Genomic DNA, 115,343 nt, shown 5'->3' on the forward strand with positions numbered 1-115,343 from the left:
ATCTGTACTTAAATATTTTTTATTACTATCGCACAACAAGGTTACGACCACAGAATCTTGACCTAGCTGTTCATGGAGTTTTATCGCACCTATCACATTGGCACCAGCAGAAATCCCAACCGCTAAACCTAACTGCGTCGAAAGTTTTTGTGCCATAATAATGGCATCCCCATCATTTGCCTGAATCACCTCATCCAATTCTTTTAATTTTACCAAATCAGGAATGAATTCATCTGAAATCCCCTGAATTCGGTGAGAACCAACCTTATAACCAGTCGTCAAAGTTGGACTTTCAGCAGGTTCTAATGGATGAAGCTTGATGCTTGGATTCATAGACTTCAGAAAAGCTCCAGTTCCCATTATGGTACCACCTGTTCCAACACCAGCAACAAATGCATCAGGAACTAATCCAATACTCTCTAGTTGATGCCAAATTTCGGGTCCAGTAGTTTTTTCATGTGCCATGGCATTCCAAGTATTTTCAAACTGGCGTGGCAAAAAGTAGGTATCAGAATTAGCACGCATCTCTTCTGTCAACTTAATACTTCCCAAAAATCCACCCTCCTCCTTACTTATCAGCAGAATGTCTGCACCAAGTGACTTGATAATATCAATTCTTTCTTTACTCAACCAGTTGGGCATCACAATAGTCACAGGATGTCCAAGCGCTTTACCGATGGCAGAAAATGCTATCCCAGTATTGCCACTTGTCGCCTCAATGATGGTATCTGTTGGACGAATCAAATTTTGAAGGTAGGCCTGTTGCAAAATAAACAAAGCCATACGGTCTTTAATACTTCCTGTCAGATTATAGTGCTCACATTTTACAAAAACTCTCCCCTCCTTTCCTTTGTACAAATACTTGAGCTCAAGCATAGGCGTGTTTCCCACCAATTGCCATAAACTCTTAAATTTAGTTTGCACACGATCGTTTGTTTCAACAGAATAGTTCATGATAGTCTTTATCTAATTATTTGTAAATTCTCTGACAAATGTCCTAGATTTTCAAATTTCATCATATACCTACGATAATTTTCCATAAAATATTCGGTTATTTACACAATTACTGAATATTTTTCAGAATTAGATTTGAGTTATGAGCTTAGGCAATTGGTAACAGGCATTTTAAATCCAATTTTGCTCACATACAAAAAAGCATATTTCTCTAATTCCGAAATCAGAAATCCCATATCCACAATTGATTAAAATCCTTCATAAAGTCCAAATAGCAATAACATGAACTCCTTAGACCAGACCGACATAGAGATATTGAAACTGCTTCAAGAGAATGCAGAGTTATCCATCAAAGAAATAGCCAATAAGACCTTCAAATCGAACGCCTCTGTTCACGAGAGGATTCGAAGACTTAAGGAAAATGGCTATATCAAAAAAACCGTAGCCATATTAGATAGACGACTGGTAAACTGTAATTTGATAGCCTTTTGTCATGTCCTATTAAATAATCATGCTTCAAAAACCTTAGATTCTTTTGAAAAAGAAGTGATTAAGTTTCCAGAAGTAATGGAGTGTTATCAGATGACGGGGACTTTCGATTTTATCTTAAGAGTAGTTACGCCAGATATCGACGCATATCACGATTTTTACAGAAACAAACTCGCTAACCTAGCAGATATTGCAACAGTTCAAACTTTCTTCGTTCTTTCTGAAGCAAAAAGTGAAACTGCTTACCCACTTTAGCGAATCCATTTGAATTTAGTGAAAGAATTGGATGGGGTGCATTTATTTAAAGGTCGAACATTTAAAATATCAGCTTGCTGATTCCGTTATACTAACCTCAGCAAGGTGCACCTTTATTACTTATAATATAAATTGTGGGGAATCAATCAAGCACAAATAACCAACACTAAATTTCTCATATACAGCACACTACATTTTACTAAAATTTCATTTAACCTTCTTCCTATTATGAAAATCTATTTTATTCTTGCGCTAATTTTCTTGACTAATCATTGCAAAGACACAACATCTTCCAGCACCACATTAAGCAATAACCCTAGGAATACAGTCAATCCACAGAAGTTGATTAATGCCACTGGGAACACCCTTGCCACTAGGTTCAATCCACCTTTGGGATATAAAAGAAGAAAACTACCTCCTGCCTCCTTCGGCTATTTTTTACGAAATCTTCCCTTAAAACCCATAGGTTCAAAAGTGATGTATTATAATGGTTCCTTTAAAAAAGCGAACGTTTATGAAGCTGTAGTTGACATGGAAATATCAAATGAGAATTTACAGCAATGCGCCGATGCTGTCATGCGTTTGAGGGGAGAATATTTGTACGCCAAAAAAGCTTACCATGAAATTTCCTTCAGACTAACAAATGGCTTCAGGATGGATTACTCAGAATGGATAAAAGGCAACAGACTTGCTGTGGAGGGCAATCACACGTATTGGCGAATGAAATCATCTCCTTCCAACACTTATCAAGATTTTCGTAGATACATGGAGGTTGTTTTTGCCTATGCTAGTACGATATCCTTATCTCAATCTCTCAAATCTAAGAATTTAGGAGAGCTTCAGATTGGTGATGTTTTTATTCAAGCAGGTTCGCCAGGACATGCAGTCACCGTTGTGGATGTTGCAGAAAACGATAAAGGGAAAAAAATGTTTCTGCTCGCACAGAGCTATATGCCAGCTCAAGAAACACAAATATTACGAAACTTTAATGACAAGAACATTAGCCCTTGGTACTCAGGCGATATAGCTGACAAGCTATTCACTCCTGAGTGGACTTTTATGTCTTCTCATTTAAAAGCATGGTAAAATCACCGATATTTCCAGAAATTCAAACTTTCTTCACAAATACCTCTCATAGGCAAAGCAAATTCATTTGTCTGGTGGCAAAATAATTCATCGCTTTCCGTGTAATAGATCGAACAGCTTTTCAAGTGATAATCGTATAAAATCATAAATCAGACAACGCCTTTTTAGCTATATTTATAAGGAGTTGACAATTTTTTAAGTTATTGAGAAAAACACTCCATGTTATAAATCAAAGATCACAAAAACGTTTTTATTCACCTTATAAATTCCTAGCATTATGTCTGATGACCAAGAAATTACACCAGAGAATTCAGTTATTAAATATGGACACTTTTCTGTGATCGAAGAAGAGTTAGACTTTCCTTTCGATGATTTAGAATCAAGATTTGACAAGGTAACTAGCTGGCTCCAACAAATATGTGATGAAGGTGGTCCAGCACATTCAATCAAAGAATATAGAATCGGTTTAATCTATTCAGAATTTGAATATACACTTTCATTTCATGGCGTTAACGCATACCAACAAGATCGCCATACAGAACTAATTAAAATAGAATTTCAACCCACTGAACTATTTTTTACCCTTCCAAATGACTATTTTGAAGGCCTTACATACGACGCAATTAAGGAAAAAATCATGGAAGAGTTAAGCAAATTTGTAAAGAGTGATGCTTTCAAAAAATCTTTTATCTCACAAGCCCAAAGTGTAATTTTTCAACCCACTGGAGATGTGCTTTGGCCAGAGGAGTAGTATGTAATAATTGGGAGAATTGAATTGGGTATTGTAATTGTTTAATTTTTTAACATTTGTAAAACTGTGTAAAATTTAAGTAATAAAAAAAGCTTAAACACAGGTCAAAAAGTGTTCCAAAACAACGAAAAATAAAAATGTTAGTAAAATTAAAAAAGTGCCTTGGTTGCAAGTAGAGGGGCTTTTTGAGGTATTTCAGAGGATTGCGGAAAATCTGATATAAAACAAAAAAGCGAGCTAAGTAGCTCGCTTGCAAGTCCTTAATTCTGTAGGTTGTGGTCTCGTAGGGATTAAGACCTTGCTGATTATCAATGGCTTACAAGTCAAAACTTGCAACTGTTAGTAAAAATGTTAGTAAATGGGGCAAAAAAAACCTAAGCCACACTTGCCAACACGCCTTGTCTTCTACTAACATACTTAAAATTTCCGCTTTGCGTCAATTGGGATTCAGCTTTATAGGCTCTTATTTTCCAATTTTGAGCTTCTAATGTTGCTTCTTCAACTAATCTTTTCCAAAATCCAACTGGTTCAGCCTTTACAGGTTCGATATCCAAGAAGTAGTTTAATGGTACTTCCAACACCTCACAAATTTGCTCCAAAGTCCTTACCTTAATAGTATCATTATCCTCCATACTTTTAAATCCATCCAGCGACATTCCAATATGCTCGCAGAGCTTACCTTTTGTCATTCCCTTGTCTTTTAGGGCTTTTTTAAGTTTTTCCGAAAAATTTTTCATAATGTTTTCGTTTTTTATGCCTAAATGTTTTGAAGTTTCGTTATTTATACCGATTTTTGTTGAACAAATACCGAACAAATAACGAACATTAAGCGAATATATGATGAACTTCGTTTATTTTTCAGCATTTTGATAAAAAAATTTAAAACTATGGAAGGTTCTTTAGACAAAATTCTAACTGCATACAGAAAAAAAGCTAGAAAAGACAAAGCTCCGTTTAAACAAAAAATGGGTATTTTTTTCGGTTATGGAATCAGAGCAGTTGACCATAGATTAGAAGGTAGAACTCCTTTAAGTGAAGATGAAGAGATATACCTTTTAAAAGAGCTTAAATTATTATAGACCCTTTAAACTATGACAACTTTACACCCTTATACCCTAAGTCGAATAGAAACTGTATGCTCAATTTCAATCGTATTATTTTCCATCGGATTATTTGAATCTGAAGTTTTAATGCCATTTAATGAAGAGCTTACACACATTCTGAAATAAGATTCTACGCACTTTTTAAATTGTTCAAAATCTATCGGGTTTGTATTTGAAAAAGGGTTGCTTATTTGCAGAGGAGCTGATTGGTACGAAAAATCAAGAGAGCAAGTTTGCATGATATCGCAATAGTATTCTAAATATCTCCCATTGAGTATCAACGAGAAGAAAGTTCTTGAAAACACGTGTTCATTATCACAACTAAGTTTTGGTGATTTTTGAACGCATTTGTAGAAAGTAATTGTTGCGCTTTGAGTCATTCTGATTTATAGCTTTTGAGTTTTCTAAGAGAACTATTTTGTCATTATTACTAAGATACGCATTTTATTTGATTGGATTAATAGTTCATTACGTTCATTTAACCCTCTATTACACCATGAATATTCCAGAGTTCGTCCGTTCTTTGTCGAGTGACCCACTTATTCAGTTTTTCTTTGCCATGTGTTTGGGAGGTTTGTTTATGGCCTTCTTTGGTGAGCTTCTCTGCAACTCGAAGTTTTTCAGAGATTTATTGATTGGAAAGGACAACGATAATGCCTAACGATTTTCATATATACGCAGGATTTGTGATAGGTGCTTTGCTAGTGGCATGGTACTATCGAAACAACAAAAGACCTCCGACCAGTTGCCTATGAAACGTCCGAATATCCTTTCAAAAGTCTATGACGTGATGGATGATTCTCAGCAGGAAACCTTTCGGCAAAAGCTGAAGGAAATCGGCTTGAATTCTAGGGTTTTCCATGAGAATTACAAGCTTGACACCTGCAAAATCAATGTCATGGATTGTTACGATTTGATGGTGCTGATACTCGCACCCGACCGACAATTTGAGCATCCCTATTATGTGCTTGACTCGATTTTGAATCCTAGGAAAAAGCCTAAAAAAGTAGCCTCAACAGTGACACCTGAGCCACGAAAAAACGTAGCTAAACAAGTTGATTTAGAGGATATTATTGAGGAGAGAAAGGAGGAGTTGAAAGAGGTGGATTTGTCGAGCAAAATCCTGAGAATTGTATTTTCTGGTTACTCCTTACAACAATTGAAATTAACTGACGGCTCGCTCGTGAAAGTTGATCCACGATACGAGTACCATTATAAAAAAGATATTGTGGGCTATCGAATGGTAGCACCGACAATGAAGTAAGTTTAGAGAGAGCATCATAAACACCCGATTCGCTTGGGTTGGGTGTTTATTTCAACAATGTTGGCTTTATCAAGAAATTACCCTTGGTAAGTGGGTTCGATTCCCAGTGTTGAGCTAGGCCTATGCCTTTTGTAAGTAACGTTTCACCTTTAAATTTTCCGTTTATGGATTCATCCTAGACAATCACGTATATAGCGACTCGTTAATTCTGCCTGCGTAGCTAACAGGGGGATTTATACACTTTTTTTCCAAACATAATTTTGTGTTAGGGTGGGTAAATATTGCCTGTACTTTAGCAGTTTTTTTTCAGAGTCGCGCTCTGTTATTCCATAGTTATTCAATCTGTTATTCTGACAGTTATTGTTAATCATAGTAGCATAACATTTTAGTTAGAATAACTCTTAACGTGTTTTTTTTAGATTTTTATTACTGTTCCCTAACAGAATAACAGATAGGACGCCCCTGCCTGAATGGGAATTCTTTGCTCAAAACTAAACTCACAAAACAATGACAAATTTTCAGATTTCTAAAGACCAATTCGCTAGCATCGCACCACGCAAACTTTATGGCAACAAACAAGACTCAAGTTTCTATTGGGTAATTCAGTTAGACCCCACTCAGAATAAGGCACAGGAAATCGTAGGATACTCCATGCTGAATAATGACCGTGAGAACGACGATAAAGTCTATGTACTCTGCCAAAAGCTTACCATGCTATTTACCAAGGGATACGTATTTAGATGCCTTAGAATTGATTTCTACAGCCTTTTAAACCCTGATACTACTCCATTCCTTACAATTTCACCTCAAGGTTTCAACGGAGCTGAGAAGGTCATAAAACACCCCATTATTAATTCAGTCCTCAATAAGCTATTTGACACACACTTTAGATGCGTTGAAGCAAAGCAAATACCTAATTTTATAGCTGTCCTCTACAACCAGTTCCCTGAAAAACAATCCAAAGGCAAAAAGTACAAAGACGAAATCGCAAATACCAAACTACCTCGCAACTACAATTTCTTTAGAGACTATCAACACCTTTGCGAATATATGTTGACCCTGACTAAGTCTAATACAGTCTCTCAGGAACGAATTGACGGCTATTTTAGAGATTGTGTAAAAGTCAGATTTCCAAACTATGATGGAACAAATTTTAATAATCAAATAGCATCTGTCCCACAACAAGCCACCACACCAACCCACGAAGAAATTCGACAAGAACAACAAAAGAGAATTGAGAAACAGCAAAGAACCAGAGAGGAAATGGAGGCTCGAAAACGCCAAATCTATGGTATCAAGTAGCTAAATGAAGGAATTGAGCGTCTGCCAATTTCGGACGCTCATAATTTGATAGCAAACCAAAAGACCAGGAATTTAGATATCCTCTCGAGAGGTAAAAATTGATAGCAAAACATTCAACTAAAAGAAACCTTCGGCTGAAGCTCTTTAAAATTTTGATAGCAATTATGTACACTGACCAAACACTTTTGACTTTTGGGAAATACAAATTCACTCAATTGTGTAGAGTACCACCAGAGTATCTATTGAGAATACATCAAGCTAAGAGCTATTTTAATGCTGAACTCAAAGAGTACATTATCAATAATCTCGAAAGGATAATTCAGCGACGGGACGGCATCATACCAACACCAATAGTATATTTCCCATGCAAAAAGGTTATCTATATTTCGAAAAAAGAAGCTAATAAGTTCCTTGAGTCAATTAAATATTTGGAACAAAATCACAAAAAGCCTGTACGAGCTTACGAGTGTGACAAGTGTGGATATTGGCATATTACTTCACGAGAAACTTTTGATAGCAAAATGAAAGCCCATGAATTTAGATATCCTCTCGAGAAATTAAAAATTGATAGCAAAAATTAAAGCACTGTTGTGTCGACGCAAACAGATCCGTTAAATCTTCACTAAAAATTGATAGCAAACTATGGAATGTAATATATGCAAAAAGGAATATGCATCCCTTTCAAAAGTACCCCTTGGTAAATTGTGTAATGTATGGGCTTGTGATGAGTGTTTGAGAATAATAGAGAAATTGAAAAAGCAATCAACAATGGAAAAGGTAGAGTTTAGAGTATTGCGCTTCGAAGATAGTAGAAGCTCACAAAGTGAATTAGAAATCGGTGGTGTCTACACTGGAGAGATTGACAAGAACAGAGTCTACTTCACAGACCAAGCAGGTGATAATTGGACTTTTTATTTGAACGACACTTGCGAACTTGTATGAAAAAATCAACTGCTCGCAACGAAGCTTTTAACATAGAGTTTTTTGCAGAATCTGTCTCCAATATCATTACTGCGCTTATTGTTTTACTCTTTTTAGCACTTACCAAATGAAACAATTTACAACAATGACGCTCCGAGCTTTGGACAGCGAGGAGAACGAAGACCTAGTTCGAATAATGAACAACGTCATGGACAAAGAAGGTCTCAAAACGGGTCAATCTGTTATAGAATTCATTATCCGTGACTACATCCGTAAAAAGAATGAGCTATACAATGTCAGGGAGGATTTTACCAAGTATAGACAAAATGCTGAAAAGGAGATTAAAACTCTCACAGAGGATAATAAAGGCATGAAGGACACAATGAAGCTTTTCAATGAGTTTTCGAAAATGGTAAAGAAGTATGATAAATAACATAGAACTCAACATTGACCTGTATGAATACCAAGTAATCAGAATAGTTTGCTACAGGCAATACCAACTAATTTCAGCACATTTTAGAGTTCAAAAGTCTGCAAGTATTGACCCATCTTTAATCGTGGCAACACTGTACAGCACTATGTTTTCTGTAAGTCCTGAACTCATCAAGTTGAAAAAGAATGGCTACAAGAAAATAAAGCTCCACTACTACGAGGCACAAGCACTATTCAATATTTTGGGTTTGGAAGGAAGCAACGCCTCACAGCATATCAGGGACAAACTCGACCATTTTATCACCAACTGGAAGCCGACGTATAGAAAGAACTGTCAAGAATGGTACAAAGACTCAGGCTTAGAACAGGCATGGGGAAAATACGAAGATGTTAGTGAGGAAATGGCTGAAGCTATTGAAGGATTTTATAATAAGAATTATTTGAATATTGGGTGAGTTGAATTGGCATAAATGATGGCAATTTTGTTAGTTTTGTGAAAATAAAACTACATAATGAAAAAAACTGCACTACTTCTATTATCTGTCATTGCAATGACATCTTGCACCCGAACTGTAAACCTAACTGACAAAAACGGTGGCGTAAACAAAATCCAAGAAGGGAATATTTCTAATCTCAAAAGAGAGGACATCAAAGTACTTGCAAACGTTGAAGGCTCGAAAACATGGGTTAAAATGGGTCCATTGTTTTTCCTCTTTGGCTCAAAAGGAGGAAATGAATCTGCCAGACGTGAAAAGGTTTATTTGAAGGTCTGTAAGGAGAATAAAATTGACGGGCTACTTCAACCTAAGTTTGAAACAAAGTCTTATACTATACCATTGATTGTTTTCAATTATGTGAAGTATAAGACTTATGTTACAGGGAAGGGGTATGTTATAAAAGCTGATTAAACGGAAAAGCCTTGAGAATTCTCAAGGCTTTTCCGTTTAAAGTATTAATAGCCATTTTAATCAATTTCAATATTATTAAAATATTCTCTAAAATGAACCATTAGCAATTCAATAAATCTCCCTAAAATATATCCTTTAACTCTATTTTCAGGTTCTTCATTTTTTGACCACCAATTTATAACAAAAACTAATGAATTTTCTTTTTCTACAGGTTTCATCATTGCTTTTTCACTCCATTGTTCGGGAGAATGTGAGAACAAATATTCATCTTTTTTATTTTTCTTAATTTCCCAAGTCTCAATTTCCCCATTTGTGATTTGTTTTATGATTCCTCGTAATAGTGCAGGTGGATTATCACAGTTTACTTTTATTTGCATAGTTATCTAGTGTGTTATAGAGTTATGGGAAAGTTTACACTTCTATAAAACTGACCTTTAATTATTGTTTAACGGCGCTTTCTATAATGGTTTCCTGTACTTGGATTCTTATACTTTCCTCCCTTATGAGAACTTCCCCTACCATTTTTATAGTGTCCTCTCTGAGCAGGTACTTCAACTCCAGTTATTGCAGTTATTACGAATGCAAATAGCAGTCCAATTAATAATGATTTTCTTAACATGATTTTTTCTTTTTGAGGTGATTAAATACGATTTACAAGTCTAATTGAATTCTAAAAATAGTGATAAACTACTCAAAATAGAGAAATTTAACAATGTCGAATTCGTTATAAAAAGATGAGTGTATATTAATATACACTCATCTTTTTAATAATCTTTCAAGCATCATGCAAAAAATATCTACATTTTGTTTAATTTGTAGTGTTGGATTTTTACCAGTATCCTTTACAATTTCCACATAATCAGAGTAGAAAGCAAAATTGGCAATCCTTTCAATTCGAATATTGGAATTCTTTTCGATTCCTTGAAATATTATCCTTTTATTAGTCAGATATAGTGTACCTATATCAATTTTTCTAATGTTACTTATTTTATGACTATTTGATGTTGAACCTTCTGGATTTAGATAGAAATCTTTTATAAGATTATAGCTAGTTGAATGACCTGTATGACTTTTAGTGTATCTACTTCCTCTAAATTCAAACCAATTGACATTTGGAATTTTCAAGTACAAGACTTCTGATTTTTGGATTGTAATATCGGATTCTATAACAGGAAGATCTAGATTTTCAATAGCCCAATAACGCTTTAGTTTTTTTAGCTTCTCTTGGATTTGACCATCAAGTTCAATACTTATATTTAGACTTTCAGATATAGCATTTAACTCCTTTTCCTCAGCTGGAGAAAGTCGTTTATTATTTATAATTTTTGATACAAAGTTTTGAACGTATAAACTCCTTGTCTCATATGAAATTTTATAAGCCAGTTCTTTTGGGAGTCGCAAAGTATTTTCTAATTCTTCTAAAAATTCTATTTCAATTTTTGTTAGTCTGCCATCTGACACTGCTTCTTGTAAAGATTGCTTGTAGACTATTTCTCCTATTTTTATGTGTAGATTTTCAATCGTTTTATCATCTAAACCAAGAATTTTTTTTAAATGACTAAGTTCTTGTAGTTCAGTATCAGTCAAGACCTTGTCGACAAGGCAATAGTTAAGATAAACAGCATAAAACTCTTCTAAATTCAACCTGAATTCGTTCAACATACTGAGTTTATACCTATTTTCAATTCCATCAATATCAGTCTGGGAGATACATAAAATAGGCTTAGTAGCTAATAGATTATTAAGTTCTATCACTGAATTCTCTTCAGGGAGTTGATTGAAAAGTCTTTGGAAAAAACTTTGATTATTTAATGGTCTTAGAGTATATAATTTATCATTCATAGCTTATTCGTATTTGCGATATTCCTCATAAACAGGTTCATTCCAATTTTTCACTCCTCCATGATGAGAACAAGCTCCTCTTCCTGTGGCATTGGATGAAGTACCATCCCAACATCTAGTAATGTAATAAGAAACTCTTTTTTTAGGAGGGTTGATTTTATTATAAAGTTTGTTGGCTTTAGAGTCTCCTGATTTAACTAATGGGGCTAAGTCTTCAACTGCTTCTTGAATTCTACCAGTTTTAACGTAACAAATTGCTAGATTATATATGAGTTTAGGGTTTTCAGGATCTGAATCCAGCAAACTATTTAGGTTTAAAATTGCTGTTTGGAATTTGCCTACTCTTACCAAATCATAAGTTTTCAAATAAATGATATCTTTTTTTAATGTATTAATCTGCTCGCTATCGCTTGCAGAACTAGCAAATTTCATTACTTTTTCCAATTGTTGATCTGCTTTTTCAAGATTATTTTTCTCAACAAATCGATTACTCAGGTTGATAAAATAAAATAAACTATCCTTCCTCTGTTGTTCTTTCCTAAATAAAATAGCCTGTTTCTTAACTGCTATGTCATTAGCAAGTTTCTCTTCGTATTCTAATTTTTTATCTAAGTTTGCATAATGTCTTGAGAGAGGAAGTGAACTAACAAATAAAACGATAGACAATATACTCTTAATTTTGGTTGTTAATCTGAATCTAAGTACTTTTTCAAGAAAATCATGCCCAGATGGTATCAGAACAACTCCTATGAAAGCAAATATAAAAGACAATAAGGGATGATATATATATATCATTGATCCAATAAAAAATATAACCCCTAAAGTCCAGTAGATTATATTATTAAATATATTTTTCTTAGAGCGCTTGTAATTACTCCCCTTAAAGTAGTCAGGTAACACTTTCGACTTTTCTGGAATTATGTTTGGTAAGTATCTCATTTCTAATATCATTTATTAACTGTAATTCATGGTTCTCTTTGTAGTCTTCTTTTTTAGTATATTATATTAGCAAACTCAAGAAATGAATTCAGGGAGTTTGGTACTCCCTTTATCAAGTATTACAAGCGGACAGTATTAGTTACATTTAAAGAAGCCTAATCATCAAGGACATTTACTTAAAAAAGCGTATAAGTTAATACGAAACAAAAGTTGACCCAACTAGTGTAGAAGGAATATGATTCATAAGTAAGTTGACTTTACGATAAACTGAGTTTATTCTCCTAAAATTGGTCGAGATTTCATACTGAACTACCTGAATCATCAATTAAATCTTCGGTTGTCTAAGTGTTGCAATGTTTTTCCTTCAGTTTATTGAATATATTTTGAAACTCACTGAAACTTGGTGAATTGTCTGCGCTCTCACTTTCACGAGTTTTTTTGAACAGTTGTTTGGCATGTACTGTCTTTTTGTATTTAGTTCTCATAATTTTTTGCAGTTGAGAGCTCCCATTCTTCCCATCAAATTTATCTTGAACACTTTCTACCTTGATTAATTCCGTACAATTTTTAATTCCTTCAACATCTGAAATAATCCAATTTTCAAACATTATGTCAGGCGGGCATACGTAAATTGTCTCATCAATGTACTGCGGACTAAAGTTGGGGTCAGCCAGAAGTAATTTACTTATTGCGGCCTTCATTTTTTTTGAAAAATTTGGAGCTTTTTCCCTTCTTTTTTCTAAATCAGGGATTAATATTATTGCTCTAACATCTGTTTTAAGGAGTAATATTAGAGTTGGTAATACACCTTTCGCATACCCTTCAATAGAAAATGTTGTCCCATTTCCAGGTCCATTTCGAATTTCAGGACAACACTGGTATAACATATTAAACTTAGCTCTAATTGAACCTTCTTCAGTAGGTCCATCAACGATTAATGCGATATGTTTTAGACTCATAGTTAAAATTTTGGAATACCACCTAAGTTACCAGCGTTATAATGATAGCCACAACCAAATCCTGAAGCAGAAATTACTTTTTTAATTTCGTTGATATTGTCGAGTCGTTTACAGGTTGTAAAACTACCGTCTAACTCACAAATAATAAGTTCTTCAGGTTCAACCAAATTTAAGATTGTTTCTGAATGACTTGTTAAGATACAGACTCCTGTATCATAGGTGTCCCTAAGGTATCCAATTAAAAGCTTATTTGCGTATGGATGAAGATAATTCTCAGGCTCTTCAATTATTGTTGTTCGTTCTTTCTGTCTTACAATACCGACCAAAAGTGCTAAAAGTTTTATCGTACCATCTGAAAGGCTATTTGAATTGAAGCCATGTCCACGTTTATCAAATAGTGAGAAATAACGTTTTAAGCTGACCTCAGAAATCTCAGGCCTAATTTCATTGAAATTAGGTAGCAGTTGTTCCAATATGGAATTTATTTCTCCTAAATCATTACTCTTTTTAGTCAACAAGTGTAAAGTGTTTGCTAAATATTTCCCATTCCCCAACATTTCCTTAGGCTCTGTAATATCACAGGCTTGTCTTGCAATATGGGGATCTATATTAAGAGACTTGATTTTGTAAAATTCACCAGTTATTACATGACAAGCGAAAAACAATTTTGACATTAACAATAAAAAACTCTCACTTTCGTCTTCATCCGTTTCTATTTTAAAAGACTTTTCATCTTTTTTGACAATTTTCATATCACCAATCAGCACTTTATCATGAATGTTCACTTGAATTTCATTCGCTTTTTGATTAATGGTCAATATTTTCCTAAAAGTTCCTTTTGCTGTTTTTCGTTTGATTTCTAAGAATTCTTCAGAAATGTAGAGCTCTTCTGATAAACATAGTTGTATACCGTATTTATAACTTAAATCATAAACCTCTTCTCGTAATTTTCCAAAGGTCTTTCCACTTGCAGAGACAGAAATTCTCTTGTTTTCACTTACACAATCAACTAAATTAAATGTTGATTTAACTCCTCCAAACTGAGTGAAAGCTTCTTTTAGAGAATTATTAGCTAAAGAAGATAGAATTGTTAGAGCTTGACAGATATTAGTTTTACCAACTCCATTGGGGCCGACAATAACGTTAATCCCCTTTTGGAAATTAATCTCAAAATTCTTCAACGATTTGAAGCCATCAACTTTTAAATTTTCAATCATAAATGTTGTCGTATTTAAATATCTATTTTTTTGCCTTCAGAAATTACCACCTTCTAGTTATATAATTAGAATTATTTCTATAGCTCAGGAACCATTGTCCCAATATAATCAAAGTTTAGAAGTACAGTCCAACCAAAAAATAAGAAAAGAAGATTTATTTCAAATATTTTAGATTTATTAACCAAAATCAATATACGTGCTATACCATCTGTATATATACAGGCAAAACCCCAACAAAAATGCAAAACACATTCCCATTAGGGTTCATCCAAATCATTTCAATCAAACCTACTTTTTCCGAACTGCACCTATCACGGTTACAATCCCCAATATAAAAACCAATCCAAACAAAATCAGATTAGTCACCTTTTGTTTGGCGGTGGTTTGCTCTAAAAGAGTGAGTCTTTGTTGAACTTCTGCGTCGGTAGCATCGGAGTTGCTACCAAATATTGAACCGAGTAATGATGTAATTGCTTGCATTTGCTATCAAATTTTTAAGGTGTTTTCCCTGAGCATGATGTGATCACGCAACAGTGCTTTGTTTTTTGCTATCATTTTTGCCGAATTTCACCAGGCTTTTCAGCTCGAGCTTTGAAATTTTGCTATCAAAAGTTTTAGAAAGGTGAATGTCACAACAAACGCTAGAATGCCCAATAAGATTTTGGTTGCTTCGTCTGAGTCCTTTTGTGTTGTTGTAATAGGCTTTTCGTCAAGGGTTGAGGATGATGATACAACCAAATTTGTAGGCTCATTTAGACTATTATTGATGGTAAATGGTTGTGCCTTGGTTAGATATGTACTCCCCAAAACTTTAGCAAAATCTTCTGCCGCTTTTTGTTCCCCTTTTTCATTGAGATGTAGTCTATCTTCTAACCTTAGGGAATTGTCGTACAGATAAATATCGGGGCCTATTGAGATATTTGTACCTTCTACCACTGCTTTAATTGTGCCATCAATGATACCAAGGTGTTCTTGATAGTCTGTGACCGATGGAGCAAGGACAAAATGAAGGTTTGGAAGATTTGATTCACTTCGAGCCGTTTCGATGATGGTTTTGTATTCATCGGCAATAACATTGGGGTCATTGGTAACAAATTTATCGTTGTCTCCATGAATGCTCAAAATCCCACGAATTCCCGTCCTTGGTACAAGGAATTTTAGAGTATTGAGGAGTTTGATAATCGGCATTCGTTTGGATGAATTGACAAATGAATGCTCAAAGCTCTCAAATCTGGCTGATTTTGCCCATTGCTCCAAGGTCGAACCTCCAAAACCTGCATTGTAAAATGCCACTGGACAATCATTCTGAGCTACCAACAAATCCCCTAATCTTCCCCATATCCCACGGTTAATGGCAAAGTTGATATGGTCTTCGACTGAGGTGTAATCAGTGGCGGTACTTGCCGAAAACTCCGTCATCGAGATAAAGCCTGTTTTCTGATAAAGTGTAGTGTCGGTAATATCTTCAAAACGTGAAGCAGGAATGATAACCCTTTCATCTTTACAGAACTTTGTACCTAAGCCCTCCGTGAAACTGTGTCCCTTTATGCCAAAAATGTCACCAATGGCAACAATTACACTCAAGGATTCCGAATCATTCGACACAGACAAAGTGTAGTAACCTTTGGTCAAAGTGAAAGGAATAGAAAAATTGGCATTTTCTACCGTTGTGGTCAATGTTTTTGAGATGCCTCCCTTGAGTGGAATAGCCGAAAGGGTAACTTGTTTGTTACCCTTCTCAATCAATCCTTCTACCAAAATGGTAGCTTTATCTTGTACATTCCTCTGGAATGGTTGTTTATTAACAGGTGAGATTAGTTTCATTATTTTTTAATTAGCCATTTGATGAATCTATACATCAGGTAAAGGAAAACTACATTTTCAAGCAATATCAAGGCTGGTGAGGCATATACAAAAAAGCCCTGATACATGGAGTCAACAGGTGTAGCATCTTCTGAAACGGTTATTGGTTCTTTTGCTGAATCTTCCTGATTCAACTTTTCTCGTCTTACGACTTCACTACGTCTTACGGTGTACATTTTGCTATCAATTTTTTAGGTTTAGAGCTGATATCTTTTTTCCTGGTCTTTGATATTGCTATCAAAATTTTGAGCGCCTGTTATCTGCAGATGAAAAGCTGCCTTTTTTTGCTATCAAAAGCTTATTCCCCAACTTACAGACCTATTCCCCAAGTAGAAAAGAGCCATGCCCAAAACAGGTGCTTTTACTTTCTGCCAGACAACTTGAAGCTTCTTTCTTCTAATGACTTTGTTGTCAATTTCGGCAACTCTGATAAAATCCTTGGTATTCTGGTCACTGAGTTCAAATGCCTTTTGGCTTGCCTCTATGCCTTTTTGATAGTTGATGTGGTTTAACAGTAGCTCATTGTATCGAACCAAAAGCGAATCATACTTCATTCTATCAGATACGATATTTCGTAGTTGGATGGCTGTGATTTGATAGAGTTTACCTGTTGATTGGTTGGAGCTGTCCGTAGTGCTTTTCGAAAAGCTTCTCCACGGTAGAATCAGGCATAGAAACAATGATAACCTTAATATCTTTTTCATCTTTTAGGTGCTTTTCCTGCGTTTTTTCGGTGTTAGAAAGTCCATTTTTAAAAGCCTCATTAGCTATTTTTTGCATGGTGGTACGTTCAATTTCTCTTTCCTGAATTCTCTTATTGATATCTATCTTTTGTCCTTCCAGCTTTTCCGTGGAGCGACTGCCAATAATCAAATAGAGCGTAGAACAAACAAGCAAAATAGCTATCCCCTGCAAAAGCCTCAGCTTCCACAGGGGTAGTTTGATGGGGATGTGTAGGTTATTGAGCATCCATCAAGTTGACTGGAACAATATTATTCTTTTCAAAAATAATGTTGTCTAGTTCGCTTTCATTTAACTCGATAGTTGTAAAACTCATTGAACCTCTAAAAGAGAATCTTGAAAATATTGTATTTACTATCTCTTTGTTTTCTTTCAATCGCTCGAAAGAGCTAATAAGTGGGATTATATCAACAGGGATATAAATACTTTCATCTATAAAGACCCTCTCAGTCCACTCTTTTGGTTGTGTCTGTGTTGCTTCAAGAAGCTCACGAAAAACAACTTTATATTGACAAATACTAGCCAATATCTTTTGTTTTTCGTTTGGAATTGGATTTAGGAAATCCACCTCTGTAATTCCACCAATTTTTTCGATGATGAAGAAATTGGGTTTAGGATTTAATTGACTTTCGCAATAGATGGGTATTGCAATTATACCCGCCGTTAGTTTCTCCATAGTTTTTATAAGTTAATTTTTCCAAATTCTTTCCAAACGCCTGGGCTTCCGTCACTGATACATACCCACCCTAGCCAGCCATCGGCAGTTGGATTTAGATTGTATATTTTCTCGCCTTTTTTCCAAGTACCAGTAGGAGGTGCTGACGTTTTGTGAAGTATGGCAGGTTCATTGAGTAAAACCCAACCACCTGCAAGATCCTGACGTACGAAAACTGCTGTTTGGTTTGCACGAAATAGCACGCTTGTACGACCATTGGGAAGTATTATATTTCCTCCTGTTGCAAATTCTACAAATCCATTTGGTGTACCATTTTCAAATATTCGAAGTTTAAGGAACTGTCCGACTCCAAGTGCCGACGAAATTGATGTAATAGGAGAAGAAGAGCTATTTAATAGAATATCTTGTCTATTATAAGTACTTAAATTACCTGCACTATTCATTTGAATAGTTGTACCAGAGTAATTTAAAGGATCTCCTGAGGGTGAAAAAAGATTAGTTACAGAAAAACCAAAGTTTGTTGAAGCTCCCTTGGTTACATTTTCACAAGTCCCAATTACGATACCCCCATCTGAAGCAATGAATGAGGCTGGTCCCGCTTTTAGTAAACAACCATCTCCTGTGTTAAGCCCAGCCGTAAAACTTGAATTCGCACCGTTTGCAAAAGTTGGATTTTTTAGGTTGATACAACTCGCATCACCTGCTTCTATACTCACACTTACATTTTCAAAATAGCAACCAAACAAGTTGACTCCTCTAACTGAATAGGTGTAAATACCCTTGTGTGAATTTTGGATAGTACAATTCACAAAATTTAGGCAATACACATTATCGTCGGTGGCAATATTCTTTCGAATCTCAACGTTGGTTTGTCCTTGTTGAAATGGCATAAAACTAGTTTGACCATCGAAGCTACAGGTCGTAAAGGTCATTTGACCTGCTTGACCAAGAATATATAAACTACGACTTGTAGTTGAATTAACTTTGTATCCATTGCAATTCGTAAGATTAACAAATTGGTTTGCTAAGTCTCCTAACTGTCCGTTTATGTTTACATCTATCGCCTCAATGTGCCATTGATTACCTACAAAATTTTCAACAGTGATATTGGTAAAATTAGAGTACCAAACACCGCCAGTATAAGCTGGAATATTTTGAGCAACCCCCTTGAGATACATTCCATGTGTGGCACTTCCATTTTTCCCAACCAGACGAAAATCCGAAAAGTTGACCTGTTGAAGAGGTGCAACCGCTATACGAAAAAAACCTGTTTCTGTACTTGTTTGAGCAAAAAGTCTACTCTTATCCATCCCTTCACCTTTGATATTAGCCGTTTTAAGGTTTTGGTACCTCAGTCCATAATCTCCAGCAGGGATGTACATGGTGTATCCCATTATTGCACAAAATTCATTACACTTATTAAATGCCTCTGTGTTATCTGTGCCGATTCCTGTATTTTTATCGTAGTCGGCAATAGCTCCAAACTTTCTTACATCAACCTTCTCCTCAAATCTTCTTTTTAATCGTCCACCCCAAACAGTCACAAATGTTGTGATACCATCATGTAGACTTTCATGGTCGTTTTCGTCATAATAAAGACGTCCTGTTTTGCCCTCATCCGTAATAAAAAATTCTTTTTGAATTTTTACGATGCTTTCAGGTAAATATATTACCTCATTGACTGAAACTAAACTTCTCTTAGATGATTTAAGAATCATTTCAGTAGCCTTCTGACTACTTGGGTCTAGTAAGATACTCTTACCCTCAATATAGGTTAGTAGTTTTCCGTTAAATGCTGTCATACAAGTATTTTTGACTAAAGTCTGTGATTAGTTCCGTTGTTGACACACTAAATCCAACACTTCTAATCATCCCTTTTTCTGGCTGTACTGGGGTGATTTCTCCGTTTAGTGTGGCAAAGTACATTTTATTAGCAGTCAAGCCAGTAAATCCGCTTATCTTCCCTGCCAAGGCTACACGAATCAAATTGCCTGAAACGGCACTTGTTTTGGCAATTCCAATAGCTAGGTTGTACATATCTTCATCGGTAGGGTCAAATAGGTAAACAGTTCCGTTTTGAATCGCTACCACTTTGCCAAATCCAATGTTTTCCCCTGCCATCAAAGCGATTTCTGTCAGGTTTTCAAGCTCTGAAATCTTAGCTTGCAGGGATGAATCATTTGATGAGGTTGGAACGTACAAAATAGATGCCTGTGCGGGTGCTGTATTCGTGTCCGTGCTTTCAACCTTTTCATCTAACCGCTCAAAGACCTTTTTAAATGCTAGTGCTATAGCTGTCAAAATCAGTAGCACCATTAGTAAAACATAAATCATCTTCTTTCTCATGATAAAAAATAGCCTTGCCCAATCTTTGGACAAGGCTTCTTGATAGGTTTAGAATTGGTTATTTGTAGACTTCTTTAGCGGCTTCTCGCAAGGCTTTTCTCCATGTGGGTATCTCTTTCCCTGCTTTGCCAGCATCGTAGATTTTCTTTACTGCCACTTTATTGACCTTTTTGACCTTCTCCTGAGCCTTTAACTGGCTTGGAGTATAGTTGGGCTTAGTTTTCTTTTTTTCGGGCTTAAATTCGATAATTTTGCCCTTTGGTTTAGCCTTTGGCTTTTCTTGTTTTGCCATAGATTAAATAGGTTTAGATTTTTTGATGATACGATAAACTAAATAAAGAGCGCAAAGCCCTAAGAATCCTAATACATAAACCATTGGATTATCCTTCGTCTGGCTTGCTACTGTTTGTCCTGTAAGCTTTCGGTAAAGTAGCTTCCCTTTTGTTAAAACGGCTTGCCAGTACTCACCACGTACATTCATCCAACTGATATACCCACCTTCGTAAAGCTCCCTTGGACGACTCAAAAGACCTAGATAGTCATATTTGATACCTTCTTGATGGGTTTTATTAAACCAGTCTGGAGTAATAAAATTCGAGACTTCAAAGCCATCAATCAAATATCCTTTCCCATCGGTCGCGTCTGCTACTTCTTCGACAAATAATGGATCATCTTCATTCTCTTTGTATCCTGTGGTCTTTCTGAACTTTTTCAAAAAAGGATTATGAACGATTTCCATAATCTCATGACTCAGCACATAGGATGTTCGACTTGAGTATTTGACTAATCCATACGGTATGCCATCATCACCTACAGCGTGATAGCCTCCCAAGGTGGGTTCATCAATTTCGTACTGGATAGTAACTGGATAATAACCAAGGCTTTTTGCGGTCTTTACGTCTTGGAAAACCACCGCTTGAGATTCTACAGCCCACACTGGCGCAAAATGTAGGGAGAGTTGCTTGTTGATAGCATTTACCATCTTTTCAAGCCCATCTCCCTGAATCTCTTTTACATTGGATATTACGGCAATCTTAATCATCTTTCTTTCTGAATGCGTAAATCAAACCGCCAATCAATGCCACCGCTCCGATTACTATAACTATTACTACGTTTTGCCCTGTTCGCTCTAATTGCTTCTGTTGAACACTTGGGTCTGGTTGAGTGTTATTCGTTCCTGTGTCGATGGCATTTGGAAAGACGGAGGTAAACAAAAGTCCTACACCTGCCAAAATACCGCCCCAATTGGTGTTGGTATTCTTACTAGCTACCACATTCCCTTGATTGTCTTTTACTTCGAGGGTTGTGCCTGTAGCGGTCACGGGTGAGGCTGTTTTTCCTGTAAAGATATTCTTGATTCCTGTCCAGATGGACGAAATAGCTTGTCCTGCCTTGGTCTTCTGGTTTTGAACGGTCGTAGTCTGGCTTTCAGACGATGTATTCAAGCCTTGTGAGGTATCTACTTTCTTTTTCATGCTTCCTCCTTTCTACCTCTAAGAAAAGCCCAAACTGCGACACCAACACCAACAACCAAAAGAGCAAGCCCAATGATTAGACCTGTTTTACTAGATTGACCTGAGCCATTTGAATCACTTGAACCTCCTGTTCCTGAACCACCGACACCTTTTTGGTTATTGGGTGCTTCAGGGTTTTCTGAGTTGGCTTGATTTTTCTGTTTTTCAAGGTCTGCATTCGTCAAGGCAAGTTCCTTATATTCATTTTCTCCCAACACCTCTGAAGCTTTTACCCAATAGAGCGCATTTTTCAAAAATGAGTCTTTGTTCACATAAGGGTTGTAAACATAAAGAGAGCCTTCAACTTGGTGGAATACTACGCCTGAAACAATCTCTGTTCGCCCTGTGTACGTCCCAACATAACTGAATTTTCTTGCCCACATCTTCATAATTTTCTGTTCGGGTGTGTTAAGAGCATCGCCCACATAAGCATGAAGTTTTACATCAGGGTCAGGAATACAGTTTTCCGAATTAAGAATCCAAATAGGTTCGTCTTTTGCCATAAAGTCATACTTTTGACCTGTTGGCAATTTGGCTGCATAAGCGTAGATATTTTCCTTGTTGGTGAGCAATAATTCGCCAATCGTAAGTTTAGCCATTATTCATATTTGTTTAATTTTCGCAACTCCTTTTCTTTTCTCAGTTGGATAAAGTTGAGTGTCGTACCACTTATGTAGAAAAGCACAATTGACAATCCAACCAGAAAAGAACCTATGCGAACAAGTGTGAGATACATAGTTTTATTTTGGGTAATAACGTTTACAAATCTTCTGAATCATTATTCTCAAATCATCGGGTGAAACACTCTCAGGGTCATGGTGTGGCAAGTCCATGCCTGCCTTGGTAAGTGCTACATAACATAAATCAGCGCAATAGAAACCATCATTAGACAAACCCATTGGATATAGCATACTTCCAAGTACCCCTGCCCAGTTATACGGTTTTCCGTATTTACGTGCTACGTATTTTCGTGCCTCTGTTTCATAGAACCACGGAATTTCGTAGTACTCCCAAAAATCGTGGTTACGGTTTTTATCCTCTTCGTAAATCCCTACGCCTCTATACATATCGGATGAAGCAACTTTTCCATCTGAAAAAATCAACTCACAGTGGATGATTTCTGACCTTAGAAATACCTTCATTACCTTGTCGGTAATTTCGTTGTCGTGGCGATAATCTTTGAATGCAATCAAAAACATACTATCCTAACATTTCTTCTTGGTGAGCTTCTGGCTTTGGTTTAGCTGAAGCGTCCAAGGCTTGAACTCCAATGTAACCTTCTAAAAGTTTTGAGGTCATCTCAACCTTTTCTGCCATTTCTGGCATAAATACTTTTACGAGCTGAAGCACTAAAACGCCTAAACCTGCCACAGTAGTTTTAGGGTTTTGTAAGGCTACTTGAAAGAACTTCTGGAGTCCATTTTTGTCGGCAACCTGTTGGGGATTCTGATTTTGTTGGGCTTGCTTTTCCATCAACATTTTTAACTGCAGAATCTCCTGTCTCAATTCTTCTTTATCGTTCATCGGTTTAGTCGTCTGATGGTTCTTCATTGAGGTGTTCTCCTTCCTTGATTTTTTGGTGCTTGAGCTTTTCATTTTTTATCTTCCAGTAAACATATACCGCTGAAAGTAGGAAAAAGCCTCCTTGGGCTAAGTCTGAGAAATCGTGCATAATAAAACCCAAAAATGGGATTTCAAGTAGCATATCTGAGTCGGTGTATAAAATTGTCCTAGCTAAATTCATGTCGTACTCCTCGAATGGAATGTTTGATAAAATCCTTAATCCATTCTTTGAATGATTCCCATGAATCGGGCTTGTACATGAAATAGCCTGTTAATGCAAAGAATGAGATTCCTAATACCCACAAAAGAAGCTTGCCAGTTTGGGAACTAAGCGACCCTTTCTTTTCCAAATTGTTTATGTCGTAGCCGACTGGACAAGCCTTCTGTAGGAATATTTTTACTTCTGCCACCGTGACCACTGAATCTTTGTTGTAGTCGAGCGGATTGGCACTGTATGCAGACGAACCTGCACGGTATAGAACCGTTGTATCTGATTTACCGAAAGCAGAAGGAAAATGAACCAAGAAATACAACTGATAAGCGTCCTTTGGTACTCCTCTGCTTTTGATAGCTTGTTGTAAATAGGCTTTGACATACGGCAACTGTTGCACATGATTCATCTTTGCCAGTGCCGCCGTTGTCGTGCCGATGGATCGTGCGATTGCCTCTAGGAACTGAATCAAACCCGTTGCGGTACTGCTTGGGTTCTTTGCTTGTGGATTCAGTCTTGATTCAGCCCACATTACTATCATGAGCCAGTCTGGATTGGCTATTCCCAAGTCATCACATATCGCTCTGATTGTGTTTTCAAATGCAGTGCGTAGTGATGAAGGGATTTTCTCAATATAGACTAGGCTCATAGAATATAGGTATTTTACTAGCGTATTTACGGTCTTTTTTGTGCAATTTGATTGCCTTGGTAACTGCTTGCTTAAAAAAGCATTTGACATCAATGACCTCTAATTTACCATCGTGGTCACCATAAACAGTATCGAGTACTTTGTTGCCACGATACGCTTTTTCGTGTTCCAAGGCTATGACATAACCATCACTTTTGCCCAAACAAACAGGACTGAAAACAGCTAAATACACATCATAGGCACAATTCATTTTCCCCACGTAGGGTTTGAGATAAGGTAATACCAAGTGTTCTAATTGCCACTCTCCATATTTGCCTTCTACCTGTTCCAATGTGTAACCTAATCTTGCAAGTGTCGATGGTAAGCACTGAATGAGTCCGAAGGCATTGCTACTTTTATTCGTTGCTTGCGAATCGAACCTAGATTCTACCCAAATCACTAGCATAAGCCATTCAGGTTTGATTTGTAGTTTGGCTGACACCTCTCGAACTTTCGAGATAAACCCAAAGGGATTTCTAAAAGTCAGCCATTCGAAAGGTAGTATTTCCATATTAAATCCAACGGGAAATAAGTCTTGCAAACACAATCAACAAAATCCCTGAACCTAGTGCCGTAGCACCTAATTTCAAGGTGCTAGCTGTGTCAAATTGTACGTTGATGTTTGCGCCTACAGTACCTAGATTCCCTAAAATTCCAGATTGGTTATTCATAGTTTAATAATTGAGTTTTAAGGTAATCATACGATTCTCCATGCGTTGCTGTTGGTCTCCACTCCATGAGAAAAGAATCTTTTTCCAACTGGTGACACGTGTCCATAAGGTAGCCGAATCCTTTTTGCCATATTTGGCATTATAGGTTTGCACCATATAGTGAAATTGGTCATTGGTCAATGACAGCGCCTTGGTGTAAGAATCTCTCAAGTCATCAGAATTGCCAAACCAACTATCAAAATAGGCGTGGAATTCTTCCACTAATGGGTTTGGATTCCAACCTTTGGGAATGCCACTGCCTGAGTCTGGCAAGGGTAATTCAAGAAAGGTTTCTTCTTTGGGTTTGGTTAGCCTCTGATAGCCCAAATAGGCAATAAAGGCAAACAATACGTACCAAAAGAACCTTGATGCAGTAAGGAATTTAATTCCAGTACCGATGCCATCTATGGCTGATTTTAAAGCTCCTTTCACTAATTACCTCCCCTTTTAAAGATTCCACTCAATAGTTTAACGGTTACAAAGCCGACTAATGCAGTAATTGCTCCCTTGATAATAAGCTCCTTTACTGACCATCCTTCACCCGTTGATACACTGGATACTTCTACTTTTTTGGTTTCTCCTGTTGAAGTAGTTTTCTGTACAGATTTCTTGACTACCTGTACCGTCGGACTTGGTTTAACCAAAGAACAATACTGAGCCGATACATAACCAACACCACCTAACGCTAAATTAAACTTCAAAAAGCCGTTTGTTACCTTTCCATCACTTTGACCAATCAAGTCACCTTTATTCACTTGGTTTTTAACTGTTGAGGTCAAACTCGCACCGTTTCGGATTCGTACTGAATCACCTGTACAGTAGTAGTTTTTAGTGCCAGAAACGACTGTTGGTGTCGAGATGGTTGAAATATCTGATAACGGAACAATGACATTTGCACGGTATTTAAGCATATAAAGAATGGGCTTGTACAACTGTACCAATGCCAATTTTGAATCTTCAAATACATCTTGAATAATACCTAGTTGCAGTCCATTATTCATTTTGCTGACTACATTACCAAAGTCAATTTTCGTTGGAGAATCTTCATCCCAATCAGCACCATCATACAATTTTACGTATCCGTAATTGGGTGATGCCGTCTTGACGGACATTCCTATACGCACACTCTTTACATCAATTGCCATACTGATTTTGTGTAAATAGAAGGACTCTATCTTTTACAGAGTCCTTCCAAGGTTTGATTAATCTTCGTCTTCGTCGTTTGACTTCAAGGCTTTATAGCCAAGGTATCCTAAAAGAACAGCACCCGCAAAAATCAACCAGTTGAGTGGCTTTTTGTAGAATGGGGTTGCAGGGTCTGAGCCAGTTTCTGAACCGCCTTTAGGACTCGAACCATTAAAGAGTTCTTTCAAAGTATCCTCTGTGGTTTTCTCGGTTACTGGGGTTGAAGAGATATTACCTTTACCATCGGCGTAGATACCGATTTCTTTGCCTCCTTCGGTAGTGTAAGCCTTACCAACTGCAGCAACTTGGTTGAGTGCATATACTTTGATTTGGTTGATGAAATCTTTGATTGCTGAATCATTCAACCAACCAGAGCTTGCAATCATCTCCTGTGTCAAAGGTGCCCATATGTTGTTTGAGCTATGCTTTGCGAATGCTACTTTAGTACCATTGAAATCGACTAAAGCGTAAGTCCAAATTGAGCTGTCACCGAAATCAATTGCAAATAGTACTTCGCCTTGCTTCACTGAACCTGAAGCGTGAATGTTAATTAATGAAGCTGTTGCCATTATAGGTTTAGAATTAAATTGTTGAAATTGAATTTTTAGAGTGCAGGAACTGCGATGTTGTTGTTTTCTAAAATGTTAGCCAGTCTTTTAGCATAGGCAATCACTTTAATCAAATTGGGATCCTGCAATTGAGCTTGTGGCTCGATATAACCCGTAGCATCAAACTCGGTCGAGTTGAATTGAGTGTATTCCATTGCGGTTGCGTTGGCTTTTAACCCTACGGCGATTAACTCGGAGTCACTGGCTAATTTGCTTAAGTCACCAGAGGTAAAGCCATTGAGATAAGTAACCTTACCGACAATAGTGGAGTGAGTAAAATACTCTCTGCCTACGGGTACAAGTTTGTTGGCTAGGTTACTGGCAAACAATAGGGCTACATACAAGCCATTCTTTCGAACAATTTTGATAGTACGAGCCACCCCATCATTGTAGTTGACACTAGCAACAGTGTCTTGATTTTGATACTGTTTTGCGAAAACCATTATCTTAATCGTTAATAGGTGAATAATTGGGCAATTAAGCGTAAACCACTTCGATTTCGACTTCAATAGACGAAAGCAATTTCAAATACATTGCCTTGTCTGGAGTCATCGTTTGATTCACTGGATAGATGAAAGAGCCTCCTTTTTCGTGTACGGCTTCAATTTCCACACGTTGAGCCTTTTTGAAGCGGTCAACAGTTTCAATAATGAGTGGTTGTTCAACTTGCTTGAGTTGGTTGAAATTGGATTTGACACTGATTCGAACACCGTGAATCATTGGAGGATAGGCTAAATCATAATCCAAGGTGTGTTGGATAGATTCTCCTAACTTGGTGGCGGTAACTTCAGAATCACCTTCTACGGCTTTAAAGGCTCCATCGGTAAGTACCTTACCAACCAAAAGGTTTTTCGACGCTAAACCACCAATGAGGCAAACATTACAGTCTCCCTCAGAGTTTTTTAACTTGTACTTTAAAGATTTGTTGGTGTCTGAAGCACTTTCCCCAGTTGGAGATAGGTTTACATTTTCCATAAAAATAGGTTTAAAATTGACTTGTTTTTTCAAATGAACAGGACAAAGATACGGTGGTAAAAAGGCCTTTAGGTTGAAACCCCGCTTTGGTGGTGCTAAGTCTGGTTTAAAACAACAGAAATCTCGTACATATCTATCATTTTAATTAATAGTGAAATAGTTGTTAATTTGTATTGCTCAGCATTTTTACTGAAAATTGAATTACTTAACCTTTAACTATACAATGAAGAAACTTTACCAAATTCTACAAAATAGAGAGTATTTGTTTATTTCAGTTTTGAGTATACTTCCTCTTTTAGCAAAAAGTAGAATAATTGAGCTATTTGAAAAAACAGAGGAATTCAAGAATTACATATCACAATACCCATCAACATCCTTGTCGCTTGATATTGTAACAGCTTTAGTATACTTATTGATGATTTTTCAGCTTCTTTACAGATGGAAAAACAAGGTCATTGTAGACAATATCAGAGTTTTGTTGCTTATTGTCTTGTGTTTTTGGTACGCTGTTGCAAGGTTTTCGCTCGAATGGAAGTTTAGCCCTACCTATAACTTTCAGAGTCTTTATTACACAGACCTTCTAATAGTAATTACTTATTTCAATTGTATCCTTCTTACTAGGAACTATTTTGATGCCTATATACTACTGAAGTTTAAGCCTTTATTAGCTAGAGCTAAAAATCAAGAAGGCTTTATTCTTGAAAGTAATGGTGACCAAGATTTACTTGGACGAAAGAGCTATGCAAAGAACATATCAAAGACTATTTTAAAAAGTAGAATAGATAAACAAGAATCTTGTGCGATTGGAATAACAAGTTCATGGGGTTCAGGAAAAAGCTTTTTTCTTGATGAAATTAAAAAGAATCTAAAAAATAATGATTGCATCATTATTGATTTTAATCCATGGAAAAATCATAATAGTAAAAATTTAATCAATAACTTTTTCGATACGTTTAATAATGCTCTATCTGAATACAATCCAAAGCTATCTAGTCAGATAAGACAGTATGCAAATCAACTTGCAGAGGCAGAGGATAATACCTATACAAAAGCCCTAGATTTCCTTTTCCAACTGGTGTACGGTAAAAAATCAGTAGATGAACTTTATGATACTATTAACTCGACGATTAATAAAATTGACAAAAAAATCATTGTATTTATTGATGACTTAGATAGACTGGACGGAAATGAGATACTTGAAATTTTTAAATTGGTTCGTACCTCTTCAAACTTTGAGAATACTGTATTTGTGGTGGCTTTTGATAAGGAGTATATCTTGAGCGTACTGAGTTCTCAATACACTGATTTCAGAGCGAACTTTCTAGAGAAAATTTTTATTGCTGAATTTTGTTTACCAGATTTTGAAAGTGAAATTATCTATGAAGAACTCGAAGGAAGGTTATTAGATGCACTAGATGAAAGATATCATAATTTGGTGAAAGAATACTTTACCTATCAAGAGGACTATGTAAATAATATTTTAAAGAAATGTATTATTTCAATTAGAGATGTTGTTCGTTTTCCGAACGTATTTAAAGTAAATTTTAACCATATAGCAAATCAAGTATCGTTTTATGATATTCTTAATTTAGAACTAATCAGATATAAATATCCGTCGATTCACAATTTTATAAGAAAAAATATAAAAAATATTCAAGATAGCGATAAGTTCTATTTTTTTAAGATAGATCATGTAAGTACTAAGCGACTATGGGATCAGGACGATAACCTCAAAAAATTAGATATTAATCTTATATTTGCTTTATTTGATAATCCCATTAATAGAGATTCCGTTCACACACCTTTTGCGAACAAATCAAAAGATTTATCACTTAATGAGAACTCTTCTTTAGGAATTCGTTCTTACAGTAATTATCAAACATACTTTACCTTAAGACTAATCGAAAAAGCGATTGATGAAGTCGAATTTCAAGCTATAAAATTAGCTAAAACTGAACATTTTTTGGATAAAATAGAAAGTTGGAGTCAAATGAGTGAAATAACTCTTGAAAGTCTTGTAACTAAGTTGTATTCTGTGTCGAAATTTAGTTCACAACTTGAATACAAAAACATTTTGCGAGGGCTCTATTTTTTGGTAGAAAAATTTTACACAAATAATTACTCTTCACCTGACACAAGTAATTTCTTCAACTTTCAAAAATATTTTCTGGATTATACCAATTCCATTTTTTTGATATAGTTGATGTCAAAGAAATTTTTATTCCTCAAATTAAATACTCGCCAGTTGTCACATTGGATATTTTAAGTTTTATGTTCGAGAGAGAAATATTCATCAACAACCCTGATATTCTGACGTTATTAGAGGATATATTTATTTTATCCTTAAAAGATGCTCTTGAAATAACTGTAAATTCAGGGCGTGTGGAACAAGTACTTTTAAATAAAGTATTGGGAATAGCGAATGAAAATTCAATACCTAAAAAGCACTCAAAGGGATTGGTACGTAAAATTATTGATGAAATTTATCTTTTCATAATTCAGAAAAATAAGCAGTTTCTAACCATTATTCTTAGTTATGCAGATGATTTCAAAAATCCAACTCTCAATTTGGAAGTTATATATTCTTTAATTTTTAGAGAAGAAAAAGTTAAATCCTTTTTTTACAGTTTTGAACCGCCCCTTGGAGAGGAACTTTTCAAACTGTATGAGATTATTACTGTTGATGCTGAAAATCAAGAACAATTCCAATTTAGTGGGGCAGCTATAAAATCACTTATAAGTATCTATCAAGAGGACAATGAGTACCAAGTCATTCAAAATTCATAAGTTTACCTTAAAAACATCCTTATATATGTAATCAATCGCAGGATAAGGAAGCTTTCTACGAAGTGTAGGATTCATCGGGTCAAAGCCTAACTTTTTTAAGTTTTCACAATGAGCTTCAACCCTCAAACATGAGATTAGGTAGGGAACATCTGCACGGATGTTCTTCTCAGAGCCAGTAGTAATGTTCAAACTCTTACAGATATCTGTGAGTGTTGAGGGTTGAAAACTAATCATAGTGGTTAAGTACTCGTTTTATGATTTTAGAATAGGCGTAAATCCAATATCAAGTTTGGAAACTTCGTCTCTGGTTAAGCCTCCATTTCCGTATCGGGCTTCATTGAGCTTGAGACCCCGACGGTTACAATAGTGCTGCATAGTAGATAGCTCTGTGTTGTGGACAGGTGCTTCAAGGGGATAGGGGTTTCTAAACATACTTGGGTTGATTAGATGTGAACGAGAGTCCTTTCTTTCTGCCAATTGGCAAACTATATACCCTAAAGAAAGGACTACAAAAAGAATGAGCAATAGGTTTAGCATGGTGTTTTCAATTTATGATTTCGTGTTTTCGTCTCCAAAGCCGTTTGCAGGTGGGGACTTGTTGGGTAGAATCTTTTTAGTTTTCATCGTAATTCCTTGCTAATTCAAGGATGGCGTGTTTTGAATCAATATCAAGCTCATCGTATATACTTTTGTCCTTTTGGATGATACTGGCAAGTCTGAAAACATCCATGTTTTCAAATTCCTCAAAGGGCTTATCAAAGTTTTCTTCAACGACCAAATCCAGAATACCTTCGTCAATTCCTACTTGAGATAAGAAAACATCCCGTTTCTCACATGATTTCATGATTACGAATCCAATAGTTGTGTTTTGGGATTCCTGATTGATGTTTTCATGGCTTGGTGCAATCTGTTGGATGTTTTCAATAATGTTTTCGTTCACGTTTTCGTGCTTGTTTTCATTACGTTTTCGTTTCAAATGACCAAAAATCGCTGAAAACGTAAGGACGGTTATTCCCACAATGGCAAAAACAATCAGGATTATTTTGGAGATAAAGCCGTAGTTCCAGCCTTCATCTTCGTCTTGAAGTGCACTCATATAGGTGTTATTTAGGATTGAACTCTAATTTCTGTTTGGCAAATGGAAAATACTCTTTCCCATTGAGCCATTCTACCATGTTTTCATTGCGAATACCGACCCGATATTCCTCTTTGTCAAAATAGCGTGTAGTCCATTTTTGGTTTTCTGGTCGCTTCGTGTTTTCTTTCGCAATATCAAACAACAAATAGCCAATTTCTTTGCGTGGTTGTACCTTATTTGGAAGATCGTTGAAATCATCACTGGTCTCTTTGAGAACCAACATATTCATCATCTTGAGCAAATCGGGTGAAACCTCTGTACCTCCAAAATAGTGAAACTGTAGTAGCAACTCCAGACCGTTATTTTTAGGTGTTTTCAGAAGCTGTTTTTGTGCCTTGGTCATTGCACCAGAGCCAAAGAAACTCCCTGCATCATCGTAAATCACTACCGCATTTTTGACATAATTGGAACAGAAGTAAGAAAACTTGTCATAGTCATCACTTTGGATTTTTACGACTGCATCTTTGGGTAAAGTTTTCTGCAAATCTTCCATTTGAATCACCTTGTTGATGTCACTGTACGAACTATTATTGGAGTGGTCGTAAACGATAATCCGTTTGGGATTTTTACGATATGCACCGACTCGAAAGTCTAATGATAATTCTAGGGCTTCATGGGTTTTACCTGTGTTTCTAGTACCAAAGAAGCCCCAAACATTTCCCTTCTGATTCATCTAGGTGATTTTTTCTTTAATTTTACGAAATACCTTTACGGTGAAATTGGATAAAGCCTCTGGATGGTGAGCGATAAGGCTTGAACTCATCATAATGACCAAATCTCTAATCATGGAAGATTTTGAAGGCAATCGGTATTTTCCTTCACGAGCTTTCTTTTTGAGGTCTTCCAAAATGACTGTTTTCACAAACTTTCGAATCACATCAGTATCCTCCAGTCCTTCATCGGCTAAGATGTTTTTCTTTTGCTCGACTCTTTTCTGTGCTGACTTTACCTCATCGCTCATTTGAATCTTTCCTGATTCAAAATCTTCAACAAGCTTTTCATCTCCACTTTCGGTCGCCATCTCTGCCACGACATTTCGTAGTACACCCGTACCCGTTTTTACGTAGCTGAAGATTAACTCTGTTTCAAGTTCAGCGTTGCCCTCCAAAATAGAGTTTTCAATCACTGGCACGTATTGAGGTGTAAGAATCTGTGTGGGTGGCTTAAAAGGGTTCTCAAAAATACCCTCTGACACAGAAGGTGCAGGAGGTTCTGCTACTCTTTCAGGGGTAGAATTCAGTGAGGTGAGAATACTATTTCCCGTTCTTAATCCCTCATTTATTTTTCTTAATTCGTCTGCAAAACTCATAGCTACGATTTTACGTGGTTGATTCCTTTCTTACCTAAATAGGTGGTTACCTTAGATAATCCAAGGTTAACGAAAAATGAAAACACCTGCTTTTTCTTGTGTGAAATCAATGTTTTCATTTGACCAATCAGTGTTTTCCTACCTTCCCACTCAATGATAAACTTTTCAAAAACTGGACGCAAAGCAGGTTCAAAATCAATCATTCCGTTTTCACGAAAACATCCTGTTCGGCTTAGGTAGCCTCCAATCAAGTCTAGTTTGATTTCATTGTTGAAAACAGCGTTTTCATAGGCTTTTCGCTTCGCCATAAGTGCCAAGGCATCGTCTGAAAACACTTGAAATTCTTCGTAGGTCATTGCCCCATGACTATGATAACTTACAATGTTTTCATTATCATCTAGGGTCACTGTTGCCAGTATTTGCTTCATAGTTTTCAAAGGCTTCGATGTAGTAATTTTTCAATTTCTCGGTGCTAACTGTTTTCACGGAATACTTTTTCATGAAATCATGGGCTTTGTTGACCATATTATCCAAACCTGCCTGATTAGCTAGTTTAAATCGTGTGATTTCAGCTAAGACAGTATCCAAGTCCTCTGTTTTCAATCGAGCGTTTTCAGACTTCAAAGCTCTGTTTTCATCCCATATTTTTATGAAAACAGGATTGTTTTCAATGTTTTCATGGATGTTTTCAACGTTTTCACGATTAATGAAAACATTGATATCGTTCTGAAGCCTTTTGTTTTCATTCTGTAGATTGATGAAAACAGGTTTTTTTTCAATGTTTTCAGGGGTGTTTTCAACGTTTTCACGATTTATGAAAACATTGATTTCGTCCTGAAGCTTTTTGTTTTCATTCTGTAGCTTTATGAAAACAGGGTTGTTTTCAATGTTTTCAGAGATGAAATCAACGTTTTCACGATTCATGAAAACATTGATTTCATCCTGAAGCCTTTTGTTTTCATTAACCAATTGGATGTTTTCATCCTGGAGTGATTTCAATTGACCATCCAAAAGTTCCTGAAGCTGTGCCATTGCTTGCGCCTCTCTCTCAGGAGTGAGCAAACGTTCGTCGTTTTCATCTAATCCATAAGTCAAACCATTGAAAACGTGCTTTGAAAGTGCCATTTTGGCGATGTTTTCAACGTTTTCATACTCAGGGTTGTCATTTAGCAATGTTTTCACATCCATGATTTCACCATCGTTCAGCTTTAGAACAATCATGTTTTCATTGACCTTAATCACTTTGTTTTCATAACGGTCTTCTATGATTTCATTGACGAAATCACTCACGTTGCCAGATGTTTTCAGCCATTCGGATACCTCTGGACGCACACGGCAACCAACTTGAACAGTGCGAGAACTATTTACTTTGTTTTCATTCATACTCCAAATCTTTGTTTTCATGATGAAATTAGCACCTTATGAAAACATAAATCCAAGGCATGAAAACATACAGCCTAAAATATCCTCATTTATCCTGTTTTCATCCTTTTTCTCCTTAATCAAAAATGATAACTTTGTGAACTGTCAAACTTTAACATACAAATTATATGAGTGCTTCTACAATCGTCAATTCCTCTATTATTGCCCAACTAATGGGATGGTCTAAAAATTATGCACAGAAGAAAATATGTGCTGTCAAAAAAGCGAAGGGATTTGCTTACGTTACAATGGCTGACTGTATGGAAGTCTGGAACGTGTCGAATACTTCTTGTTAAACTTACTCTCTCTAAACCCTCACAATTCTAATATTTATGAAAAAATTACTATTCATATTACTATTAATTTCATTTAGTAGTAAATCACAATACAATAATCTTTTCATTGAAAGTAGAAATATATACTTTGAGAAAATTTATAAATTAGACTCAGTATCACAGGAAAATATTAAATCTAACCTAATCTCAGCCATTCCAAAAATTAAGGACATAACAAACATTCAAGAACACTCTACCTTTATTACCGCTAAACTCAATAGAACACACATAGATTATAAAAAATACGGAGGGAAGTTTTTTTCCACTGCAGCTTTTTTAAACCATCCTTTTTTCTGTGATATTCTGGTTGAATGGAAAGATGGAAGATATAGGGTTACAGCGACGAATATGTTTTTTAATGAAGATGGCTTAGGAAAAATGAATACTTCTGATTTGCTATTGTCAGAAAATGGAGAGGAAATAAATAAAAAAAAACTTGCTATTGAGGCAGGAAAATACATCGAAAACTATCTGTCAGACTTATTTAAAATAAAAGTTTCGGGAAAGGGTTGGTAGTACATTAATATTATAGCTTTCATTTATAAAACCTAAATAATCATTTCAATGAGTGAGACTTTTCTTATTTTGAGTCCTAAGAATGACCAAGCGATTCATGATAATGTGTTTGTTAAAATTAGCAATCATGAAGATGTTAATTTTAATAACTTCAATGTGCAAATGGCTAACAGTTTTAGCCATCTTATTCACGCCTATCGAGAGAATTTAACTGATTTAGTAGTAGAAAGAGGTATATCAAATTTAATAAATCAAGAAACCTTAGATGAAGCTCTTGTTCCGATAAATGCACCTCAAAATCAAATCTTGAACTTTTTTAAAAAATATCTTAATAGGCTTGGAATTGATAGGGAATTGATAATTATAGACCCTTATTTTTTGTCGCCTCGTAGAGGAAATAATAACCATGAGCGTGAATACACACAGCTTTTCAAGGAACTCTTGGTAGATTATATACAAAATATCAGTAAGATTATAATTATTACAACATCCATTCAACGACACATTGATGAAAACTTACTACATTCTATTACTAGCTCCTTAAACGAACTAAACAACAATCTGGAAATAATACATAGAACTTCAGATAATTTTCATGATAGATTTTGGATTTCAAATAACAGAGGAAGTGGAATAGTAACAGGTACATCTTTAAACGGATTTGGAAATAAGTATTCATTAATTGATAGATTAAATGTAACTGATGTTAGAGAAATTATATCCTTTTTGAATAATGAACAACTTATATAATTATTAAATATTAAACAGGAATGGAAGTCTGTTTATCATTCCTGTCTAGTATTAATCCTACTTCAAAAACTGCTTCTTAATAGTTGAATCCTTCACTCTGGCATACCTTGATAGCTGTCTGCTATCTTTCCAGCCTACCATTGCTTGAATCGTACTTTCTGGTATATCAAGCTCATTGATACTATGGTCAACAAAACTCTTACGGGAGGTATGAAAGGTTAGATACTTATTTATCTTTGCCTTTTTGGCGATTTCCTTAATGTATTTATTAAGTTTAGTATTTGACAGCTTTGGGAGTAGGTAAATATCTGAGCCGTAACGTTTGAATATACTCATGGCTTTTTCATTTAGAGGCACTCGCTGTCTAGTATCCGTTTTGTCCCTTCCTAACTTTATCCAGACGGTTTCATCCGAGTCAATGACGATATCATCTTCTGTGAGCGTATTGTAGTCAATAAAGCTCAATGACGTTTCGGCACAAAAACGATAAATATCAAAGGTCTTTCTATGCTTATCAGACAAATCCAAGGCATCTACTTTGTCCATCTCTTCCTGTGTGAGTGATACAGGATCCTTTTCTTTTGCTTTCTCAACCTTATAGCTTTCAATTTTTCGGTCTTGAGTGTATCCTTTAGATACGGCATACTTTACAATCCCTTTAATAAGGAACAAATACTTTTCGATGGTGCTTTCTTGATACTTCGAAATTTTGAGGTAGAATTTAAAGTCCTCCATGAAAACATGGTCTATTTCATCAATAGCTATTTGCTCCAGTTGCTTTTGTACCAGATAGATTCGAATGGTCTGAAATTTGGACTCTCGACTTACTACAGATTGTTTCTTGAGCTTTTCGGCTTTGACCAACAAATACTGGTCTTTGATAAACTCTTTGAATACATCAATGAAGGATGGTACTCGTTTCCCTTTTCGTACTAATCCGTTGGCGACTCTGTGCCTTTCTAAGATTTCGACTGGTCGGATTGGTTCATTGGGTTTTTCAAAACCGATTTGATTGAAGATTTGGGAAAAACGTAGTTCATGGTTGTCCATGAGCTTTTGATTTTTGGCAGCCTCTTTGCCTTGAAAACACTGTTCTTTGGGATTCCATTGTTTGCGGTTTAATTTGATTTTAGTAGAAATTGGAACGGACTTTTCACCATCAACTCGAATTTCGCAATAGATAGTACCAAGGTCTTTGGTTTTACCTTCACGAAACCAATAATAGAAGGACATCATGTTGATAGGGGTGTAACTAACATTTCTAGGTGGTGTTGCAGATTTTTTGACATTTGTAAAAACTATTATATGTGAAGAAATTATAAAAGTTTGATACAAACCAAAAAGTATTCTAAAGCCACGAAAAATAAAAGTGTTAGTAAAATTGTTAGTAAAATTAAAAAAGTGCCTTGGTTGCAAGTAGAGTGGCTTTTTGAGGTATTTCAGAGGATTGCGGAAAATCTGATATAAAACAAAAAAGCGAGCTAAGTAGCTCGCTTGCAATGCCTTAAAAATCTGGGTTGTGGTCTCGTAGGGATTCGAACCCCAAACCTTCTCATCCGTAGTGAGATGCTCTATCCAGTTGAGCTACGAAACCGTTGTATTTGTTACAGTGTCTCTGTGTTTCTGTGATGCAAAATTAGACGATTGTTTTTAAAATCACAAACATTTCAGGAAAAAAAATCTAAAATTTTGCACAAAAACATCATTTTTTCGGCTAATATAGGCTTTTTAGCTTCGTAACATATACAGTAATTATTTATTTTTCAGGAGCTTAATTGAACTGTAAAGATTCACTTACGATTGCAAAAAAAACACAAAAAAAGTTGTTCTTTAAGGGGAAATAAAATCGAATTTTAGTAAAATTCGATTTTATTTCCGTCAAATTCTCTGTCATAACTGGTAAATTTTATCTACAACTCTTTTGTTCTCTTGATTCCAACTACTTCTTTCGCTTTTTAATCAATTTTCGAATCAAAATCACTACATTTCCAAATCTCCCATCTTTAAAATCTGAGTTGTCAGAATCATTTTGTAATTTTGCACTTTGTTAAGATAATAGAGGCAAAAAATGCCCATTCTTTTGACTTTTAACTCATTTTATAATTCTCATATACTAAGGAATGCTTACCGTATCGAATGTATCACTCCGTTTTGGCAAACGGGTACTTTTTGAAGATGTTAATATTAAATTCACTGAAGGCAACTGTTATGGCTTAATTGGAGCCAACGGTGCTGGTAAGTCAACTTTCTTGAAAATTCTCTCTGGTGAATTAGACTCACAAACAGGGTCTGTTTCCATGAATCCAGGAGAGCGTATGTCCATTTTGAAGCAAAATCACTTCGAATATGAAGAGGTAACTGCGCTTCAAACAGTGATGATGGGAAACAAACGCCTATATGATATCATGCTTGAGAAAGATGCAATCTATCTAAAGGAAGATTTCACTGAAGAGGATGGTAATCGTGCGGCTGACTTGGAAGCAGAGTTTGCTGAGATGAATGGCTGGGAAGCTGAATCTGACGCAGGAATGTTGCTAGGAGGATTGGGTATTAAGGAAGATTTACACTACGTTTTGTTGAAAGACTTGAGTGGTTCGGATAAGGTAAAGGTACTTTTGGCTCAGGCACTTTTTGGTGCGCCAGACATCCTTTTGCTTGATGAACCTACCAACAACTTGGATATTGAATCAATCATGTGGTTGGAAAACTTCTTGCAAAACTTTAAAAATACCGTAATCGTAGTATCTCACGACCGTCACTTCTTGGACAATGTGTGTACTCATATTGCTGACCTTGACTACGGAAAGATTCAACTGTACGGTGGTACTTATACTTTCTGGTACGAATCTTCGCAATTGGCTGCTCGTCAACGTGCTGACCAAAGTAAGAAAAATGATGAAAAACGTAAAGAATTAGAAGAGTTTATTCGTCGTTTCTCTGCCAACGTGGCTAAGTCTAAGCAGGCGACTGCTCGTCAAAAAATGTTGGATAAATTGAAAGTTGATGACATAAAACCGTCATCTCGTCGTTATCCATTTATCAACTTCAAACCAGAGCGTGAAGCAGGAGACCAATTATTGACTGTAGAAAATCTTTCGGCGAAGTCTGAAGACGGAACATATTTGTTCAAAGATCTTTCTTTCACGTTAAATAAAGGTGATAAAATGTCGCTGCTTTCTCGTGATTCATTGGCAATTACAGCACTTTTGGATATTCTCACCGGCGAACGTCAGGCAGATGGTGGTGAGTTTAAATGGGGTGTAACTACCACTCAGGCCTATTTACCAAACGATAATGCTAAATACTTTGCAGATGCAAGTTTAAATTTGGTTGACTGGTTAAGACAGTATTCAACAGAAAAAGACGAAAGCTTCATCCGTGGTTTCTTGGGTCGTATGTTGTTTTCTGGCGATGAGGCTTTGAAAAAATGTACAGTATTATCAGGAGGTGAGAAACAGCGTTGTATGTTTAGTCGCATGATGTTATCGGAAGCCAACGTTCTATTGTTTGATGAGCCAACCAACCACCTTGACCTAGAATCAATTACTGCGTTAAACAATGGATTAGTTGATTTTACAGGAACCATGCTGTTTACTTGTCATGACCACCAATTAACTCAAACGGTAGCTACTCGTATGTTAGAAATTGGTCCAAAAGGATTCTTGGATAAGTTGATGACTTTTGACGATTATATCGCTGACGAGAAAGTTAAAGCTCAAAAAGAAACTATTTATTAATATCCCTCGACACGCCTGCAAAAGCAGGCGTGTTTTCTTTAATACATCATTCACAAAAATCCCTGCTCTCATGAAAAATCTACTTATTTGCTTTGCAGTGCTAACGACACTGTTTTCGTCTTGTAAAAGTAATGACAACCCAACTCCAACTAAGACTAAAACAGAATACATTTCTGCCAAAACTTGGATTATCGACAATCTTACAGTAAACGGTATCATTATGTTGTACCAAAAAGGTAATACACAAAACTTGTATGATTTGTCGAAAGTAACATTCAACCTAAATAGCAACGGTACAGTAACAGGTACGGACAATAATGGAACTGCAATAACAGGCGGAACGTGGGCATTTAATTCAGACCAAAGTAAAGTCGTGTTGACGAACGTAACCATTCAAGGTGGACTTGCTCTTTCAGGTGAATTTACGTTAATACAATTGAATGATACAAACTTCGACATTCAAGGAAATGTTTCATATATGGGACAAACTGGTAATGCGGTTGTTAAAATGATTGCTAAATAACAAATTTTACTTCCTTGAAGATTAGTGACTTATGATTTATTTGAAAAAAAATCGTAAAAAATACTTGTTTGATTTGGGATTTTAAAAACATTCTTCTAATTTTGCAGTCCCGAAACACAGCAACGCTGTCAACTCGGAAACGGTTTCGTAGCTCAACTGGATAGAGCATCTCACTACGGATGAGAAGGTTTGGGGTTCGAATCCCTACGAGACCACCAAAAGCGAGTCGTTTGACTCGCTTTTTTTGTTTTTAGCTTCTTTTGTCGAACATACTATCCTTAGCCATTTTTTTCGAAAATTTTAATCTAAATGATTATTTAGGGTATTTCATCGCGTAATGTATAACCGCATATAGATTAATTATTCTCGTATTCTGCTTATTTTTATATTGAGAGCTAATTGCAGTTACTGATATCTTATTTCATCTCGATAATCCCTTTCAATCACAGTTTCCACCCTTTTCCTCTTAAATGCTTTTTACAATCTTTACAAAATTCCTTTTCTTCATTCGTAGGATTTTTGCCTTCTGCATCTCTCATAAAACAATATTTTTGTTTGCAATGGGGCAATCCTTGTGTATGCCCAAGCTCGTGAATGGCAACCTTAAATAGTTGTTCTTGCCTTGCGTTTTTCTCTAATCGAAAAGTTGAGGCGACACAGGCTTTTCCTGGACAATATCCAAGTCCCAAGACTCCAAAATCCTTGTTTGTGCCTTTTGTGGCGCTAATATCCTTACTTGTCAGGCCAATAAAAACAACATCACGAGCTTTGGATTGATTGAGAAATACTAAAATTGAGTCAGCTCTGTAGCGATTTCTCGACTTGTAGAATGTATGCTTGGGAAGGTCTATTTTAGGGCGAACAACTACATTTGGGTAAAAAACTTTTACCTTTTTCTCAACATACTGAATATCCTCTTGGGGAATATCCATAAAAGGCTGAATAGCAATGGTGATAGCAGCTTCAGTTTTGTGGTCTTTTTGAATACAATAAATAAGACCACTGGCACATACGGTCAACAGAAACGCTATTTTAAGGTTTTTCGGAACAGAAGCTTTGAGATAACTCGCTAAGACTCTAATTTATTAAATATACCTCTTACTTATTAATATTTTGGGTATAGTCTCAACCCTTGCAATTGATACATTGATTGCTTCAACCGCAAGAGTTACTTTTTCAGTGCTATCTATTATAGTCAAAGACACAACTCTAAACTCATCAGCGCTCCTTACCTCACAAACAAATATCTCATAAAATCCACATCAATATATCCCTCCTCCTGATGAAGATTATAGTTATAGATGCCTATCCTGTCGCCACGATAACTTCCCCATGTCATTTGACTTTGCCCTCCGAATGAAATATAGTCTTTCCCGTTCAAACTGTACTCATACTGATTAATTCCTTCATAGTTCCATGTTGATTTTAGCCAAATGACTTTGTGAGAAATTTTCGGTCCAACGGTCTCTATATTTTTATAAGTAAATACTAAACTTCTAGTGTCACCTAATTGCTTTATTCCGATATTAGCGATTGAAGTTGTTGAAAAATGTGTTAATCCTGCTTGTTGCCCATTTTTCATATGAGAGATATCGAGCTTGACCACCACCTCACATTTTTGGGTTCTCAAACTGCGTTGGGTAATGGTATTGCCTGCTCTCATTAAAATATCTGTGGTATCTTTAGGATTAATTGGTTGAAAAGCATGGAGACGTAAATACCCTTTTCTTTCTTTCAATGACCATTTGGATGCTCTTGGCTGATAGTTCCATTCCCAATCAGGAGACAAAGTAGTTCCAGAAAAAGAGTCATAGATTTGGTTGGCTAATTTGTGCTCTTTCCGAATAATTGGTTTTGGTGCTGACCACAGCATTGTCCCAATCGTGTCATTGCCAACTTTCCCCATTATTGGCCAGCCATCAATCCATGTAATAGGCAATAAACTTGCAGCTCTTCCCTCCCAATCGCCTGTACCATGGTGTGTAAAAAACCACCATAGTCCATTTTTCAATTGAATCAAACCTCCCTGATTGGGTTCTTTGTCAAGTTTTTTGTTTACATGGTTGAGTTGCTTTATTTGCCAAGGTCCTGAAAGACTTTTGGCTCGCTCCATCATTATCACGCGTCCTTCCTTGTTTACCTCACTAAAATAATGATAATACATTCCATTAATTTTATAGAGCTTATTGGCCTCACTTCCTTGCGATTGATGTATAATTTTATCTGATTCCATGATTAAGCTTTTCCCATCAGGCGTCATCTTAAACAAATGGATATTATATTTTTTATGATTGATTTTGTCCTCCTCAAAATTTGTGGCGATAAAATACAATTGTCCATCATCGTCCAAAAAAGTACAACAATCATCCCAACCCTGAACCTTCCATACTTGATGCAATGGCTCCCAAGGACCTGCAGGATTTTTGGCCGAACTCATAAAGAATCCATCTTCAGGTGTTCCAAAATAGACCCAATATTTCCCCTTGTAGTATCGAATCGAACCTGCCCAAACTCCTTTGCCATAACTATTCATTTTATTCCAATTCAATTCTTGATTGATTCTGGTAAGATCATTCACTACATGACTGATTACTTCCCAGTTTACTAAATCTTTGGAATGCAAAACTGCCATTCCGGGCGAAACTTGTAAGGTAGAAGATATGGCATAAAAGTCGTCTCCTACACGAATAGCATCTAAATCACTAAAATCAGACGGTAATACAGGATTGTGAAAAGTGCCATTTCCTTGATCGCCCCATTTGGCACTAAATTGTGCAAACAGTGGTGTATTGAAAGAAAACAAAAAGAAGCTAATTATAAAAACAATAGATTTTTGCATTGATTCAAGAATTTGGTAATTTATCCTTTAACAAAAATGTGTTAACACACATGAAAGGTTAAAATGATAATTATTACTCAATTCTTCTGAAAGATATGTGCTAAGGTAGAATTTCGTGTGGTGAAATGTGAATGTATTTTTTTAATATCAACACTTTACATTCACAATTCACCACTTACAATTCAATATTAATTCCTAAGTCGTGCACTTTACTTAAACTTACTAGCATCTAAATTGAAAAATCTCACGGCATTATTAAAGAAAATATCACGCTTTTGGTCTTCCGACAAATAGTTGGCACTTTCAATTACTTGAATAGATGTTTCCAACAATTTTGGCCAAATCATAAGGTCTGTTCCGTACAAAATTCTTTTCCCAAAACCCGCTTGTACCAGTCTTTTCAGATAAGCATGGATTTCTTCTAATGGATAACTCCAAATAAAGCCTGCCAAATCGACATATACGTAGGCATTTGCACCCATTAAAGCAATCATTTCGTCGGCCATTGGATAGCCTGCGTGCATTACCCAAATTTTTAATTTTGGATGTTTAGCCAACATATCTTCCAGCAAAAATGGACGACCCAAAGATGCTCGGTATTTCGGATTACTGATATTGATATTGCCGTTGCCGCCCGTACCCATGTGAATACCCACAGGCACGCCCAAGCGCTCAGCAACTGCAAAATATTCGTCTAAACTTACATCACTTGGCGACATACCTTGATATTGTGGAGCCACTTCTCCCATCACTTTATAAAATCCTGCCGTTAGCGAGTCTTCAAAAGCTTTGACGGTCATGTCTTTATTACTACTTATTCCCAATGATGGAATGATACGATTGGGTGCGGCTTTATGCCAATTATGGATCACCCCCGCATCGCCACTCACAATCATGGTCACATTGAGTCGCTCGGCAGTGGCCAATAAAGTTTCCTGCATTTCCTTATCTGTTTTAGCAGCTTTTAAAGGATCTGGACAATCCAAATTAAAAATAGAGGGATTCTCTCCATGATTGTGAGGATCTGCACCAGGCATATTTTTCAAAAACCATGGACAAAGGTCTGCGGTATTGGGACTAGCCTTGAACGCATGTACATGTACGTCGATGATTGGATAGTGTTTTTTGGGAGCCTGAGCGTACAAATGGATTTGGGATGCTAAAACAAACAACACGAATAGCACCTTGGAAATAAGGTAAATATTTTTCATAATGGATAGTAAAATAGTTGAGTAATATATTTCTAATGTCACAAGTTGAGACATTAGACGAATTTATAATATTTTACTTTTATTATGGCAATATTTCCCTGAAAATTACAATAATATTATTCGCTTGAATATTCTTGATTGTACGAACGAGCTTTCAAAAACCGCGAAAAGTCAATTAGCCAATATCCAAATCATCATTCTACACATTGAATGCTTACCTTTGTATACAACATTAAACTAGATCAAGATGATTTCTGATAATTTACTCAAGCAAATTGCCTTTATTAAGGAAATAGATAAGGTTAAGTATATCCAAAGAAAGACAAAGCTTTTTAATAGCGATAGAAACGAAAACGATGCCGAACATAGCTGGCACTTAGCTATAATGGCGGTAGTACTAGCTGAACATTCTAATGAGAATATTGATGTTTTGAAAGTCGTAAAAATGCTTTTGATTCATGATATTGTGGAAATTGACGCTGGCGATACTTTTATTTACGATACGCAAAAAAATCATACCAATACCGATGAGGAAAGGCTGGCTGCAAATCGAATTTTTGGTTTGCTACCGAAAGCACAAGCTGAAGAATTAATTGAGATTTGGGAAGAGTTTGAAGCTGGCGAAACCAAAGAAGCTAAGTTTGCTAAAAGTATGGACAGATTGGAACCGTTATTGCAAAATACCTCTAATAATGGTGGTACTTGGGCAGAGTTTGGGGTAGATTACGACAAAGTGTACAACAAGAAAAAGGTTATTAAAGACGGTTCAGAAGTCATTTGGAATTATGCAGAAAACCTGATTAATGAAAGTGTTGAAAAGGGTATTCTCAAAAAAATATAGATAGCTATTGGGTTGGGCATTCGGTCATTGGGTTATTATTTTTCATAAGCTCAATGACCGAATGTCAAAATCAATAATTTGATTTTACAAACTATGAAGAAATCAGCGGCGACGAGATTAATGATTTTAGAAAAAGCATTTGAATTAATTTATGCAAAAGGTTATCAAACCACCAGCATCGACGATATCATTGCTACCACCAAAGTGACCAAAGGCGCTTTTTATTACCACTTCAAAACCAAAGATGAAATGGGACTTGCTATTATTAATGAACTGGTGAAGCCCCAGTTGACAAGCGGCTTTATGTTAGCTTTTGAGCAAACCGAAGACCCACTCGAAGCGATATATAATTTGATACACCATCTACTTTTAGAAAACGATTTTTTAAAGGTAGAATACGGTTGTCCAGCCGCAAACTTGACCCAAGAAATGACACCATGGCACGTTGATTTTAGTGGAGCGTTACAAGAAATTACGCAACTGTGGAATGTACAAATGGTCGCAGCCATAGAAAAAGGAAAGTTAAATGGCGTAATCAGACAAGAAATAGTTGCATCAAGTGTTACTTTTTTTGTGATGTCAGGGTATTGGGGCATCCGAAATTTCGGTAAATTAGAAAATAGCAAATCTATTTATCTCCCTTATTTAAAGGAACTTAAGAGATACCTCAACGCGCTCCGATAATTTTTTATTCAAAAACATACTAATTAGTATGTTTTTTGAATACCTTTGTTACATCAAACAAATCAAGCGATGTATCAAATTCTTATTTCCTATCACAACCTCATGCGGTGGTTCGTCTTGGCGAGCCTAATTCTAGCTATATATCGGGCATATCGGGGGTATGTCACGAAAGCGATTTTCTCAAAAATGGATAATACCATACGGCATTGGACTGCGACTATTGCCCATATTCAATTGATGATTGGTATGACACTCTATTTCCATAGTCCAATAGTGAAGTATTTCATGCAACATTTCAAGGAAGCCTTTTCTCGACTCGAAATGACTTTCTTTAGCCTTATTCACAGCACTTTGATGCTCGTGGCGATAGTCCTTATCACAATTGGCTCTGCCAAATCAAAGCGACAAACTACTGACTCCGAAAAATTCAGGACTATGCTTGTTTGGTTTTCCGTATCACTCCTACTTATTTTCATGGCCATACCTTGGCCTTTTTCACCATTTTCACACAGACCTTATTTCAGGTAGAACCCTTTTATTTTGATTTCAAATGTTTACATTATTCAAAACAAAACTTGGACGTATACGCATCATCGGTTTCTTAGAGGGATTATCGCTATTGGTGCTCATTTTCGTAGCAATTCCTATGAAACATTTTTTTCATAACCCAACTCTCTCGAAATTCTTAGGTCCGATTCATGGGGCTATCTTTCTGGTATTTGTACTCAATACGATGAGTTTGGCGATTGAACAAAACTGGAAATTCAGAACAACGACTTGGAAAATTATTGTAGCTTGTTTTATCCCTTTCGGCACATTCTATATTGACCATAAAATTTTCAAACACCTCAAAGAGTCATGAATAGATTTAGAGAAAATTGACCATAAACAAAAGCATTAATCATGGTATTTGTTTTTAAAACCAATATTTCAAATCGCTGGCAAACAAGACGCCTTCGTAAGCAATTTGAAGAACAATTGCAAGTCTCATATTCGAGCTTTGATTTGGAAGATTGCGATAAAGTTCTGCGTATCGAAAGCTCATTTGAAGTCACCAATCAAGTCATACAACTCATGCAAGAAAATGGATTTTCTTGTGAAGAACTTGTGGATTAATCCAATCATCATTTTGTCGTATTTACCAGTTAAAATCGACGCAATCAACTTGGTTTATCAGTCATCAGCTATGTAATTTTAAAACAAAAAACTATGAGAAAATTAAAATTACAAATGCAAATTTCTGTTGATGGCTTTGTAGCTGGTCCAAACGGTGAGGAAGACTGGGTTATCAGAGGCGATGATAAACATTGGCAACTCATCAACGATTTGGCAGATAGCTCAGATACAATATTGATTGGTAGAAAAATGGCTGAGGCATTTATTCCCCATTTTGAGAATTTTGCAAAGGAAAATTCCAAATTTGAGTTTGCGCAAAAAATGGTGAATACGCCAAAAGTCATTTTTAGTAAAACGCTCGTTGCTCCCTTTGGAAGCAATACTACTCTCGCAAGCGGTGACTTGGCAAATGAAATTTCGCAACTCAAAAATCAGGCAGGAAAAGATATATTGGTGTATGGTGGTGCAAGTTTCGTATCATCTCTCCTAGCTGGCGGGCATATCGATGAAATGTATTTATTAGTCAATCCCATACTAATCGGTAAGGGTATGCGTATTTTTGATTTGCTTGAAAATCGTCAAAAACTAACCTTAGTAAGCGCTACCCCTTCATATACGGGGGTGACGGCTATGCACTATCAGTTTGGGTAATGGTGAGTTGTGAATTAGGTTACCTAATTTTTCAAAAAAATAACCCTTTTTCAACATTAAAATTCCTCCACACACGATTCAGCTACATCATAGGTGGATTGGGATACTTTTTTGAGGGGTTCATTGAGCAATTTTGCATCAACAAAATAAATAAAACAATGAACACAGAAAAAGTATGGTTTGTAACAGGAGCTTCAAAGGGTTTGGGGCTTGCTTTAGTAAAACAGTTATTACAGGCTGGATATAAGGTAGTGGCAACTACTAGAAGTATACCAGCCCTTAATGCCGAATTGAGCTTTGGCTTAGAACAACTTCTTCCGCTTGAGGTGAATCTGACTGATAGTTTAGACGTAAAATTGGCAATTGAAAAGAGTATTGCACATTTTGGCAAAATCGATGTCATCGTTAATAATGCGGGATATGGTCAATTAGGTACCATCGAAGAATTGACAGATGAAGAGGCTCGACAAAATTTTGATGTAAATGTCTTTGGGGTTCTCAATGTGATTAGACACGCTATGCCGTATTTGCGTGCTCAACAATCGGGACATATCTTCAATATAGCTTCAGTCGGAGGATATGTTGGTGGCTTTGCAGGATGGGGTGTGTATTGTTCAACCAAATTTGCAATGGCTGGTTTTACAGAGGCGTTGGCTGAGGAAGTCAAAGAGTTTGGCGTAAAGGTTACACTGGTATACCCTGGCTATTTCCGCACTGATTTTTTATCAAAAGGTTCTCTTAGAATCCCTCAAAATGCCATCCAAGCGTACAAAGAGGCTCGCGAATCTGAACATGTACATCTCAATGCGATTGCGGGTAATCAGCCCAATGACCCAGATAAAGCTGCTTCAGCTTTGATTAAAGTTAGTAATGAACAAAATCCCCCTGTTCACTTGTTGTTGGGAAAGGATGCCTATGATATGGTTCAGCAAAAAATTGACTTTATGACAAAACAAGTTGAACAATGGAAAGAGGTTTCCATCTCGACAGCATACTAAATCCTCAATTTCAAATTATACCCTAAACTTCAAATGGAGCATACATTTCGTTTTAATACCATCGCAGAATTTCATACATTTTGCCAGTTACCCAACCCCGAACACCCACTGATTAGTTTGATTGACTACAGCAAGGTAAAATATCCTGATTTGGGTGTACAAATGAAATGGATTCAAAATTTTTATACGATCGGATTAAAACGAAATGTCTCTGGAAAGTTTAATTATGGACAAACGCAATATGATTTCAATACAGGTCTGTTAAGTTTTGTAGCGCCACTCCAATGCTTGAAAGTAGAGATTAATCCCCATTTGGAGGTTGAACCTACAGGTTGGCTTTTAATAATTCATCCTGACTTTTTATGGAACACAAATCTGAGTAGCAAAATTAAATCTTACGATTTTTTCAATTATGCTGTCAATGAAGCTTTGTTTATGTCAGACAAAGAGGAAAACATTATGGTTGAAATTCTTCAAAAAATACAAGCCGAATACCAAGCCAACATAGATAGGTTTAGTCAGGATTTAATTATAACTCAACTCGAACTATTATTGATTTACGCTGAACGGTTTTATGAACGACAATTTCATACAAGGAAAAAAACGTCGTTTGAACTTTTGGATAGGTTTGAGCAAATTCTCGATAAATATTTTGCACAGAATGCCTTATCCGAAAAAGGAATCCCTTCGGTTTCTGATATAGCTGAACAACTCCATATTTCTCCAAACTATTTGGGGACAATTTTGAGAATTCATACTACTCAAAACACTCAGCAACATATTCAAAATAGGTTAATAGACCATGCAAAGCAGTACTTGAGTACTACTAATTTATCGGTGAGTGAAATCGCTTTTCAGTTGGGCTTTGAGCATTCACAATCTTTTAATAAACTGTTTAAGCAAAAGACTAAACAAACACCCTTGGAATTTAGGCAGTACTTTAATTAGTTGAATAAGACTTTGAGAAAACTTGACCATTGAAACAAAAGCGTAAAATACGGCTATAGTGTTGCATCAAGAAATATAAATGCCATTTTAAAGAATCGTAGTATTCTATTTAATCCCAGCAGATTCGCCCTTCTGCTGGGATTTTTTGTATTCGCTTGTAACCTATTCAAAAATTCTTGCATCCAAGCATTAAATATCTTGCACCTATCAAAAAATAAAAGCTTACAACTAAACTTAATTCTTCTCAATCATGAAAACATTTTTTTACGCTCTTCTGACTTTAATGACTTTATCTAACTTGAGGGTTCAGGCACAGGGGAAAATCACGGGACAGGTTACAGACAACAAAAATAAAATTGTAGAATTTGCGACCATTACACTTTTACAAGCCAAAGATTCTAGTTTAGTCAAAGGCGCGTTGGCAGATGCTAACGGTACGTTTGAATTTGAAAAAATCAAGTTTGACAACTATTTAATCGCTATTTCTCAGTTAGGTTATCAGAAGTTTTACACGCCAAAATTGACTCTTTCACCAGAAAACCCATCGCTCAGGCTTTCCAATTTGATATTGATCGAAGAATCAAAGGAACTAAACGAAGTAGTGGTTACTGCTAAAAAGCCATTTATCGAACAACAAATTGACAAGACCATTGTCAATGTTGAAAACTCCGTTGTTTCTGCAGGAAATACCGCTATTGAGATTTTGGAAAAATCACCTGGCGTAACGGTCGATAAAGATGGAAATATTTCCCTGAAAGGTAAACAAAATGTCATGGTAATGCTTGACGGAAAACCAACGTATATGTCATCCAGTGATTTGGCAAATATGCTTCGCAATATGCAATCGACCCAGTTGGACAAGATTGAAATTATGACAAATCCACCTGCCAAATACGATGCCGCAGGCAATGCAGGCGTGATTAATATTCGCTTGAAAAAAATCAAAATTTAGGATTCAATGGTTCTGCCAATCTTGGATTAGGTTATGGATTTTATCAGTCATTACCCAAAGAAAATGCTAGTGTAAACCTTAATTACCGCAAAGAAAAGCTTAATATATTTGGCAATTTCTCGGCAAACGACCGCCAAAGTTTTCAATTACAAGAAATTGATAGAAAATTCTTCGAAAACGGAAAAGTAATATCAAGTTTTAATCAGTCGGCAGACGAGAAACGAAGGAATAATTCGTTGGCTTATAAAATTGGAGCAGATTATTTTCTTGATAAAAAAATACCATTGGTTTCTTGTTTAATGGCATGAATGGCAATTGGAACACCGACAGAAATAACCAAACAGCCATCAAAAATGCCATGAATCAATTGGACACTACGTCGGTAACACTAGGAATTATTAGAGATAAATGGGCGAACTATTCCACAAATCTGAACTTCAAGCACGTAATTGATTCTACTGGAAGAGAAATCACCGCAGATTTGGACTATGCTCGCTATGATGCTGATAACTCGATGAAATATCGAACTTCGAAATATGATACTCAGAACATCCTACGTGAAACTCGCAATGAAGATGGTTTAACAGGCTCAAAAATCAATATTTACTCCTTAAAAATTGACTTAATTTATCCCATTAACAAGACTTCAAAATTTGAGGCTGGCCTAAAAAGTAGCTACGTCAACTCGAATAACGATATGCGTTTTGATTTCTTGGTTGGTGACAATAACACGCCTGTGCTTGACCCCTCTCGCACCCGTAATTTTGTGTATAAAGAAAACATTAATGCTGCCTATATCAACTATTCTAAAGAATTCAAAAGGCTAAATATGCAATTAGGATTACGCATGGAAAACACCAACGGACAAGGGACTTTATTGGGAAAAGATTTGCTTGATAGACATTATACCAACTTTTTCCCAAGTATATTTTTCCGTCAAAAATTGGCTAAAAATCATCAGTTGGGGTATTCTTTCAGTCGACGTATCGACCGACCAAGCTATGAGGATTTGAATCCTTTCCTATTTTTCTTGGACCCATATACTTATCAACGTGGCAACGAGTTGTTACAACCTCAATATACCAACGCTTTTGAGGTATCACATACTTACAAGGAGAGTTTTACTACTACTATCAATTATAGCAAAACTGAAGGTGTAATGACTCAAATCTTGGAGCAAAACAATGCGCTAAAGACTACCAATGCCACCAAAATAAATATTGGGTATGTAGAAAATCTTGGGATTTCTTTTTCTTTGCCGTTGCCTATTACCAAGTGGTGGTTTAGCAATTCCTATTTTAATTTGTACAATAATCATTATGTTGGAGATATTCCCAAAACCACCATTGCGGCTGATGGATCATCAACCACTGTTTTTGAACCCTTTAATGCCCGTGCGACTAGCTACACAGCCAATATGACACATCAATTTACCTTACCTCGCAAATATTCGGTGGAATTGAGTGGGTGGTATCTGTCGCCATTTATTGAAGGTCAACTCGCTGGAAATCCGATGGGAGCCGTATCTTTTGGCATTCAGAAAAAAATGATGAATGACAAAGCCTCTGTTAAATTAAATATCAATGATATTTTCTGGACCCAACGTTTTAATGGTGTTTTCCTTTTTAATGATATCGACGTTCAGTTGAGAAACAAATGGGAAAGTCGTGTGGTACGTATCAATTTTTCATATCGTTTTGGAAATAGCAAAATTGCAGGAGCAAGACAGCGAAATACAGGTTTGGAAGACGAAAAAAATCGCGTAAAAAGTGGAGGTAACTAGACTTACGGAACAGGGTATTTGTGGTTAAAATATGTCTTTATCAATACCCTTATTTCTTTTAGTGGGCGACTTAAGACGCCCATTAAAAGAAATAACACTCTATTATACAGCAACTTACAAAACAATTCTGCTTTTTTGTATATTTAGGTAAATGTATCTCTTCATTTCCTAAACCCTACAAATATGATGTTTGGACTTACCTCTCTTGGAATCATTCACACATTAATCAGCCTTATAGCTGTTTTTTCTGGTGCTATTTCTCTTATTAAACTAAAAGAAATCACGTGGAATAATTCAATTGGTAAAACGTATGTTATTACCACAATTCTTACCTGTCTGACAGGTTTTGGCATTTTTCAACATGGTGGATTTGGCAAGCCACATGTACTTGGGATTATTACGTTGGCAGTGTTAGGACTAATTTATCTAGCACAAAAATCGAGTCAACCACTCGGAAAATATTCACCTTATATCGAGAAAATTGGCTATTCCTTGACGTTCTTTTTCCATTTAGTACCTGGTGTAACAGAAACAACAACTCGTCTACCATTAGAACATCCATGGGCAAGTAGTCCAGATGACCCATTAGTGGCAAAATTAGTCGGCATTTGTCTTGTCTTATTTTTGGTTGGCACAACATTTCAAATAATAGCTTTACGTAAAAAACTCTCATAATTTCATTTCCAATAAAGCTCTAGTGTTTAGAGCTTTATTGGTTTATAAACTTATCCTTTCAACTTCTTTTTGCCTACCCTGCCTTATCTGTTAGACATTTGCATGCAGAACTGAATTTAAGCAAATTGCGTACTCAACCCAATTTCTAAATTCAGCTTCATTATGACAAAATTTTCGCGTTTCCTATTTCTATTAATAGGAGTTTTAATCAACTCCACAATATTCTCACAGTCCAAAATAGATAGCTTGATTCCTACTCGCGGTTTTTGTATTACCGCCCCAAAAACTCAGAGAGTCGATGATTTCATCAAATTTATCCAAGAAGAATTGGTGAGCCGTCAAGTAAATACTTTACTGCTTCGTGTAGATTACAACTACCAGTTTGAAAGTCATCCTGAACTTCGCGACCCAGAGGCTCTTTCTAAAAAAGATATCAAAAAATTGGTCAGTATTTGTAAGAAAAACAATATTCGACTTATTCCCCAGATTAATCTATTGGGGCACCAATCATGGGCGAGCACTACGCACAATTTATTGAGAGTTTATCCCGAATTTGATGAAACGCCTTGGGTCAAAATGCCAGAAAAATACGTGTGGCCTAATTCTGACGGTTTGTACTGCAAAAGCTATTGCCCACTTCATCCAAACGTTCATAAAATAGTATTTGAGCTAATGGACGAAATCTGTGATGTTTTTGAAACGGATGCTTTTCATGCGGGAATGGATGAAGTCTTTTACATTGGAGACGACAAATGTCCTCGATGTTCAGGGAAAGACAAGGCAGAATTATTTGCAGGTGAAGTCAACGAAATTAGAAATCATTTAGCACTCAAAAACCGAAAGCTTTGGATTTGGGGCGACAGACTAATCGATGGCAAAACCACAGGTATCGGTATGTGGGAAGGAAGTTTTAACAACACACATCGAGCCATTGATTTGATTGCCAAAGATGTAACTATCTGCGATTGGCATTATGAAAGACCCGACCAAACGGCAGTTTATTTTGCGATGAAAGGATTCAATGTCATTACTTGTCCATGGAGAATGCCCAAATTCGCTGTGATTCAAACACAAGATATGGTCAGATTTCGCCAATCCTCCACAGCGGTGATGAAACCCCATTTTCAAGGAATGATGCAAACAGTGTGGTCTAGTGCAGAATCTTTTATGGACGAGTTTTATGGAAAAAACACTACCAAGCCTACTGAAGAAAACACCTCCGCCAATTGCTTTAGGGCTATGTTTTCGGAAATAGGTCAGTTGGGGAGGTAGGTTAACAATTGCGATTTGAATAGAAATTTTTAACTTTACTCATCTCAATTCACCTAAATAACTTTTACTATGAAAAACCTTAAACTACATCTTACCCTTTCTATTCTTCTAATCTCCATTGCACAAAGTATCATGGCGCAAACATCCTCTTATCAGCCTGATTCAATTCAATGGAAAAAAATAAATAAATGGGTTAAAAGAGCTCAAGATAAATATCCTTCTGAAATAGATTGTCAGACTGCTTCAATTTTCACAAACTTATTTTGGGGTGATCGACGTGTATCGGAGTCTGTATCGAATGGAATGAAGAGTACTTTTAAGCGAACTTTCATGAAAAGTGTACATTCTTTTCAGGGCACTTTCTCATTTTTAATCTCTTTTGACGAAAAAAGCAATGTAAAGACCATAGCTTTTTCTGAAAATGTCCCTTCAGAATTCATTTTGGTAGTACAAAACAATTTCAATCAAACCATTGAGGATATTTCCCGAATAGATCGTTTGAAAGGAACGCTTAACAACAAAAAAATACTTCTTATGCTTCATCTATCATGGATGTTCAACTATAATCCTAACACCATGACCTACTTTGATGATGGTACAAAATCCATAAAATTTAAAGAAGAAAGCACTGGGAAAGGTGAAATATTATTCGCTGAATCAAATTTTATGTCTCGACAATTTTAGCCATTTTTTTAAAACCTCCCGATGGAGCAATATCAATTCATCAGGAGGTTTCAAACACTTTGTCTTTCTTATTTACAAAGCCCATCTATCCAAGCAAATAATTCATCAAGATCATAATCGCCGCTATGGGGTTTGTCCCACGGAAATTCCAAATTAGCATCAATACCCTTGTTTTGTAATGCCGTAGTCAATATCACAGAGATAGCGAGCGATGTATCTTTGTCTTTGGAGCCGTGTCTGATACGCCAGTGTTTGGCATTTGTGGTATTTTTTTGACCTAAATAATACATGGGGTTCATCATTTTCACGAATACCTCATCTACTCTCGAAGCCTCACCGATGGCGTTTTTTTGACCAAACTCTGTAAAATGCTGCTTATCAATCGTAGCCGAACCAAATAGCATATTCTCGCCTGTTGAAAGGTCTAGAGCATCAAAGGCTGGAGGAGTTTTCATGCGCTCCATATAGCTAACATACGCACCAAAATCTAAGCCTGTAACTTGATTGCCACTAACTTTCAAGAACGCATAGCTTGACATATCTTTTCCAGCATCCAAGGCTTTTTGTGCCGAAGCGATTACATAATTAATCACTAAATCTTTAAAACTCCCATTTCCGTCTGCATCCAAAGTTAAAGATTTCCCCTTGCTATCCTTGAGGTTTAGGCTGTTTATATAAGTAGGAAAAAGCGTTTTCAACTGTCCCGATATCTTTATTTGCTCTTCACTCAACACAGATGGTGCATCGCTATTTTTCGCCTGCATGGGTCCACCCCTTTTGTAGGTATTGTAGCCATTAAACTGCCATTCATACGCCATATCAGCATGGTCCAAGTTGGTAATTGGACAATAGGCAGAAACAGCAAAGACATCGTCTGTTCCATTGGCTGCCCCTATTGCTTTTAAGCAAGGCTCATAGTCTGGATTATTGCCCGTTGCCCCAACTAAAGTCGACATAGCACCGCCTGCACTTGTGCCATTCGAAATGATTTTATTGGCATCGCCGGGCATCAGTTTATCATTAAATTTCAAGTAGCGTACCGCAGCTTTTAAATCTACAATACCCGCTGGTGCTTTACCTGTGTATTCGCCATTACTTGCTTTCAAAGTACGTCCCCTTGCTCCTGCCGAAGCCACTACATAGCCTTTGGCTAAGGCAGCAACTACCGTTGAATGTTTTGCTTGTGGCATGGCTGGTGCCCCATCAGGTCTTCTCTCGCCCATGGGTGTCATTCCATTCATTGGCGGGCGATTACCTCCCATTGGCATTTCTTTGAGGGTTGCAGGTTGTGCGGGCATATATCCACCTACTTTGTTGGGAAAAAAAATGGGAGCTGTTTCAGCTGCGTAGCCATTTATTTTTTTCCCTGAAAAGTACTCTTCCGGAATATAGATATTCATTTTTTGGTATACTGTATCTACAGGATTCGCAACATAAATGATATTTTCATAGGCTCTTACCTTAAAGGTTTTTTCGCCAAAAGTAAGTGTTTGAGTAACATACTTTTGCGCTTGAAAACTTAGGTCTTTCTTGAGAAATGTAAATGAACAAAGTGCCAAACCGACAATGATGCAAAAATTGATAAGATGGGTTTTCATTTTTTATGAGTTTAATAAAAAATTTAAAATGAATTTAGAATAAGTAGGAAAACGTTATTAGTTAACAGTATATTGGTTATTTGAGGACATATATATTCAAAAGATTACAGTAAAATTTTGCCTCATATATACTATTAAATTAATCTTTTATTTTACTTATCACTTAAAATACTTTCGAGTAAGCATGAGGTCTACATAAGTACGATTCTCAATGAAAATATATTTAAGCTTTTCTTGAATCAATAATACGGATTCGCCTAATGTTTTATTGAAAATTTAAACTGCAAAGGAAGTGAAGCGGAAAAAAAGGGAGTTGAAACGCACCATTTAAGAGTATGTGGTTTAGACAACAGGCACAAGGAAAATAGTTTTAAAATGTTTTTAAAAACCCAAGACATACTTTTGTACAAAGCTCATGGCTAAAAGCCATATACTAAATATCTACCTAATACTGGATACAACGAAAAAATTGAATTCGGGTCTTTTTCAATATATTTAGTAAAAACAGTTTTAAAGTCTTAAAAATGAGTTCATACACTAAGTCGTGAATTAGTTAATCCAAAATTGTCCATCAATCAGAATGAGGGCAATTTTGAACCAAGTGCTTATTGCATAGAGTTTAGAGCATATCTCAATCAAAAGTAATTTCGTGTTAATGGATAAAACTATACAAATATCCCCTGATTAAGCACCACCGTATTGCCCCATTCGGTAATTGCTTTTAACAAAGGGATAAGGGATTTACCCAAAGTCGTTAGCTCATATGTTACTCTGATAGGCGGTTTGTCGCCATATACAGTTCTTGTTACTAAGCCATCTTTTTCTAGTTGCTTTAATTGTAAACTAATGGTCATTTCTGTAACAGTCGGAATCGCTTTGCATAATTCATTGAAACGCAGACTCCCTTCTATCAAGTGATAGAGAATGACTGCCTTCCATTTCCCTCCTATTAAATCCATTGTTAAACTAACCGTACAAGGATATTCCTTTCCGTTGAGTGCAACAGTATCGCTTTTACATTCTGTATTCATATTCTTTAGACTATCTATTTTGATAGTTATTTCAAATTAAATATACTAAACTTAGTTTTGCAACTATAATTTTAATAGTATAAAAAAATGCAAAATTCAATCATCTGGCCAGAGGGCTATTTACCCGGAACAACAGACAATTTTTGTTCTAACGAAGTAATTGTATCAGGATTAAAAACCAGCGATATTTGGCCTCTATTAGCTAATCCTTTCGAGTGGCCAAAATACTATCGTAACTCATCTGACATTGAGTTACTTAATGCAGAATACAAGCAATTAACCGCAGATATCCGTTTTCGTTTTAAGACATTTGGTTTTCCGATTGAGGCACAAGTGACCGAATTTGTTCCTCCTGTGGAAGGAGAGCCAGCAAGATTAGCATGGCATGGTTGGGCTGAGGGTGATGCAGAAACAAGATTGGACGTGATTCATGCTTGGCTCATCGAGGACTTAGAAGGAGGAAGAGTAAGAATTTTAACGCAAGAGACACAAATTGGAAATCCCGCGAAAGAATTAGCAAAAACAAAGCCCAACCCGATGATAAACGGTCATCAAGATTGGCTTGAAGGATTAGTAGACTATGCTAAACAGCTGATTTAGTTACTGTTAATAATATAAAACTGATTCCTCCAAAATTATTTGGCATTACAAATTTCAAATATTGTAGTGCCAGATAATTTTGAAGCAGTATATCCAAGCTATATCTTATGCCCGACTATTAAAGTGTGTAAAGTTAATTCTGAGGCAAAGATTAAGCTTCAAATTAGGTTATGGTGCAGTCCGAAATAAAGCTTTTGTGAAAGGCTTATTTCAAAATCTTCAACAATTTACCATACGCCACTGCTGCTTTATGAACTTGTTCTGTCCAGTCCTCGGCAGCGTTATCGTCGGCGCCATCAGAAATGTATTTTAGACACAAAAACGGGATATTTTCTTTTTGGGCAATCAGCGCTAATGCATAGGCTTCCATATCTACGACATTATAAATGGTTTCGGAATGTCCCATTTCAAAGCTATCTCCTGTACCACAGATTCCTAATTTGAGTCCTTCCATCTCCAGACCATATTCCAATAATGGAGGTACGCCCGAAAGCGGTGTTTCGTACAATTGAAATCCTAAACCACGCACATCCATATCTCTTTGCACAAATTTGGTACAGCAGATTACTTCACCTTTGGCAAAATAGTTGCTACCTGCCGTTCCAAGATTGACAATCAGCGCAGGCTTTTGTTGGTGAATTACTTTGGTTAGTTCGTAAGCCGCATTTACTTTTCCAATACCTGTAAATACCACGTTTTGTCCTTCAAAAACATCCGCAGCTTCCGACTCGAGTGCAAATGAAAAAAGGGTATTCTCTATTGGATAAGTTGTTTCAGAATTAATATTTATCATGATAGTCTATTTAAACAATCTCATACAGTCTATGAGATTTTAAAATTACGAAAAGAAAAGCTTATCCAATCAACTGTGCCAATTCCTTACAAATTTCCTCTCCTTTATCGTCGTTGTACCAGTTTTGTAATTTGATTTTAATGGTTTCAAAATCCGCTTTTGCCTCGTGTAATTCTTCCATCAACTGATGTGCACCCTCAGGACGAGGTCCCCACACGAAAAGATCTTTCCCCTCTTCGTTTCTTGCTATCAATTTGGGAATACTTTTGCTCTTTCCGTTGGTCAGATATTGCTCAATCAGAAATGGTTCGCTATCTCTTAGTTGAATTTCATAAGATAACAAGGGATTTTGTTCAGTGATTTTAATCAAAAACGGCACAATATGCGCTGCATCACCACACCAAGGTTCGGTAATGATAATCCAATGCTGTGGCGACGTAATTTCTTGAAGTTTGCTCAAAATAGCATCTGACAATACCAAATGCTTATCCCAACGTTTCATACGAGACTGGTTAAGCTTAGTGTAGTTCAGATAATCGGGTTTATCGTAAGGGGCAGCAGGTGTTTCGGCTGATAAAATCTCTTCGAATAGGGTTTTATATGCTAGGTAGTTCATGATATTTTTGGCAATAATATGTTTGTTTGTAGATATTACAGATTTTGGGTAAAAAAGAGTTCCCTACTCTGTACTTTCAGTTGCTCATTTCGTATCCAACCCATTTAAGATAATTTCATTTTAATGTTTCCTTTTTACTCAAATTTATATTCCTCCTCCTCTCAAACTCACTCGGACCAATTCCTCGATATTTCTTAAATATCCTATTCAAATGGCTAGCGCCATCATAAGAGTATTTCCTTCAGAAGAAAAGATGAAATTGCCACGAAGGCATTAAATAATGTAAATACTATTCGTGAATAAATCCATTACGATTAGGGTTCGACTTAAGTCGCACCCTAATCGTAATGGCTAGAAACGCAAAGCATAACATCTCTAAGGAAAACTCATTTAGGAATTATTTAAACAATCTTGGCGCAAATTCAGCAAGATAGATTCTCCAGTTTTTCCAAATATGCCCCTCTCCTGTTTCAAGATATTCATATTTTAAGCCTAGTCCATCTAGCTTTTTCTTAAAATCAATATTGGCTTGATACAGAAAATCGTCCTTGCCTATTGCAATCCAATAAAGTTTCAACCCGTTGTTTTTCTGAGCTTTTAGTGTTTCATCTATATTGCTATAAACCTTACCTGTGGCATCTTCGCGAGGCATAATAGCTGCCGAAAATAAGCCCACATAATCGAAGGTATTAGGGTAATATCGACTAATGTGCATCGTATGAAAACCTCCCATCGACAAACCTGCAATCGCACGATTTTCTTTGTTGTTTTTTACTCGAAAAGTCTTTTCTACATAACTGACAATATCCATAAAGTTAGCTTCATAAACCCCATTCATTGATTGTGGTAATAAAAATTGTGGCTTATAAAAACCATCTTTTCCATAACCATAGCCAGCATCTTGTACTACATTCCCGTTTGGCATCACAACAATCATAGGTTTAGCTTTGCCTTGTGCTATTAAATTATCCAAAATTTGAATAGCTCTTCCGTGAGCCGCCCAAGATTCCTCGTCGCCACCAGCTCCGTGCAAAAGATACAAAACTGGGTATTTTTCATTTGACTGCTCATAACCTGCTGGCGTATAAATAGTCAATCTTCTATTCATTTTCAATCCAGCAGATGGATACCAATTATGTGTCACTGTTCCGTGTGGGACATCGTTAGTTTTGTACAAATCTGCTCTGCCTTTATCGACGATAAAGATATTAGTCATCGAGGCCGAATTTCGTAGTGCGTAGGGACTGTTTGGGTCGTTGGTTTTGATACCATCCACGATAAATGAATAGCTATATAATTCAGAATCTAAAGGCTTGGATGTGTAGGTCCAAAGTCCGTTTTTATCTTTTGTCAAATTGATTGTTCCAGGACCATCAACCAAACCAAATCGACTCATAACTTTTACTGGTGGTAAAAAATCTGAGGTTACTTGCACGGTATCAGCTTTGGGTGCGTAAAAACGAAAAGTGACAGTTCTATCAGCGTTAACTTCAGGCGAAATAATGTTTTCCAGCTCTTTGGGTACTTCTTGCGCCACCGCAACATGAACAACCAATAGAATGATTGAACAGAGATATAAGAGTTGTTTTTTCATGATAAATAGTTGGATAGTTTGAATTAATCAAAATGTTTTGGGGTTTGAATACTGTTGCTGGCGAGAGGTTTGTCGGAGAAAACTCCGACAAAGGCTAATTGACTTTATAGGCTATCACTTTATTTTTCCAGAAAGTTGGTACCAATAAAGTTTTTTGACTAGGGATATATTCAATATCTGCAGTATTCATTTTGGCATCTACGGTATCCAATAACAATTGCGTTTTGCCTTCTGGGTTGATATGCCAAATCTTGCCTCTCCATTCGGTGGCAAAATAGCCTTTTTGTCCATCCGACAAAATACCGTCCAATCCTCCCATACCTTCTGCGATTGTGGCATATAGTTGCGTTTTTAAATCGAGCGCTAAGATTTTACCATCTCCGTTACCAATAATCAATTTATCATTTTCAAAAAATACGCCATTAGGTGTTTTTAAAGGTGCCCCTTCCGCTACTTTTACGAGCTGTCCTTTTTCCAACTTCCAAAGTCTATCCGAACGCATATCGGTAAAATACACGATTTTGTTTTTCTTATCAACGCTCACACCATTCAAAAAAGTCGCATTCGGAACTTCATACTTATGGAGTACTTGTCCTGTTTTGGCATCAATTTCCACCAATTTAAAAATCTCAGCTACATAAATCTTTCCATCCAAGACATCCAATCCTTTCACTGCATGAAGATTTTCTGTTACTTTTAACTGGGTAATTTTACCGTTTAAATCTAATTTCGAGATAAAGCTTTTTTCATTGGTTGCCGTTGGTGCTCCATTGATACAAGCTACATATAATGCTTTTGATTTGGTGTCAAAAACGACTGATTCAGGTGTTGAAATAAGGGTATCTGTCTCCCAAATTTTAGTCAGTGTTTTTTGAGAATATGATTTTGAAACCAAACCAGCTGATAATAGGATTGATAAGAGGATTGCCGACTTTTTCATAAATGATTTTAGAATTTTTATAATTGTTTAAATGAATTAATTCAAACTTAGAGACATTTTATCAGTAATTTCAAGTCCCAAACGAAAAAATTGTAATTTCGAGCTTTTGACCTATATAACAGAAACCCTGTATAATTTTGACAGTCTATCCTTATATCCTGTAAAACTAAAATAGGCCCGATTTTTACTGTTTTTATTCAAAATATTCAACTATGGCAATCACTAAAAAAGTAAGTGTACACTATCCTAATGCCAAAAGTGGCGATGATATTACTGAAAGCTATTTGACTTTGCTGGAAAAAGAATACAATTCAGACTTGAAAAAAATGCTTTTTGCCACGTCTGTTTGTTCTGATGACGTCAATGTATCGACAGACTTTCGTCGCGTATTATCACGACCGTTCACGATGGGTGGTTTGGGAGGTTTGCCTTACTCTGGCTTTACAGGCATGGTGGCTTTTTCGCACCATATTCCTGATGGCGGTGATGCCTTTATTTTTTATGGTCCACATATTGGAATCACCGACGAGGGCGAATTAGGACGAATGCGTCGTATTGGACAAAAACGTTTGACCAATAGCTGTGGCGCTTTGATGTTAGCGCTCGAACGTTTCCAGAGTGACGATGATGTAGATACGTATGTGCCACAAAGTGTACATTATGATTATCAGCAGATTCAATTGGAACAAACTTTAATGCCATTTAAGAACAAAATTCTTACCGCCGAAAACCCTAAAAAAGCTATTACGGATTATACCTACACAGCCATAGACAAGCAAATAAAAAAGCTGGTAAGTATGAGCTTAAATGAATTTCATTGTGAGCGTATTTTCTTGCTGGGGGGAGTCATAATCAACACCAGTGAAGAATATAATGACTATGTAGATATTCGTAATTTTGATGTAATCGAAACCAAAAGTCTCGAACCTTTCAAACCAAAGTCGATTTTGGAATTGGATGCCTTTAAGAATTTGTAAGAATATATTCTATAAAAATCCCTGTACAGATGATGTATCCTTACAGGGATTTTTTATTTTCGGAAAACTGCATTTACTTTAATTCCGATAGTTTCTTTATATCACTCGCCTCCAATATTGTTTTTGAGTAACCTGTTAGAGCGCTGTTAATCATGGCAATAGCAAAATCTGATAGCCTTAATATAGCATTCGGAAAAAGTGGACGCAATAATACTAAGAGCCATTTAAGATATTTCACTGACTGATAAGTTTGGGTTGGTTTTACCGCTAGATATGGAATCAAAGCGCCTGGTCGGAAGTTGTAGACGTGGCTAAAGCCTAATTTCTGCAAATCATTCTCGGTTTTGCCTTTTACCCTTGCCCACATAGTTTTTCCTGTCTCTGAACTATCTGTTCCAGCACCAGAAATATAACAAAAGGTCATATCAGGATTATTCGTCACCAGTGCTTTGGCAAAATCCATAGTCAGTGTGTATGTCATTCGGGTAAAAGTTGCTTCATCCATCCCCATTGAAGAAACTCCAATGCAAAAAAAGCAAGCATGATAATTGGGTAAAATATCCTTTATGGAAGAGAGTTGTGACAAGTCCGACACGACTACTTCTAAAAGCTTGGGATGCTGAACTCCCGAAACTCTACGATTGAGCACCAATATATGTTCCACCTGAGGATGCTGTAGACATTGATCTAATACTGCTTCCCCAATCATTCCTGTGGATCCAGTAATGATAACGTTGATTTTTTTCATATGCTGATTTGTTAAGGATAAACCCATTTCTACTGGCAGAAAGTTATTTCAATAATAGTTAAATATACGTTTCTAACAAAATGAAAAAACAAATCTTCAAATTTAAAATCAAGTGGCAATCATTATCTCTGATGCTCCTTACCATTCAGACATACATTTCTATAATTTCAGTGTAGCGCTCAGATAATAAAAACCACCAACACTTGGACCTGCTAAAAAGTTGTAATAATATTGATTGAGCAAATTGGTTGCACCTAATTTTAATTCAATGGGTTGACTTTCAAATTCATAGCCTACCTGCCCGTCGAGTGTACTGTAGGCAGGAACTGTACCTGTTGCCAATGATGATTGCCAAACAAAGGCATCTTGCCATTTATAATTCAATGCCATTCCCCAGCCATTGCCGAGATTGCGATTCGAAAGACCTATATTCAAAATCCATTGAGGTGTATTGAAGGCCTCCTCCAAACCGTCATTGGTTTCTTTCCTGTCCAGTTTGGCATAAGATACATTACTATTAATCACAAAGCTTTTGTAAAACTGGTAGCGTACGCCAACACTGGCACCATAATTATATACCTTACTTTTAGAGTTAGTCCACAAACGATAACGGTCTTGCTTGGTTCGGTCGTTGAGATAATAGGCCAAAGAATCACCATTCGTAAAGCCCGATTTTATGGTAGATACTTCTACCTGCGCCATGAAATTTTGATAAACATTGTAATAAAAATCTGCATCAATAAAGAGTTTTTTATCCAATAATTGACCCTTATATCCTATTTCAAAACTATTGACTCTTTCGGGTTTGAGATAGGTGTAATCATTTTTTTGCACTAGCCCTTTATTCTTTTCAACGGCCTGCCCCACTGTTAATCCCTTCGTGTTGACATCGCTCGTTACAGCCACTTGGAAAGCATCTATGGAGGTTTTATAATAGGAATTTTCGAAAATACCTTTTGACATCACTGGCAAACCACCCACTCGCTTGACCCCTCCGCTATTGACATTTGAAAAGGCTTCAAACAAACTTGGGAAGCGATATCCATTTTGAAATGAAACACGAAAATTTTGGTCGTCTGTTGGCGAAAATACCATCGCTACTCTTGGGTTCCATTGCCAATCAAAATATTGATTTTTATCAGCACGAATACTTAGATTAACCTGTAATTTGTTATCAAACAATGACTTAGTAATCTGCGTAAAAGCGCCATATTTATAGTAAGTCAAATCTTTCCCAGGCTCTACAGGATTAATAAAATAGTTACCATCAGGATATACCTGATACATGCGATAATCAAAACCAGACAAGATATTGATTCCGTATTTTTCTTTCCACGAAGCTAAAGCTTCCTCTGTCAGGTTATACTGTCCTTCAGCATGATACATCCATGACTTAACACGCAAGGCAGCGCCAACATCCCAGTTATTGATGTCGCCTAATTTTTTAATCAAGACTTCAAACTCAGCCGTGTGCGGTTGTGGGCGACCTCCATCGGCTTTTATCCTTGCGTCTTTCAATGCTTGAGTGGCAGTGATACCTGCTTGAGTACTTGCCAAAAATGCCGCACTAAAATCCTTAAACCATTGCGTATCTGTCTTAAAACTGCGGTCGATATTTTCGGCCATCGAACGAATATTATAAGAATCTCCCGTGTTTTCGGTTGTCATATATCCACGAAGAATCAGAGACTTATTTTCGTAAGTCAGAATATGTTGAGATACCCAATAGTGATCTAACCTAAAGCGATTGGTACGTTGATAGATATTATTGAGATACCCCATTCTAAAGGTATAATTCAATTCAGAATTGGCGCTCGGTTTGAAAGCAAATGTCAAATCTGCCTTGAGATTTTGGATAGAAAAATCAGCAATATCCTTTTCGGTGTAACCTGTACGGGCAACAGAATAGCGCTTGCCACCGAGTGTTAAAGTTTGGCGGTTAGACGATTCGTTACCGTAAGCATTAATGCCATCGTAAGCAGGATTGTCTAAGCCAAATAAGCCAAGCGAAGTATTACCATTGGGATTCAAATCTTGGTTGTTATCCGAAATCCAATCGTATCCTTTCAAGTAATTGAGATTTAGCTTTATCGCCCATTGATTATTCCAAGCTTTTGCCCAACGCAGGGAGGTTTCTGTAAAAAGTTGGGCAGAAGCATTGGCATCGCCCAAATGATTGACCCCAGTTTTTTGTTGAAAAGAAAAACCTTGATGCTCAAAAGGATTTTTAGATAAAATATGTACCATACCATTCAAGGCGTTCATCCCATACAAAGCCGAAGCCGTACCTGGAATAAGCTCGACACGGTCGATGTCCAAATCGGTAGGTGCTAAAGCACTACCAATAGGCGCACCAATATGAGGCGCTTGGTTGTCGGCACCGTCTACCAGTTGCACAAATCGCACATTGGTCGGGTTGGCAAAACCACGCGTATTGTACACCTTAAATCCGAAACTAGAGGTAAGTAATTGTACACCCTTCAGATTTTCGATTGCTTCAAAATAGCTTGGTGCAGGCGATAATTTTATCGCACGAGCATCCAACAACTCAATGCTCACTGGCGATTTCATGATAGACATCGGCAAACGAGAGGCTGTTACTACCACTTCCGAAAGATGTGTGGTGGTATCTTTTGTGGTTTGAGAAAATGTTTGATAAAAGCATAGTAAACTAATTATGGTAATCAGTTGTTTCAAATCGTTATAGTTTTGAAAATATTTCGATGAAAATTTTGTCCCTAATACCTGTATGGCAGGCACTATTTTAACGTCTTGATGATTCTTGCAGAAACTCTTTTTTCAAAAGTGATTGACTAATCAAAAGCAAAAACGTTATATTTTTAAGAAAATAGCGATGTATCAAAAAAGAGCCTTTGTCAAAGGCTACTTTTTTACAAATATAAAGTACAATTGTATTTTATCAAGGTAAAAAATAAATGTTCAACTGAATTTCATTACCCTACATTTTCGGAAAGAGTCTATTTATTTTCACTAAAAACAATAGACATTTAAACAAAAAAATCCCGATTACTCTTCGTAATCGGGATGTAATATTTAGAATTTCAAGACTTTAAAAGTTCCAGATTTATTTCCGTTGGAAACTTTGAGATGATACACTCCATTTCCAAAACTTTGAAGGCTGATTTGATTTTTACCCGCATGAAGCTCGGTATCAAATACCGACTGTCCCATCATATCAAAAATTTCAGCTTTAACATTTGGTTCATCACTTGTGATAGTGATAAAATCACTAGTAGGATTTGGTCCTACCAAAACGCCTAGAGATTGTAGGTCATCAATCCCTGTGATTACTGCAAGTTTAGCAATATTTTTAGCACCAACAGTTCCTAAACCACATTCACCATTCGCTACTTCAAATATTTGATACGAAGTACCTGCAGTAGCATTAACAGAGGCCACAAATGGTAAAGTATTGACGGTATATACTTTAGCTGTTGTCCATGTTTCGCCAAGACGCACATAGAACGGTGTTTTACCCGATAAGTTTACTTTCAGATTAACTGGCTTGTCGGTTGTGAAGTAATATTGCGTGGTGTCAAACTCTGCTTTGATGATCGAGCTTAGCGTCAAAGGCATCGTTGTTGAACTACTAGCAGTATTAGCTTCCGAACTTATAATCTTAACATGATAGTCACTTCCCGCTGGCAAATCAAATGGTACTGAAAAACTTAGCGTATTTGGCGTTGAAGAAACGATATCTGAGCTAATGGTTTTAAAATTTTGTCCATTTTTATCAGAAATTTGAACATCAAATTTGGCATTTGCTCCAAATGTTCCCTTGGTGTTATATGAAATCACATAATTCCCGCCTGCGCAAACTTTTGAAATTACTTGCTTATTCACTAAGATATTGTTGGTTTCAATCGTCTTATCCGAACTTGCATTCAACGTAATAGTGGCTGAACCACTCACAACCCCTACACCACATTGGTTACTTACTTTGGTCACTGTAAAGCTTTTCGTTCCTGTTACAGTTACAGGAATCGCTCCAGGTGATATAGCTGAGTATTGAACTGTTCCTTTCGTGCCATCATTCAATTCGTAGCTAACCGTTTGCAAATAAGCATCGTTGATAGAAGCTACTTGTGGCTTGATGTACAGGTAAGCCGTTTGAGACGCATTCAAAGTTGCAGTACCTGTTAAAACTAACGCAGGTGTAGATGACAAATTTATTGATGTAGCGGTATTAGTAGCAACGACTATTCCATTTTGAGCCGTCAAAACTAAGCTATAGCGACCAGCATCCACACTTTTGGGAATCGTTACCATTTGAGGTCCCGTCTTGGTCGTTTCAAAGATAATCTGTTGTAAAGCACCACTGTTCATGATAAGTGAATATTTATTGCTCACATTTTCACTGCCTTGTGCATTAATATTTACTAAAAACGAATCGCCATTACAAGCATTAATTGATGTATTGGCCAATGAAGTACTCCAAGTAATTTTAGGATTTACCGTCACATTCAAGGTTAATCCATTATCGCTTGTTCCACACTCATTATATAAACTATTGAGTTTGTAAGTACCCGAACGAACAGGAGTAAATGTTTTATAATATTGAAACTCCAAAATACTTGTGTAATAATTGTTATTATCAACCCAGAAACCATCAAAAGGAGTAGCATTAGGATTATCCACTTTCAATTGGATACTTTCACCATAATTAAGATTAAAGTCTGTTTTACCTGTACTCGTGGTTATCTTGAAATTAGGCACTCTATTATAGACAATAACATCGTTGTCTGTCATTATCAAGGTATCTTGTTCTTGCACTAACCTAATAAAGTTCGATCCGTTCGGGGTAGTTGTAGGTAGCACTACACTAAACTGTGATTCTGAAATTCCTGTTTTAACAACAGTACGGTTTAAGAAACTGATACTTGAGGACATTTCTAAGCGATAAGTTTTAGGCTCATCTTTGAATGTTGGCGTATAATTAACTACATAATAGTTTAATGAAATACTTTGCCCTTCACACACTCTTTGAGCTTGAACTTCTGAACTTTTATTAAAAAATACTTTTTGAGTAATTACCTTCAAGTTGTAAGTCAAACTCGGTGTGATTTCTCCACAAGTATTAGAAATCGACTTTACTCGATAAGTAGTAGTGGTATTACCTGCCAAGGTCAATGTAATATTAGATGATCCATAAAACTTAGTATTATCGGCAAAAGTAACCACCGAATTAAGTGGAGAAGAGGTAAGTAAATTGAAAGTAGCTTGCCCTGGCGATGACAAGGTATAATTGACTACGCTATTGCCACTGTACTGTGGCTTTTTACCAATTTTAACTCTTAATTTATCACCAATTATAGTAGATGAACTTGAACTCACCTGCAAAACCAGTATGCTAGGCAAACTTGCATCGTCTGGCACAGTCCATTGTAATTGGTTGTTTACAAACTCACCCACAGAGGATTTTACGACTACGCCTGCTTCATTCAGATAATTTAGATAAAATTTAGTATCTGTTGGAATACTTACACTACTGCCGATATTCAATGTATAGCTTGAACCTACACATAATTCTGCCTCGTTTTTAAATGGCGCCGATAATGTAATTACTGACGGACTAGCAACTGTGATATTTAACGTATTTGAACCTATATTTGAAATACCGCAACTATTTGAAATACTTGTAATACTGAAAGCTGTATTCTTGTTGATATACGTTTGTCCAAAAATTTGCCCTCCCAATAATTCAGACGGCGAAAACTGTGTTTCTCCTTGCGAAGTTGTAAGGTTATATGGACCGCCACCTTTTACATTTACCACATAACTAAAGCTTCCTTGTACAGCCAACGTAGTAGCGATATTTGATGGACTTATTGTACTAACTGAAGGAATTGTGCGTAAAATGGCAGCTCTTTCCAAAAAAGTTTTAGTTGGTAAACTACTCGTAAAAAGTGCTAAAGCAAACACTTGTGCATCTGCCGAAATAGTTTTTGGCAACATAAATAATGCTACACCCGTACTGAGGACTTTTCCTGATAGAATTAAATCGTTTGATGAAACCACATCTCCTAAACGAAGATGGGCACTTATCTCTGAATTCACACTAAGGCTAGTAGAACTTGTAAAGTTTACGACCAACGAATCACCAGGACAGTAGGCCGTTTTTGTCGTTTTATCTGCCATCAAACTTGCATTGGCAGTCACAGCGTATTGTCCTGTACCAACTCCTGTACCACAGGAATTTGAAAAACTACTTACTTTGAACGTCTCTGAACCAGTAACTTTTTTATTGTATTGAGCCGTTGATGTAAAAGAATTTACTACAACTTTATTACCATCAGACATGGTAATCGTCATGGGAAAAGCACCTTTGACATTCATTGTCATAAAAGCAGACTCTCCCACGTTTAAAGTCTTGCTACCAGACACTAACTCCACAGAAGATTCGTCACGTATCAATACTGAGTTTACAGTCATTGATGAAGTTTCTGGGCTTGTAGCATATATTCTTGCAGAATAATATTTCTCTACCACAATATCGTCTGGCAGTTTGGCTGAAACAGTATTATCTTTCAAGGTTGCTTCCAACTGGTAGGATTTCGTTTCGTTGAGTTTGAGCTCAATATAAAACTTATTGTTATTTTGCCAAGTACCGAAGGAATTTACACTAAATGAAATATTACCACCTTTACAAAAAGTCTTTGGTCCAAAACCAGCGTACTCCAAAATATTTGGTGTACTTACAATATCAACGCTTCCTGTAATTTTGCCAACACCACAAGCATTTTGTACCGACTTAAATGAAAACGCACCCGTCTTTTGTGGATGCATATAGGCAACATATGCTCCAGGATTTCTCACACTCGTCATTTCAAAAATCTCATTTTCCGAACTCACAAAAGTCATCGGTAAAGGTAAATATGGGCGTCCTTCGATTGAGATACTGGCTGCTGCTCCTTGTAGGGTGTATATCTTTGCTGAACTTACAGTCAACACTGGCAAAATGCCAATATTATAGTTTGAAGTACTAGAAGAATTAACTGCTGGAGAACTTGAAATAATGCGAATTTGGTAAACTGGTGTAAAAGGGCCAGCTAAATTATCCTCAATTGAAGCAGGAACTTTACCCACCAAAAACCCTGAAGAATCTTTGGTTTCCAAGTTTATTGATGTGTTAGAAACAAGCTGAATAGTAAACTTATTATCTGCGTTGAAAGCTCCGTTTGTATGGTAAGCAAGTACGACATTCTTGCCTGCACATAGATACTCCTTGGATGGCTCAATAACAGCATCTAAGCTTACACTTTGTGTCCATGCTGTGAGAGAAAGCAAGCAACAAAGCATTACCGAAAGTAGATGTTTAAACATAAGATTGAGTTTGTAGTAAATGTGAAATTAGAACAGTTAAATTGAGAGGAAAGCGTGTAGTAAAACCTCTAAAATAAGCCATGAATAAGGCGAAATAGTCGGAGAAATAGGTTTGAACAACATTCGTTTGCTGTATTTTAAAGGTGTGCAAAAATTACAGAAAGACTTTCCACTTTTAATAAACTTAGAGATATTTAAGTAATCGTGCAGAATAAGATTTAAGTTATGTGTTTTAGGGATAAGGCAACAGGCACAGAGTGTTAAAATGTTTTAATGATCACGGACATGCATTTTTCCCATAGCCCACCGCCGAAAGCCGATACCTGAAAGCTCAAAGCACAATCTTAAACTTTATTTTGCTTACTAACTTAAGTGATCGTGCAGAATAAGATTTAATCAAATGAATATGTAAGATATTGATAATTAAGATTTTACATTCATAACTCACAATTCAGCACTAATACTTAATACAAAATAAATGAAAATTATCGAAACCCAAAAAATCAATGATTAAATAGAAATCTGTTTATGACTTCTGGATAAAAATCTCCAATATAAAGCCATAAACAGATTTCCTTCGGGTCAGTTTTTAGTTCGTTTTTATGAGTTTAAACACAGCAATCTTGTTTGCTTTAGAAATTTTAACATGGTAAACTCCACTATTAAATTTCTGTAAACTTATTACATTGGTACCCGATTGTAGGAGTTGTTCCGATACCTGATTACCAAGCATATCAGTCAGTTCGCACTTGATATTTGGTTCATCACAGTTGATGGTAACATAGTCACTAGCAGGATTTGGACCTATTACCACACCTAGAGATTGAATATCTTCTAAACCTGTCACTAGCTCAAGAGTTGCTATGGATTTTGCTCCTACCGTACCTTCCCCACATTCGCTATTGAGTACTCTAAATATCTGAAACTGTTTTGCTGTACTTGCCAAAAATGGGATTTCAAACGGAGAGCTGCTTATTTCATAGTACTTTGAAGTCAAGCCATCGGGACCAATATAAACACCTATTGGAAATTTCCCTTTGGTATTAACTTTTAAATTTACTGGCTTATCCGCTGATGAGTAAAAATATTTTGTGGTATCAAACTCAGCCGTTATCACAGAAGCTACCGAGAGAGGACTCATAGTCGATGCTCCCGTCGAATTTGCTTCGTTACTAATCACCTTGAAACGATACTCATTACCTTCAGGCAAGTCTACTGGTAAAGTCGCTGACAGGTAGTTAGTAGCATTGGGAATTGGAGCAGAATTGATTGTTTTAAAGTTCTGTCCATTTTTGTCAGAAATCTGTACTTCAAATTTGGCATTGCTCGCAAAGCTCCCTGTTGTTGAATACATAATTTCAACTTTACTTCCTGCACACATCTTTGTTCTAAAAGGCACAAAATGTTCAATTTGTTTACTCGACTCTGGATTAACAGTCACTTGTGCGCTTCCTTTCACCTCTCCTAGTCCACACATATTTGATATTTTGGTAAACGTAATATTTTGAGAGGTTCTCGGTGATACTATTACTGAAAAACTTGAATAATTGTAGTTCGTAAAAGTTCCAACAGCACCATTGCTCAATGTATAACTAAAAGTTTGGTAAGGATTAATTGGCGTAATTTGAGGAACAAGCGTCAAGTTTCCTGTTTGACCATAATTAATCGTAATATTCCCCAACATGTTCATCATTGGAGGAGAATTTACATAAAATGAACGCTGTGAATCAAGGTTAGAAACATCGCCCTCTTGCGCTATCATTTCTAGTCTGTAATAGCTGTAAGGAATTGTTTTAGGAATTTCTGCCCATTGCCAACCCGTTTTTGTCGTTTCAAAAATATCAGTTTTTACTCCCGTCTGATTTGATAAACGCAAGGTATATTTATTACTAGCAGTAGGGTCGGTAGAATTCACATAAAACAGTATTTTCGTACCTGTACAAACACTTTCGTTATTGATAACAAGATTACTTCGCCATTCTATAATTGGAGAAACTGTCACTTTAATGCTAAGAGGATTGTCAATCTTACCACATTGATTTATTGAGCTACTAATCTTATACACTCCACTAACTCTTGGCGTAAACCCACTACGATCACCTGTGGCATTCATTAAAAAGCTATACCCCTGTTCATTATAGACATACTCTTCTGTAGTCGGGTCTTTTTTAAGAACAATACTCTGATTCAACTTAATGGAATATGCAGTTTGTCCATCAATTGTTGAAACAGGAGTCGGTGGTAATTGATAGACGATCAACTTAACTGGCGAAGAAATCGCTGGAGTTTGCTCATCTACCAATCTCATGTAGTAATTACCAGCTTCCAAGCCTTCTGGCATTGACACACTAAGTTCTGTTTCAGCAATATTATTTTTGAGAACTATAGCATTAGAAAAATTACTTTCCTTTGAGATTTCCAACCTATAATTAGGCGTAGTTACAGGGTAGTCACTCGAAGCATACGTTTCGTAGTATTTCACATTTAATTTTTGTCCTTTACAAAGTGTTTGTTTGAAGCTATTGTCATAATTTCCTTCGTAAAAGCCCACGTATTTATAAATATAGCTGATATTAAATTTCACATTCAAATCTGTAGTCCCGCACTGGTTACTAAGCGATGTAACGGCAAAAGCTGTACTTTTTTTGGTATCCACTTCAAAGTAAACAGTACCAAAACCATTACTTGTAAATGTGTTTCCATTCGACAATTTAGCAGTATAGTTATTGGCATTATCACAAATTATCGATGGCGTTTCGTTGTATCCTCCCTTGGTATAATTAAAGTTAAAGGTTGTCTGACGTGAATACTCTGGCTTTTTTATTGTTGCTACGGCAATCTTCTGCGCTATCGTGTAAGGGCTCGTCGCACGAACCTGTAAATATGCTTTTTGTGGGTAAAAGCCATTGGACGATGCAACATTCCAAACGGTTTTATTATTAATAAATTCGGCTACGCCCTCCTTCAATACATATCCACTTTCATTCACCAAATCCAAATAAAACTTACAATCTGCATTGAATGTACCAGTAGTCTGTATTTCCAAATTTATTTTGCTGTCTGCACAAATCTCAGCTCCATATTGAAAAGGTGTTAGCAATCTAATTTTATCGGGATTCTTAACAATGACCGTGAAGACGTTACTAGGCGTGTTGTTTACTCCACATAAATTAGAAACCGATAGAATTTGAATAGAAGTAGTTTCCTGATAGAAATTATCAACAGCACTACTATTTAGTGAATTCAATGTGAATGTTTGATTAAGTGAGTTACGATAGGTTACCATATCTCCACCCGAAAAAGTAGCTCTATAAGTAAAAGTACCTGATTTATCTAAAATCGGGATAGCATAATCCGCTGCAAAGCTAGTCACAGCGGGTATCTTATTAAGCGTAGCGACGTCTTTCGTAAAAAGAAGATCTTGAATACTAGTATTGTTTGCTGTCAGTGCCATAGAAAATGCCTGCGCAACAAAGTCAAGACTTTTAGGTAGCATAAATTCGGCTATGCCATCTTGCTTAACCACCCCCGAAAGTTCTACGTTTGTATCAGGATAACCACTCAATTTGATCACGCCTTTAATTGGTGTTCCCTTTATTAAAGTTTTATTACTTACAAAAGTAGCTCTTAGTGTATCTCCAAGACAGTACTTCTTACGTTCTGTGCTTTTCACCTCTATTCCCTCTTTTACAGTTACCGCAAATTCGCCTACACCAACTCCAGTGCCACATACCCCACTTACGCTCTTGAATTTATACGTTTGCGAGGTTTGAGGATTTACAGTTATTTCAAAAGAGTTTCCATAAGGATTTATAAACCTTCCTTTTGTACCATCAGACAATTCATATAAAATTGGAGAAGCTCCTGTAACTCCAACATTCAAAACAACACTCGTCCCGAATGTAATAGAACTTGCACTGATACTTCGAAGTGTCAACTGCGTGGCATCAAATATACTAATGGTATAAGTAGCTGTAGCTACCTCAGGACTTGTGGTATACACCCTTACTGTATAATTGCCCGTATTCAACAGGGTTGGCACTTTGCCTGTCACAAGACCATCTTTTTCGGTAGCCTCTGCGGTGTAAACCGTACCGCTAAGCTCGCTGGTCAATTCAATAACATACTTATTGTCGGCATTCCAGTTACCAATTTTGTTAATAGGCAATTGCATATTTGCTCCTTTGCAGAAAAAACGATTATCCAAAGAAGAAAACTTTAGAGAGTTTTCGGTTACGACTGCCTCAATTTTGCCACTAATCTTACCTATACCACAACCATTTTCAATCGTTGAAAAAGTAATTGTTTCAGATTTTTGAGAACTTAGCACCATTTGAGTCTCATTGATTCCACCCGGACCATAATTCCCTGATGCCACAAATTTTCTCCCATCCGAAGTAGTCAAAGTGTAAGGCGCCGACCCTCTACCTCTCAGAGTGACTGTTGCAGAACCATTCTGAGGCATATAAACCTTGCCAACTTGCTTAATAGTTTGGTCAGGAAGCTCTCCTACTGGAAGATACCCACTACTCCCACCCAATGTGGCTGAGACTACTGGAGAACTAGAAACTACACTCACAGTATAATATGGAGTCTCATACTCCTTCATATATTTTGTAATTGAAGCAGGAATTTTGCCGACCAAAAAGCCAAGAGAATCCTTAGTTTCTAGTGTTAATACCTCTTTGGTAGAGTTTAGATAACTATCATACTCAAGTTGAATAGAAAATTTGTTATCCGCGTTGAACGCTCCTGAGGTTAGATAGGCAACTACCAAGTTTTTATTAGGGCATAGATAGCGACTTGAAGCAGGTTCGACAATACTAATGACAGAGATGTTCTGACCAACAGAAGTGATTATGGAACAACACCATAATGAAATTAGGAGTAAAAGACGGTACATAAATTTAATTGATTAAAGCAATTTCTAGGCTCAGAATATCTTTCCAACAATTGATAAAATAAGTGTGTTTATACAAATTTAATTTACACATTGGTGTAAGATAGTTTCATGGTTGTCTAGAGTCAAGCAATGTGAACATTGAAATTTTCGATACCAAATCTATTAGAAAAATATCCTAAAAACAACGGTTATCTTTGATTTTCTGACATTTATTAAAATCATCCTGATTTTACCCATGAAGGGTTAATGCACTATATCAGCCCCAAAAATCTTTATTAATAAAAGGTGTAGTCAATTTTATTCGGACTTCTATTAATGTTAAAATTTAACATTGTCTTCTCTACTCAACTTCTCCGCTCCTTCAAAATTAAATAACATTTTACTTAGCTACATAACATTATAAAATGACGCTTCACTTTAGCTATGTTTTTTATTTTCAAATAAATTATATAGCTAAAATAGACATTGAATTTATTTTTTAGCTTATTTTTGTATTCAAATAGATTCATTTGAATGATTTTTGTAGCTAAAATGGAGAGAGCTATTGTACACATGGACCTTGACTGCTTTTTTGTATCTGTAGAAAGATTAAGAAATAGTCAGCTAAATAATAAACCTGTTATTGTGGGTGGTATGTCCGATCGTGGTGTTGTATCAGCCTGTAGTTATGAAGCCCGACGCTTTGGTATACATTCGGCTATGCCTATGCGTATGGCTCGGCACCTTTGTCCCGAAGCCATTATTGTAAGAGGTGATTATGAATCTTACTCGCAATATTCGGACATGGTTACTGAGGTTATTGTGAGCAACGCACCACTTGTTGAGAAAGCGTCGGTCGATGAGTTTTATCTTGATATGACTGGTATGGAAAAATTCTTTGGAACTTTTTCCTATGCTCAAAAGCTCCGAAAAACGATTATTAAAGAAACAGGGCTGAGTATTTCCTTTGGATTGTCTACGAACAAAACAGTTTCTAAAGTAATAACCAATGAAGTAAAACCTGCCAACTTTGACCTTGTACATATTGGAGCAGAAAAGGGATACTTAGCCCCTCTTAATATTAATAAACTTCCGATGGTTGGCGAAGTGACAGCCCAAACATTGCGAAATATGGGGATATCTAAAGTAGGTACTTTGGGAGAAATGCCCTTTAAGGTACTTGAACGCACTTTCGGCAAGATGGGGAAAGTTCTGTGGGAAAAAGCCAATGGAATAGATTTAACACCCGTAATTCCCTATTCCGAGCCTAAAAGTATGTCCAAAGAAGTAACTTTTCAGCAGGATACAACAGATATGATTTACCTCAGATCTGTTATGATACGTCTTACCGAACAATTAAGCTATGAGTTACGGCAAGAGGGATATTGTACCGCTTGTGTTACGGTCAAACTGAGATATTCGAACTTTGATACACATAGCAAACAAATAGTCATTGCAAGTACTTCTGCCGACCATATTCTGATACCACTAATGCTACAACTTTTCGAACAACTCTATGAAAAACGGCTTTTGATAAGACTCGTTGGAGTGCGTTTTACCAAATTGGTTCGGGGTGTCCAGCAACTCAGCTTGTTTGATCAAAGTGCCAAAATAGCACCGCTATATACAGCTATGGATAATATTCGTAGTCGATATGGAATAAAAGCTGTTGGAAGAGCAATGGGACAGTCGCCCAAACGTGAGTAATTTGGTAAACTTTTCCGTACATTTATTCTTCAATGTTTGTCAAATTTTACTTTACTGCTCATGAGATTCATCGACTTAAGCCATACCATCGAAGATGGTACTGTTACATACAAAGGACTTCCTGCACCAAAAATTTGTGATTATTGGACTCGAGAAGAATCTAAAAATTGGTACGACGAAGACACTTCATTCCAAATTGGAAAAATTGAAATGGTTGCCAATACAGGGACTTACATTGATACCCCATTTCACAGATATGAAGATGGGAAAGATTTATCCGACATTTTAATAGAAAAGACAGCTCTCCTCGACGCTGTCATTATCAGAGTTCCCTATCAAGAACGTAAAGTGATTGATGTCGCTATTTTCAAACAATATGACATCCATAACAAAGCTGTATTGGTACACACAGGCTGGGATGAACTTTGGGAACAGGAAGCATATTATTCAGAAAACCCCTATTTAACCGCAGAGGCTGCCCAATATCTGGTAGATCAAAAAGTGATTTTGGTCGGGATAGACTCGTACAATATTGATGATGTATCTGGAAAAACTAGACCAGTCCATACGATTTTACTCAAAAACGAAATTTTGATTGTCGAACATCTCTGTAATCTAAAGCAAGTTCCTGATGGAATATCAATAAAATTTTGTGCAACACCACCGAAGGTTAAAGGAATGGGAACCTTTCCAGTTAGAGCCTATGTAGTTGTGGAATAAGTTTGTGCTTGCATTAGGCTATAAGCTTTATGCCATAGGCTTTAGGCTTTCAGGTATCGGCTTTCGGCAATGGGCTTTGGGAAAAAGCATGGCTTGGGTTTTAAACTCTTTGCTTAATTCCTGTTGCCTATAGGCTTTCAGTTATCGGCTTTCGGCAGAGAGCTTTGGAAAAAGCATGGCTTGGGTTTTAAACTCTTTGCTTAATTCCTGTTGCCTATAGGCTTTCAGTTATCGGCTTTTGGCAGTGGGCTTTGGGAAAAAGCATGGCTTGGGTTATTAAAAACTTGTTAAAACTCTTTGCCTTGTGCCTGTTGCCTAGTGCCTGAGCATTTTAAATCTTATTTTGCATGATTACTCATTAGTATTTGAGAAAATAGACTATGTTAAATTTTATAAAAAATCCTAAGACTGTAACACCAGTCGTTGTTTTTGCTCAATTTTCGGGAACTTCTCTTTGGTTTGCAGTCAATGCCATTTTAAAGGATATTCAACCGCTATTTCCGCAAAACAATCATTTTTTAGGCAACATGACTTCAGCTGTGCAATTAGGTTTTGTTTGTGGAACTCTTTGTTATGCCATTTTGGCAATTAGTGATCGATTTTCACCCAAATGGGTATTTGTTTTCTCTGCACTTTTAGGGGCACTAATCAACCTTCTTACGCTTAGGAGTATGGGAAACATGACCTTGCTTTTAAGCATAAGATTTGGAGTAGGATTTTTTCTAGCTGGTGTATATCCTGTTGGTATGAAAATCATGAGCGATTGGCATCAAAAAGGATTGGGAAAAGCATTAGGGTATCTGGTAGGTGCGCTGGTATTAGGCACTTCCTTTGGTCACTTTTTAGCAGCAATACAATGGCATTTTGATTGGCAAACTATCATTCTTGCAGCATCTGTCTTATCGTGTGGTGGAGCTTTATTGATAGCAGTAGGAATAACGGATGGACCCTATCGTCAGAAAATAGGAACTTTTAGCCCAAAAGCTATATTTGAGGCATTTGCCAATCCCAATTTCAAACAATATGCTTGGGGCTATTTTGGACATATGTTCGAGCTATATACTTTTTGGGCTTTTGTGCCAGTCATTTTACAACACTATCAAAGCCTGCACCAAGAATCATTTTCTATTTCAGCATGGTCTTTTGGCATAATAGGTATGGGTATTGGGGGATGTATATGCACAGCAGAGCTCTCCCAACAACGTTTCACAAGTCGTCAGTTAGCGTATTTTTTCTTAATTGTTTCTGGATTTTGTTGTTTAATAAGCCCTTTTATTTGGCAGTTACCATTTGAAATTTTTATGGGCTTACTATTAATTTGGGGTTTCAGCGTAGTGGCAGACTCACCTCAATTCTCGACGCTTATTTCACAAAATGCGCAACCTGCATATCGTGCTTCAGCGATAACCATCGTCAACAGCATAGGCTTTGCTATCACAGTTATTAGTATCATGCTTTTGCAAAATCTACAAGCCATAATCGGGATTGAATGGCTATTTTTTCCACTTTCGCTTGGCATGATTACTGGCATCATTACAAGAAAAAGAGGTAACTAATTTTTGGACTTATAGGAGTACTCCGTTTTAAACTTGCTCTGAACGAATTTTATCAATTCTCTTTCGTTTGGCACCGACAGCTTTTGATAAATATTCCGCTTGTGCGTGTTTACAGTATGGACACTGATATACAGCTTTTCTGAAATCGAACTGCTCGACTCTCCTTGCATAACATAAGCTATTACTTGAGCTTCACGCAGAGAAATTCCATATTTACTAAAAAATGGTGTTTGATGAATTTCGCTAATTCTTTTCTGAGAAGAGTTTATACTCAAAGCATTCAGTTCAGCAAGTAAATCTTGCAATCCATTATTCATCTGGAAAACTTTGGTAACCGAAGAAGGATTGGGAAACCATTGCTTTCCTCCTATCAAAAAAGTAGCTGGTTTAGTATTTTGTACAGACAAGTCATCAAGAACATTAGCTAATTGCAAATGATACTGCTGACAATCAATCAATAAAACATCTGGCGCAATAGACTGGATACTCTGTGCAGAAACTTGTTCTAATGAAAGTAGACTAACAGATAAAATACTAGGGTTGGGCTCAAGAATAACTTTAAGGCCATCAGCCAATAACTGGTGCTCATAAATGATTAATAAATTCATATAATTAAGGCTAATATTAGTGATAAAACTTTATTTTGAGTGATTAACACAAAAGTAAGCTTTGTTTAAAAGTGGTGGTATTAGTTTTTATTTTACGGAACAAAGATATGATAATCGTTGATTTTCATACACTATTGCATGATTTTTTAAAGTAAAATTTTATAATTTAATCACGAATAAGACAACTTAAAATAGATATATTTATATTAATAATCTTTATTCAAAAAAATCTTGAAAAAGTATATTAATATGGAAAGGCTCGTAAACTATTTTTCTACTATTCCTTCATCACATCGCTCAGTAATTTTGGTGGGTGGCATCACTTTTTTTGGTTGATTGAATCAACCTTACCCCTATTCAAATTTTCCTATCATAAATGGCGTCATGCTGGTGTTAATATCTTTTTTACGATAACAACCATCGTGGTCAATTTTATTTTAGCATTTATTCTTCTAAAATCTTCAGATTGGGCAGTTAGTAACCAGTTTGGTATCATTAACTGGCTTCCTGATATGCCTCTCTGGATATATGCTATTTTGGGGTTGTTATTATTGGACTTGATTGGCGCTTGGTTTGTCCACTGGCTTGAGCATAAAGTCAAATGGATGTGGCGATTTCATATTATTCATCATAGCGATATGCAAGTAGATACCACTACTGCTAATCGACATCACCCTGGAGAGAGTGTTTTTAGATTTGTATTTACAACCCTTGCTATAGTAATTACTGGTGCACCTATGTGGATTGTGATGATGTATCAATCTTTGTCGGTGCTGCTATCACAGTTTAACCATGCCAATATTACTTTGCCTTCGAAAGTAAACAACATCTTAAGCTGGCTTATTGTCACACCCGATATGCATCATGTACATCATCATTATGTACAACCGTACACGGATTCTAATTATGGAAATATTTTCTCTATTTGGGATCATTTATTTGGTACATTTTCAGAAATCAACCCAAAAGAGATTGTCTATGGGGTAGATACTCAAATGAATGCGTCCAAAAATGACTCTATTACCTCTTTACTCAAAATGCCCTTCGAATGATTTGGGTGTAGTTTGAGAAAAATCTGAAGAGTTTGAGCTAATTTTGTAAAAATCATCAACCCTAATTGCTCATGCTTCTTGACGATATTAGTCTTCAAACTCTTTCTTTTTTACTAATTTTTGCCTTCTCTGCTGGATTTGTTGATTCGATTGTTGGTGGTGGAGGAATGATCCAACTACCTGCATTATTGATTTTTTTACCGCAGTTTTCTATTCCAACTATTATCGGCACACACAAATTAGCATCTGTGTCAGGTACTTTAGTAGCAGCCTCACAATATATAAAACAAGTTAAGGTGGATTGGAAAGTGATGCTGCCTGCTGTAGCCATCACAGGGATATTTGCCCTGATGGGAGCTCGACTAGTTAGTTCGCTCGACAAAGAAACCCTACGACCCATCATTTTGGTGTTATTGGTACTAGTTTTAATTTATACTTTGGTCAAAAAAGATTTAGGAACGCATCATGCTCCCAAATATCATGGTAAGGTATTTTTCTGGGGAGTCATGCTCACTGGAGCTGTTTTGGGATTTTATGATGGCTTTTTCGGGCCAGGTATGGGAAGCTTTTTGATATTTACTTTTGTATCAATTTTTTACTTAGATTTTTTACACGCCTCAGCTTATGCCAAAATCATGAATTGCGCCTCTAATGTTCCTGCTATTATCTATTTTATGTCGTCGGGGGATGTGTTGTACAAAGTAGCTATTCCATTGGCGATTGCCAACATTCTTGGATCAATAGTTGGAACTAAATTAGCGCTTAAAAAAGGGAGTACTTTTGTGAGAATCTTCTTTGTGGTCGTTGTTATAGGTGTGATTTTACGCTTTGGCTATGATATATTTTTTAAACATTGAGTGAGGTGGAGACTTAGCGAATTAGTGATTGTTTGTATTAATGCGGAACTACAAACTAAAAGACAAGTAACTGAAAATTAAATAATTAAACTATCCAAAGTCAGTTTTTTTCCTTATGGGATACGATTTAAATCGTATCCCATAAGGAAAAGTATAGTCTATGACCTAGAACAGGAAAGGTTCATGCTTACAAGTATGATTTTCGAAGCTTAGTAAGAAGTGCTTATTTCTGAAAGAATCTGTTGAATTCGTTTTCTTTTTAAATCAGGATCCTCGACTTGCTTGAATTCTAAGCCTGATAGTAATGTTCTAGAATCTCGATTCTGCTTTGGCTCAAGTGTTTCGATGAGTAAAACTTGCATAGTTTCAACAATATCTTGAATTGAAATTTCTCGATTTGATTCCTGAACCGTAAATATTGTACCTTCAAAATCTGGCTCATAAATACCGAACCACGAAAAGCGATTCCATCTTCCTTCAAGATAATCATTAGTATGACCAAATAATTTCTCTCCAATCGTTTCTTCTATTGCTTGCCCTACATAAAGAATATTTGGACCATCATAAAGTATGTAAATGCCTTTTTGTTCCTTAAAGTTAGTTATCGAGTTTGTTTCTAACTGCGTACCATATAAATCAGGTCTTTCATTCCAGAATACTTGATTCCTATGCCAGAACATACCATAGGAATTTATTACAGAAGTATAACTAATTTCGCTCTTTTTAAACTTTTCCTTAGAAGTATTTGATCTTTCACGCAAGGTAAAAGTCCCCATTGCTACTTTAATAAAAATTGAGTCGTCCCCAAAATCACGAATGTCATTACTGATATACGCATTGACTGTGGTAGCAGGTGTGGAACCAACGGATGATCTGTAACCATTTTCAAGTATTTGCTCTGCAATCTCTGTGTAGTGTAGTGGTCTACTATGTTCTTTAAGAACACGCTCAATCGCTTCAATCCATTTTAATTCTTTCATATGAACTTATTTTAAGTGTATTAAAACTATAAGTATAGCAAAAATAATGCTACTAATAAATAATGGCTTCTCTTTTTTAAGTGTAGATTCCATTGAGATAATCTAAGAGTCGTAATAATAGCAAAAATGGATGCTATTGGAAAATATGCCTATTGATACAGTTTAAACTTTCATAAATTGCTTGATAAGCAATGAATTTATCCTGTTTGAAGGCAGCGAGGTAGAACGCCACTCCGATTATAAATTCTCGAGTTTTTGTGGCAACCGATGCCTTACTTTTTATTTTTAGACGGGAAAGTATAAAAACAAAAAGTAAGGCTAGTAATTAATCAATAAAATATATTTTTGAAAAGTTTAAAAAGCTTCATAAACAAAAAGCTAGCCCCCTTTTACAAGGAGGCTAGCTTCCAGGAGTATTTTTTACCATTACGCCAATTCCGTAGCGCCTAAGGCAACCACTACCGAAGAAGTAGCTTTTACCTCATAAGCTTCTGCTCCAACATTAATTGTAATATCTCCACCTTCAAGATTTTCGATGGTAACATTGTCGGATGTCGTAATAATATTTAGGATATTATTTCTGAATCTAATTTTGAAAGCGAATGATTTCCAATTTTCAGGAACAAATGGATTTAAGAAAATTTGACCATTTCTCACACGCATGCCTCCAAATCCTTTGATAACAGACATCCATGTTCCAGCCATCGAAGTAATGTGCAAACCGTCTTCGGTATCATTGTTGTAGTCATCCAAATCCAGACGAGCCGAACGCTGGTAGAATTCGTAACTACGTGGCTTATCACCTAATTTGGCTGCAATGATTGAGTGAACACATGGACTCAATGAAGACTCATGTACAGTCATTGGCTCGTAGAAATCATAGTTACGACGGATGGTTTCGATATCAAAATCATCTTCGAAGAAGTAAATTCCTTGCAAAACGTCTGCTTGTTTGATGAAACAAGAACGAAGAATTCTATCCCAAGACCATTTTTGGTTGATAGGACGGTCTGAAGCTGCAAGGTCTTTTACTTGGATTAATTCCTTATCTAAGAATCCATCCTGCTGTAAATAGACACCCAATTCTTTATCTTCTGGTAAGTACATATTGTCGATGATATGTTGGAACTTACCAAATTCAGCCTCCTCATTCAAACTCAACAGACCAACAAGCTCTGCAAAACGAGCACTGTCAGTAGATTTGATATATTCTGCGGCTTCTTTGGCATATTTCAAACACCAAACTGCTATATAACTTGTGTACCAGTTGTTGTTTACGTTGTTTTCGTACTCATTTGGTCCAGTAACGCCCAACATTACATATTGCTTTTTAGCAATTGACCAGTTAACACGTTGAGCCCAGAAACGAGCGATACCTAATAATACTTCAAAGCCATATTCAGCTAAGTAAGCTTTATCGTCAGTATAGTTGATGTAATCGTAAATCGCATAGGCAATAGCTCCGTTACGGTGGATTTCTTCAAAAGTGATTTCCCACTCATTGTGGCACTCTTCTCCGTTCATCGTAACCATTGGGTATAATGCAGCACCATCTTTAAAGCCTAGTTTACCAGCATTTTCGATAGCACGACCTAATTGCTTCCAACGATATACCAACAAATTACGAGCTACCTGTGCATCAGCTGTAGCCATGTAGAAAGGAATACAATAAGCCTCAGTATCCCAATAAGTTGAGCCACCGTATTTTTCACCAGTAAATCCTTTTGGACCAATATTCAAACGAGCATCTTCACCAGAGTATGTTTGGTTCAATTGGAAAATATTGAAACGAATTCCTTGTTGAGCAGCTACGTCACCTTCAATCACGATGTCGTTCATGTGCCATTTCGAAATCCATTTTTCAGCTTGTTCAGCCAACATTTTAGCATAACCCTTGGCTGAAACTTTCGCTAAATAGGCTTTTGCCACTGGAAGAAGCTCTTCAATAGCATAATTTTCTGAAGAAAGATTACAAGCGTATTTAATCAAAGTAGTTTCTTGACCTGAGATAACGTCTAAGCTTACTTGGCTTGCAACGTATTTTTCTGCTTTGATTGGAAAACTTTGAAAATCAACTGATTTTCCGTCCTGAAGAATTTCAAACTTCTGACCAGTTACCACGTGGAAGCCAGTCTTTTTAGTACGAAGTTCGATATAACCTTCTGCAAAAGCAGTTTCGCGATGGATTTCATCCCAGAACTTTTCGTCGTAATTGGCATCCTTATTCTTGATATCACCATCGATAAATGGGGTCAAAGTAAGTTTACCATCAAAATTCAAGGGCGTAATCGAGTAGCTGATAGCACCTGACTCGTCGTCCACAATTGAGTTGAATCTTTTTGTATATACTTTGATTTGTTTTCCACTTGCCAAAGTTGCGATAAATGAGCGCTCCAAATATCCTTCTCTCATATTGAGCACACGACGGAAGTCAGCTACCTCGCAACGATTCAAATCTAACTCTTCTCCATCGATTTCGACTTTGATACCAATCCAGTTGGCAGCGTTCAATACTTTTGCGAAATATTCAGGATAACCATTCTTCCACCAACCCACACGGGTTTTGTCAGGATAGTACACACCAGCTACATAATTTCCTTGAAGAGTCTTTCCAGTAAAGGTTTCCTCAAAGTTACCGCGTTGGCCCATACGTCCATTTCCTAGTGAGCATACTGATTCAGTGATTTCGTTGTATTCGCGGTGAAACCCTTCTTCAATTATGCACCATTCGTCATGTTTTAAGTAGTTTTTCATTGTATTATAATGGATGGTTAATGGCAATGTATCTAACTATTTCCAATACTTCAATACTTTAGTATATCTTTTTCACGCAAGTTCTTGGAAATGTACAATTCCTTAAGTTGATTATTTTATTAGTCTGCTAAATTACTTCAATTCATGAAGATTGTCCTTGCTGTGCTAGGGTGTTTTTTTACGATTCTAGAAAGCTGACTTAGAGTAAATCAAAGCAAAATTATTCTAAAGTCCTGAAAATGAAATAGGGTAACCGAAGAGGCTACCCTTACAAAGACTTTTAGATAGGTAAAAAACTGTGTAATGCACAAACTTAAAACCTATATTTGAGTTAGTTTCTCTACTGAAAAATCTTCGAAAGTAGAGATAACAATATCTGCTTCTGTCAAAATATCTACCGAACCGATACCTACGGCTTTCATTCCACCTGCTTTGGCAGCTTGTACACCCGCTACAGCATCTTCAAAAACCACACATTCAGACGGTTGTGCACCTGTTGCCTCTGCTCCCATCAAAAATACTTGTGGGTCTGGCTTACCTTTGGTGATATTATTTCCATCGATGATCGCATCGAAGTAGTCAAGCATTTGAATTCTTTCTAAAATCAATTTTGAATTTTTACTGGCAGAACCCAGTGCAATTTTTATACCATTGGCGCGTAAAGATGTTAAAAACTCAGGAACACCTGGCAAAACTTCCTTAGGAGTCATTTGCATTACCAAATCCAAATACCATTGGTTTTTCTTGGTCGCCCATGCTTCCTTCTCCTCTGCAGTCAGTGTTACCCCACCCCAATTTAGGATAAGCTCAAGGGATTCCATGCGACTAATACCTTTCAACTGTTCATTTTGGTGTTCTGTAAAATCAAAACCCAATTCATTGGCTAATCGTCTCCATGCTTGAAAATGGTACACTGCTGTATCGACGATTACGCCATCTAGGTCAAAAAGGCACGCTTTTACTGTTGTCATTGTTTGAAAGTTTGGTTAATGGAAAATAAGATAGTCAAGGAACAATAAAATTCCTTGACTATCGAATGATTTGTTTTTACAAAGTTACAAGGAGTATTTCTTAGAAAAATACAGAATCAATGAGAATATTTCAGCGATCGGATATTTAATGATAAATTTTATTACTCCCAATCACCTTCATTATTTCATTTCCTTCATTACTTCATTTTCATCATTTTTTCAATTCAATCACTTGAATCGACATAGCTGGAACCTTGATTTTTTGCAAAGAAGAAATGGTATTACCTGAGATAACCTCTTTACCAGAAGTAAAGCCTCCAAGAATTTCGGCAAAACGCTCAGTCGAGAGTTCTTTATCATCTTTATTCTGACTCATAACAATCATAACCGTTTGTTGTGCATCGTATCTGAAATAGACATACATGCCATCTTGTGGTAAAAACTGCATCAATTTTCCAGTAGTTAGTGCTGAGGAGTTTTTACGGAAGTTAGCTAAGGTTTTTACAAAATTAAAGGCCTCATTTTCTTTCTCTGTGCGTCCACTGGCCGAGAATTTATTTACAGCATCGTCAGCCCAACCACCTGGGAAATCTTGACGAACCTCAGCATCTGAAGGATTTTTGAAGTTTTTCATCAATACTTCTGTTCCATAATACAAATGTGGTGTACCTCTCGTCGTCAATAAGAATCCTAGTCCTAATTTGTATTTGTTTAAATCTTCGCCAATTACAGAGAAATAACGGTCTTGGTCATGGTTATCGACAAAAGTCATATTCAAATCAGGATTTTGGTACAATGCATCCATTGATAAAACCTGATAAATACGATTGAAACCTTTTCCCCAATCAAAATTTTGATTCAGAGCATCATTGATAGCTGTTTGCAATACAAAATCATTTGGTGAAGGCAAATTACTTTTGAAAGGCAAATTGATATTGTTTCTTACATGATACGCCTGACTATAGATGTTTTGTACAGCATTTTCACCCGTAATAAACATATCTGGATACTCCTCAAAAAGAGCGGCATTACAACGATTCATAAAAGGCAAATCATTGTACTGATACGTATCTACTCTCCAACCATCAATACCAAAATATTCGACCGTCCAAAGCGCATGCTGAATCAAGTAATTGGCCACAAAAGCATTATTTTGATTTAAGTCTGGCAAAAAGGGCACAAACCAACCACTCTGCTGAACTTTAAAGTCAGATTTATTTCCATGCAAAACATCCACAACAGGTTCGTCACGATACGAAGTATTGGTATAATTATCCCATTGATTCAACCAATCTTTAGAGGGCATATCCTTCAGAATCCAGTGGTTGATACCCACGTGGTTGTACACTGCATCTTGAATCACTTTCAAGCCTTTTTTGTGTGCTTCAGTGACCATTTCCAAATAGGCTGCATTGCCTCCCAAACGACGGTCAACATTATATTGGTCGGTAAAACCATAACCATGATAAGCAGAGCGCATGGCTCCTCCCTCGTTTGTTTGAGGCTGATCGTTTTCAATGACAGGATTCAACCAAAGAGTAGTTGCACCTAATTCTTTGAAATAATCAAGGTGCTGGGTCACTCCCTTTAAGTCTCCACCATGACGAGCAAAAGGATTTTTACGATCAGAGACCTTATCCGCCATATCCTCAAACTTATCATTACTCGGGTCGCCATTGGCAAAACGATCGGGCAATATCAAATAAATAAAGTCTTTAGAATTGACAGTTTGAGGCTTTTTATCACGTACGCGTAATTCAAAAGGTTGAGTCAATTTCACGATTTGATCAACCGTTTTTTTCTTCCCCTTCTGAACCTGAATTGTTTTGGTCATTTCTACATTCAAAGTTCCTGCTTTCGTTTCAGGGGCAATCGTTAAATCAAGAAACAAATAATTGGGATTATCGACAGTATTTACTTTTTGAAGCGTAACGCCAGGGTAATTGATTTTGACATCAGCGCCTTTTAAGTTCTTACCATATACCAATAATTGCAAAGATGGGTTTTTCATGCCCACCCACCAGTTTGTAGGGTTTACACGTTGGATACTTGGTGTTTGAGCAATACCTAGAAAAGTACCTCCCAAAAGCATCAAGGATAAAATTGTTTTTTTCATGTTTATAAAGAGATGGTTAATGGAAAATGAATCATTAAGCAATTGGATATGAGTGATAAGGCAAAAATGTAAATCCAATTATACATACACAAAGTACAAAAAAACGATGCATGTAGGTTAATGATAACTTTAAAAGTTTGCAATTTTTCAAATAAAATGAGGAAAATCCTAATAATAAAATCTTAAATTCGAGCAAAATTTTCACAAAGCTACTTAGCATAAAAAAGAATTGAATCTGTGCTAAACTGTGCTAATAGCCAAATATTATTTTAAAAATGTATAAAAAACACTTCATTTTCATAACAATATTGGGAAGCCTTTTCATGAATTTGGCTACCTTCTCGCAAACTAAAAAATCAACTAAAACTCAAGTTTTGGTCAACAACAATAATTCTAGTAAATTAAAGAATAAAGATAAATCCCTGACAAAAACTAAATCAAGCGAGAAAAAGAAAATTATGACCCAGAAAAACGACAAGTTAGTAATTCTACAGATGATGTTCCATCTATGGGGCAATACCAATTCAACCAATAAAATGAATGGTTCTGCAGCCGAAAATGGTGTGACTAAATTCAAAGACATCAACGATAAGGCGTTGAAAGAATTGAAAAAATTTGGCTACTCACATTTGTACATGACTGGTCTCATTGAACATGCTACCATGGAAGATTTGACTGCTTTGGGTATTCCAAAAGACCATCCAGATGTAGTAAAAGGCCGTTGTGGTTCGCCATTTGCTATCAAGGATTATTATGATGTAAACCCATTTTTTGCCACTGACCCCAACAAGCGCATGGAGGAATTTGAGGCAATGGTAGCTCGTGTTCACAAAAATGGTTTGAAGGTAGTGATGGACTTTGTACCTAACCACGTGGCACGTGTATATCACTCAGACATGAAACCTGCGGGCGTACGTGATTTTGGGCAAGATGATGATGTCAATAAAGGCTTTGACCCACAAAACAATTTCTACTATCTCCCTCATACTCAGTTCCAAATTCCTGATGGAGTAAACCCTCCTGTCAAACCAGAAGGTCCATATATCGAGTCGCCAGCTAAAGCTTCGGGTAACGATGTATTTTCGGCAAAACCAACCATTGATGACTGGTTTGAAACGGTAAAATTGAATTATGGTGTAGATATTCTTAATGGGCGTAGCCGTCATTTCGACCCAATTCCTTCTACTTGGATTAAGATGGTTGAAATCTTAAAATATTGGTCTGCTAAAGGTGTTGACGGTTTTAGATGTGATATGGCCGAAATGGTACCTGCAGAGTTTTGGCAATACGCCACTTCAGCGATTAAGAAAGAGTATCCTGACATGGTATTTATTGCTGAAATCTATAATCCTCGCGAATATTATAACTACATCAAGGTTGGTGGTTTTGATTATCTATACGATAAAGTTGGCCTGTATGATGGACTAAGAAGATTGGTTGAAAATAAACATGAAGCAACTGTCGAAGATATTACACGAGTTTGGCAACATGAATCGGGTAATATTTCAGAACACATGCTACGCTTCTTGGAAAATCATGATGAACAACGTATCAATACGCCTGCTTTTGCCAAAGGTAATCCATTTGCGGCTGTGCCTGCGATGGTCGTTACGGCAACCCTTCACACAGGACCAGTGATGATATACTTTGGTCAAGAATTAGGGGAAAAAGCAGATGGTAAAGAGGGCTTTAACCAAGCTGATGACCGTACTACCATGTTTGATTTCTGGGGAGTTCCTTCTCATCAGGCATGGATGAATGGAGGAAAGTTTGATGGCGCAGGCTTGACCGAAGAACAAAAGAATTTACAAGCACTTTATAAAGGTTTGTTGAAATTTGTCAATGGTTCTGAAGCGGTACAAAAAGGCGCATTCTTTGACCTTCAGTACATTCAGGGACACGATTATGACCGTCGTAAGGTATATTCTTATTTAAGATATAGCGAAAATCAAAAGCTTGTGGTGGTTTGTAATTTTGACCATTTCCAAGAAAAGAACATCAACCTTCATATTCCTGATGGTGCATGGTCGGCAATGGGACTGGATCCTCAAGGAAATTATACCTTGAAGGGTGTTTATGAAGCCAAAGGCTCTCAAAAAATCAATGCAAAGGATAACATCTCTATCAAAGTTGCGCCAAACTCGGCGGTAATTTATGAGATTTCTTCTAAAAAATAGTACATTTGAAAGTGTAGAGTTTAAGATAGCGTTTCTTGAAAACCAAATTTCTTGATGCGATAATCAAAACTTTACACTTTCACCCAACAATCCATTAACCATAAACATGAAAAAAATTAATAAACCTTCCTTGAGTCTAACGCAAATTATCAATATGAGCGTTGGTTTCTTGGGTATTCAATTTGGCTTTGCTCTTCAAAACGGCAATGCCTCGCGTATTCTTCAAACTTATGGCGCCGACGTAGAACACCTTTCATGGTTTTGGTTGGCAGCACCACTCACAGGAATGATTGTCCAGCCCATTATTGGACATTACTCAGATACTACTTGGGGACGCTTTGGTCGTAGAAAACCTTATTTTTTGGCAGGAGCTATCTTAGCTGCAGTTGCTTTAGCATTTATGCCTAATGCCTCTTTTTTGGCAGGTATCCTTCCTGCGGTTGTATTGGGAGCAGGTTTTCTGATGTTTATGGATGCCTCTTTCAACATTGCGATGGAGCCATTCAGAGCATTAGTTGCTGATAACTTGCCAGATGAGCAAAATACTACAGGTTTCTCCGTACAAACCACTTTAATTGGTATTGGTGCCATTGCTGGGGGTTTTCTTCCTACGATTCTCAATAAGGTATTCAACGTATCGAATGAATCTATCAATGGAAACGTTCAAGATAATGTTCTTTACTCTTTCTATGCAGGTTCGGTTATTATTCTTGTAGCTATTCTTTGGACTGTTTTTACCACAAAAGAATATTCTCCAGCAGAAAGAAAATCATTTGGTTTCGAAGATGAATCACACGACCAAGCTAGTTTAAAAGATATTTTCAAGGACTTTGCTCAAATGCCTACAACAATGAAGCAATTGGGTTTGGTGCAGTTTTTCTCGTGGATTGCCTTATTTTCGATGTGGGTTTACGCTACACCAGCTATCGCACACCAGGTATATGGCCTACCATTGGAAGACCATAGTTCTAAAGCATATAATGATGCTGGCGACTGGGTGAGTTCTTTATTTGGAATTTATAATGGAGTTTCGGCGCTATATGCGTTGGCATTACCCAAAATTGCGGCACTTTTTGGCAAAAAAACTACCCATGCGTTCTCCCTAATCTGTGGAGGTTTGGGTTTAATCTCTATCTTCTTCATCACTAATCCTGACTATTTAGTTTTGAGTATGGTGGGAATTGGTTTTGCTTGGGCGAGTATTTTAGCAATGCCATACGCAATTTTAGCAAATAGTATTCCTATTCACAAAATGGGCGTGTATATGGGTATTTTCAACTTTTTTATCACCTTCCCACAAATTGTCAATGGTATTTTTGGCGGTATGGTTGTAAAACATATTTATGGATCTAACTCAGTTTATGCGTTGTTACTTGCAGGTATTTTCATGATTTTAGGAGCAGTATCTGTGATGTTTGTAAAAGAAAAACAATAATCGGATTTGCAATAAATCATATACTTGAAAATTGTCAACAAATTAATTACAAACTATAATCCATTAATAACTAGAGCATTACACCATAATCAGTTAAATCTAGATTCTGTAACAATTCTAATTAGACAGGATACATTTTAAATAAGAAGTTTGAATATTGCGTTATCAATAAAAGAACGTAATTATTTTAATACTACTACCGTGTCAATATTTCATAAAGCATATCAAAATAAAGGGTTTAAAGCACTGACTTTAAACCTTTTGTTTTGTGGGATTAGTTGGGCAGGAATCGCCCAAGAATCAGACCAGCGTATTTTTGAAGCTACTATTCAAAAAAAGTATAATTCAGAACAAGGTCAAAGGGTGATTGAAATTGCTCAGACATTTTTGGGCAAACCCTATGTAGCTCATACCTTAGAAGGGAAAAAAGAAAATTTAGTCGTAAATCTGAGAGAGTTTGATTGCTCTACCTTCGTGGAATCCGTGCTAGCAATTGCTATGTGTAAGAATAATTCATTTGATGACTTTACCCATAACCTCGAAACGTTACGCTATCGTTATGGGCACGTCAACGGGTTTGGCTCAAGATTACATTATTTTACAGATTGGCTGAAGGAAAACGAAAGAAAAGGTCTCATCAAAGACCAAACACAAGCTTGCGCTGGAAAACCCTACAAGAAAAGCGTGTCGTTTATGACCTCTCATTTGCCGCTTTATCCTCAACTCGAAGATTATCGAGCGCTTGAGGCGGTGAAAATGGCAGAAATAGAATTGATGCGTAAAAGTTTCTTCTATATCCCTAAAGCTGAAGTGGCCAAGAAAGAGTCATGTATTCAAAATGGTGATATTATTGCTATCACAACCTCAAAAAGTGGCTTGGATATTTCGCATCAGGGATTTGCGATTGTTGTCAATGGGCGCGTACATTTATTACATGCCTCTCAAGATTTAAAAGAGGTTATTATTTCACAAGAACCACTGGCTGAATATTTAGCCAAACACGCGAGTCAAACAGGCATTATGATTTCAAGATTAGTAAAGAAATAAAATAAAAACCTCAATCAGGTAAGTGAGAGATAAAAGCATCTATCATATTATCTGATTGAGGTTTTGCTATTGACAAAATTTGATTGAATATGTTTCAAATCATTTCTTTTTGTCTGGCTCAACGATTAGAGCACTGTACCTGAAAATGGATATCCGTATCCAAGATTTTCCAAAATTTCTTCTGGAGTAGCTTCACTTTCTTTGATTTTAATCGAAATATCAGGGCTTACCGACAACACTGGTATTCTTGAGTGATTTACCACTTGTTGAGAATAACTTCCTGCCAAGTATTTAGCAAAAGACGTAGTAGTAGAAGTTGTCATTACAATAAGGTTTACACCCTCAGTATTAGACATTTCTAGCACTTTTCCTGCTAAATTTTCCCCAGCGTAATTTGACAACTTAAACTGCTTGTTTTGACTTGTCAAAAACTGAGTAAACTGCCCTACAAATTCCTCTACCTTTGCTTTATCATCTGGCTTTTCGTGATCATTCAATCCCACTAATAACCATTCAGGATTATCTGAAGGAGACAGTAGTGCTTCTGTGATAGGATATTTGTCCAAAGCACCCAAAACCGAACGAATCGGGAATAATACTTTGTGGATTCCTTCCCAGTGATAATGTGTCGGAATAGTTAAAACTGGGCATTTCGCACGTTTTACAACACTGTAAGCATTGGTTCCCAAAAGGTCATCCAAGCTTGTTTCAGTACCGTGGCTTCCCATCACCAACAAATCTGCTTCAATTTCCTCTGCTGTTTGCACAATCAAAGGAGTTACCTCACCGTGCTTCACTACGCTTTCTACCTCCCAATATCCTTTACCTTTGAAACGGTCATATAGTTTTTCTAAACGATGTTCATGTTCTTTATCAATACTATCTGAGGTAATATCAAAAATTAAGCTACCATCTTGAGCAAACATCAATATTCCTGGCTCAATAATATGTAGAAGGTAAAGTTTAGCCTGATGTTGTGCGGCAATTTGAATTGCAGCTTTTAATGCATTTTCTGAGGTTAGGCTGAAATCAATAGGTACTAAGATTTTTTCGATTCGCATACGTTCCATAGCACATAAGGGATTTAATTCAAATACTAATTACAAAATACTAACGAAATGAAATTACAAAAAATACAATCTGAAATAATTAAAGTTCTATTAAAAAAAATTAGAAGATTTTAAGAAAAAAAACGCCCTCCTGTAAGCTATACAGGAGGGCGTTAAAACATCTATAAACGTAAAGAAAATCTATCTTCTTCTTTTTCTTTTAGATTTAGTTACAATTTTTTTGCTAGCTGCTGATTTGTACTGAGACTCTAATTCCGAAATACGAGCCTTGGTAGCTTCAACTTGTTCTCTGTTTGACTTGTCCAAAACCTCATAACTAGCTGAAAGTTGGTTATAGTCAGTCAACAAACGATTGTAGCGTTCCGACAAGCTTTCCATGGTTTCTTTACCATCTTCTTGACATTTAACGTAATCTTCTGTTTTCTTTTTAAACTGACTCTCAAGACTAAAGCGAAAACTACTAAGTTCTACATTTTCTTCTCTTTCCTTCTTCAAAGTATTTTCTAATTGAGCAGCTTGTTGTTGCAAAGCAACTAATTGTTTCGATTCGGTACAAGATGTGAGTGCCAAAGCAATAGCACCGATTGAAAGATATTTTATAGAATTATTCATAATCACTTAGAGTTATGCGTTTAATACTGGATTATAGTTGAAAAAAGGGAATACGTCCAATTCGAATCCCTAACCTTAGCAAACCAAATAAATAAAATAAGGTTCTACAAATTTACAATAATGTATTGTGATAACCTCAATTTGCCGATTTTTTGGTACTGAATCCGAAAAAACACCAAAATTTAAAAAATATTCGTGTTAAAAGTACCACACTTTACAAGAATTAACATTTTGTTATCAATTTTTTCGTTCAAATCACACTTTTTCTGCTTAGTGAGTAAATGAGTACAGCGCCAAATAAACAGCAGCACCTGCTACATAACCCAACAAGGCAACAAAGGATATTTTTTGAAATACCACATGAAGTCGATTTTTTCCATACCCATTACTGCCACACCAGCCGCCGAACCAATAATCAGCATACTACCTCCTGTTCCTGCACAATAAGCCATAAATTCCCAAAGTTTGGAGTCGGTTGGAAATGCCTGAAGGTCGTACATACCCATAGAGGCAGCTACAAGAGGAACGTTATCAATAACAGCCGAAGCAATACCAATAATGAATACAATCAAATCTTGATTACCCAAAGTATGATTCATCCACTCTGCAAAATGATGGAGTTGCTCGGTACTTTCCAAAGCAGCAATTGCTACCAAAATACCCAGAAAAAATAAAATACTAGGGGTATCTATTTTTCTTAATGCATGTACTGCCGAATACTTCGACTTCGTTTCTTCATCTTTATCCTTGTGAATTAACTCAGATACCAACCAAACAGCTCCTAAACCCATGAGCATACCCATGTAAGGAGGTAAGTGCGTTACCGTTTTGAATACTGGAACAAACAACAACGCGCCCAAACCTACTGCAAACATCAAATTTCGTTCGGCATTAGGCAAGGCCATCGTGTTTTCAAGTTTGGCAGAAAACACATTTCCTTTTGGCTTTAAAGTAAAATGAAGATATATCAATGGAACTATAAGCGACACCATACTTGGAAGTAATAATTGGGTAATTACCCCCATAGCCGAAACTTGCTTCCCAATCCAAAGCATGGTGGTTGTGACATCGCCTAATGGAGACCATGCTCCACCTGCATTAGCTGCTATTACAACTAAACCAACCATTATTTTTCGGGTTTCACTCGATACCAAGATTTTTCTCAACAATGAAACCATCACGATTGCAGTTGTTAAATTATCCAAAACTGCTGACATAAAAAATGTTAGAAGTGCGACAAGCCACATTAAAGTTTTGACATCTTGAGTTTTAATTTTTTGGGTAATAATTGCGAAGCCATCATGAGCATCTACGAGTTCAACGATGGTCATGGCTCCTAACAGGAAAAAAACAATTTCGGCAATATCGCCAAGGTGATGCGACAATTGTTCTGACACGATATGAACATCGGAAGCATTGAGGGCATAAACAGCCCAGCACAAAACACCTGTAAGCAAGGCCGTAGCAGTTTTATTAATATGGATATTGTGTTCGAGTGTAATTGCTAAATAGCCAATCACAAAAATGAGAATCATCAATGTGGTCATTATACGTTAGTTTTGTTGAATAAAAATTGTAGGATATTAATGAGAGGTTGCTTCCTGTGAATTCTGAATGGATACATTAAAATGCTCCTGAAGTCGACTTTTCTGGGAAATAATAGAATCGTTCAATACTTTATCATGCACTAATTGTTGCGAACATGGATTACTTGATAGAATAAAGAAAATATTGACAATAACAGATAAAAGCAGAAAGGCACTCAACACAATTACACGAAAAGGTGTTCTTTGTGGTGCAGCTTTCGTCATTTTGGTAATCAGTTTGAGTTGCATACAATGTTATTTTTTGAATAATTATGTTTTACAAAACAACTCAACAAGCCTCAACAACTCATGAAGAATTCCTTAGAATTTCATTAAATCGTTGAAAATAAACATTTTTAAACAAAAATGGCGTAAGCTATTCCACTTACGCCATTTCCTATGATTTAATCCAACCCGTACCAAAAGGTTTGTGGGTATTGATAATAAACGTTTTCTTTCTAAAGAATTTTTTATAATTCGAAAAGGTGCCTTCAAATTCTAAAGTTTCTGGTGTCATTTGTGGATGTTGCCCTACTTGCAAAACCTCCTCTAACGCAATATCATTAATCGACAAATAGGGGATTGAAAGTTTATCACCCAATGCGATTGCTTCATTGGCTGTTTTAGAGAAAATAGCCCCCGAGTGTGCCTGTGTGATTCCATTTACCCACTCGCAAATTTCTTCTGTATCTTGGTAAGACATCACTGGCAAAATAGGCGCAAGCGTTTCTTCATTCAGAATTTTCATGCTTGGCTTTACATTGGTAATGATGGTTGGTCGACAGTAATAGCCTCCCTCCCATTTTTCACATTGTCCTATACCTGTCAATAATTTTGCACCATTTTCGAGGGCTTCCCACAGTTGACCGTTAATGATATTGATTTGTGGTTCAGCAATGATAGGACCGATTTGTCCAGATTCAGTAGTTGGGTATGCCAAACGTATAAGGTTAGCTTTTCCGACTAATCTTGATAAAAATAAATGATAGACATTACGGTGAACATACACTCTTTCAATTGACGAAGAAGATTGTCCTGCGTTCCAAAAACCACCTAGTAAAATGGCAGAGGAGGCATTTTCTAAATCGGCTGTTTCGGTAACAATAACCGTATTTTTCAAACCATGTTGGATAGAGGAGGGCTTGAATAGTTTATGCGCAATATCAGACACTTGTCTTGCTTCGGCAGCCGTACCATTATAACAAACAAAATCTGCATTGGAACACAATGGCTCCAAAATATCGTCTGTACCTTCTACAAGAGAAAGTACTTCTCTGAGTCCTCTGGTACGATGAATAGTGTGATTAAGCGTTCTGACAAATCTTGGAGTTACACAACTTGGCTTAGCAATTACGGCACTACCTGCCAATAAAGCAGGTATGATTTCTTTCATTAGATGTGCAAAAGGGAAGCACCAACCACTAATGACGCCCACCAAAGGAAAAGGCTCATAGTGATTTTGGAGTTTTAGCACAGGAATAGAAGTAGACAAACTCTCTGGCTCGCGCAGAATCTTCTTGGCAATCTCACACCAACTATCAATGGCACGAAGCACATAATTGAGCTCTTTTTCAGATTCAGTCTTTCGACCGGTATCATCTATTAAGGATTCCAGTAAATCCGTAGAATAATCTTCAATTAATGTATGCCATTGTTGAAGTACCCTTACTCGCTGTTCGATTCCTTTGGCCATCCAACCGGGTTGAGAAGCCCTCAATGAAATCGTCCTTGAACGCACACCGTTTGCATCTACAGGTTGAATCGAAAAATCAAATTTGCCAGTTCTGGGGTTTCTTATTTCCATAAAATTACTATGCTAAAAATTGGGCTTCTGGACAAAACTAAGCGGTTGCTTCGTCACAGTCTTCTGACAAAATTAACTATTTAGATTTTCCTCTTGAGAAAATCTATGAAATTAAACTTTCTTTTTTCTCGAAAAAACAACCAACCCTACAGCGATAATACACAAAGCTAACATGACTTCAAAAGAAGTATTGTACGAATCCGTAGACGCACGAAGCTGTCCGATAGTTCTGATGCCAATGCTTCCAGCCAATGTGTCAATCATCGTAAAGACCCCTAAAATTAGGCCATACGATTTGCCAGCATAGTGCTCAGCAATGAGAAGTTGTATCATCGTAAAAGCTCCCGAGTAGCCTACGCCCAACACAATGGCTGCCATGGTCAGCCATGAAACATGCGTCAAACAAGTTTTTAAAAGCAATATGCCCAAGCCCAACACGACAATCGACCCAAGCATTGCATCATTTTTCCGAATTTTGTCACTGACAAATCCAAATACGATTTTTCCAATGATACTACAAAAGAAAAATGACGAAGCGAAACTTGCCGTTTGCGATGGTGTTAGTTGAAGGTCGGATAAAAATAAATCCTTATTGAATAAAATACCATTTATGCAAAACCACAATGCTCCAGTAGCAATCAGTAAGGTATAAAATGTTGGTTGGCGCAGTGCTTGAGATAAGGTAAAATCCTTAGTAGAATTTTTCTGAGGCATTACTTCACCCTGAAATTCCTCTTCCTCAGGACGATTTTTTAAGAGCAACTGTGCCAAAATAATAATGCCAACCACAGGAATACCCACATACGTCACTGCGGTACGCCACCCTCCAGAGGCTAAAAAGTAGCCCGCAGGTTTGCTCAATATGGTGGCACCAAAACTAGAAGCATTCAAAAACAACCCTAAGGCAATACCTCTATGTTTATCGAACCAGCGACTAATCAAATATACACTCGGAATTACTCCTCCTAGACTTAACGCTACTCCAAAGAACACGTAGTACCATTTTAACTGTTCAAAAGTATTAATGAAGGCCAATGATACAAATAATACAGACATTATACTGGCTGCGACACCGAGTATAATTCTAGGAGCAAATCTATCCAATAACCACCCACAAAAAGGCGAACAAAAGGCCAATACCAGATACATGTTACTCGGAGCCTGTGTAATGACACCTTTGGTAAGGGCTAGTTCCTGAGAGATACTTGGGTAAAACAGCGGTAATGTATAAATACCAAATCCGTTTGAACCGATATACATCAAAGACAAACCCAATAAAACCCACCACCCACGATAGAATTTGTTCATTCCTGTAAAAAACTTAAATCAATTAATATTTTTTTCAAAATTAGTCCATCACTTTGGCATAAAAAGTAGGCAAATCTTTACGTTTTGGCAACATTTTTGAATTATGGAAGCCTACAGAGCGTAAACCGTTTGAATCTTCGTTCGATGATGTCAATAAAATTGTTAAATTTTGAGAATTTGTATTTAACTTAATTTTTAATGGCTCATAGTCCTCGATTTCAACCACCAAAATGTTTGAACTATTTTCGGTACGAAGGCTGAATTTTCCTTTGATATCCGAAAGTGTCGCACGTTCGGTACCACCTTTAACGGTAATATTTACCCCTTGAATTGGTTGTTGGGTATCTCCGTCTAAAATACGACCTGTTAAGATTTTTTGACCAAAACCAGAACTCGCAAGACAAAGGAATGAAAATAGTAGTAGGAGTTTTTTCATAAGACTAAATATTTTGAAACTTATTGTAAAATTAACAGTCATTAAGGCGAAAGTAGCCAATTTAGAAAGAATAATTCGAATCCATTGTATATATAACTTACTTTGTTGGATGAGCCAAAGCCTAGTTTGGGTCTTCTCTCGCTCAACAAATGTCTATTAATCAACTGTTTTACAAATAGTTGATTCTTTCAAACCAGCACTACGCCAATTTAAGACAGAAATTAACATTTGTGGGACATTTTGAAAAATAAGCGCGAACTCAGTAACAATGACAAACATTACCAAAGAATTTGATAAAAAAGAAGCTATTTTGAACGCAACCCTTGAGCTAATATCTAAGCATGGTTTTCATAGCTCCCCTATGTCTGAAGTGGCCAAGCAGGCCAATGTAGCAGCAGGGACCATTTACCACTATTTTAAGAGTAAAGATGAATTAATTTGTGCGTTGTACGTAAGTTTGAAAGAAAGAACGACCACCCAACTACTCAAAAACGATGATGCTTCCAAAAATTACAGGGATAGGATTCGGGCGTTTTACCTTCAAAATTTTCATTACTTTACCAAAAACCCTAAAGAATTTTACTTCTTGGAGCAGTTTTCTAACTCTCCTTTTTTACAACAAATTCCTAAAACAGATTTAACTAAACTAGAACAGCCTATATACGACTTTTTACGAAAAGCAGTTTTTACGCAAGCAGTTAGAGATATCCCTCCCAAAATTATGATTTCGTTCGTGATGGGAAGCGTTGGCTCTCTGATCAAATTACAGCTATCAGGAGAATTCCAACTGACAAGCTCAGACCTAGAGCTAGCCTTTTTTACTTGTTGGGATGGTATCAAAAAGCAATAATAAAAAGTCCTCCGTTCAAATAATTGGACGGAGGACTTTTTAGTTTGATAGGCTATTTCAGAGCATGCTTGCAGCTTCTTACAAAATTTAAAACTCAAGACATATCGTCTAATGATTCTTATTAAACTTTTTCATTGCAAAATATAAACCTAAAAGAATCAGACCGAAAAACACAAATGTCATGATTTTTTCCAAGCCATCTGGTAACTTTGATTGCAGATATAACATATTTCTGGTTGTTGAATGTAAAGGAAATTGTATGCATCAAAAATACATAAGCCAGCTTCAATAACCATACATTATCTTTTAAAACATTACTTTATACTCATGGAACCAATCAAAATTGGCGTAATCAATGTTTCAGACCGTGCAAGTGCAGGTATTTATGAAGATATTCCAGGAAAAGCCGTTGTCGAAACATTAAAAGAATATCTGGTTTCTGAATTTGAAACTGTTTACAAGGTCATTCCTGACGAACAAGACCTTATTTCAGAAACGTTAAAATATATGTCAGATACTGAAGGTTGTTGCTTAATTGTAACGACTGGCGGTACAGGACCTGCCAAAAGAGATGTAACTCCAGAGGCAACCGAGGCTGTTTGTGAAAAAATGATGCCGGGTTTTGGCGAACTAATGCGTACTGAAAGTCTAAAATATGTTCCTACGGCTATTCTTTCCAGACAAACAGCTGGAATCAGAGGTAAATCGCTCATTATCAACTTACCTGGCAAACCAAAGGCTATCCGCCAATGCTTAGATGCCGTATTCCCCGCAGTTCCTTATTGCATAGATTTGATAGAGGGTCCTTTTTTGGTATGTAATCAGGAGGTCATGAAAGAATTTAGACCTAAGTCATAAACCAAATGAATCCGTATTTAAGATAAATTATACCGCAAATGTGGTATTTTTACTGATAAGGTTGCGAGGTATATTTGCATATATCGATACCAACTATCGATATATACAACTTTCACACCATGAAAAGTACAACCTTTACCCTAAATACCACGCAAATTAATAGTTTTTGGCAACCCACTCTGGAGAGTTCTGAAGCCTCGAAGGGAAGTTATTTTAATTTGAATAATGCATTGCTTAATGAGGTACTCAAAATTCAACAACTGGGACTAGTCATTTGGAGTCCAGATAGCAATGAGTACGGCTTACTATTGGGGGAATTACAAAAAGTTTGCGGATGGTCAAATGAACTTCTCAAAAAAATGGGTCCAGAGAATTTTCTTTCCCATTTGGTTTCGTCAAGCTTCACAGGTTTGTGTTTGCTCATGAAGCATATGAATACCTATCTTACGAGTATTCCCGAAAATCAACTTCATGATTTCAGAGCAATTTATGATTATGAACTCGTAGGTAACGATGGTCATATCAGGCGAATATGTCAGGAAAATAGCATTTTAACACTCGATAAAAATAGCAAAGTACAATATTTTCTCTCATGTATTTCCAATATAAGCAATGTCAAAAGAGATGGCAAACAACATCTCTTTTTGACTGGCTCTTCAAAGGAAATGCTTATCGAGATAGATCAGCTTACCAATGTTTGTACGGAGCTTCAACTCCTTACCACACGAGAACTTGAAATAGCTAGATTTATGGGTAAAGGGCTACAAAGTGAGGAAATCTCGGAGCTTTTAAATATTGCGCTGACCACAGTGTATAAACATCGTCAGAATATTCTTCAAAAATTAAAAATGCAAGACACTAGTGAGGCTTTGCATTTATTAAAAACACTCAAAATGATATAAAAATAGCCCAACCGTTTGGCCGAGCTATTTTCGATTTTTTTGAAAAATCTTTATATCCTTACTTTGTTCTAAATTCTTCCTAATTCAGTTTTCAAATCCTCAACTAAATCCTTTATACGTTCTAAGGAAGGTTGTGGTTCAGGCATTTGGTAACTGACAAAAGCCAAGCACTCCCAAATTTCTTGAATATCTTTCAGGCTCACTTCTTTACTCGAAATATTAGCTTTGTCTGAACTCAACAATAAAGTTCCTTTAATTTTTGCCTGACTGTAGACACGTCGGTATAAAATACCGTTTTGAGAAGAAACAATGATGTAATGCTGACCGTCCTTTATGTCTGACCAATCTTTGATTTGACTTCCGATAATAATCGAGTTGTCCAACACAAAATCATCTCCTGACTCAAATGCACGGCAATTATTTGAGTGTATATTAGGCAAAAGCATACTAGGTAGCGCCCCAATAAACTCCTGTCGTTGACAATTCGCAGCATAATCTTTTCCAGCCTGTTTGGTAACCAGTCGAATAGCTCCAGCCAAAGTAGGTGATTTGGGCGACTCTGGATGGGTGTTTGTTCGTGGAACAGGTATTGAAACAGATGGGGCAATAGAATTGACAAACTGCTTGTCCCCTTCTACTGAGTGATATTTTTTCGGAACAACTCTCTGTGAAACCAAATTTACTTGGTTTTCAGTACGATAATATTTTTCGACTACCTGTTGAATCGGCAATGATGGAATAACAACCTGAGACTCGGTGGGCGGTACCGTAGGACTACCTTGATAAAAACTCTGAATAGGATTAACGGAGGAAGTACTTGTCGGAAAGGTGTTGGCAATAAGTGCACCAATCGAACTTGGCTCAGAGTCATTGGGAGGAGCAGCCGTTTTGTAGGGATTTGTAGCACCCGACGACATACCAGCAATACCTGGCGTATCTCTAATTTTGCGAATATCGGTCTTGATGAGAGCATCAACCGAAGTACCAAATACCTGAGCAATCATTTTGAGATTTTCCAAATTTGGATTGGCACGAGCCTCCTCGTAAGCACCCAATAAAGAACGCTTAATTCCTATTCGACGAGCAAATTGCTCCTGAGTAAGACCGTTGAGTCTACGAAGATATTTGATATTGTTACTTACAATCGACATGATTTTTTCCTTTCTGCACGAATAAGCCGTTTCCTTGAGATAAATACTTTTGATGGAAATTTACGATATTATTCGAAAAAATTCCAGTAATTGCCCTTTTATCCCTTAAAAAACGTGTGATTTAGCTAAAGCTCATTCTAAGGCTGATGACCATCTTCCAGCAAACGAATAGCATTATAAGCGTTTACTACGCCACCGGTAATGGATAGTTTACTAAACTCAACCAAATCGCTTGTACCGGGCTGAGTTACTTTGGTATGAGGCATTTTTGTTGCCGATTGTAGGATTACTTTCTTGATTTGTTTTGAAGAAAGTTCAGGATAATAACTCTTAATCACGGCGGCCAAACCAGTTACCACTGGCGCAGCCATACTCGTACCACTCAAATCTTCATATTTAGAACCTACCACTGTCGATTTGAGATCAACACCTGGTGCAAAGACATCTACGGTTTTTCCTCCATAATTAGAAAACTCTGCGATAGCACTTGGCGGTTGAAGCCAGCTAGTAGCTCCTACTTCAATCCAGTTTTCTGCAATTTTTCCATCCAAATATCTTTTTGAAGGAAAATTATCATTTATATCTATATTTTCATTTTCGTTACCCGCCGCATGAATCAATAAAACATCTTTTGATTCTGCATAACGTACAGCCTCGTCCACAGCGGATTTTTGGGGAGAAAAGGGCTTTCCAAAACTCATATTGATAATTTTGGCGCCATTGTCCACCGCATATCTAATAGCATTAGCAACGTCTTTGTCTCGCTCATCGCCTTCAGGTATAGCACGCAAAATCATCAATTTCACATCGCTTGCAACCCCCAAAATGCCCAAGGCATTACGACGGTTGGCGGCAATAATTCCTGCCACGTGTGTACCATGACGAGCATCAGGGCCTTTTACTTCGTTGTTTCCGTAATTTCTATCAGCAATATTATTTACATCATCACCAATAATTTCTTGACGAGCATTATAATTCATATTGACGCCAAACTTCATTTGTGCATCATAATAATCAAAACCTTCCTTGAGTGATGCCTCGTCTTGTCCAACCTTAGCGAGTACCTCGTACATTCTTTTGGCTGCCTTCACCTCTTCTGGCGCTGTAACGCCAATTCTGGTTAGTTCAGCATTTCCTACTTGATCTGAAGCGGTATAATCCAAAATAATTTTTTTGGCCTCCACAAACTTATTGTAGAGCTTTATGACAAATGCACCCTGCTCATTAAGTTCTTTTATTTTATCGTCGTATTTAAGTTTTACTTTTTTGTAAATATCATATTCCGCTTTTTGTTTGGACGAAAGACCTGCAATATCTCTATCTCGAAAACTCCCATACTTTGCTTTTAAGCGCACATACTCACGCGTGAGCTCCATATTCTCACGTTCAAGATCCTGACCTTTAGCATTTCCCAAAAATCCCATCCATTTACATCATCGACAAATCCATTGTGGTCATCATCTATTCCGTTATTAGGAATCTCGTTGGGATTGACCCAAATATTGTCTTTCAAATCCTCGTGATTAGTATCTACCCCAGAATCGATAATAGCAACTATAACGGTTTTAGATTTCTTTTTATTGAGAATTTCACGGTAGGCACGCTCTGTACTTATTCCCAGCACACCATCTTGCTGAAAATCCAAATTAAACCAGTTATCGGGAGCTTTATTGAAAGAGTTATCGAGGTACTGCGCAGATGCAGAACCTATTATTGAAAAGAAAATAGCAGCAGTTAAGGCAATCTTAGATTTAATCATAAACTAGTACTTAATGGAGTCTGTGATGCACTACTTAAAAACGGCTTAGTAAGGTTGGATAACGAATTTCTAAGGTCGAGAGAAGTATTTTATCAAACGTCGCAAACAGCTCCCACACAAATACGAACACGGTGTTTGTGTTTTGACGATAACAAACAGCTAGAAGTGCTCAAAATAAGTAGGGTAGTTTTATGCAAAACTAAGAAAATATATCCGATTCTCAAGATTTTGAAGGTTCTGTATTAAATAAATCGAGCAATCGGCATTTCAGGAACTTGAAGATACCATTTTTTGTATTTAATGTATATACAATAAATTTCAACATGCTCAATTTGTGCCCATGAAACATCTTTTACAGCATTGGTGGATTCAACGATATTACCCTTTCCTCATTTGTTTTGCAGGTTTGTTGATTTTGGTAGTAATCAATGGTCTTACATCAACTACCATTTCAGTATTCGATAGAGTGTTGTTGGATGAATTTCAATGGTCGCGTTCGGAGTTAAAATTGAGAGATTCGATACCCAATGCCACGGCCTTCGCTTTGATATTTTTTTCAGGGTTATTGATAGATAAATTTCGGGTAAGAAGATTACTATTGGTAGGAAGTTTAATCCTAAGTATAGCATTATATTCTTACAGTCTGATTCATACGAAATTCGAAGCTTATTTTATTCACTTTTTATTTGGTGTTGCATACACTCTTTCGGGGTCTGTGTCGGCGATTATTCTGGTTTCTAGTTGGTTTCATAAACACAAAGGCTTGGCGCTTGGTATTACCTTGGCAGGAACGAGTCTGGGCAGTTTTGTATTTCCAAACCTTATTCATCATTGGTTAGAACTGTGGGGCTGGAGAAGTACCTTCCAACATTTGGCCATTTTTCCCCTCATATTATTTGCTTTTATTTTTCTATTTATCAAAAGTTCCCCTTCCGAACTCAATCTTAAAGCATTTGGTAGTGAAGACGCATCTGATTCCGCTGGAGGCAATTTAGCAGAACCTTTAGCCGAAGGTTTAAGCTTTGAGCAAGCCTTACAAACACCCACTTTTTGGCTGATATGCCTTTGTGGCTTTCTTACTTTTTACGGTTTGTTAGGAGTGGTCGCCAATCTGTTCTTGCATATTACTGATTTAGGTTTTACCGCCAAAGATGCCACTTTTGCCTTGACCTTATACTTTGGGGTAGCCTTCGGAGGAAAACTCCTGATCACTTCTGTATCAGATTATTTTAATACTTACCGCGTTTTTACGCTTTGTTGTACGTTGATGACCGTTTCGGTGCTAGGATTTACCACCATGGAAAAAGACCTAGTTTACTGGGCCACCGCAGGAATGGCGTTGAGTTGGGGCGGTATCTATTCGATGTATAATGTATTAACAATTAGAACATTTGGCTTAAAATCGGCAGGAAAAATCAATGGCACTATCAATATGTTTGAGTCTGCTGGCGCATTTTGTGGACCGATTTTTACAGGATTCATCTTCGATAAAACTCACTCCTATCAGTTAGCTTTCTTAATTATCACTTGTATGATGGGTTTTGCCACATTGCTTTCTTTTTTATTTTCTGCTAAAAAACAATCAACTTCCCAAGCTTAGATTACAGTGTTTTCAAAATAAAATCAAGATAGTCTAAACCAGTTTTTTATCTTTGTTACTCATTTAAAAACTGAAGGTATAAGCTTTAGGCATTAGGCAAAAAAGTCTAAATTACTTCTTGAGAAATACTTTTAACTATTGCATATAGCCTAGAGCTTAAAGCGGGTAAAATTATTTTTATTTTGCCCATTACCTTAACAATCCAAAGACTATTATGTTCAATTTTGACGAAATCATCAACCGACACAACACTGACTCTACCAAATGGGATTTTAATAACGACCCCGAAAATGTGATTCCTATGCCTGTGGCAGACATGGACTTCCGTTGTCCAGAGCCTATCATTCAGGCGATGCTTGAGGTGGCAGAACACGGAGTAATGGGTTATTCTTTTGTACCAAAAGAGTTAAAAAGCTTGTTTACTCAACGTATGAAAGACCTCTACGATTGGGAGATTCAAGAAGAATGGCAAGTGTGGATTCCGGGCTTAGTGCCGGGCATCACGACAAGCTATAAAGCGGTGGGACAATCGGGGGATGAAGTCATGACAACAATTCCTGTATATGGTCCGTTTCATTTGGCACCAAATTGGGCAGATAGAAAATTAGTCACCGTCCCATTGCTACTCGAAGGCGAACGCTGGGTTATGGACTTTGAGGCTATCGAAAAAGCGATGACTCCTAGAACAAAGGTCTTTATGCTTTGTAATCCATATAACCCAGGAGGTACAGTATTTACGCCAGCAGAACTTACCAAATTGGTAGAAATATGCCAAAGACACAACGTCGTGATTTGTTCTGATGAAATTCACTGTGACTTAATTTTGGATGAAAATCTTCGTCATACTCCGACAGCCAGTTTGAGTCCTGAGGCTGCACAAATGACCATTACTTTGATGGCACCAAGTAAGACCTTCAATATTGCAGGCTTGGGTTGTTCGGTAGCGATTATTCCTAACAAAGAACTAAGAGATAAGTTTATTTTTGCCAAAGCAGGTGTTTTTCCAGAACTCAATCGCTTTGGTATTCGTGCAGCTTATGCTGCGTACAAAGATTGTGAGCCATGGCGTAAAGAACTTGTCAAGTATCTAAAAACCAATCATGATATTTTGCACACCGCCATGAATGCCATTCCGGGCTTAAAAATGAACAAGTTAGAAGCTACCTACTTAGCTTGGGTAGATGCAAGAGAAACAGGCATTGAGAATTTAGCAGAGCACCTACTCAAACATGGTATCCGTGTAGTAGATGGACCTGTTTTTAAGGGACAAGGATTCTTTAGAGTAAATTTTGGCTGTACAAGAGCCACTTTAGAGGAAGGAATAAAGCGAATTCAAGAGGCGTTTGCTTCAGTAAATTAGTCGAACGATTGCTGATTTGTTTTTTTGATTTCGGAAATAGATACTTATTGATTTTTCTAAAATAAAGAGATTTAGTGGTTGTGTAATATTAAAGGGTTACACGCCACTGAATCTCTTTATTATTTATTCATACTTTGCCCGTGGCAAATGGGTATTTCTTTCGAATCAGGATTTTTGTCAAAATGTGGGCTCAGATATGGAATACCCAGATTTAATCCTCGCACCACAAAAAATATGGCAAGCACAAAGGTATAAATAGGAACAATTTTCTGAAATTTTAACCGAAAAGTCCCTTTCAGCAAATGTGGTAAATAACTCACCAAAAGTAAGGCGGGAACTGTGCCTAGTCCGTACATTAACATATAAAGACTACCTTGAAATGGCGTAGATGTTGCCGCAGCACCAGCCAAGGCAATATACAATATTCCACAAGGCAGATAGCCATTTAGCAACCCTAACGTTCCAAAACCTACCAACGATTTCTGCTGAATTACTTTTGAGGCCGTTTTTTTCAATTTCCCCCACAAACCCTGCATTGCTGATATACCCAAATTATGCTGGAAAAACACTAAGGTCAACATCATCAAACCTATCGCTATGGATAACCACTGTTGCATACCTGCCCAGCGAACACCCCAACCAAAATACCCAAAAACATATCCTAAACTCATGTAGGCAGATAACCTTCCGACATGATAACTCATTCGTGCCATAAATGCCTTGAGCGGACTCATTCCCCCTATAGGTAAAGCAACAGCAATTGGGCCGCACATACCGACACAATGCAAACTTCCCACAAAGCCTGTAATTAATGCGACCGAAAATAAAGTTGATGACAACATGCGTGTGAGTGATGAATTAGGAGTGATGAATTATGGGTTGTGAATTGTGAATGTAAAATATTGATCAAATTTTATTTTGAGCAATTACTCCCATATTTAATATATATAACTTTCAATATATGGCAAATGCAATACATTGGCTATTCGTATTCTACTACCTTCGCACTAATCAGCCAACAGCAATTACCTTACTTTATTACGACCTCGTCTTCTAAATAATATTCCTCACGACCATCCGTCCATGTCGTTTGGATTTTCCAAAGTCCTTTTTTGAGATTCGTTGTAGGAATGGTCACCAACGAATTACTTTGGGCTAAAACAGGCACCGAAAAATCGAGATTTTTATCAGATGGTCTGAAAAAAGTCACCTCCCCTTTTTTGACCGATGTCGGCAAGGCGATTCGAATGATTTGATCTGGAACTGAATAAGTCATTGATGATTTTTGCTTTAATAGTGAAGTATGTTGTATTCTTTCTATCTGTTTTTGATATACTTCTTCTTGTTGATAATAATTATCTGCCACAAGGTCAACTCTTTGTGAAATCATTCGGTAAACCATTGTGCCTATAAATCCAGCAAAAACTACAAAGGACAGTACAATTGCGCCACCCCAATTAATTGTATTAGAACGTGTCATAACTCGTGAGTTTATATCAGAAAATCAAAAAGGGTAATTATGAACCTTTTGATTCAAAATTACCCTCTGAAATAGCTAGAAATAATGACAATTGTTAGCTTTTAAAATGAGTTTTCCTCAAAACTTACTTCTTTATTACCTTCAACTTCAAATCTCCCAAATGTTTCTTATTCACTATCAGCAACAAAAATGGACGCATCGTAAAAGTGAGCTTTTTGCCCCATTTTTCTTCATAAGTTAAGAGCAATTTTTTAGGTGCTGTTTTTGTCAAACTTATTGTTTTGTAGTTCAAGTCAATATCAGAAGCTTTTTGAAAAATAGCAATCACGAACTCCTTCTTAAAATCAATGTTTGTTGGAGCGCCTTTGGGTCCCATAACCGTTGCCATTCCAAATATTTCTGAAAACTTCATTGCATCTGTAATGATAGGATTGGCAAGTTGATCCTCAGTTACGGTATTATTAATAAAGTAATTATCGCCAATGCGGTAAGGAACCTTTTTGGTTTGGGCAATCGCTCCAAACGCCGACAGTAATACAACAAAAAGAGATACAAGTAATTGAATTTTGTTTTTCATACATTTTTTTGAAAAGAGTGAAAAATAGAGACTAACCTTTGAAAGCCTGATTTGCAATTTATATGTATTTTTAAAAAAAAGTAATTCAAGCTAGAAAACTAATTTTGTCAACTGCAGTATGTATCTCAACTGTCATACATATTATAGCCTACGCTATGGCACTATTGCTATTCCGCAATTGGTAGAAAAAGCTGTATCACTGGGGGTAAAACAGTTGGCAATTACTGACATTAATCTGACTTCAGGGGTTTTTGACTTTGTAAAAGAATGTCAGAAAAATGATATTAAACCCATTGTTGGAGTTGAATTTAGAAACGACGACGAGTTGTTATTTGTTTGTCTAGCAAAGAATCACGATGGTTTTGCTGAAATTAATCGCTTCCTTAGCAAGCACAAACTTCAGCATTTACCTTTTCCCGAAACTGCCCCAAAGTTTAGAGATGTTTTTACAATTTATCCCTTTAAAAAGAAGCATTTAGCCAAACCCCATGAATGGATTGGTGTTGGTATCAGTGAAGTAAATAAGCTATGGCAATATCCTGATAGGATGAAACAAATGGTGATTTTACAGCCCGTTACCTTTTTCGACAAAGTTGGCTACAACATCCACAGATTGCTAAGAGCTATCGACAAGAATATATTGCTAAGTAAATTAAACCCTGATAGTCAGGCTGATATTAACGAAACCTTTCTAACTCCTGATTATTTACATACCTTTTTCAAAGACTTTCCAGCCATAATTGGTAATACCAATTATTTACTGGAGGAGTGTAATTTTAACTTTAATTTTTCTAGTAATAAAAATAAACTTCTTTTTACAAACTCAAAATTCGATGACCTTAGGCTATTAGAAAATTTAACTTTAACAGGTTATAAATATCGATATACCGATAATCCTGCGGTATTAGAAAGAATTAGTAAAGAACTAATTGTTATTTCTCAGCTCGATTTTAGCGCCTATTTTTTATTAGCTCATGACATCATTCAATTTGCCAAAAGTAAAGGATATTTTCACGTAGGACGTGGTTCTGGTGCTAATTCGATTGTTGCCTATTGCATTGGAATAACCGATGTAGACCCCATAGAACTAGACTTATATTTTGAGCGATTTATCAATCCACATCGCACAAGCCCACCAGACTTTGATTTAGATTTTTCATGGGACGAACGCAATGATATTATTTCCTATATTTTCGAAAAATATGGAGAGGATTATGTATGCTTGCTTGCCACCTATGTTACATTTAAGCAGCGTTCTGCCTACCGAGAATTAGCCAAAGTATTTGGGCTTCCCAAACATGAAATTGACGCCTTAATCAACCCCGAAGGTAGCGACTATGCCAATGTAACAGCCGACTCACTTGGCGAATGGGGGCATTTAATTATCAAATATGGCAACCTAATACAGGACTTTCCCAACTACCTAAGCATACACGCAGGAGGCATTCTCATTTCGGATAAACCTTTGTACTATTACACTAGCTTAAACCCCGTTCCGAAAGGTTTTCCCATTTGCGAATTTGATATGTATGTCGCCGAAGAAATTGGTTTTGCCAAATTCGACATATTATCACAACGAGGTTTGGGACATATAAAAGAGTGCGTAGATATAGTCAAACAACAACGGAATATCGATATTGATATTCATGCCATTCAAGCGTTTAAACAAGATGAAAACCTCAAGCAGCAACTACGCAATTATGAAACTATGGGGTGCTTCTACATCGAATCGCCTGCGATGCGTCAGTTGATTTGGAAATTGCGCTGCGACAACTACTTGACATTAGTGGCAGCCAGCTCTATCATTCGCCCTGGAGTAGCAAGCTCGGGCATGATGCGTGCCTATATTGAGCGATATCATAATCCAAACTCATTTGACTATATACATCCCAAAATGAAGGAGTTGCTAAGTGAAACCTTCGGAATTATGGTGTATCAAGAAGATGTAATCAAGGTTGCACATTATTTTGCTGAATTGAGTTTGGCCGAAGCTGATATTTTGCGGAGAGGAATGTCTGGGAAGTTTCGTTCGAAATCAGAATTTCTTAAAATAGAAAATACCTTTTTTACAAACTGCAAAAATTTAGGTTATGATGAATCTATCACTAAGGAAGTTTGGCGCCAAATAGAAAGTTTTTCGGGCTACTCATTCAGCAAAGCCCACTCTGCCAGCTATGCTGTGGAAAGTTATCAGAGTTTGTATCTCAAAACCTATTATCCTCTCGAATTTATGGTGGCGGTTATTAATAATTTTGGAGGCTTTTATAAGACCGAATTCTACCTACATGAAGCTCGAAGATATGGTGCTCATATAGAAGCTCCTGCGCTCAATTATTCAGGATATATGACCAGATTGGAAGAAAAAACCATTTGGATAGGTTGGATTCATGTAAAAAGTTTGGAGAAAAAAGTTGTTGACCTGATGCTTGCACAGCAAGGAATAAAGCCTTTTCAGAGCTTTGAAGATTTCTACAGGCGAGTTCCTATCTCACTCGAACAAATCATTATCTTGATTCGCTTAGGCGCTTTTAGATTTCTTGATAAAAAGAAAAAAAATCTGCTTTGGCAGGCTCATCATCGTCATACGCAAGGAAAAAAGAAAGGACAGTCAAGCGCCTATCTTTTTGAGGTAAAAGAAGAAACCCTAGAGCTACCCCATTTGGATTATCATGATATCGAGGATATTTACGACACGGTCGAACTATTAGGTTTTTATCTTGAGCCTCCATTTTCAGTGCTTAGAAATCCTATCGAAATACCAACACGAGCTAAAGATTTCCCTCTACATCTTCACAAAACCATTACGATTTTAGGTTATCTTGTCAACGTTAAGTTACGAGAACAAGTACACAAGAACGTATGGCCTTTGGGTATTTTATCGATGAAAATGGGGCGTATTTTGATACTGTTCAATTTCCCAAAATACTCAAACAATATCCATTTCAAGGCGCTGGTATCTACCTCTTAAAAGGCAAGGTCACCGAAGAATTTGGACATTTTGCATTACAAATAGTATCAATGGAAAAACAACATTTGGCATTTGACCCAAGATATTTTTAATAAAACTATTTAAGCTGCACAGCGATGATACACAGAAAAACCACATTATCAGAAAATATAGTAGCCTTTTGTAGATTTCTCAGAGAACATGGTTTTTCTATAAGTGTACAAGATGAAGCCACAGCTTTGGAAGCTCTTTCCTATATTTCTTACCAAAATAGGCTGGATTTTCAAACAGCATTAGCGATTATACTTGTCAAAAAAGTCCAACAGTTAGAAGTGTTCAATCGCCTATTTGAGGATTATTGGAAAGAGCTTGAAAAAGCACTAGATTCAAAAATAAAAGACGGGAAAAGCAAGTCTAATCGCCCTGTTAAAAGCGAGGAACAAGCTTTTAATGCCCTAAAATCTTGGCTCAATGGCAACCGACAAACGCAAGAAGAACAAATGGCTTCTTACAGTCCACATGAAAGTTTAGGACAAAAAAACTTTGCCAATATCCCTGCTGATGAAATTGCTGAAATGATGACAAGCATTCAAACTCTCTCCCGAACTCTGGCGAGAGCCGTTGCACGTCGCGAACAATCGACTAGGGCAAGAAAACAATTTCATTTTGCAAGAACGATCCGAAAAAATATGCGCAGCGGTGGAGAGTTGATAGAATTGGCATTTAGAAAGCCTAAAAAAATCGTTTAAAATTGGTATTGCTTTGCGATGTAAGCAAGTCGATGGATTTGTACTCGAGTTTCTTTATTCAGTTTATGTTTGCTTTTCAGAAAGTATATCAAAAAATAGAAACCTTTATCTTCAGCACGCATATAGCACGTATTACAAACGAACTAAACACTACTCATTTCAACGAAGTAAAGGCTAATTTTTCAGAAAAAATCAATATCTGGTCGGGCGGAACCAAGATTGGAGAGTCATTGATGCAGTTTAATAGAGAATTTGGGAAAAGATACGTCAACCATCAAACAGTGGTCATCATTCTATCCGACGGTTGGGATACAGGAAACCCTGAAGTATTGAGCGAAGCCATGGAAACACTTCACAAACAAGCACATAAGATCTTGTGGCTAAACCCGCTTGCAGGCAATCCAAACTTTCAAGCAAATACCGTAGGGATGCAGGCAGCAATGCCATTTATCAGTCACTTTGCTCCTGTGCATAACCTCGAAAGCCTCAAGCAATTGGGGAAGATGATTTGATGATTG

118 protein-coding genes and 2 tRNA genes (1 of these 120 only partly in view) are annotated in these 115,343 nt (G+C 36.7%); 50 read left to right on the forward strand and 70 right to left on the reverse strand.

What is annotated here, in order from left to right; translation table 11 throughout:
• A protein-coding gene (locus BWI92_RS16430) for a PLP-dependent cysteine synthase family protein (RefSeq protein ID WP_095164434.1) crosses the window boundary here: on the reverse strand, positions 1–954 show its 5' portion. Its footprint begins 108 nt before the window's first position; only the first 954 of its 1,062 coding nucleotides appear in the window; it begins with the start codon at positions 952–954; its stop codon lies off the left edge, out of view.
• Positions 955–1,236: 282 nt separating this feature from the next.
• Between BWI92_RS16430 and BWI92_RS16435 the strand changes: the two genes are divergently transcribed.
• The 3 genes from BWI92_RS16435 (at position 1,237) to BWI92_RS16445 (ending at position 3,535) form a co-directional block, all read left to right on the forward strand.
• Positions 1,237–1,698 carry an Lrp/AsnC family transcriptional regulator gene (locus BWI92_RS16435; RefSeq protein WP_095164435.1) on the forward strand — a complete coding sequence of 154 codons (462 nt, stop codon included), beginning with the start codon at positions 1,237–1,239 and terminating at the stop codon, positions 1,696–1,698.
• Positions 1,699–1,926: 228 nt separating this feature from the next.
• Positions 1,927–2,784, forward strand: a complete 858-nt coding sequence (locus BWI92_RS16440) for a DUF4846 domain-containing protein (protein ID WP_095164436.1) — start codon at positions 1,927–1,929, stop codon at positions 2,782–2,784.
• A gap of 277 nt (positions 2,785–3,061) precedes the next feature.
• Complete coding sequence (locus BWI92_RS16445; protein WP_095164437.1) at positions 3,062–3,535, forward strand: hypothetical protein; 474 nt, start codon at positions 3,062–3,064, stop codon at positions 3,533–3,535.
• Between the two features lie 374 nt (positions 3,536–3,909).
• Here BWI92_RS16445 and BWI92_RS16450 read toward each other — a convergent pair whose 3' ends face one another.
• Positions 3,910–4,272, reverse strand: a complete 363-nt coding sequence (locus BWI92_RS16450; RefSeq protein ID WP_095164438.1) for a helix-turn-helix transcriptional regulator — start codon at positions 4,270–4,272, stop codon at positions 3,910–3,912.
• A 150-nt stretch (positions 4,273–4,422) separates the two neighbouring features.
• Between BWI92_RS16450 and BWI92_RS16455 the strand changes: the two genes are divergently transcribed.
• From BWI92_RS16455 to BWI92_RS16490, 8 genes are all read left to right on the forward strand, one after another.
• Positions 4,423–4,614, forward strand: coding sequence for a hypothetical protein (locus BWI92_RS16455; RefSeq protein ID WP_095164439.1), 192 nt, complete (start codon positions 4,423–4,425; stop codon positions 4,612–4,614).
• 520 nt (positions 4,615–5,134) lie between these two features.
• Positions 5,135–5,299, forward strand: coding sequence for a hypothetical protein (locus BWI92_RS27355; protein WP_176464455.1), 165 nt, complete (start codon positions 5,135–5,137; stop codon positions 5,297–5,299).
• Between the two features lie 48 nt (positions 5,300–5,347).
• The gene (locus tag BWI92_RS16460) at positions 5,348–5,902 is read left to right on the forward strand and encodes a hypothetical protein (RefSeq protein WP_141234812.1); all 555 of its coding nucleotides are present in this window, start codon (positions 5,348–5,350) and stop codon (positions 5,900–5,902) included.
• A 507-nt stretch (positions 5,903–6,409) separates the two neighbouring features.
• Entirely contained in the window at positions 6,410–7,204 is a 795-nt protein-coding gene (locus tag BWI92_RS16465; RefSeq protein ID WP_095164441.1) for a hypothetical protein, read from the forward strand.
• A gap of 642 nt (positions 7,205–7,846) precedes the next feature.
• Positions 7,847–8,146 (forward strand): hypothetical protein, encoded by a 300-nt coding sequence (locus BWI92_RS27360; protein WP_095164443.1) that lies wholly within the window; start codon positions 7,847–7,849, stop codon positions 8,144–8,146.
• A 106-nt stretch (positions 8,147–8,252) separates the two neighbouring features.
• Positions 8,253–8,558: a hypothetical protein gene (locus BWI92_RS16480; protein WP_141234813.1), complete on the forward strand. Its 306-nt coding sequence runs from the start codon at positions 8,253–8,255 to the stop codon at positions 8,556–8,558.
• On the forward strand, positions 8,548–9,012 hold the full coding sequence (locus tag BWI92_RS16485) for a hypothetical protein (protein ID WP_095164447.1): 465 nt from the start codon (positions 8,548–8,550) through the stop codon (positions 9,010–9,012). The genes BWI92_RS16480 and BWI92_RS16485 overlap by 11 nt, the downstream gene beginning before the upstream one ends.
• A gap of 57 nt (positions 9,013–9,069) precedes the next feature.
• Positions 9,070–9,465, forward strand: a complete 396-nt coding sequence (locus tag BWI92_RS16490; RefSeq protein WP_095164449.1) for a hypothetical protein — start codon at positions 9,070–9,072, stop codon at positions 9,463–9,465.
• 56 nt (positions 9,466–9,521) lie between these two features.
• Here the strand turns inward: BWI92_RS16490 and BWI92_RS16495 are convergent, their stop codons facing one another.
• The 28 genes from BWI92_RS16495 to BWI92_RS16625 form a co-directional block, all read right to left on the reverse strand.
• Complete coding sequence (locus tag BWI92_RS16495; RefSeq protein ID WP_095164452.1) at positions 9,522–9,842, reverse strand: hypothetical protein; 321 nt, start codon at positions 9,840–9,842, stop codon at positions 9,522–9,524.
• A gap of 379 nt (positions 9,843–10,221) precedes the next feature.
• Positions 10,222–11,307, reverse strand: coding sequence for a hypothetical protein (locus tag BWI92_RS16500; protein WP_095164454.1), 1,086 nt, complete (start codon positions 11,305–11,307; stop codon positions 10,222–10,224).
• Between the two features lie 3 nt (positions 11,308–11,310).
• Positions 11,311–12,246, reverse strand: a complete 936-nt coding sequence (locus BWI92_RS16505) for a tetratricopeptide repeat protein (RefSeq protein ID WP_176464456.1) — start codon at positions 12,244–12,246, stop codon at positions 11,311–11,313.
• A 341-nt stretch (positions 12,247–12,587) separates the two neighbouring features.
• Complete coding sequence (locus BWI92_RS16510; RefSeq protein ID WP_095164458.1) at positions 12,588–13,205, reverse strand: hypothetical protein; 618 nt, start codon at positions 13,203–13,205, stop codon at positions 12,588–12,590.
• Between the two features lie 2 nt (positions 13,206–13,207).
• Entirely contained in the window at positions 13,208–14,422 is a 1,215-nt protein-coding gene (locus BWI92_RS16515) for an AAA family ATPase (protein WP_095164461.1), read from the reverse strand.
• 288 nt (positions 14,423–14,710) lie between these two features.
• The gene (locus BWI92_RS16520) at positions 14,711–14,902 is read right to left on the reverse strand and encodes a hypothetical protein (protein ID WP_095164462.1); all 192 of its coding nucleotides are present in this window, start codon (positions 14,900–14,902) and stop codon (positions 14,711–14,713) included.
• A gap of 99 nt (positions 14,903–15,001) precedes the next feature.
• Positions 15,002–16,246 (reverse strand): SGNH/GDSL hydrolase family protein, encoded by a 1,245-nt coding sequence (locus tag BWI92_RS16525; protein ID WP_095164464.1) that lies wholly within the window; start codon positions 16,244–16,246, stop codon positions 15,002–15,004.
• Positions 16,246–16,461 carry a hypothetical protein gene (locus tag BWI92_RS16530; protein WP_095164466.1) on the reverse strand — a complete coding sequence of 72 codons (216 nt, stop codon included), beginning with the start codon at positions 16,459–16,461 and terminating at the stop codon, positions 16,246–16,248. The genes BWI92_RS16525 and BWI92_RS16530 overlap by 1 nt, the downstream gene beginning before the upstream one ends.
• 114 nt (positions 16,462–16,575) lie before the next feature.
• Positions 16,576–16,839, reverse strand: coding sequence for a hypothetical protein (locus BWI92_RS16535; protein WP_095164468.1), 264 nt, complete (start codon positions 16,837–16,839; stop codon positions 16,576–16,578).
• 49 nt (positions 16,840–16,888) lie between these two features.
• On the reverse strand, positions 16,889–17,254 hold the full coding sequence (locus BWI92_RS16540; protein WP_095164470.1) for a hypothetical protein: 366 nt from the start codon (positions 17,252–17,254) through the stop codon (positions 16,889–16,891).
• Positions 17,244–17,702, reverse strand: coding sequence for a hypothetical protein (locus tag BWI92_RS16545; RefSeq protein WP_095164472.1), 459 nt, complete (start codon positions 17,700–17,702; stop codon positions 17,244–17,246). Before BWI92_RS16545 ends, BWI92_RS16540 begins: the two co-directional genes overlap by 11 nt.
• Positions 17,703–17,707: 5 nt before the next feature.
• A complete protein-coding gene (locus BWI92_RS16550; protein ID WP_095164474.1) occupies positions 17,708–19,504 on the reverse strand; it encodes a hypothetical protein in 1,797 nt (598 codons plus the stop codon).
• Positions 19,491–20,048 (reverse strand): hypothetical protein, encoded by a 558-nt coding sequence (locus tag BWI92_RS16555; protein WP_095164476.1) that lies wholly within the window; start codon positions 20,046–20,048, stop codon positions 19,491–19,493. Before BWI92_RS16555 ends, BWI92_RS16550 begins: the two co-directional genes overlap by 14 nt.
• 58 nt (positions 20,049–20,106) lie before the next feature.
• Positions 20,107–20,340 (reverse strand): hypothetical protein, encoded by a 234-nt coding sequence (locus BWI92_RS16560; protein ID WP_095164478.1) that lies wholly within the window; start codon positions 20,338–20,340, stop codon positions 20,107–20,109.
• A gap of 3 nt (positions 20,341–20,343) precedes the next feature.
• Positions 20,344–21,090, reverse strand: a complete 747-nt coding sequence (locus BWI92_RS16565; RefSeq protein ID WP_095164480.1) for a hypothetical protein — start codon at positions 21,088–21,090, stop codon at positions 20,344–20,346.
• Positions 21,083–21,523: an LPXTG cell wall anchor domain-containing protein gene (locus BWI92_RS16570; RefSeq protein ID WP_095164482.1), complete on the reverse strand. Its 441-nt coding sequence runs from the start codon at positions 21,521–21,523 to the stop codon at positions 21,083–21,085. Before BWI92_RS16570 ends, BWI92_RS16565 begins: the two co-directional genes overlap by 8 nt.
• Positions 21,520–22,161: a hypothetical protein gene (locus BWI92_RS16575; protein WP_095164484.1), complete on the reverse strand. Its 642-nt coding sequence runs from the start codon at positions 22,159–22,161 to the stop codon at positions 21,520–21,522. Before BWI92_RS16575 ends, BWI92_RS16570 begins: the two co-directional genes overlap by 4 nt.
• A 141-nt stretch (positions 22,162–22,302) precedes the next feature.
• Positions 22,303–22,761 carry a hypothetical protein gene (locus tag BWI92_RS16580; protein ID WP_095164486.1) on the reverse strand — a complete coding sequence of 153 codons (459 nt, stop codon included), beginning with the start codon at positions 22,759–22,761 and terminating at the stop codon, positions 22,303–22,305.
• Position 22,762: 1 nt separating this feature from the next.
• Positions 22,763–23,086, reverse strand: a complete 324-nt coding sequence (locus BWI92_RS16585; RefSeq protein ID WP_095164489.1) for a hypothetical protein — start codon at positions 23,084–23,086, stop codon at positions 22,763–22,765.
• Between the two features lie 4 nt (positions 23,087–23,090).
• Positions 23,091–23,267, reverse strand: coding sequence for a hypothetical protein (locus BWI92_RS27365; protein ID WP_176464457.1), 177 nt, complete (start codon positions 23,265–23,267; stop codon positions 23,091–23,093).
• A 25-nt stretch (positions 23,268–23,292) separates the two neighbouring features.
• Entirely contained in the window at positions 23,293–23,985 is a 693-nt protein-coding gene (locus BWI92_RS16595) for a transglycosylase SLT domain-containing protein (RefSeq protein ID WP_176464458.1), read from the reverse strand.
• Positions 23,966–24,535, reverse strand: a complete 570-nt coding sequence (locus tag BWI92_RS16600; RefSeq protein ID WP_095164495.1) for a transglycosylase SLT domain-containing protein — start codon at positions 24,533–24,535, stop codon at positions 23,966–23,968. The genes BWI92_RS16595 and BWI92_RS16600 overlap by 20 nt, the downstream gene beginning before the upstream one ends.
• Position 24,536: 1 nt before the next feature.
• Positions 24,537–24,695: a hypothetical protein gene (locus tag BWI92_RS27370; protein ID WP_176464459.1), complete on the reverse strand. Its 159-nt coding sequence runs from the start codon at positions 24,693–24,695 to the stop codon at positions 24,537–24,539.
• A gap of 3 nt (positions 24,696–24,698) precedes the next feature.
• A complete protein-coding gene (locus tag BWI92_RS16605; RefSeq protein WP_095164497.1) occupies positions 24,699–25,166 on the reverse strand; it encodes a hypothetical protein in 468 nt (155 codons plus the stop codon).
• Positions 25,166–25,879: a hypothetical protein gene (locus BWI92_RS16610; RefSeq protein ID WP_095164499.1), complete on the reverse strand. Its 714-nt coding sequence runs from the start codon at positions 25,877–25,879 to the stop codon at positions 25,166–25,168. The genes BWI92_RS16605 and BWI92_RS16610 overlap by 1 nt, the downstream gene beginning before the upstream one ends.
• Before the next feature lie 57 nt (positions 25,880–25,936).
• A complete protein-coding gene (locus BWI92_RS16615; RefSeq protein WP_095164501.1) occupies positions 25,937–26,488 on the reverse strand; it encodes a hypothetical protein in 552 nt (183 codons plus the stop codon).
• A gap of 35 nt (positions 26,489–26,523) precedes the next feature.
• A complete protein-coding gene (locus tag BWI92_RS16620; protein ID WP_095164503.1) occupies positions 26,524–26,970 on the reverse strand; it encodes a hypothetical protein in 447 nt (148 codons plus the stop codon).
• A 34-nt stretch (positions 26,971–27,004) separates the two neighbouring features.
• Positions 27,005–27,502, reverse strand: a complete 498-nt coding sequence (locus BWI92_RS16625; RefSeq protein WP_095164505.1) for a hypothetical protein — start codon at positions 27,500–27,502, stop codon at positions 27,005–27,007.
• A 223-nt stretch (positions 27,503–27,725) separates the two neighbouring features.
• Here BWI92_RS16625 and BWI92_RS16630 point away from each other — a divergent pair, with 223 nt between their 5' ends.
• Positions 27,726–29,702 carry a P-loop NTPase fold protein gene (locus tag BWI92_RS16630; RefSeq protein ID WP_095164507.1) on the forward strand — a complete coding sequence of 659 codons (1,977 nt, stop codon included), beginning with the start codon at positions 27,726–27,728 and terminating at the stop codon, positions 29,700–29,702.
• 71 nt (positions 29,703–29,773) lie between these two features.
• On the forward strand, positions 29,774–30,289 hold the full coding sequence (locus tag BWI92_RS16635; protein ID WP_141234814.1) for a hypothetical protein: 516 nt from the start codon (positions 29,774–29,776) through the stop codon (positions 30,287–30,289).
• Here BWI92_RS16635 and BWI92_RS16640 read toward each other — a convergent pair.
• From BWI92_RS16640 to BWI92_RS16665, 7 genes are all read right to left on the reverse strand, one after another.
• The gene (locus BWI92_RS16640) at positions 30,284–30,523 is read right to left on the reverse strand and encodes a hypothetical protein (protein ID WP_095164511.1); all 240 of its coding nucleotides are present in this window, start codon (positions 30,521–30,523) and stop codon (positions 30,284–30,286) included. The two genes, BWI92_RS16635 and BWI92_RS16640, sit on opposite strands and share 6 nt — an antisense overlap.
• Positions 30,524–30,541: 18 nt before the next feature.
• Positions 30,542–30,826, reverse strand: a complete 285-nt coding sequence (locus tag BWI92_RS27035) for a hypothetical protein (protein WP_141234815.1) — start codon at positions 30,824–30,826, stop codon at positions 30,542–30,544.
• Positions 30,827–30,902: 76 nt separating this feature from the next.
• Positions 30,903–31,385: a hypothetical protein gene (locus BWI92_RS16645; protein WP_095164513.1), complete on the reverse strand. Its 483-nt coding sequence runs from the start codon at positions 31,383–31,385 to the stop codon at positions 30,903–30,905.
• Positions 31,386–31,392: 7 nt separating this feature from the next.
• Complete coding sequence (locus BWI92_RS16650) at positions 31,393–32,100, reverse strand: hypothetical protein (RefSeq protein WP_095164515.1); 708 nt, start codon at positions 32,098–32,100, stop codon at positions 31,393–31,395.
• Positions 32,101–32,736, reverse strand: a complete 636-nt coding sequence (locus BWI92_RS16655; protein WP_095164517.1) for a hypothetical protein — start codon at positions 32,734–32,736, stop codon at positions 32,101–32,103.
• A gap of 2 nt (positions 32,737–32,738) precedes the next feature.
• Positions 32,739–33,164 (reverse strand): hypothetical protein, encoded by a 426-nt coding sequence (locus BWI92_RS16660; protein WP_141234816.1) that lies wholly within the window; start codon positions 33,162–33,164, stop codon positions 32,739–32,741.
• Positions 33,130–34,140 carry a hypothetical protein gene (locus tag BWI92_RS16665; protein ID WP_141234817.1) on the reverse strand — a complete coding sequence of 337 codons (1,011 nt, stop codon included), beginning with the start codon at positions 34,138–34,140 and terminating at the stop codon, positions 33,130–33,132. Before BWI92_RS16665 ends, BWI92_RS16660 begins: the two co-directional genes overlap by 35 nt.
• 146 nt (positions 34,141–34,286) lie before the next feature.
• On the opposite strand from BWI92_RS16665, the gene BWI92_RS27375 reads away from it, so the two are divergent.
• Genes BWI92_RS27375 through BWI92_RS16675 form a run of 3 tightly spaced genes read left to right on the forward strand, consistent with a single transcriptional unit; the run spans position 34,287 to position 35,759 of the window.
• Complete coding sequence (locus BWI92_RS27375; protein ID WP_176464460.1) at positions 34,287–34,454, forward strand: hypothetical protein; 168 nt, start codon at positions 34,287–34,289, stop codon at positions 34,452–34,454.
• Between the two features lie 36 nt (positions 34,455–34,490).
• Positions 34,491–35,009 carry a hypothetical protein gene (locus BWI92_RS16670; protein ID WP_095164523.1) on the forward strand — a complete coding sequence of 173 codons (519 nt, stop codon included), beginning with the start codon at positions 34,491–34,493 and terminating at the stop codon, positions 35,007–35,009.
• 48 nt (positions 35,010–35,057) lie between these two features.
• The gene (locus BWI92_RS16675; RefSeq protein WP_095164525.1) at positions 35,058–35,759 is read left to right on the forward strand and encodes a hypothetical protein; all 702 of its coding nucleotides are present in this window, start codon (positions 35,058–35,060) and stop codon (positions 35,757–35,759) included.
• A 57-nt stretch (positions 35,760–35,816) separates the two neighbouring features.
• Here the strand turns inward: BWI92_RS16675 and BWI92_RS16680 are convergent, their stop codons facing one another.
• Both BWI92_RS16680 and BWI92_RS16685 read right to left on the reverse strand, forming a co-directional pair.
• The gene (locus BWI92_RS16680) at positions 35,817–36,995 is read right to left on the reverse strand and encodes a tyrosine-type recombinase/integrase (RefSeq protein WP_141234818.1); all 1,179 of its coding nucleotides are present in this window, start codon (positions 36,993–36,995) and stop codon (positions 35,817–35,819) included.
• Between the two features lie 284 nt (positions 36,996–37,279).
• Positions 37,280–37,353: transfer RNA gene (locus BWI92_RS16685), tRNA-Arg, on the reverse strand.
• 526 nt (positions 37,354–37,879) lie between these two features.
• On the opposite strand from BWI92_RS16685, the gene BWI92_RS16690 reads away from it, so the two are divergent.
• The 3 genes from BWI92_RS16690 (at position 37,880) to BWI92_RS16700 (ending at position 40,237) form a co-directional block, all read left to right on the forward strand.
• Positions 37,880–39,496: an ABC-F family ATP-binding cassette domain-containing protein gene (locus BWI92_RS16690; RefSeq protein ID WP_095164529.1), complete on the forward strand. Its 1,617-nt coding sequence runs from the start codon at positions 37,880–37,882 to the stop codon at positions 39,494–39,496.
• A gap of 70 nt (positions 39,497–39,566) precedes the next feature.
• A complete protein-coding gene (locus BWI92_RS16695) occupies positions 39,567–40,019 on the forward strand; it encodes a hypothetical protein (RefSeq protein ID WP_095164531.1) in 453 nt (150 codons plus the stop codon).
• A gap of 141 nt (positions 40,020–40,160) precedes the next feature.
• Positions 40,161–40,237 (forward strand) — tRNA-Arg (locus BWI92_RS16700).
• Between the two features lie 225 nt (positions 40,238–40,462).
• On the opposite strand, the gene BWI92_RS16705 is transcribed toward BWI92_RS16700, so the two are convergent.
• The 3 genes from BWI92_RS16705 to BWI92_RS16715 all read right to left on the reverse strand — a co-directional run bounded on the left by BWI92_RS16705 (position 40,463) and on the right by BWI92_RS16715 (position 44,069).
• Positions 40,463–41,038 carry a matrixin family metalloprotease gene (locus tag BWI92_RS16705; RefSeq protein WP_095164533.1) on the reverse strand — a complete coding sequence of 192 codons (576 nt, stop codon included), beginning with the start codon at positions 41,036–41,038 and terminating at the stop codon, positions 40,463–40,465.
• A 209-nt stretch (positions 41,039–41,247) separates the two neighbouring features.
• Positions 41,248–42,858 carry a glycoside hydrolase 43 family protein gene (locus BWI92_RS16710; protein ID WP_095164535.1) on the reverse strand — a complete coding sequence of 537 codons (1,611 nt, stop codon included), beginning with the start codon at positions 42,856–42,858 and terminating at the stop codon, positions 41,248–41,250.
• Between the two features lie 209 nt (positions 42,859–43,067).
• Positions 43,068–44,069 (reverse strand): amidohydrolase family protein, encoded by a 1,002-nt coding sequence (locus tag BWI92_RS16715; protein WP_095164538.1) that lies wholly within the window; start codon positions 44,067–44,069, stop codon positions 43,068–43,070.
• 247 nt (positions 44,070–44,316) lie between these two features.
• On the opposite strand from BWI92_RS16715, the gene BWI92_RS16720 reads away from it, so the two are divergent.
• From BWI92_RS16720 to BWI92_RS16780, 13 genes are all read left to right on the forward strand, one after another.
• Positions 44,317–44,910, forward strand: a complete 594-nt coding sequence (locus BWI92_RS16720; protein WP_095164540.1) for an HD family hydrolase — start codon at positions 44,317–44,319, stop codon at positions 44,908–44,910.
• Between the two features lie 93 nt (positions 44,911–45,003).
• On the forward strand, positions 45,004–45,594 hold the full coding sequence (locus BWI92_RS16725) for a TetR/AcrR family transcriptional regulator (protein WP_095164542.1): 591 nt from the start codon (positions 45,004–45,006) through the stop codon (positions 45,592–45,594).
• 186 nt (positions 45,595–45,780) lie between these two features.
• Positions 45,781–46,122 (forward strand): hypothetical protein, encoded by a 342-nt coding sequence (locus BWI92_RS16730; protein WP_229363221.1) that lies wholly within the window; start codon positions 45,781–45,783, stop codon positions 46,120–46,122.
• Positions 46,123–46,144: 22 nt separating this feature from the next.
• Positions 46,145–46,456 (forward strand): DUF3817 domain-containing protein, encoded by a 312-nt coding sequence (locus tag BWI92_RS16735; protein WP_095164547.1) that lies wholly within the window; start codon positions 46,145–46,147, stop codon positions 46,454–46,456.
• 41 nt (positions 46,457–46,497) lie between these two features.
• Complete coding sequence (locus tag BWI92_RS16740; RefSeq protein WP_095164549.1) at positions 46,498–46,710, forward strand: hypothetical protein; 213 nt, start codon at positions 46,498–46,500, stop codon at positions 46,708–46,710.
• 93 nt (positions 46,711–46,803) lie between these two features.
• Entirely contained in the window at positions 46,804–47,361 is a 558-nt protein-coding gene (locus BWI92_RS16745) for a dihydrofolate reductase family protein (RefSeq protein WP_095164551.1), read from the forward strand.
• 158 nt (positions 47,362–47,519) lie between these two features.
• Positions 47,520–48,359, forward strand: coding sequence for an oxidoreductase (locus BWI92_RS16750; protein WP_095164553.1), 840 nt, complete (start codon positions 47,520–47,522; stop codon positions 48,357–48,359).
• A 33-nt stretch (positions 48,360–48,392) separates the two neighbouring features.
• On the forward strand, positions 48,393–49,307 hold the full coding sequence (locus tag BWI92_RS16755) for an AraC family transcriptional regulator (protein WP_095164555.1): 915 nt from the start codon (positions 48,393–48,395) through the stop codon (positions 49,305–49,307).
• 250 nt (positions 49,308–49,557) lie between these two features.
• Complete coding sequence (locus BWI92_RS16760; RefSeq protein WP_095164557.1) at positions 49,558–50,259, forward strand: carboxypeptidase-like regulatory domain-containing protein; 702 nt, start codon at positions 49,558–49,560, stop codon at positions 50,257–50,259.
• A 304-nt stretch (positions 50,260–50,563) separates the two neighbouring features.
• Complete coding sequence (locus tag BWI92_RS16765) at positions 50,564–52,042, forward strand: outer membrane beta-barrel family protein (protein ID WP_095164559.1); 1,479 nt, start codon at positions 50,564–50,566, stop codon at positions 52,040–52,042.
• A gap of 183 nt (positions 52,043–52,225) precedes the next feature.
• Positions 52,226–52,717, forward strand: a complete 492-nt coding sequence (locus tag BWI92_RS16770) for a hypothetical protein (protein ID WP_205749666.1) — start codon at positions 52,226–52,228, stop codon at positions 52,715–52,717.
• Positions 52,718–52,879: 162 nt separating this feature from the next.
• Positions 52,880–53,989 (forward strand): family 20 glycosylhydrolase, encoded by a 1,110-nt coding sequence (locus BWI92_RS16775; RefSeq protein WP_095164563.1) that lies wholly within the window; start codon positions 52,880–52,882, stop codon positions 53,987–53,989.
• A 69-nt stretch (positions 53,990–54,058) separates the two neighbouring features.
• Complete coding sequence (locus BWI92_RS16780) at positions 54,059–54,673, forward strand: hypothetical protein (protein ID WP_095164565.1); 615 nt, start codon at positions 54,059–54,061, stop codon at positions 54,671–54,673.
• Between the two features lie 68 nt (positions 54,674–54,741).
• On the opposite strand, the gene BWI92_RS16785 is transcribed toward BWI92_RS16780, so the two are convergent.
• The gene (locus tag BWI92_RS16785) at positions 54,742–56,271 is read right to left on the reverse strand and encodes a subtype B tannase (protein ID WP_095164567.1); all 1,530 of its coding nucleotides are present in this window, start codon (positions 56,269–56,271) and stop codon (positions 54,742–54,744) included.
• A gap of 665 nt (positions 56,272–56,936) precedes the next feature.
• The gene (locus tag BWI92_RS16790) at positions 56,937–57,302 is read right to left on the reverse strand and encodes a helix-turn-helix domain-containing protein (RefSeq protein ID WP_095164569.1); all 366 of its coding nucleotides are present in this window, start codon (positions 57,300–57,302) and stop codon (positions 56,937–56,939) included.
• 87 nt (positions 57,303–57,389) lie between these two features.
• Here BWI92_RS16790 and BWI92_RS16795 point away from each other — a divergent pair, with 87 nt between their 5' ends.
• Positions 57,390–57,902: a polyketide cyclase gene (locus BWI92_RS16795; protein WP_095164571.1), complete on the forward strand. Its 513-nt coding sequence runs from the start codon at positions 57,390–57,392 to the stop codon at positions 57,900–57,902.
• Between the two features lie 205 nt (positions 57,903–58,107).
• Here BWI92_RS16795 and BWI92_RS16800 read toward each other — a convergent pair whose 3' ends face one another.
• The 4 genes from BWI92_RS16800 to BWI92_RS16815 all read right to left on the reverse strand — a co-directional run bounded on the left by BWI92_RS16800 (position 58,108) and on the right by BWI92_RS16815 (position 61,845).
• Positions 58,108–58,695 (reverse strand): 5'-methylthioadenosine/S-adenosylhomocysteine nucleosidase, encoded by a 588-nt coding sequence (locus tag BWI92_RS16800; protein WP_095164573.1) that lies wholly within the window; start codon positions 58,693–58,695, stop codon positions 58,108–58,110.
• A gap of 61 nt (positions 58,696–58,756) precedes the next feature.
• Positions 58,757–59,311, reverse strand: coding sequence for a thioredoxin family protein (locus BWI92_RS16805; protein ID WP_095164575.1), 555 nt, complete (start codon positions 59,309–59,311; stop codon positions 58,757–58,759).
• Positions 59,312–59,708: 397 nt separating this feature from the next.
• Positions 59,709–60,905, reverse strand: coding sequence for an esterase (locus tag BWI92_RS16810; protein WP_095164577.1), 1,197 nt, complete (start codon positions 60,903–60,905; stop codon positions 59,709–59,711).
• Positions 60,906–60,999: 94 nt separating this feature from the next.
• The gene (locus BWI92_RS16815) at positions 61,000–61,845 is read right to left on the reverse strand and encodes an SMP-30/gluconolactonase/LRE family protein (RefSeq protein ID WP_095164578.1); all 846 of its coding nucleotides are present in this window, start codon (positions 61,843–61,845) and stop codon (positions 61,000–61,002) included.
• A 212-nt stretch (positions 61,846–62,057) separates the two neighbouring features.
• Between BWI92_RS16815 and BWI92_RS16820 the strand changes: the two genes are divergently transcribed.
• Entirely contained in the window at positions 62,058–62,822 is a 765-nt protein-coding gene (locus BWI92_RS16820) for a hypothetical protein (protein WP_095164579.1), read from the forward strand.
• 73 nt (positions 62,823–62,895) lie between these two features.
• On the opposite strand, the gene BWI92_RS16825 is transcribed toward BWI92_RS16820, so the two are convergent.
• The 4 genes from BWI92_RS16825 to BWI92_RS16840 all read right to left on the reverse strand — a co-directional run bounded on the left by BWI92_RS16825 (position 62,896) and on the right by BWI92_RS16840 (position 75,817).
• A complete protein-coding gene (locus tag BWI92_RS16825; protein ID WP_095164580.1) occupies positions 62,896–63,570 on the reverse strand; it encodes an NAD-dependent epimerase/dehydratase family protein in 675 nt (224 codons plus the stop codon).
• Between the two features lie 159 nt (positions 63,571–63,729).
• On the reverse strand, positions 63,730–66,267 hold the full coding sequence (locus tag BWI92_RS16830; protein WP_229363223.1) for a TonB-dependent receptor: 2,538 nt from the start codon (positions 66,265–66,267) through the stop codon (positions 63,730–63,732).
• 357 nt (positions 66,268–66,624) lie between these two features.
• The gene (locus tag BWI92_RS16835) at positions 66,625–70,914 is read right to left on the reverse strand and encodes a T9SS type A sorting domain-containing protein (protein ID WP_095164581.1); all 4,290 of its coding nucleotides are present in this window, start codon (positions 70,912–70,914) and stop codon (positions 66,625–66,627) included.
• Positions 70,915–71,503: 589 nt separating this feature from the next.
• On the reverse strand, positions 71,504–75,817 hold the full coding sequence (locus tag BWI92_RS16840; RefSeq protein WP_095164582.1) for a T9SS type A sorting domain-containing protein: 4,314 nt from the start codon (positions 75,815–75,817) through the stop codon (positions 71,504–71,506).
• A gap of 513 nt (positions 75,818–76,330) precedes the next feature.
• Between BWI92_RS16840 and dinB the strand changes: the two genes are divergently transcribed.
• From dinB to BWI92_RS16855, 3 genes are all read left to right on the forward strand, one after another.
• The gene (gene dinB, locus BWI92_RS16845; RefSeq protein WP_229363231.1) at positions 76,331–77,503 is read left to right on the forward strand and encodes a DNA polymerase IV; all 1,173 of its coding nucleotides are present in this window, start codon (positions 76,331–76,333) and stop codon (positions 77,501–77,503) included.
• Between the two features lie 60 nt (positions 77,504–77,563).
• Positions 77,564–78,223 carry a cyclase family protein gene (locus tag BWI92_RS16850; RefSeq protein ID WP_095164583.1) on the forward strand — a complete coding sequence of 220 codons (660 nt, stop codon included), beginning with the start codon at positions 77,564–77,566 and terminating at the stop codon, positions 78,221–78,223.
• A gap of 380 nt (positions 78,224–78,603) precedes the next feature.
• Positions 78,604–79,779, forward strand: a complete 1,176-nt coding sequence (locus BWI92_RS16855; RefSeq protein ID WP_095164584.1) for an MFS transporter — start codon at positions 78,604–78,606, stop codon at positions 79,777–79,779.
• Here BWI92_RS16855 and BWI92_RS16860 read toward each other — a convergent pair.
• The gene (locus BWI92_RS16860; RefSeq protein WP_095164585.1) at positions 79,776–80,387 is read right to left on the reverse strand and encodes a LuxR C-terminal-related transcriptional regulator; all 612 of its coding nucleotides are present in this window, start codon (positions 80,385–80,387) and stop codon (positions 79,776–79,778) included. The two genes, BWI92_RS16855 and BWI92_RS16860, sit on opposite strands and share 4 nt — an antisense overlap.
• A 332-nt stretch (positions 80,388–80,719) precedes the next feature.
• On the opposite strand from BWI92_RS16860, the gene BWI92_RS16865 reads away from it, so the two are divergent.
• The gene (locus tag BWI92_RS16865) at positions 80,720–81,439 is read left to right on the forward strand and encodes a sterol desaturase family protein (protein WP_310588920.1); all 720 of its coding nucleotides are present in this window, start codon (positions 80,720–80,722) and stop codon (positions 81,437–81,439) included.
• A 71-nt stretch (positions 81,440–81,510) separates the two neighbouring features.
• A complete protein-coding gene (locus tag BWI92_RS16870) occupies positions 81,511–82,296 on the forward strand; it encodes a TSUP family transporter (RefSeq protein WP_095164586.1) in 786 nt (261 codons plus the stop codon).
• Between the two features lie 209 nt (positions 82,297–82,505).
• Here the strand turns inward: BWI92_RS16870 and BWI92_RS16875 are convergent, their stop codons facing one another.
• The 4 genes from BWI92_RS16875 to BWI92_RS16890 all read right to left on the reverse strand — a co-directional run bounded on the left by BWI92_RS16875 (position 82,506) and on the right by BWI92_RS16890 (position 89,117).
• Positions 82,506–83,276 carry an HTH domain-containing protein gene (locus tag BWI92_RS16875; protein ID WP_095164587.1) on the reverse strand — a complete coding sequence of 257 codons (771 nt, stop codon included), beginning with the start codon at positions 83,274–83,276 and terminating at the stop codon, positions 82,506–82,508.
• A 426-nt stretch (positions 83,277–83,702) separates the two neighbouring features.
• Positions 83,703–86,030 carry a glycoside hydrolase family 65 protein gene (locus BWI92_RS16880; protein WP_095164588.1) on the reverse strand — a complete coding sequence of 776 codons (2,328 nt, stop codon included), beginning with the start codon at positions 86,028–86,030 and terminating at the stop codon, positions 83,703–83,705.
• A gap of 320 nt (positions 86,031–86,350) precedes the next feature.
• Positions 86,351–87,001, reverse strand: a complete 651-nt coding sequence (gene pgmB / locus BWI92_RS16885; RefSeq protein WP_095164589.1) for a beta-phosphoglucomutase — start codon at positions 86,999–87,001, stop codon at positions 86,351–86,353.
• Between the two features lie 211 nt (positions 87,002–87,212).
• On the reverse strand, positions 87,213–89,117 hold the full coding sequence (locus BWI92_RS16890; RefSeq protein ID WP_095164591.1) for a glycoside hydrolase family 13 protein: 1,905 nt from the start codon (positions 89,115–89,117) through the stop codon (positions 87,213–87,215).
• A 458-nt stretch (positions 89,118–89,575) separates the two neighbouring features.
• Between BWI92_RS16890 and BWI92_RS16895 the strand changes: the two genes are divergently transcribed.
• From BWI92_RS16895 to BWI92_RS16905, 3 genes are all read left to right on the forward strand, one after another.
• On the forward strand, positions 89,576–91,294 hold the full coding sequence (locus tag BWI92_RS16895) for an alpha-amylase family glycosyl hydrolase (RefSeq protein ID WP_095164728.1): 1,719 nt from the start codon (positions 89,576–89,578) through the stop codon (positions 91,292–91,294).
• Between the two features lie 106 nt (positions 91,295–91,400).
• On the forward strand, positions 91,401–92,729 hold the full coding sequence (locus BWI92_RS16900; protein WP_095164592.1) for an MFS transporter: 1,329 nt from the start codon (positions 91,401–91,403) through the stop codon (positions 92,727–92,729).
• 201 nt (positions 92,730–92,930) lie between these two features.
• Complete coding sequence (locus BWI92_RS16905) at positions 92,931–93,776, forward strand: N-acetylmuramoyl-L-alanine amidase-like domain-containing protein (RefSeq protein ID WP_176464461.1); 846 nt, start codon at positions 92,931–92,933, stop codon at positions 93,774–93,776.
• Between the two features lie 125 nt (positions 93,777–93,901).
• Here BWI92_RS16905 and BWI92_RS16910 read toward each other — a convergent pair whose 3' ends face one another.
• The 7 genes from BWI92_RS16910 to BWI92_RS16940 form a co-directional block, all read right to left on the reverse strand.
• Positions 93,902–94,846, reverse strand: a complete 945-nt coding sequence (locus tag BWI92_RS16910) for a universal stress protein (RefSeq protein ID WP_095164596.1) — start codon at positions 94,844–94,846, stop codon at positions 93,902–93,904.
• Between the two features lie 180 nt (positions 94,847–95,026).
• On the reverse strand, positions 95,027–95,458 hold the full coding sequence (locus tag BWI92_RS16915; protein ID WP_095164597.1) for a hypothetical protein: 432 nt from the start codon (positions 95,456–95,458) through the stop codon (positions 95,027–95,029).
• A 314-nt stretch (positions 95,459–95,772) separates the two neighbouring features.
• The gene (nhaD, locus tag BWI92_RS16920; protein WP_310588921.1) at positions 95,773–97,005 is read right to left on the reverse strand and encodes a sodium:proton antiporter NhaD; all 1,233 of its coding nucleotides are present in this window, start codon (positions 97,003–97,005) and stop codon (positions 95,773–95,775) included.
• Positions 97,006–97,041: 36 nt separating this feature from the next.
• Positions 97,042–97,293: a hypothetical protein gene (locus BWI92_RS16925; protein WP_095164598.1), complete on the reverse strand. Its 252-nt coding sequence runs from the start codon at positions 97,291–97,293 to the stop codon at positions 97,042–97,044.
• Between the two features lie 148 nt (positions 97,294–97,441).
• Positions 97,442–98,848 (reverse strand): aldehyde dehydrogenase family protein, encoded by a 1,407-nt coding sequence (locus BWI92_RS16930; RefSeq protein ID WP_095164600.1) that lies wholly within the window; start codon positions 98,846–98,848, stop codon positions 97,442–97,444.
• Positions 98,849–98,959: 111 nt separating this feature from the next.
• Entirely contained in the window at positions 98,960–100,156 is a 1,197-nt protein-coding gene (locus BWI92_RS16935) for an MFS transporter (RefSeq protein ID WP_095164602.1), read from the reverse strand.
• Positions 100,157–100,196: 40 nt separating this feature from the next.
• Entirely contained in the window at positions 100,197–100,592 is a 396-nt protein-coding gene (locus tag BWI92_RS16940) for a carboxypeptidase-like regulatory domain-containing protein (RefSeq protein WP_176464462.1), read from the reverse strand.
• A 268-nt stretch (positions 100,593–100,860) separates the two neighbouring features.
• Between BWI92_RS16940 and BWI92_RS16945 the strand changes: the two genes are divergently transcribed.
• The 3 genes from BWI92_RS16945 to BWI92_RS16955 all read left to right on the forward strand — a co-directional run bounded on the left by BWI92_RS16945 (position 100,861) and on the right by BWI92_RS16955 (position 103,202).
• Positions 100,861–101,442 (forward strand): TetR/AcrR family transcriptional regulator, encoded by a 582-nt coding sequence (locus BWI92_RS16945; protein ID WP_095164606.1) that lies wholly within the window; start codon positions 100,861–100,863, stop codon positions 101,440–101,442.
• A gap of 327 nt (positions 101,443–101,769) precedes the next feature.
• Positions 101,770–102,300, forward strand: coding sequence for a molybdopterin adenylyltransferase (gene mog / locus BWI92_RS16950; RefSeq protein ID WP_095164608.1), 531 nt, complete (start codon positions 101,770–101,772; stop codon positions 102,298–102,300).
• A gap of 119 nt (positions 102,301–102,419) precedes the next feature.
• Positions 102,420–103,202, forward strand: a complete 783-nt coding sequence (locus tag BWI92_RS16955; RefSeq protein WP_095164610.1) for a response regulator transcription factor — start codon at positions 102,420–102,422, stop codon at positions 103,200–103,202.
• A gap of 68 nt (positions 103,203–103,270) precedes the next feature.
• Here the strand turns inward: BWI92_RS16955 and BWI92_RS16960 are convergent, their stop codons facing one another.
• The 3 genes from BWI92_RS16960 to BWI92_RS27765 form a co-directional block, all read right to left on the reverse strand.
• Complete coding sequence (locus BWI92_RS16960) at positions 103,271–104,353, reverse strand: helix-turn-helix transcriptional regulator (protein WP_095164612.1); 1,083 nt, start codon at positions 104,351–104,353, stop codon at positions 103,271–103,273.
• Between the two features lie 137 nt (positions 104,354–104,490).
• Positions 104,491–105,729 carry a S8 family serine peptidase gene (locus BWI92_RS16965; RefSeq protein ID WP_217903428.1) on the reverse strand — a complete coding sequence of 413 codons (1,239 nt, stop codon included), beginning with the start codon at positions 105,727–105,729 and terminating at the stop codon, positions 104,491–104,493.
• On the reverse strand, positions 105,699–106,112 hold the full coding sequence (locus BWI92_RS27765) for a S8 family serine peptidase (protein WP_217903429.1): 414 nt from the start codon (positions 106,110–106,112) through the stop codon (positions 105,699–105,701). Before BWI92_RS27765 ends, BWI92_RS16965 begins: the two co-directional genes overlap by 31 nt.
• Positions 106,113–106,452: 340 nt before the next feature.
• On the opposite strand from BWI92_RS27765, the gene BWI92_RS16970 reads away from it, so the two are divergent.
• Both BWI92_RS16970 and BWI92_RS16975 read left to right on the forward strand, forming a co-directional pair.
• The gene (locus tag BWI92_RS16970) at positions 106,453–107,712 is read left to right on the forward strand and encodes a nitrate/nitrite transporter (protein ID WP_095164614.1); all 1,260 of its coding nucleotides are present in this window, start codon (positions 106,453–106,455) and stop codon (positions 107,710–107,712) included.
• 214 nt (positions 107,713–107,926) lie between these two features.
• Positions 107,927–109,072 carry a MalY/PatB family protein gene (locus BWI92_RS16975; RefSeq protein WP_176464463.1) on the forward strand — a complete coding sequence of 382 codons (1,146 nt, stop codon included), beginning with the start codon at positions 107,927–107,929 and terminating at the stop codon, positions 109,070–109,072.
• A gap of 119 nt (positions 109,073–109,191) precedes the next feature.
• Here BWI92_RS16975 and BWI92_RS16980 read toward each other — a convergent pair whose 3' ends face one another.
• The 3 genes from BWI92_RS16980 to BWI92_RS16990 form a co-directional block, all read right to left on the reverse strand.
• A complete protein-coding gene (locus BWI92_RS16980) occupies positions 109,192–109,914 on the reverse strand; it encodes a sulfite exporter TauE/SafE family protein (protein ID WP_095164618.1) in 723 nt (240 codons plus the stop codon).
• A gap of 188 nt (positions 109,915–110,102) precedes the next feature.
• Positions 110,103–110,552 (reverse strand): FixH family protein, encoded by a 450-nt coding sequence (locus tag BWI92_RS16985; RefSeq protein WP_205749709.1) that lies wholly within the window; start codon positions 110,550–110,552, stop codon positions 110,103–110,105.
• A 124-nt stretch (positions 110,553–110,676) separates the two neighbouring features.
• Positions 110,677–111,129 carry a hypothetical protein gene (locus BWI92_RS16990; protein ID WP_095164621.1) on the reverse strand — a complete coding sequence of 151 codons (453 nt, stop codon included), beginning with the start codon at positions 111,127–111,129 and terminating at the stop codon, positions 110,677–110,679.
• A gap of 118 nt (positions 111,130–111,247) precedes the next feature.
• Here BWI92_RS16990 and BWI92_RS16995 point away from each other — a divergent pair, with 118 nt between their 5' ends.
• The 3 genes from BWI92_RS16995 (at position 111,248) to BWI92_RS28285 (ending at position 115,337) form a co-directional block, all read left to right on the forward strand.
• The gene (locus BWI92_RS16995; protein ID WP_310588922.1) at positions 111,248–114,097 is read left to right on the forward strand and encodes a DNA polymerase III subunit alpha; all 2,850 of its coding nucleotides are present in this window, start codon (positions 111,248–111,250) and stop codon (positions 114,095–114,097) included.
• A gap of 116 nt (positions 114,098–114,213) precedes the next feature.
• Complete coding sequence (locus tag BWI92_RS28510) at positions 114,214–114,825, forward strand: VWA domain-containing protein (protein ID WP_255406776.1); 612 nt, start codon at positions 114,214–114,216, stop codon at positions 114,823–114,825.
• Between the two features lie 32 nt (positions 114,826–114,857).
• Positions 114,858–115,337: a VWA domain-containing protein gene (locus BWI92_RS28285; protein WP_255406777.1), complete on the forward strand. Its 480-nt coding sequence runs from the start codon at positions 114,858–114,860 to the stop codon at positions 115,335–115,337.
• The last annotated feature ends 6 nt before the right edge of the window (positions 115,338–115,343 follow it).

This window comes from Flectobacillus sp. BAB-3569 (assembly GCF_002270355.1).
Taxonomy (GTDB): Bacteria; Bacteroidota; Bacteroidia; order Cytophagales; family Spirosomataceae; genus Flectobacillus; species Flectobacillus roseus.

Coding starts and splice junctions, on each gene's coding strand:
- BWI92_RS16625 (WP_095164505.1), bottom strand. CDS start 27,502: ATGGAAAATGTAAACCTATCTCCAACTGGGGAAAGTGCTTCAGACACC.
- BWI92_RS16515 (WP_095164461.1), bottom strand. CDS start 14,422: ATGATTGAAAATTTAAAAGTTGATGGCTTCAAATCGTTGAAGAATTTT.
- BWI92_RS16925 (WP_095164598.1), bottom strand. CDS start 97,293: ATGCAACTCAAACTGATTACCAAAATGACGAAAGCTGCACCACAAAGA.
- BWI92_RS16975 (WP_176464463.1), top strand. CDS start 107,927: ATGTTCAATTTTGACGAAATCATCAACCGACACAACACTGACTCTACC.
- BWI92_RS16680 (WP_141234818.1), bottom strand. CDS start 36,995: ATGATGTCCTTCTATTATTGGTTTCGTGAAGGTAAAACCAAAGACCTT.
- BWI92_RS16960 (WP_095164612.1), bottom strand. CDS start 104,353: ATGTCGATTGTAAGTAACAATATCAAATATCTTCGTAGACTCAACGGT.
- BWI92_RS16660 (WP_141234816.1), bottom strand. CDS start 33,164: ATGAAGCAAATACTGGCAACAGTGACCCTAGATGATAATGAAAACATT.
- BWI92_RS16550 (WP_095164474.1), bottom strand. CDS start 19,504: ATGACAGCATTTAACGGAAAACTACTAACCTATATTGAGGGTAAGAGT.
- BWI92_RS16730 (WP_229363221.1), top strand. CDS start 45,781: ATGGATAATACCATACGGCATTGGACTGCGACTATTGCCCATATTCAA.
- BWI92_RS16575 (WP_095164484.1), bottom strand. CDS start 22,161: ATGGCTAAACTTACGATTGGCGAATTATTGCTCACCAACAAGGAAAAT.
- BWI92_RS16510 (WP_095164458.1), bottom strand. CDS start 13,205: ATGAGTCTAAAACATATCGCATTAATCGTTGATGGACCTACTGAAGAA.
- BWI92_RS16875 (WP_095164587.1), bottom strand. CDS start 83,276: ATGAAAGAATTAAAATGGATTGAAGCGATTGAGCGTGTTCTTAAAGAA.
- BWI92_RS16800 (WP_095164573.1), bottom strand. CDS start 58,695: ATGATAAATATTAATTCTGAAACAACTTATCCAATAGAGAATACCCTT.
- BWI92_RS16805 (WP_095164575.1), bottom strand. CDS start 59,311: ATGAACTACCTAGCATATAAAACCCTATTCGAAGAGATTTTATCAGCC.
- dinB (WP_229363231.1), top strand. CDS start 76,331: ATGATTTTTGTAGCTAAAATGGAGAGAGCTATTGTACACATGGACCTT.
- mog (WP_095164608.1), top strand. CDS start 101,770: ATGGAACCAATCAAAATTGGCGTAATCAATGTTTCAGACCGTGCAAGT.
- BWI92_RS16460 (WP_141234812.1), top strand. CDS start 5,348: ATGGTACTATCGAAACAACAAAAGACCTCCGACCAGTTGCCTATGAAA.
- BWI92_RS16970 (WP_095164614.1), top strand. CDS start 106,453: ATGAAACATCTTTTACAGCATTGGTGGATTCAACGATATTACCCTTTC.
- BWI92_RS16750 (WP_095164553.1), top strand. CDS start 47,520: ATGAACACAGAAAAAGTATGGTTTGTAACAGGAGCTTCAAAGGGTTTG.
- BWI92_RS16720 (WP_095164540.1), top strand. CDS start 44,317: ATGATTTCTGATAATTTACTCAAGCAAATTGCCTTTATTAAGGAAATA.
- BWI92_RS16645 (WP_095164513.1), bottom strand. CDS start 31,385: ATGAGTGCACTTCAAGACGAAGATGAAGGCTGGAACTACGGCTTTATC.
- BWI92_RS16930 (WP_095164600.1), bottom strand. CDS start 98,848: ATGGAAATAAGAAACCCCAGAACTGGCAAATTTGATTTTTCGATTCAA.
- BWI92_RS16710 (WP_095164535.1), bottom strand. CDS start 42,858: ATGCAAAAATCTATTGTTTTTATAATTAGCTTCTTTTTGTTTTCTTTC.
- BWI92_RS16670 (WP_095164523.1), top strand. CDS start 34,491: ATGAAAAAATTACTATTCATATTACTATTAATTTCATTTAGTAGTAAA.
- BWI92_RS16725 (WP_095164542.1), top strand. CDS start 45,004: ATGAAGAAATCAGCGGCGACGAGATTAATGATTTTAGAAAAAGCATTT.
- BWI92_RS16450 (WP_095164438.1), bottom strand. CDS start 4,272: ATGAAAAATTTTTCGGAAAAACTTAAAAAAGCCCTAAAAGACAAGGGA.
- BWI92_RS16610 (WP_095164499.1), bottom strand. CDS start 25,879: ATGGCAATTGATGTAAAGAGTGTGCGTATAGGAATGTCCGTCAAGACG.
- BWI92_RS16555 (WP_095164476.1), bottom strand. CDS start 20,048: ATGAGAAAGAAGATGATTTATGTTTTACTAATGGTGCTACTGATTTTG.
- BWI92_RS16765 (WP_095164559.1), top strand. CDS start 50,564: ATGAATGGCAATTGGAACACCGACAGAAATAACCAAACAGCCATCAAA.
- BWI92_RS16525 (WP_095164464.1), bottom strand. CDS start 16,246: ATGAAACTAATCTCACCTGTTAATAAACAACCATTCCAGAGGAATGTA.
- BWI92_RS16740 (WP_095164549.1), top strand. CDS start 46,498: ATGGTATTTGTTTTTAAAACCAATATTTCAAATCGCTGGCAAACAAGA.
- BWI92_RS16585 (WP_095164489.1), bottom strand. CDS start 23,086: ATGAACGATAAAGAAGAATTGAGACAGGAGATTCTGCAGTTAAAAATG.
- BWI92_RS16745 (WP_095164551.1), top strand. CDS start 46,804: ATGAGAAAATTAAAATTACAAATGCAAATTTCTGTTGATGGCTTTGTA.
- BWI92_RS16820 (WP_095164579.1), top strand. CDS start 62,058: ATGGCAATCACTAAAAAAGTAAGTGTACACTATCCTAATGCCAAAAGT.
- BWI92_RS16855 (WP_095164584.1), top strand. CDS start 78,604: ATGTTAAATTTTATAAAAAATCCTAAGACTGTAACACCAGTCGTTGTT.
- BWI92_RS16695 (WP_095164531.1), top strand. CDS start 39,567: ATGAAAAATCTACTTATTTGCTTTGCAGTGCTAACGACACTGTTTTCG.
- BWI92_RS16545 (WP_095164472.1), bottom strand. CDS start 17,702: ATGGAGAAACTAACGGCGGGTATAATTGCAATACCCATCTATTGCGAA.
- BWI92_RS16895 (WP_095164728.1), top strand. CDS start 89,576: ATGACCCAGAAAAACGACAAGTTAGTAATTCTACAGATGATGTTCCAT.
- BWI92_RS16650 (WP_095164515.1), bottom strand. CDS start 32,100: ATGAATCAGAAGGGAAATGTTTGGGGCTTCTTTGGTACTAGAAACACA.
- BWI92_RS28285 (WP_255406777.1), top strand. CDS start 114,858: ATGGATTTGTACTCGAGTTTCTTTATTCAGTTTATGTTTGCTTTTCAG.
- BWI92_RS27035 (WP_141234815.1), bottom strand. CDS start 30,826: ATGCTAAACCTATTGCTCATTCTTTTTGTAGTCCTTTCTTTAGGGTAT.
- BWI92_RS27765 (WP_217903429.1), bottom strand. CDS start 106,112: ATGATTAAATCTAAGATTGCCTTAACTGCTGCTATTTTCTTTTCAATA.
- BWI92_RS16665 (WP_141234817.1), bottom strand. CDS start 34,140: ATGAAAACAAAGATTTGGAGTATGAATGAAAACAAAGTAAATAGTTCT.
- BWI92_RS16965 (WP_217903428.1), bottom strand. CDS start 105,729: ATGGAGCTCACGCGTGAGTATGTGCGCTTAAAAGCAAAGTATGGGAGT.
- BWI92_RS16500 (WP_095164454.1), bottom strand. CDS start 11,307: ATGAATGATAAATTATATACTCTAAGACCATTAAATAATCAAAGTTTT.
- BWI92_RS16980 (WP_095164618.1), bottom strand. CDS start 109,914: ATGTTGTCATCAACTTTATTTTCGGTCGCATTAATTACAGGCTTTGTG.
- BWI92_RS16540 (WP_095164470.1), bottom strand. CDS start 17,254: ATGCTCAATAACCTACACATCCCCATCAAACTACCCCTGTGGAAGCTG.
- BWI92_RS27360 (WP_095164443.1), top strand. CDS start 7,847: ATGGAATGTAATATATGCAAAAAGGAATATGCATCCCTTTCAAAAGTA.
- BWI92_RS16520 (WP_095164462.1), bottom strand. CDS start 14,902: ATGCAAGCAATTACATCATTACTCGGTTCAATATTTGGTAGCAACTCC.
- BWI92_RS16655 (WP_095164517.1), bottom strand. CDS start 32,736: ATGAGTTTTGCAGACGAATTAAGAAAAATAAATGAGGGATTAAGAACG.
- nhaD (WP_310588921.1), bottom strand. CDS start 97,005: ATGACCACATTGATGATTCTCATTTTTGTGATTGGCTATTTAGCAATT.
- BWI92_RS28510 (WP_255406776.1), top strand. CDS start 114,214: ATGATACACAGAAAAACCACATTATCAGAAAATATAGTAGCCTTTTGT.
- BWI92_RS16495 (WP_095164452.1), bottom strand. CDS start 9,842: ATGCAAATAAAAGTAAACTGTGATAATCCACCTGCACTATTACGAGGA.
- BWI92_RS16910 (WP_095164596.1), bottom strand. CDS start 94,846: ATGGAACGTATGCGAATCGAAAAAATCTTAGTACCTATTGATTTCAGC.
- BWI92_RS16985 (WP_205749709.1), bottom strand. CDS start 110,552: ATGACACGTTCTAATACAATTAATTGGGGTGGCGCAATTGTACTGTCC.
- BWI92_RS16490 (WP_095164449.1), top strand. CDS start 9,070: ATGAAAAAAACTGCACTACTTCTATTATCTGTCATTGCAATGACATCT.
- BWI92_RS16870 (WP_095164586.1), top strand. CDS start 81,511: ATGCTTCTTGACGATATTAGTCTTCAAACTCTTTCTTTTTTACTAATT.
- BWI92_RS16480 (WP_141234813.1), top strand. CDS start 8,253: ATGAAACAATTTACAACAATGACGCTCCGAGCTTTGGACAGCGAGGAG.
- BWI92_RS16955 (WP_095164610.1), top strand. CDS start 102,420: ATGAAAAGTACAACCTTTACCCTAAATACCACGCAAATTAATAGTTTT.
- BWI92_RS16595 (WP_176464458.1), bottom strand. CDS start 23,985: ATGAGCCTAGTCTATATTGAGAAAATCCCTTCATCACTACGCACTGCA.
- BWI92_RS16770 (WP_205749666.1), top strand. CDS start 52,226: ATGATGTTTGGACTTACCTCTCTTGGAATCATTCACACATTAATCAGC.
- BWI92_RS16850 (WP_095164583.1), top strand. CDS start 77,564: ATGAGATTCATCGACTTAAGCCATACCATCGAAGATGGTACTGTTACA.
- BWI92_RS16785 (WP_095164567.1), bottom strand. CDS start 56,271: ATGAAAACCCATCTTATCAATTTTTGCATCATTGTCGGTTTGGCACTT.
- BWI92_RS16465 (WP_095164441.1), top strand. CDS start 6,410: ATGACAAATTTTCAGATTTCTAAAGACCAATTCGCTAGCATCGCACCA.
- BWI92_RS16485 (WP_095164447.1), top strand. CDS start 8,548: ATGATAAATAACATAGAACTCAACATTGACCTGTATGAATACCAAGTA.
- BWI92_RS16990 (WP_095164621.1), bottom strand. CDS start 111,129: ATGAAAAACAAAATTCAATTACTTGTATCTCTTTTTGTTGTATTACTG.
- BWI92_RS27370 (WP_176464459.1), bottom strand. CDS start 24,695: ATGAATAACCAATCTGGAATTTTAGGGAATCTAGGTACTGTAGGCGCA.
- BWI92_RS16755 (WP_095164555.1), top strand. CDS start 48,393: ATGGAGCATACATTTCGTTTTAATACCATCGCAGAATTTCATACATTT.
- pgmB (WP_095164589.1), bottom strand. CDS start 87,001: ATGACAACAGTAAAAGCGTGCCTTTTTGACCTAGATGGCGTAATCGTC.
- BWI92_RS16715 (WP_095164538.1), bottom strand. CDS start 44,069: ATGAAAAATATTTACCTTATTTCCAAGGTGCTATTCGTGTTGTTTGTT.
- BWI92_RS16630 (WP_095164507.1), top strand. CDS start 27,726: ATGAAGAAACTTTACCAAATTCTACAAAATAGAGAGTATTTGTTTATT.
- BWI92_RS16440 (WP_095164436.1), top strand. CDS start 1,927: ATGAAAATCTATTTTATTCTTGCGCTAATTTTCTTGACTAATCATTGC.
- BWI92_RS16735 (WP_095164547.1), top strand. CDS start 46,145: ATGTTTACATTATTCAAAACAAAACTTGGACGTATACGCATCATCGGT.
- BWI92_RS16620 (WP_095164503.1), bottom strand. CDS start 26,970: ATGGTTTTCGCAAAACAGTATCAAAATCAAGACACTGTTGCTAGTGTC.
- BWI92_RS16570 (WP_095164482.1), bottom strand. CDS start 21,523: ATGAAAAAGAAAGTAGATACCTCACAAGGCTTGAATACATCGTCTGAA.
- BWI92_RS16940 (WP_176464462.1), bottom strand. CDS start 100,592: ATGAAAAAACTCCTACTACTATTTTCATTCCTTTGTCTTGCGAGTTCT.
- BWI92_RS16775 (WP_095164563.1), top strand. CDS start 52,880: ATGACAAAATTTTCGCGTTTCCTATTTCTATTAATAGGAGTTTTAATC.
- BWI92_RS16690 (WP_095164529.1), top strand. CDS start 37,880: ATGCTTACCGTATCGAATGTATCACTCCGTTTTGGCAAACGGGTACTT.
- BWI92_RS16530 (WP_095164466.1), bottom strand. CDS start 16,461: ATGTACACCGTAAGACGTAGTGAAGTCGTAAGACGAGAAAAGTTGAAT.
- BWI92_RS16635 (WP_141234814.1), top strand. CDS start 29,774: ATGTTCGAGAGAGAAATATTCATCAACAACCCTGATATTCTGACGTTA.
- BWI92_RS27375 (WP_176464460.1), top strand. CDS start 34,287: ATGAGTGCTTCTACAATCGTCAATTCCTCTATTATTGCCCAACTAATG.
- BWI92_RS27365 (WP_176464457.1), bottom strand. CDS start 23,267: ATGCTACTTGAAATCCCATTTTTGGGTTTTATTATGCACGATTTCTCA.
- BWI92_RS16565 (WP_095164480.1), bottom strand. CDS start 21,090: ATGATTAAGATTGCCGTAATATCCAATGTAAAAGAGATTCAGGGAGAT.
- BWI92_RS16945 (WP_095164606.1), top strand. CDS start 100,861: ATGACAAACATTACCAAAGAATTTGATAAAAAAGAAGCTATTTTGAAC.
- BWI92_RS16995 (WP_310588922.1), top strand. CDS start 111,248: ATGTATCTCAACTGTCATACATATTATAGCCTACGCTATGGCACTATT.
- BWI92_RS16900 (WP_095164592.1), top strand. CDS start 91,401: ATGAAAAAAATTAATAAACCTTCCTTGAGTCTAACGCAAATTATCAAT.
- BWI92_RS16455 (WP_095164439.1), top strand. CDS start 4,423: ATGGAAGGTTCTTTAGACAAAATTCTAACTGCATACAGAAAAAAAGCT.
- BWI92_RS16815 (WP_095164578.1), bottom strand. CDS start 61,845: ATGAAAAAGTCGGCAATCCTCTTATCAATCCTATTATCAGCTGGTTTG.
- BWI92_RS16880 (WP_095164588.1), bottom strand. CDS start 86,030: ATGAAAAACTACTTAAAACATGACGAATGGTGCATAATTGAAGAAGGG.
- BWI92_RS16890 (WP_095164591.1), bottom strand. CDS start 89,117: ATGAAAAAAACAATTTTATCCTTGATGCTTTTGGGAGGTACTTTTCTA.
- BWI92_RS27355 (WP_176464455.1), top strand. CDS start 5,135: ATGAATATTCCAGAGTTCGTCCGTTCTTTGTCGAGTGACCCACTTATT.
- BWI92_RS16795 (WP_095164571.1), top strand. CDS start 57,390: ATGCAAAATTCAATCATCTGGCCAGAGGGCTATTTACCCGGAACAACA.
- BWI92_RS16835 (WP_095164581.1), bottom strand. CDS start 70,914: ATGTTTAAACATCTACTTTCGGTAATGCTTTGTTGCTTGCTTTCTCTC.
- BWI92_RS16535 (WP_095164468.1), bottom strand. CDS start 16,839: ATGAAGTATGATTCGCTTTTGGTTCGATACAATGAGCTACTGTTAAAC.
- BWI92_RS16780 (WP_095164565.1), top strand. CDS start 54,059: ATGAAAAACCTTAAACTACATCTTACCCTTTCTATTCTTCTAATCTCC.
- BWI92_RS16915 (WP_095164597.1), bottom strand. CDS start 95,458: ATGAATAATTCTATAAAATATCTTTCAATCGGTGCTATTGCTTTGGCA.
- BWI92_RS16825 (WP_095164580.1), bottom strand. CDS start 63,570: ATGAAAAAAATCAACGTTATCATTACTGGATCCACAGGAATGATTGGG.
- BWI92_RS16505 (WP_176464456.1), bottom strand. CDS start 12,246: ATGAGATACTTACCAAACATAATTCCAGAAAAGTCGAAAGTGTTACCT.
- BWI92_RS16675 (WP_095164525.1), top strand. CDS start 35,058: ATGAGTGAGACTTTTCTTATTTTGAGTCCTAAGAATGACCAAGCGATT.
- BWI92_RS16435 (WP_095164435.1), top strand. CDS start 1,237: ATGAACTCCTTAGACCAGACCGACATAGAGATATTGAAACTGCTTCAA.
- BWI92_RS16560 (WP_095164478.1), bottom strand. CDS start 20,340: ATGGCAAAACAAGAAAAGCCAAAGGCTAAACCAAAGGGCAAAATTATC.
- BWI92_RS16840 (WP_095164582.1), bottom strand. CDS start 75,817: ATGTACCGTCTTTTACTCCTAATTTCATTATGGTGTTGTTCCATAATC.
- BWI92_RS16935 (WP_095164602.1), bottom strand. CDS start 100,156: ATGAACAAATTCTATCGTGGGTGGTGGGTTTTATTGGGTTTGTCTTTG.
- BWI92_RS16445 (WP_095164437.1), top strand. CDS start 3,062: ATGTCTGATGACCAAGAAATTACACCAGAGAATTCAGTTATTAAATAT.
- BWI92_RS16640 (WP_095164511.1), bottom strand. CDS start 30,523: ATGATTAGTTTTCAACCCTCAACACTCACAGATATCTGTAAGAGTTTG.
- BWI92_RS16760 (WP_095164557.1), top strand. CDS start 49,558: ATGAAAACATTTTTTTACGCTCTTCTGACTTTAATGACTTTATCTAAC.
- BWI92_RS16790 (WP_095164569.1), bottom strand. CDS start 57,302: ATGAATACAGAATGTAAAAGCGATACTGTTGCACTCAACGGAAAGGAA.
- BWI92_RS16810 (WP_095164577.1), bottom strand. CDS start 60,905: ATGAAAAAACAACTCTTATATCTCTGTTCAATCATTCTATTGGTTGTT.
- BWI92_RS16580 (WP_095164486.1), bottom strand. CDS start 22,761: ATGTTTTTGATTGCATTCAAAGATTATCGCCACGACAACGAAATTACC.
- BWI92_RS16615 (WP_095164501.1), bottom strand. CDS start 26,488: ATGGCAACAGCTTCATTAATTAACATTCACGCTTCAGGTTCAGTGAAG.
- BWI92_RS16600 (WP_095164495.1), bottom strand. CDS start 24,535: ATGGAAATACTACCTTTCGAATGGCTGACTTTTAGAAATCCCTTTGGG.
- BWI92_RS16860 (WP_095164585.1), bottom strand. CDS start 80,387: ATGAATTTATTAATCATTTATGAGCACCAGTTATTGGCTGATGGCCTT.